Origin of the sequence: Pseudomonas haemolytica, assembly GCF_009659625.1 — a bacterium.
In the GTDB taxonomy this organism is placed as follows: Bacteria; Pseudomonadota; Gammaproteobacteria; order Pseudomonadales; family Pseudomonadaceae; genus Aquipseudomonas; species Aquipseudomonas haemolytica.
Genome location: NZ_VOIW01000004.1, coordinates 230,408 through 345,750 on the forward strand (window position 1 = coordinate 230,408; position 115,343 = coordinate 345,750).

Annotated in this window: 98 protein-coding genes and 3 pseudogenes (2 of these 101 running past the window's edge); 57 read left to right on the top strand and 44 right to left on the bottom strand. The window is 61.2% G+C overall.

From position 1 onward, the window contains the following. From aceF to msrA, 3 genes are all read left to right on the top strand, one after another. Positions 1-915, top strand: the 3' portion of a protein-coding gene (aceF, locus tag FRT59_RS14875) for a dihydrolipoyllysine-residue acetyltransferase (RefSeq protein ID WP_198809694.1). It extends 726 nt beyond the left edge of the window; the window shows 915 of its 1,641 coding nt (coding positions 727-1,641); its start codon lies beyond the left edge, outside the window; its stop codon occupies positions 913-915. Between the two features lie 331 nt (positions 916-1,246). Next, positions 1,247-3,940 (top strand): putative bifunctional diguanylate cyclase/phosphodiesterase, encoded by a 2,694-nt coding sequence (locus FRT59_RS14880; RefSeq protein ID WP_034117389.1) that lies wholly within the window; start codon positions 1,247-1,249, stop codon positions 3,938-3,940. Between the two features lie 72 nt (positions 3,941-4,012). Continuing rightward, entirely contained in the window at positions 4,013-4,660 is a 648-nt protein-coding gene (gene msrA / locus FRT59_RS14885; protein ID WP_153838711.1) for a peptide-methionine (S)-S-oxide reductase MsrA, read from the top strand. A gap of 136 nt (positions 4,661-4,796) precedes the next feature. Here msrA and FRT59_RS14890 read toward each other — a convergent pair whose 3' ends face one another. The 3 genes from FRT59_RS14890 to FRT59_RS14900 form a co-directional block, all read right to left on the bottom strand. Next, complete coding sequence (locus FRT59_RS14890) at positions 4,797-5,633, bottom strand: 23S rRNA (adenine(2030)-N(6))-methyltransferase RlmJ (RefSeq protein WP_034117387.1); 837 nt, start codon at positions 5,631-5,633, stop codon at positions 4,797-4,799. Positions 5,634-5,730: 97 nt separating this feature from the next. Next, positions 5,731-6,456 carry a DUF4123 domain-containing protein gene (locus tag FRT59_RS14895; protein ID WP_153871557.1) on the bottom strand — a complete coding sequence of 242 codons (726 nt, stop codon included), beginning with the start codon at positions 6,454-6,456 and terminating at the stop codon, positions 5,731-5,733. Beyond that, positions 6,456-8,477 (bottom strand): type VI secretion system Vgr family protein, encoded by a 2,022-nt coding sequence (locus FRT59_RS14900; RefSeq protein WP_153871558.1) that lies wholly within the window; start codon positions 8,475-8,477, stop codon positions 6,456-6,458. Before FRT59_RS14900 ends, FRT59_RS14895 begins: the two co-directional genes overlap by 1 nt. A 178-nt stretch (positions 8,478-8,655) precedes the next feature. Here FRT59_RS14900 and FRT59_RS14905 point away from each other — a divergent pair, with 178 nt between their 5' ends. Continuing rightward, complete coding sequence (locus FRT59_RS14905; protein ID WP_034117384.1) at positions 8,656-9,144, top strand: DUF2165 family protein; 489 nt, start codon at positions 8,656-8,658, stop codon at positions 9,142-9,144. An 83-nt stretch (positions 9,145-9,227) separates the two neighbouring features. Here the strand turns inward: FRT59_RS14905 and putP are convergent, their stop codons facing one another. Further along, the gene (gene putP / locus FRT59_RS14910; protein WP_034117383.1) at positions 9,228-10,712 is read right to left on the bottom strand and encodes a sodium/proline symporter PutP; all 1,485 of its coding nucleotides are present in this window, start codon (positions 10,710-10,712) and stop codon (positions 9,228-9,230) included. Between the two features lie 461 nt (positions 10,713-11,173). Between putP and putA the strand changes: the two genes are divergently transcribed. The 3 genes from putA to FRT59_RS14925 all read left to right on the top strand — a co-directional run bounded on the left by putA (position 11,174) and on the right by FRT59_RS14925 (position 17,703). Then, on the top strand, positions 11,174-15,127 hold the full coding sequence (gene putA / locus FRT59_RS14915; RefSeq protein WP_153871559.1) for a trifunctional transcriptional regulator/proline dehydrogenase/L-glutamate gamma-semialdehyde dehydrogenase: 3,954 nt from the start codon (positions 11,174-11,176) through the stop codon (positions 15,125-15,127). A gap of 212 nt (positions 15,128-15,339) precedes the next feature. Further along, complete coding sequence (locus FRT59_RS14920) at positions 15,340-17,142, top strand: acyl-CoA dehydrogenase (protein ID WP_153871560.1); 1,803 nt, start codon at positions 15,340-15,342, stop codon at positions 17,140-17,142. Between the two features lie 147 nt (positions 17,143-17,289). Beyond that, positions 17,290-17,703, top strand: a complete 414-nt coding sequence (locus FRT59_RS14925; protein ID WP_153871561.1) for a hypothetical protein — start codon at positions 17,290-17,292, stop codon at positions 17,701-17,703. A gap of 73 nt (positions 17,704-17,776) precedes the next feature. Here FRT59_RS14925 and FRT59_RS14930 read toward each other — a convergent pair whose 3' ends face one another. Both FRT59_RS14930 and FRT59_RS14935 read right to left on the bottom strand, forming a co-directional pair. Next, on the bottom strand, positions 17,777-18,073 hold the full coding sequence (locus FRT59_RS14930; protein WP_153838705.1) for a cell division protein ZapA: 297 nt from the start codon (positions 18,071-18,073) through the stop codon (positions 17,777-17,779). Further along, positions 18,070-18,300, bottom strand: coding sequence for a hypothetical protein (locus FRT59_RS14935; protein ID WP_003187970.1), 231 nt, complete (start codon positions 18,298-18,300; stop codon positions 18,070-18,072). The genes FRT59_RS14930 and FRT59_RS14935 overlap by 4 nt, the downstream gene beginning before the upstream one ends. A gap of 282 nt (positions 18,301-18,582) precedes the next feature. On the opposite strand from FRT59_RS14935, the pseudogene FRT59_RS27535 reads away from it, so the two are divergent. The 5 genes and pseudogenes from FRT59_RS27535 to selO all read left to right on the top strand — a co-directional run. Further along, positions 18,583-19,338 (top strand): annotated as a pseudogene (locus FRT59_RS27535) (MCP four helix bundle domain-containing protein); the annotation flags it as partial. Next, entirely contained in the window at positions 19,330-20,193 is an 864-nt protein-coding gene (locus FRT59_RS27540) for a methyl-accepting chemotaxis protein (RefSeq protein WP_411829016.1), read from the top strand. The pseudogene FRT59_RS27535 and the gene FRT59_RS27540, both read left to right, overlap by 9 nt. Positions 20,194-20,450: 257 nt before the next feature. Then, positions 20,451-22,193: a potassium/proton antiporter gene (locus tag FRT59_RS14945; protein WP_005784108.1), complete on the top strand. Its 1,743-nt coding sequence runs from the start codon at positions 20,451-20,453 to the stop codon at positions 22,191-22,193. Positions 22,194-22,242: 49 nt separating this feature from the next. Beyond that, positions 22,243-25,626: a mechanosensitive channel MscK gene (gene mscK / locus FRT59_RS14950; protein WP_153871563.1), complete on the top strand. Its 3,384-nt coding sequence runs from the start codon at positions 22,243-22,245 to the stop codon at positions 25,624-25,626. Between the two features lie 48 nt (positions 25,627-25,674). Next, positions 25,675-27,138, top strand: a complete 1,464-nt coding sequence (gene selO, locus FRT59_RS14955; protein ID WP_198809696.1) for a protein adenylyltransferase SelO — start codon at positions 25,675-25,677, stop codon at positions 27,136-27,138. Positions 27,139-27,143: 5 nt separating this feature from the next. Here selO and FRT59_RS14960 read toward each other — a convergent pair whose 3' ends face one another. Next, entirely contained in the window at positions 27,144-27,545 is a 402-nt protein-coding gene (locus FRT59_RS14960) for a helix-turn-helix domain-containing protein (protein WP_034117375.1), read from the bottom strand. Next, complete coding sequence (locus tag FRT59_RS14965) at positions 27,542-27,838, bottom strand: type II toxin-antitoxin system HigB family toxin (protein ID WP_153871564.1); 297 nt, start codon at positions 27,836-27,838, stop codon at positions 27,542-27,544. Before FRT59_RS14965 ends, FRT59_RS14960 begins: the two co-directional genes overlap by 4 nt. A 222-nt stretch (positions 27,839-28,060) precedes the next feature. Here FRT59_RS14965 and trxC point away from each other — a divergent pair, with 222 nt between their 5' ends. Next, positions 28,061-28,495: a thioredoxin TrxC gene (trxC, locus tag FRT59_RS14970; RefSeq protein WP_124375979.1), complete on the top strand. Its 435-nt coding sequence runs from the start codon at positions 28,061-28,063 to the stop codon at positions 28,493-28,495. 60 nt (positions 28,496-28,555) lie between these two features. On the opposite strand, the gene FRT59_RS14975 is transcribed toward trxC, so the two are convergent. Continuing rightward, on the bottom strand, positions 28,556-29,326 hold the full coding sequence (locus FRT59_RS14975; protein WP_034117372.1) for a ParA family protein: 771 nt from the start codon (positions 29,324-29,326) through the stop codon (positions 28,556-28,558). A gap of 337 nt (positions 29,327-29,663) precedes the next feature. On the opposite strand from FRT59_RS14975, the gene FRT59_RS14980 reads away from it, so the two are divergent. From FRT59_RS14980 to FRT59_RS15075, 20 genes are read left to right on the top strand one after another with little or no spacing between them, the layout of a single operon-like run. Continuing rightward, positions 29,664-30,386, top strand: a complete 723-nt coding sequence (locus FRT59_RS14980; RefSeq protein ID WP_198809697.1) for a beta-ketoacyl synthase chain length factor — start codon at positions 29,664-29,666, stop codon at positions 30,384-30,386. After that, entirely contained in the window at positions 30,362-31,174 is an 813-nt protein-coding gene (locus tag FRT59_RS14985; protein WP_153838696.1) for a lysophospholipid acyltransferase family protein, read from the top strand. Before FRT59_RS14980 ends, FRT59_RS14985 begins: the two co-directional genes overlap by 25 nt. After that, positions 31,152-31,421, top strand: coding sequence for a phosphopantetheine-binding protein (locus tag FRT59_RS14990; protein WP_034117369.1), 270 nt, complete (start codon positions 31,152-31,154; stop codon positions 31,419-31,421). Before FRT59_RS14985 ends, FRT59_RS14990 begins: the two co-directional genes overlap by 23 nt. A 9-nt stretch (positions 31,422-31,430) precedes the next feature. Continuing rightward, positions 31,431-31,685 carry an acyl carrier protein gene (locus FRT59_RS14995; RefSeq protein ID WP_034117368.1) on the top strand — a complete coding sequence of 85 codons (255 nt, stop codon included), beginning with the start codon at positions 31,431-31,433 and terminating at the stop codon, positions 31,683-31,685. Beyond that, complete coding sequence (locus FRT59_RS15000) at positions 31,682-32,227, top strand: COG4648 family protein (protein WP_034117367.1); 546 nt, start codon at positions 31,682-31,684, stop codon at positions 32,225-32,227. The genes FRT59_RS14995 and FRT59_RS15000 overlap by 4 nt, the downstream gene beginning before the upstream one ends. After that, entirely contained in the window at positions 32,224-33,894 is a 1,671-nt protein-coding gene (locus tag FRT59_RS15005) for an acyl-CoA synthetase family protein (RefSeq protein WP_153871565.1), read from the top strand. Before FRT59_RS15000 ends, FRT59_RS15005 begins: the two co-directional genes overlap by 4 nt. Then, positions 33,887-34,621, top strand: a complete 735-nt coding sequence (locus tag FRT59_RS15010; RefSeq protein WP_153871566.1) for a glycosyltransferase family 2 protein — start codon at positions 33,887-33,889, stop codon at positions 34,619-34,621. The genes FRT59_RS15005 and FRT59_RS15010 overlap by 8 nt, the downstream gene beginning before the upstream one ends. Next, positions 34,618-35,553, top strand: a complete 936-nt coding sequence (locus tag FRT59_RS15015) for a lysophospholipid acyltransferase family protein (protein ID WP_153871567.1) — start codon at positions 34,618-34,620, stop codon at positions 35,551-35,553. The genes FRT59_RS15010 and FRT59_RS15015 overlap by 4 nt, the downstream gene beginning before the upstream one ends. Continuing rightward, entirely contained in the window at positions 35,537-37,078 is a 1,542-nt protein-coding gene (locus tag FRT59_RS15020; protein ID WP_153871568.1) for an HAL/PAL/TAL family ammonia-lyase, read from the top strand. The genes FRT59_RS15015 and FRT59_RS15020 overlap by 17 nt, the downstream gene beginning before the upstream one ends. Beyond that, positions 37,071-37,499, top strand: a complete 429-nt coding sequence (locus FRT59_RS15025; RefSeq protein WP_034117362.1) for an acyl-CoA thioesterase — start codon at positions 37,071-37,073, stop codon at positions 37,497-37,499. The genes FRT59_RS15020 and FRT59_RS15025 overlap by 8 nt, the downstream gene beginning before the upstream one ends. Then, a complete protein-coding gene (locus FRT59_RS15030; RefSeq protein WP_153871569.1) occupies positions 37,493-38,188 on the top strand; it encodes an outer membrane lipoprotein carrier protein LolA in 696 nt (231 codons plus the stop codon). Before FRT59_RS15025 ends, FRT59_RS15030 begins: the two co-directional genes overlap by 7 nt. Next, positions 38,160-40,490, top strand: a complete 2,331-nt coding sequence (locus FRT59_RS15035) for an MMPL family transporter (protein WP_153871570.1) — start codon at positions 38,160-38,162, stop codon at positions 40,488-40,490. Before FRT59_RS15030 ends, FRT59_RS15035 begins: the two co-directional genes overlap by 29 nt. Before the next feature lie 33 nt (positions 40,491-40,523). Further along, on the top strand, positions 40,524-41,771 hold the full coding sequence (locus FRT59_RS15040; protein WP_198809698.1) for an NAD(P)/FAD-dependent oxidoreductase: 1,248 nt from the start codon (positions 40,524-40,526) through the stop codon (positions 41,769-41,771). After that, positions 41,768-42,517 carry a class I SAM-dependent methyltransferase gene (locus FRT59_RS15045; RefSeq protein WP_153838691.1) on the top strand — a complete coding sequence of 250 codons (750 nt, stop codon included), beginning with the start codon at positions 41,768-41,770 and terminating at the stop codon, positions 42,515-42,517. The genes FRT59_RS15040 and FRT59_RS15045 overlap by 4 nt, the downstream gene beginning before the upstream one ends. Beyond that, positions 42,514-42,996, top strand: coding sequence for a hypothetical protein (locus FRT59_RS15050; protein ID WP_034117357.1), 483 nt, complete (start codon positions 42,514-42,516; stop codon positions 42,994-42,996). The genes FRT59_RS15045 and FRT59_RS15050 overlap by 4 nt, the downstream gene beginning before the upstream one ends. Continuing rightward, positions 42,993-44,159, top strand: coding sequence for a beta-ketoacyl-[acyl-carrier-protein] synthase family protein (locus FRT59_RS15055; RefSeq protein WP_153871571.1), 1,167 nt, complete (start codon positions 42,993-42,995; stop codon positions 44,157-44,159). The genes FRT59_RS15050 and FRT59_RS15055 overlap by 4 nt, the downstream gene beginning before the upstream one ends. Next, a complete protein-coding gene (locus tag FRT59_RS15060) occupies positions 44,156-44,617 on the top strand; it encodes a hotdog family protein (protein ID WP_153838689.1) in 462 nt (153 codons plus the stop codon). Before FRT59_RS15055 ends, FRT59_RS15060 begins: the two co-directional genes overlap by 4 nt. Then, positions 44,614-45,342, top strand: a complete 729-nt coding sequence (gene fabG / locus FRT59_RS15065; protein ID WP_153871572.1) for a 3-oxoacyl-ACP reductase FabG — start codon at positions 44,614-44,616, stop codon at positions 45,340-45,342. The genes FRT59_RS15060 and fabG overlap by 4 nt, the downstream gene beginning before the upstream one ends. Then, positions 45,342-46,568 (top strand): beta-ketoacyl-ACP synthase, encoded by a 1,227-nt coding sequence (locus FRT59_RS15070; RefSeq protein ID WP_153838687.1) that lies wholly within the window; start codon positions 45,342-45,344, stop codon positions 46,566-46,568. Before fabG ends, FRT59_RS15070 begins: the two co-directional genes overlap by 1 nt. Positions 46,569-46,593: 25 nt before the next feature. Further along, positions 46,594-46,989, top strand: coding sequence for a hypothetical protein (locus FRT59_RS15075; RefSeq protein ID WP_034117352.1), 396 nt, complete (start codon positions 46,594-46,596; stop codon positions 46,987-46,989). 122 nt (positions 46,990-47,111) lie between these two features. Here the strand turns inward: FRT59_RS15075 and FRT59_RS15080 are convergent, their stop codons facing one another. Beyond that, positions 47,112-48,005: a LysR family transcriptional regulator gene (locus tag FRT59_RS15080; protein WP_153871573.1), complete on the bottom strand. Its 894-nt coding sequence runs from the start codon at positions 48,003-48,005 to the stop codon at positions 47,112-47,114. Between the two features lie 124 nt (positions 48,006-48,129). On the opposite strand from FRT59_RS15080, the gene FRT59_RS15085 reads away from it, so the two are divergent. Continuing rightward, positions 48,130-49,404: an MFS transporter gene (locus FRT59_RS15085; protein ID WP_034117350.1), complete on the top strand. Its 1,275-nt coding sequence runs from the start codon at positions 48,130-48,132 to the stop codon at positions 49,402-49,404. A gap of 119 nt (positions 49,405-49,523) precedes the next feature. On the opposite strand, the gene hemE is transcribed toward FRT59_RS15085, so the two are convergent. The 10 genes from hemE to pilM form a co-directional block, all read right to left on the bottom strand. Beyond that, positions 49,524-50,591 carry a uroporphyrinogen decarboxylase gene (gene hemE, locus FRT59_RS15090; protein ID WP_153871574.1) on the bottom strand — a complete coding sequence of 356 codons (1,068 nt, stop codon included), beginning with the start codon at positions 50,589-50,591 and terminating at the stop codon, positions 49,524-49,526. Between the two features lie 243 nt (positions 50,592-50,834). Next, positions 50,835-52,253: an FAD-dependent oxidoreductase gene (locus FRT59_RS15095; RefSeq protein WP_003187920.1), complete on the bottom strand. Its 1,419-nt coding sequence runs from the start codon at positions 52,251-52,253 to the stop codon at positions 50,835-50,837. 32 nt (positions 52,254-52,285) lie between these two features. Beyond that, positions 52,286-56,731, bottom strand: coding sequence for a glutamate synthase large subunit (gene gltB / locus FRT59_RS15100; RefSeq protein WP_034117348.1), 4,446 nt, complete (start codon positions 56,729-56,731; stop codon positions 52,286-52,288). Between the two features lie 352 nt (positions 56,732-57,083). Next, complete coding sequence (locus tag FRT59_RS15105) at positions 57,084-58,661, bottom strand: SPOR domain-containing protein (protein ID WP_153871575.1); 1,578 nt, start codon at positions 58,659-58,661, stop codon at positions 57,084-57,086. Between the two features lie 9 nt (positions 58,662-58,670). Further along, complete coding sequence (aroB, locus tag FRT59_RS15110; RefSeq protein WP_153871576.1) at positions 58,671-59,771, bottom strand: 3-dehydroquinate synthase; 1,101 nt, start codon at positions 59,769-59,771, stop codon at positions 58,671-58,673. A 125-nt stretch (positions 59,772-59,896) separates the two neighbouring features. Further along, positions 59,897-60,415: a shikimate kinase AroK gene (gene aroK / locus FRT59_RS15115; protein WP_003187914.1), complete on the bottom strand. Its 519-nt coding sequence runs from the start codon at positions 60,413-60,415 to the stop codon at positions 59,897-59,899. A gap of 4 nt (positions 60,416-60,419) precedes the next feature. Further along, positions 60,420-61,745 (bottom strand): type IV pilus secretin PilQ, encoded by a 1,326-nt coding sequence (locus FRT59_RS15120; RefSeq protein ID WP_153871734.1) that lies wholly within the window; start codon positions 61,743-61,745, stop codon positions 60,420-60,422. Between the two features lie 69 nt (positions 61,746-61,814). Then, positions 61,815-62,801, bottom strand: coding sequence for a pilus assembly protein PilP (locus FRT59_RS15125; RefSeq protein WP_153871577.1), 987 nt, complete (start codon positions 62,799-62,801; stop codon positions 61,815-61,817). Next, a complete protein-coding gene (locus FRT59_RS15130; protein ID WP_153871578.1) occupies positions 62,798-63,349 on the bottom strand; it encodes a PilN domain-containing protein in 552 nt (183 codons plus the stop codon). The genes FRT59_RS15125 and FRT59_RS15130 overlap by 4 nt, the downstream gene beginning before the upstream one ends. Next, a complete protein-coding gene (gene pilM, locus FRT59_RS15135) occupies positions 63,346-64,002 on the bottom strand; it encodes a type IV pilus biogenesis protein PilM (RefSeq protein ID WP_153871579.1) in 657 nt (218 codons plus the stop codon). Before pilM ends, FRT59_RS15130 begins: the two co-directional genes overlap by 4 nt. A gap of 233 nt (positions 64,003-64,235) precedes the next feature. Between pilM and FRT59_RS15140 the strand changes: the two genes are divergently transcribed. Continuing rightward, positions 64,236-66,698 carry a penicillin-binding protein 1A gene (locus tag FRT59_RS15140; RefSeq protein WP_411829418.1) on the top strand — a complete coding sequence of 821 codons (2,463 nt, stop codon included), beginning with the start codon at positions 64,236-64,238 and terminating at the stop codon, positions 66,696-66,698. Positions 66,699-66,909: 211 nt separating this feature from the next. Here FRT59_RS15140 and FRT59_RS15145 read toward each other — a convergent pair whose 3' ends face one another. The 3 genes from FRT59_RS15145 to rpmE form a co-directional block, all read right to left on the bottom strand. After that, positions 66,910-68,178, bottom strand: a complete 1,269-nt coding sequence (locus FRT59_RS15145; protein ID WP_034117342.1) for a malic enzyme-like NAD(P)-binding protein — start codon at positions 68,176-68,178, stop codon at positions 66,910-66,912. 183 nt (positions 68,179-68,361) lie between these two features. Next, on the bottom strand, positions 68,362-69,168 hold the full coding sequence (locus FRT59_RS15150) for a thermonuclease family protein (protein WP_153871581.1): 807 nt from the start codon (positions 69,166-69,168) through the stop codon (positions 68,362-68,364). Positions 69,169-69,182: 14 nt separating this feature from the next. Continuing rightward, positions 69,183-69,416 (bottom strand): 50S ribosomal protein L31, encoded by a 234-nt coding sequence (gene rpmE, locus FRT59_RS15155; RefSeq protein WP_005784030.1) that lies wholly within the window; start codon positions 69,414-69,416, stop codon positions 69,183-69,185. Positions 69,417-69,644: 228 nt separating this feature from the next. Here rpmE and FRT59_RS15160 point away from each other — a divergent pair, with 228 nt between their 5' ends. The 10 genes from FRT59_RS15160 to FRT59_RS15205 all read left to right on the top strand — a co-directional run bounded on the left by FRT59_RS15160 (position 69,645) and on the right by FRT59_RS15205 (position 82,460). Then, on the top strand, positions 69,645-71,864 hold the full coding sequence (locus FRT59_RS15160; protein WP_162524890.1) for a primosomal protein N': 2,220 nt from the start codon (positions 69,645-69,647) through the stop codon (positions 71,862-71,864). A gap of 229 nt (positions 71,865-72,093) precedes the next feature. Further along, positions 72,094-73,830: an arginine--tRNA ligase gene (gene argS / locus FRT59_RS15165; protein ID WP_153838679.1), complete on the top strand. Its 1,737-nt coding sequence runs from the start codon at positions 72,094-72,096 to the stop codon at positions 73,828-73,830. A 1-nt stretch (position 73,831) separates the two neighbouring features. Then, complete coding sequence (locus tag FRT59_RS15170; RefSeq protein ID WP_034117338.1) at positions 73,832-74,533, top strand: SPOR domain-containing protein; 702 nt, start codon at positions 73,832-73,834, stop codon at positions 74,531-74,533. Between the two features lie 257 nt (positions 74,534-74,790). Continuing rightward, positions 74,791-75,321 carry an ATP-dependent protease subunit HslV gene (hslV, locus tag FRT59_RS15175; protein WP_003171209.1) on the top strand — a complete coding sequence of 177 codons (531 nt, stop codon included), beginning with the start codon at positions 74,791-74,793 and terminating at the stop codon, positions 75,319-75,321. Between the two features lie 37 nt (positions 75,322-75,358). Further along, positions 75,359-76,696, top strand: coding sequence for an ATP-dependent protease ATPase subunit HslU (gene hslU / locus FRT59_RS15180; RefSeq protein ID WP_034117337.1), 1,338 nt, complete (start codon positions 75,359-75,361; stop codon positions 76,694-76,696). A 149-nt stretch (positions 76,697-76,845) separates the two neighbouring features. Beyond that, positions 76,846-77,223, top strand: coding sequence for a gamma-butyrobetaine hydroxylase family protein (locus tag FRT59_RS15185; RefSeq protein ID WP_034117336.1), 378 nt, complete (start codon positions 76,846-76,848; stop codon positions 77,221-77,223). Positions 77,224-77,472: 249 nt separating this feature from the next. Then, complete coding sequence (gene phaC, locus FRT59_RS15190; RefSeq protein ID WP_153838678.1) at positions 77,473-79,152, top strand: class II poly(R)-hydroxyalkanoic acid synthase; 1,680 nt, start codon at positions 77,473-77,475, stop codon at positions 79,150-79,152. Positions 79,153-79,194: 42 nt separating this feature from the next. Next, positions 79,195-80,040: a poly(3-hydroxyalkanoate) depolymerase gene (phaZ, locus tag FRT59_RS15195; RefSeq protein ID WP_034117334.1), complete on the top strand. Its 846-nt coding sequence runs from the start codon at positions 79,195-79,197 to the stop codon at positions 80,038-80,040. An 89-nt stretch (positions 80,041-80,129) separates the two neighbouring features. After that, the gene (gene phaC, locus FRT59_RS15200) at positions 80,130-81,812 is read left to right on the top strand and encodes a class II poly(R)-hydroxyalkanoic acid synthase (RefSeq protein ID WP_034117333.1); all 1,683 of its coding nucleotides are present in this window, start codon (positions 80,130-80,132) and stop codon (positions 81,810-81,812) included. A 27-nt stretch (positions 81,813-81,839) separates the two neighbouring features. Further along, positions 81,840-82,460 carry a TetR/AcrR family transcriptional regulator gene (locus FRT59_RS15205; RefSeq protein WP_153871582.1) on the top strand — a complete coding sequence of 207 codons (621 nt, stop codon included), beginning with the start codon at positions 81,840-81,842 and terminating at the stop codon, positions 82,458-82,460. Between the two features lie 76 nt (positions 82,461-82,536). Here the strand turns inward: FRT59_RS15205 and FRT59_RS15210 are convergent, their stop codons facing one another. From FRT59_RS15210 to FRT59_RS15220, 3 genes are all read right to left on the bottom strand, one after another. Then, positions 82,537-83,511, bottom strand: a complete 975-nt coding sequence (locus FRT59_RS15210) for a phasin family protein (RefSeq protein ID WP_153871583.1) — start codon at positions 83,509-83,511, stop codon at positions 82,537-82,539. Positions 83,512-83,523: 12 nt separating this feature from the next. Beyond that, positions 83,524-83,946: a phasin family protein gene (locus tag FRT59_RS15215; protein WP_153871584.1), complete on the bottom strand. Its 423-nt coding sequence runs from the start codon at positions 83,944-83,946 to the stop codon at positions 83,524-83,526. Positions 83,947-84,050: 104 nt separating this feature from the next. Then, entirely contained in the window at positions 84,051-84,326 is a 276-nt protein-coding gene (locus tag FRT59_RS15220) for a polyhydroxyalkanoic acid system family protein (RefSeq protein WP_053140503.1), read from the bottom strand. 145 nt (positions 84,327-84,471) lie between these two features. Here FRT59_RS15220 and ubiE point away from each other — a divergent pair, with 145 nt between their 5' ends. The 12 genes and pseudogenes from ubiE (at position 84,472) to FRT59_RS15275 (ending at position 94,590) form a co-directional block, all read left to right on the top strand. Beyond that, positions 84,472-85,242, top strand: coding sequence for a bifunctional demethylmenaquinone methyltransferase/2-methoxy-6-polyprenyl-1,4-benzoquinol methylase UbiE (gene ubiE, locus FRT59_RS15225; protein ID WP_003171186.1), 771 nt, complete (start codon positions 84,472-84,474; stop codon positions 85,240-85,242). Then, positions 85,242-85,865 carry a ubiquinone biosynthesis accessory factor UbiJ gene (locus FRT59_RS15230; RefSeq protein WP_034117327.1) on the top strand — a complete coding sequence of 208 codons (624 nt, stop codon included), beginning with the start codon at positions 85,242-85,244 and terminating at the stop codon, positions 85,863-85,865. Before ubiE ends, FRT59_RS15230 begins: the two co-directional genes overlap by 1 nt. Further along, positions 85,862-87,466, top strand: coding sequence for a ubiquinone biosynthesis regulatory protein kinase UbiB (gene ubiB, locus FRT59_RS15235; RefSeq protein WP_034117326.1), 1,605 nt, complete (start codon positions 85,862-85,864; stop codon positions 87,464-87,466). The genes FRT59_RS15230 and ubiB overlap by 4 nt, the downstream gene beginning before the upstream one ends. 41 nt (positions 87,467-87,507) lie before the next feature. Continuing rightward, positions 87,508-87,900 carry a phosphoribosyl-AMP cyclohydrolase gene (gene hisI, locus FRT59_RS15240; RefSeq protein ID WP_034117325.1) on the top strand — a complete coding sequence of 131 codons (393 nt, stop codon included), beginning with the start codon at positions 87,508-87,510 and terminating at the stop codon, positions 87,898-87,900. Positions 87,901-87,902: 2 nt separating this feature from the next. Then, complete coding sequence (locus FRT59_RS15245) at positions 87,903-88,235, top strand: phosphoribosyl-ATP diphosphatase (protein WP_003209299.1); 333 nt, start codon at positions 87,903-87,905, stop codon at positions 88,233-88,235. A gap of 26 nt (positions 88,236-88,261) precedes the next feature. Next, positions 88,262-88,540 carry a twin-arginine translocase TatA/TatE family subunit gene (locus tag FRT59_RS15250; RefSeq protein ID WP_034117324.1) on the top strand — a complete coding sequence of 93 codons (279 nt, stop codon included), beginning with the start codon at positions 88,262-88,264 and terminating at the stop codon, positions 88,538-88,540. Positions 88,541-88,550: 10 nt separating this feature from the next. After that, on the top strand, positions 88,551-88,952 hold the full coding sequence (tatB, locus tag FRT59_RS15255) for a Sec-independent protein translocase protein TatB (protein ID WP_153838674.1): 402 nt from the start codon (positions 88,551-88,553) through the stop codon (positions 88,950-88,952). Next, complete coding sequence (gene tatC / locus FRT59_RS15260) at positions 88,949-89,740, top strand: twin-arginine translocase subunit TatC (RefSeq protein WP_153871585.1); 792 nt, start codon at positions 88,949-88,951, stop codon at positions 89,738-89,740. The genes tatB and tatC overlap by 4 nt, the downstream gene beginning before the upstream one ends. Next, entirely contained in the window at positions 89,737-90,444 is a 708-nt protein-coding gene (locus FRT59_RS15265) for a 16S rRNA (uracil(1498)-N(3))-methyltransferase (RefSeq protein WP_198809699.1), read from the top strand. The genes tatC and FRT59_RS15265 overlap by 4 nt, the downstream gene beginning before the upstream one ends. Positions 90,445-90,586: 142 nt before the next feature. After that, positions 90,587-91,645: pseudogene (locus tag FRT59_RS27545) on the top strand (methyl-accepting chemotaxis protein); the annotation flags it as partial. Positions 91,646-91,789: 144 nt separating this feature from the next. Next, complete coding sequence (locus tag FRT59_RS27550) at positions 91,790-92,503, top strand: methyl-accepting chemotaxis protein (RefSeq protein ID WP_411829018.1); 714 nt, start codon at positions 91,790-91,792, stop codon at positions 92,501-92,503. Positions 92,504-92,682: 179 nt separating this feature from the next. Further along, positions 92,683-94,590, top strand: coding sequence for a methyl-accepting chemotaxis protein (locus FRT59_RS15275; RefSeq protein WP_153871587.1), 1,908 nt, complete (start codon positions 92,683-92,685; stop codon positions 94,588-94,590). Between the two features lie 4 nt (positions 94,591-94,594). Here FRT59_RS15275 and FRT59_RS15280 read toward each other — a convergent pair whose 3' ends face one another. From FRT59_RS15280 to FRT59_RS15360, 18 genes and pseudogenes are all read right to left on the bottom strand, one after another. Continuing rightward, the gene (locus tag FRT59_RS15280; RefSeq protein WP_198809700.1) at positions 94,595-95,329 is read right to left on the bottom strand and encodes an amino acid ABC transporter ATP-binding protein; all 735 of its coding nucleotides are present in this window, start codon (positions 95,327-95,329) and stop codon (positions 94,595-94,597) included. Beyond that, a complete protein-coding gene (locus tag FRT59_RS15285; RefSeq protein WP_034117317.1) occupies positions 95,322-96,281 on the bottom strand; it encodes an amino acid ABC transporter permease in 960 nt (319 codons plus the stop codon). The genes FRT59_RS15280 and FRT59_RS15285 overlap by 8 nt, the downstream gene beginning before the upstream one ends. Before the next feature lie 161 nt (positions 96,282-96,442). After that, positions 96,443-97,240: a transporter substrate-binding domain-containing protein gene (locus tag FRT59_RS15290; RefSeq protein ID WP_034117316.1), complete on the bottom strand. Its 798-nt coding sequence runs from the start codon at positions 97,238-97,240 to the stop codon at positions 96,443-96,445. A 219-nt stretch (positions 97,241-97,459) separates the two neighbouring features. Beyond that, positions 97,460-98,260 carry a transporter substrate-binding domain-containing protein gene (locus FRT59_RS15295; RefSeq protein WP_034117315.1) on the bottom strand — a complete coding sequence of 267 codons (801 nt, stop codon included), beginning with the start codon at positions 98,258-98,260 and terminating at the stop codon, positions 97,460-97,462. Between the two features lie 186 nt (positions 98,261-98,446). Then, positions 98,447-101,017, bottom strand: a complete 2,571-nt coding sequence (gene mdoH, locus FRT59_RS15300) for a glucans biosynthesis glucosyltransferase MdoH (RefSeq protein WP_153871589.1) — start codon at positions 101,015-101,017, stop codon at positions 98,447-98,449. Next, on the bottom strand, positions 101,010-102,746 hold the full coding sequence (locus FRT59_RS15305; protein WP_325167944.1) for a glucan biosynthesis protein G: 1,737 nt from the start codon (positions 102,744-102,746) through the stop codon (positions 101,010-101,012). The genes mdoH and FRT59_RS15305 overlap by 8 nt, the downstream gene beginning before the upstream one ends. A 266-nt stretch (positions 102,747-103,012) precedes the next feature. Further along, positions 103,013-103,450: a D-aminoacyl-tRNA deacylase gene (gene dtd / locus FRT59_RS15310; RefSeq protein ID WP_034117313.1), complete on the bottom strand. Its 438-nt coding sequence runs from the start codon at positions 103,448-103,450 to the stop codon at positions 103,013-103,015. Then, positions 103,447-104,418, bottom strand: coding sequence for a prolyl aminopeptidase (gene pip / locus FRT59_RS15315; RefSeq protein ID WP_153871591.1), 972 nt, complete (start codon positions 104,416-104,418; stop codon positions 103,447-103,449). The genes dtd and pip overlap by 4 nt, the downstream gene beginning before the upstream one ends. 225 nt (positions 104,419-104,643) lie before the next feature. Further along, entirely contained in the window at positions 104,644-105,444 is an 801-nt protein-coding gene (gene hutG, locus FRT59_RS15320) for an N-formylglutamate deformylase (RefSeq protein WP_034117311.1), read from the bottom strand. Positions 105,445-105,455: 11 nt separating this feature from the next. Further along, positions 105,456-106,661, bottom strand: coding sequence for an imidazolonepropionase (gene hutI, locus FRT59_RS15325; RefSeq protein WP_153871592.1), 1,206 nt, complete (start codon positions 106,659-106,661; stop codon positions 105,456-105,458). A 15-nt stretch (positions 106,662-106,676) separates the two neighbouring features. Continuing rightward, complete coding sequence (locus FRT59_RS15330; RefSeq protein WP_153871593.1) at positions 106,677-108,086, bottom strand: amino acid permease; 1,410 nt, start codon at positions 108,084-108,086, stop codon at positions 106,677-106,679. 45 nt (positions 108,087-108,131) lie between these two features. Beyond that, positions 108,132-108,218 (bottom strand): annotated as a pseudogene (locus tag FRT59_RS27260) (outer membrane lipoprotein carrier protein LolA); the annotation flags it as partial. A gap of 30 nt (positions 108,219-108,248) precedes the next feature. Further along, positions 108,249-109,787, bottom strand: coding sequence for a histidine ammonia-lyase (hutH, locus tag FRT59_RS15335; RefSeq protein ID WP_153871594.1), 1,539 nt, complete (start codon positions 109,785-109,787; stop codon positions 108,249-108,251). 30 nt (positions 109,788-109,817) lie between these two features. Continuing rightward, the gene (hutH, locus tag FRT59_RS15340) at positions 109,818-111,344 is read right to left on the bottom strand and encodes a histidine ammonia-lyase (protein WP_153871736.1); all 1,527 of its coding nucleotides are present in this window, start codon (positions 111,342-111,344) and stop codon (positions 109,818-109,820) included. Between the two features lie 91 nt (positions 111,345-111,435). Then, on the bottom strand, positions 111,436-112,260 hold the full coding sequence (locus tag FRT59_RS15345; protein ID WP_153871595.1) for a quaternary amine ABC transporter ATP-binding protein: 825 nt from the start codon (positions 112,258-112,260) through the stop codon (positions 111,436-111,438). After that, positions 112,257-113,108: an ABC transporter permease gene (locus FRT59_RS15350; RefSeq protein WP_034108788.1), complete on the bottom strand. Its 852-nt coding sequence runs from the start codon at positions 113,106-113,108 to the stop codon at positions 112,257-112,259. Before FRT59_RS15350 ends, FRT59_RS15345 begins: the two co-directional genes overlap by 4 nt. 71 nt (positions 113,109-113,179) lie before the next feature. Next, entirely contained in the window at positions 113,180-114,145 is a 966-nt protein-coding gene (locus tag FRT59_RS15355; RefSeq protein ID WP_034117308.1) for an ABC transporter substrate-binding protein, read from the bottom strand. Positions 114,146-114,214: 69 nt separating this feature from the next. Continuing rightward, on the bottom strand, positions 114,215-115,343 hold the 3' portion of the coding sequence (locus tag FRT59_RS15360; protein ID WP_153871596.1) for a purine-cytosine permease family protein. It continues 317 nt past the right edge of the window; 1,129 of the gene's 1,446 nt are visible here — the last part of the coding sequence; the start codon falls outside the window, past its right edge; its stop codon occupies positions 114,215-114,217.

Below are 115,343 nucleotides of genomic sequence, written 5' to 3' on the forward strand. Positions count from 1 at the left end.
AAGGTTCACGCAGGCCCAGCCGTGCGTCAGTTGGCCCGCGAGTTCGGCGTTGAGCTGAGCGCAGTGGCTGCCAGCGGTCCTCACGGCCGTGTGCTGAAAGAAGACGTACAGGTTTACGTCAAAGCCATGATGAACAAAGCCAAGGAAGCGCCGGCTGCCGGTGGCGCTACCGGTGGCTCGGGCATTCCGCCGATCCGTACCGTGGATTTCAGCCGCTTCGGCGAAACCGAAGAAGTGCCGATGACCCGCCTGATGCAAATCGGCGCGGCAGGTCTGCACGCCAGTTGGCTGAACATCCCGCACGTGACTCAGTTCGACCAGGCCGATATCACCGACCTGGAAGCTTTCCGCGTTGCGCAGAAAGCCGTGGCCGAAAAGGCCGGCGTGAAACTGACCGTGCTGCCACTGCTGCTCAAGGCCTGTGCACACCTGCTCAAGGAACTGCCGGACTTCAACAGCTCGCTGGCGCCAAGCGGCAAGGCGATCATTCGCAAGAAGTACGTGCACATCGGCTTTGCGGTCGATACCCCGGATGGCCTGCTGGTACCGGTCATCAAGAACGTCGACCAGAAGAGCCTGTTGCAGCTCGCTGCTGAAGCGGCTGCGCTGGCTGCCAAGGCCCGCGACAAGAAGCTCACCCCGGACGACATGCAGGGCGCTTGCTTCACCATCTCCAGCCTCGGTCACATTGGCGGCACTGGCTTCACGCCAATCGTCAACGCGCCGGAAGTGGCGATCCTGGGCGTTTCCAAGGCCACCATCCAGCCTGTGTGGGACGGTAAAGCGTTCCAGCCCAAGCTGATGCTGCCACTGTCGCTGTCCTACGATCACCGTGTGATCAACGGCGCCGCAGCGGCACGCTTCACCCAGCGCCTGAGCCAGTTGCTGAACGACATCCGCACCATCCTGCTGTAAGCCGCAGGGCCTTCCTTTCACCGGGAAGGCCCCTGCCGCAGCGATTTCCGAGCGCCACGCTCGTACCTCAACCCCGCCACTTGGCGGGGCTTTTTTTGCCAGCAATTTGCAGGAGCGAGCCTCCTCGCCACACACAGGGGCGTCGAGCATGCCTCAATAACCACCGATCACCCCGATTGCAGAAATCCTCCACACCGCCGATAACCCCCTTATAGCACTTAGCCTTCATCCTCTCTTGTCAGTGCGTGCTGCATGATGCAACCTTGCCGCAGGCGACAGTAAAGAGGGCGAGAGCCCAGCGCAGTGCGCAATTTTCCAAGCGAGTTTCCCCATGAAAAGCCAACCCGATGTCGCCCGTATGGCGGCCGAGGTAGTGACGCAATTACCGGTGCCTTCGCGCCTCGGTATGCTGCGTTTCGAGCGGCTTAATGAGGCAAGCTGGGCCATGCTCTACCTTGACCCCAATTGCGAGCGCCAATTCGGCTGGCCGGCGGTAGAGCTCTGTGCCTTGATCGGTACGCCCTACGCTAGCCTGATGGAACCGCAAGTGCGGTATCAGTTGCACGATGCAATCCAGCAGCAATTGACTCAAAGCCCCCATTATCTGGTGCGCTACACCTTGCACACCAGCGACGGCCCGCTGAGCCTGTTGGAAATGGGCGAGGCCTATAAACAACACAACCGCCACCTGCTGCGCGGCTACCTGATGGTGGTTGACGGGCTGTTCAGTGAAACCACCGCGCCCGCCCCGACCGCCGACCTGGAAAACCAGAACAGCCGCCTGCAGATCGCCCTGGAACTCAACCAGCGTGCGCAGCAGGAACAGTTGCTGCACCTGGAACGGGTACGCGCCCAGCAAGAGTTGATCCTGCTGCTGGCCCGCCAGCGCTACACCATGCCTAATTCGCTGCAAGAAGCCGCTGAGCTGATCACCCGCAGCGCATGCGACATCTACCAGATCGACTGCGCCAGCATCTGGAACCTCGAAGACCAACGCCTGGTACCGATCTCGGCGTACCACCGTGCCGACCAACAGCACCACCTGCCCGACGCCATCGACGCCAGTGACTTCCCGGATTACCTGGAAGCCCTGCACTCCAGTCGTGCCATCGATGCCACCCATGCCCTGCGTGACCCGCGTACCCGTGAAATGGCCGAAAGCCTGCGCGCCAAGGATATTCACGCAATGCTCGACGCCAGCATTCGTGTGGATGGCCAGGTCGTCGGTGTGCTGTGCCTGGAACAACGGGGTAGCTCGCGTGCATGGCAGTCCGATGAGATCGCATTTGCCGGCGAGTTGGCGGACCAGTTCGCCCAGGTCATCAACAACCACAACCGCCGTACCGCCACCAGTGCCCTGCACCTGTTCCAGCGAGCGGTGGAACAAAGTGCCAACGCCTTTTTGCTGGTCAATTGCGACGGTGTGGTGGAGTACGTCAACCCCAGCTTCACCGCGATTACCCAGTACAGCGCCGAAGAGGTCCACGGTCATCGCCTGGCCCAACTGCCGGCCCTGGAAAACCTCAGTGAATTGCTGTTCGACGCGCCGTCGGCCCTGGCCAAAAGCAATAGCTGGCAAGGTGAGTTCAAAAGCCGTCGCAAGAACCTGGAACCCTACTGGGGCCAGTTGTCGATTTCCAAGGTGTATGGTGACAACCGCGAGTTGACCCACTACATCGGCATCTACGAAGACATCACCCAGACCAAACTGGCGCAACAGCGCATCGAACGCCTGGCCTACACCGATAACCTGACCAACCTGGGCAACCGCCCGGCGTTTATCCGCAACCTCGACGAGCGGTTTGCCCGCGACAGCGACAGCCCCATCAGCCTGCTGCTGGTGGACATCGACAACTTCAAGCGGATCAACGACAGCCTCGGCCACCAGACCGGCGACAAACTGCTGATCAGCCTGGCCCGCCGCCTGCGCAACAGCTTGAGCACCGGCGGCAGCCTGGCGCGCTTTGCCAGTAACGAATTTGCGGTGCTGCTGGACGATGCCGACCTGGAAACGGGCCAGCAGGTCGCCTGCCAGTTGCTCGCCACCCTCGACAAGCCAATGTTCGTCGACAACCAGTTGATCAGCGTCACCGGCTCCGTGGGCCTGGCCTGCGCGCCGCTGCATGGTCGCGACCCACAAACCCTGATGCGCAACGCCGGGCTGGCCCTGCACAAGGCCAAGGCCAACGGTAAACATCAGGTGCAGGTATTTACCGAGGCCCTGAATGCCGAGGCCAGCTACAAGCTGTTCGTGGAAAACAACTTGCGCCGCGCCCTGACCCAGAACGAACTGGACGTGTTCTACCAGCCCAAGCTGTGCCTGCGCAGCGGTCGTTTGCTGGGAATGGAAGCGCTGTTGCGCTGGAACCACCCGGAAAAGGGCATGATTCGCCCGGACCAGTTCATCAGCGTGGCCGAAGAAACCGGGCTGATCATCCCTATCGGCAAATGGATCGCCCGCCAGGCCTGCCGCATGAGCCGGCAGTTGAGCGCCGCAGGCATGGGCAATTTGCAGGTGGCGATCAACCTGTCGCCCAAGCAGTTTTCCGACCCGGACCTGGTGGCCTCGATCGCTACAATCCTCAAGGAGGAACAACTGCCGGCCAACCTGCTGGAGCTGGAGCTGACCGAAGGCCTGCTGCTGGAGGCCACCGAAGACACGCGCCTGCAACTGGACCAGCTCAAGAGCTTTGGCCTGACCCTGGCCATGGACGACTTCGGCACCGGTTACTCGTCGCTGAGCTACTTGAAAAAATTCCCCATCGACATCATTAAGATTGATCGCAGCTTTATCCACGAAATCCCGGATAACCAGGACGACATGGAAATTACCTCGGCGGTGATTGCCATGGCCCATAACCTCAAGCTCAAGGTGGTGGCCGAAGGCATCGAGACCGCTGAGCAGTTGGCGTTCCTGCGCCGGCACCGCTGCGATGTGGGCCAAGGCTACCTGTTCGACCGGCCGATCCCCGGTGCAGAGCTGCTGGAGAAGCTCAAACGCTATCCGCGCGGGCCAATCGCCTGACAGCGCTGTAACACTCGGGCACACTGGCTGTCTGACAATTTACTGTTACTCAACCTGACGAGAGGACTGATCATGGTCTTGCGCTCGGAAATTCTGGTGAACAAAAACGTGCTGCCTACTCAAGAACAAGCGTTGCCTGGCCGTGAAACCCCAATGGCGCTGCCAGAGACCCACTTCGTCAACGGCAACCCGCTGCTGGGCCCGTTCCTTGATGACGTCGGTTTCGCGATCTTCGGCCTGGGCTGCTTCTGGGGCGCGGAACGCAAATTCTGGCAGCGCGATGGCGTGGTCAGCACCGTGGTCGGCTACGCCGGCGGCTTCACGCCGAACCCGACCTACGAAGAAGTCTGCTCCGGCCTGACCGGGCACAGCGAAGTGGTGCTGGTGGTGTATGACCAGGCCAAGGTCAAGTACGAAGACCTGTTGAAGATGTTCTGGGAACTGCACAACCCGACCCAGGGCATGCGCCAGGGCAATGATATTGGCAGCCAGTACCGTTCGGTGATCTACGCCACCACGCCTGAACAACTGGCGGCGGCCAAAGCCAGTGCCGAGGCTTATCAGCAAGAGCTGACCAAGGCCGGTGTCGGTGAGATCACCACGGAAATCGAAGAAGCCCCGACGGTGTACTTCGCCGAGGCGTACCACCAGCAGTACCTGGCGAAGAATCCGCAGGGGTATTGCGGGATCGGCGGCACAGGCGTGACCTGCCCGATCTAAGGGCAACATAGAACCAAATGTGGGAGGGGGCTTGCTCCCGATTGCGGTGTGTCAGTTACAGAAGTACTGACTGACAGTCAGCAATCGGGAGCAAGCCCCCTCCCACATTTAGTTTTGTGTGTGGCCTGAGAGCTGACTATTCAGCGATAAGCCAATCCATCTGCCACCCACCCTGGGTCTGGCCAAGCTTCTTGGACAGCCACGGCAGCAGCTCACGCAACTCCTCTTCCAGGCCCCACGGCGGGTTGGCAATCGCCAGCCCCGAGCCGGTCAGGGTGTTGGGGGTGTCCAGGGGATGCACCAGCAACTCCACACGCAGCAACTTCGGCGCACCAGTGCCGGCCAGGTCCTGGTAGAAGCGGCGCAACATGCGCTGGTCCTTCACCGGGTACCAGATCGCCGCGACCGTCTGGCGCATACGGCTGACCGCTTCCTTGAGGGACGCCGCGCAACGCTGCATTTCATCGAGCTGTTCAAACGGTGGGTCGATCAGCATCAACGCGCGTTTTTCCGGCACCGGCAACAGGGCGCGTGGCACATGCCAGCCTTCGCCCAGGTGCACTTTGACGCGGCGATCACCTTTCATGTTGTCCTTGAGCAGCACGCCATCTTCCGGGTGCTTCTCGTTGAGCAGCACCCGGTCCTGAGGCCGTGTGAGGCGTCGCGCCAGTTCCGGCGAGCCCGGGTAGTAGCGCAACTGGCCGTCCGGGTTCATCTCGTGCAGTACACGCATGTAGTCGGCGGTGAGCGGCGGCAGGTCGCTTGCGCCCCACAGGCGGGCGATGCCTTCCAGGTATTCACCGGTGCGGTTGGCCTGATCGCCCTGCAGGTCGTACAGGCCAATGCCGGCGTGCGTGTCGAGGTAGGCGAACGGCTGCTCCTTGCGCGACATCAGGGCGATGAGGCGGGTCAAGGTCAGGTGTTTGAAGACATCGGCATGGTTGCCGGCGTGAAAGGCGTGACGATAATTCATGGTTGCTCCTGCGCAGGGGGCGAAGTTTACCTGCTACCGGCGCAAAGGTGCAGGGCCGCATGGCGGGCCGCATCGATGCCACACGATTGCCATGGGCTCAACTCAACTCCAAGGCAAGGTAGTCAGCCAGTGCGGCCGGGCTGATATCCGGCCTGCGTGCGAAGTAGGCGACCTTGTGCTGCAAGGTGCTTGGCGTAAGCGCGGTGTACAGGTCGGGCCGCTGCTCCTGGAGCCATTGCAGCAGGTTGTCGACCAGTACCTGCGGTGACTGCTGTGCCAGGTGTACCAGCAATGGCTCCGGCACCCGCCACCAAGGGCTGGTCTTGGCTGGCGTGACCGGCCGCGGCGTCACTGACAGCGGCCGGCCGTTGATCAGATAGCGCTGGAAGACCGGTAACAGACTACCCGCCTCGTCACCCAACTGCTGCAAGATCGGCAAAAAATGCGCCCCATCCCAAAAGCGCAAAAATACCGGCTGGTCTTCGGGCACGTACACCTGGGTCAAGCCCTGCAAGTGCTCGATCACGGTTTCCAGCGGGCAGGACGCTACCGCCAGCCAACCCCAATCCGATGCCTGGGTAGTGGCTATCCAATCGAGGAAGGCACTGCCCGGTTCGACGACTGCAACGTAAGGCATGACCTCATTCCAATCGGCGTAGGCCGTGCCTGCCCAGACTGGTTGCGGTGGCTTGCCCGCCGCCATGGCTTGCCAGGCAGCAAACGGCTTGGCGTCGCTGGCACTGCCCAGCACGGCGTACATTTGCTCATTAGGATGCAGTGGGTATTGCGCCAGCCAGGCGCGGGGAGTCAAGGGTGCAGGCATCAAGGGAAACTCCGTGCATGAGTGCTGATATCGCACTGTCCGCTCTTGCAGCGTTCACATTCTTCGCAAAATGGCGCGCTACGCTTCAGGCTGGCCACTTGCACAGCGCTTAACGGTGCGGGAATAACCGCCAGCAACGTCTCCTTCAACCCTGGCATCAACGGCGCCGCCGCTGGAGCAGGCGCCCCGCCGAGCTGGATCGGCACACTGCTGAAAATCCCGCCCGCCGACAGCGTGATCGACTGCCCGCCCGCCTGAATCGTCACGCTGGTGCTCGCATCAATGACGATGCTTTGCCCCGCCCCCAGCTGGATGGTCTGCCCGGCACGCATATGCTGCGAACCGCCGACCACCAGATGATCATCCTGCTTGAGTTCAGTCAGGCGGTTGCCATGGGTGATGCGTTGCTCTTCGCCCTGCAACTCGTGGTGCGACTCTCCGCCCACCCGCACACGACGCTGGTTATCGACCTGCACCTGTTGGTCATTGAGCACATGCTGGGTCCAGTCCCGCTGGGCCCGCAGGTAGATTTCCTCGGCGCCCTTGCGGTCTTCGATTCGCAGCTCATTGTAGCCCCCACCACCCGGGCTGCTCTGGCTACGCAGGATACTGCGGGTCTTGTCCGCCGGCAGGTCGAGGGGCATCGGTGTGGCGGCATTAGGCAGGCACCCCACCACCAGCGGCATATCCAAATCACCATTGACGAAGCCCACCAGCACTTCCATGCCGACCCTGGGTATCAGCACCACACCATAGCGGTCATGGGCCCAGCCGCTGGCCACCCGCAGCCAGCAACTGGAATGATCGTTGAGCTCGCCGATGCGATCCCACGCCATCTGCACCTTTATCCGTCCGTATTCGTCGCAATGGATCTCACTGCCAACCGGGCCAGTGACCACTGCGCTTTGGTAACCCGATATCGTCGGGCGCGGCTGCTCAGGCAAGGGCGGGCGAAAGACTGCATCCCATGGCGTAGCGACAAATGCATTGCGATACCCCTGGCGAAACTCCTCACCCGCCACCTCGGTGACCGCCTCCTCCAGCACCTGGGGCTGCTTACCTTCATGGGTCACCTGTGTCACCAGCCACAAGTCATTCCAGTCCTCGCGCGGGTGCTCCCTCAACTGCAGAAACCGGCCACTGGCCAAGGTCGGTTCATCACCCTGGCCATGGGCGACACGATAGTCGCTGCGATGCCGCTCCAAGCTACGCTGGGCGAGGTGTTTGCCATGGGCTCGGTCGGAAAACCGGCCGGGGTATTGCTGCTCTTCAAGCTTTGGCAACTGCTCGTCGACGGCCGTGCTTTGCAGCTCCAGGTGGGGTTTTCGGAAATCGTAGTCGCGCAAATTGACGGCCGTGGTGCAGGTTGCCAATTGCAGCGTGAAGCGCTTGATCGCCGGGGTATCGGCAACCATTCCCGAACCGGGCCGGTAAGGCGTGGGGTGATCCGCCTGGGCAAACACTGTCTGGTCATCACCAAACACCAACAGGTGCCCTTCGGGAGAATGCTGGAAGTGATAGTGAATGCCCAGCTCGGCACACAGGCGCTGGATGAAGGCCAGATCGGTCTCACCGAACTGCACACAATACTCGCGCTCAGGGTAATGACCGCTCAGACGGAATTCGAAGCAATCGCCATGGATCCCCTGCCCCACCAGTACCTGCGCAACAATCTGCGGAGCCGTCTTGTGCTGGAAAATACGTTGGTGGCTGTTGTGCGCCAGATACGCCAAGTGCGGCACCAGGCTGATCTGGTAGCGCGTCAGGCGCCGCCCGGAGTCACCCTGGGCGACCCGATAAACCAGGCCGTGAACACCATGGCCCTGCTCATCGAAACCCAAGTACACCTGGCGATGCAGCAAGCTCTCCAGGTCAAGGTCTGGCTGCTCGCTGACCAGCTCAAGTTCAAACCGGTAAGGCTGGCTGATCGCCTCGGTGCCACTGAACGCGAATACCTTGAGGTCACTGGGAACCCCGTCAAGGGCCAGGGTAAATGCACTTTGATTGGCAGGAGCGAACATCCGGTGTTTCTCCGCGAAGGGTGGGCGGCCGATTCTGCACCAGCTTGTTGCCGGCCTGGGCGCATCGCAGGTAAATCAGTAAGGTCCTACCGCAGTCTTCCTCTATCCGTCGTCGAGGGCGCATAGCGAGCCGTGCTAGCGTAATAACTTCTCTCCTCGACATAACACGGGAAACAGCATGGCGACCCGCTACGCAAAAATCATCCTGACCCTGGTCCTGGCAACCTTCGCCACCCTGGTCGCGTTCAATAACATCACCGACTACGGCTCCAACTTCGCCTTCGTCAAACATGTGCTGAGCATGGACACCACCTTCCCCGGCAACGCCGCCATGTACCGCGCAATCACCGCCCCCTGGGCGTGGCACGCCGCCTACGCGCTGATCATCCTCGGTGAATTGCTGACCGCGCTGTTGCTCGCACGGGGCGCGTTGTCGTTGTGGCGTGCACGCCACGCCAGCGGCACCGACTTCAACCACGCGAAGACATGCGCCATCGCAGGCCTTACCCTCGGCTTCGTGGTGTGGTTTTTTGGCTTTATGGTGGTCGGTGGCGAGTGGTTCCTGATGTGGCAATCCCATCAATGGAATGGCCAGGAAGCCGCGTTCAAGTTCTACATGGCGATTCTGGGGGTGCTGATTTTTCTCAATCAGACGGAAAGGGATTGAATCAATCCCCATAAAAAAAGGCCCAGCATCCTGAGGACGTGGGCCTTTTTTACTCGCTAGACAGGCGTTAAACGCCCATCGAATTACTTGTTGAGGTTGTAGTCTTTCTCCGCCGCATCAAAGCGCTCGACCATACCTGCAGTCGGTGCGCCCATCTTGCTCACGAAGTAGATCGCCAGGCTGGCGAAGATGAAGCCTGGGATGATTTCGTACAGGCCCAGCAGCGAGAAGTGCTTCCACACGATCACGGTGATCGCGCCGACCAGGATGCCGGCCAGTGCGCCGTTGCGGGTCATGTGTTTCCAGATGACCGAGATCAGCACCACAGGGCCGAACGCAGCGCCGAATCCGGCCCAGGCGTAGCTGACCAGGCCCAGTACGCGGTTTTCCGGGTTGGCGGCCATGGCGATGGCGATCAAGGCCACCACCAGCACCATGATCCGGCCTACCCACACCAGCTCAAGCTGGGAAGCGCCTTTACGCAGGAACGCCTTGTAGAAGTCTTCGGTCAGGGCGCTGGAGCACACCAGCAGCTGGCAGCTCAGGGTGCTCATGACGGCCGCGAGGATGGCCGACAGCAGGACACCGGCAACCCATGGGTTGAACAGGATTTTGGCCAGCTCGATAAACACACGCTCAGGGTTTTCAGTCACCGGGCCTGCCAATTCCGGATGCGCCGAGAAGTAAGCAATACCGAAGAAGCCCACCGCCACGGTGCCGCCCAGGCACAGGATCATCCAGGTCATGGAGATGCGACGCGCCTTGGCGATCGACTTCACCGAGTCCGCCGCCATGAAACGCGCGAGGATGTGCGGCTGGCCGAAGTAACCCAGGCCCCAGCCCATCAGCGAGATAACGCCGATGAAGGTGGTGTTTTTGAGCATGTCGAAGTTGGTCGGGTCCTTGGCTTCAATGGCCAGGAACGTGGTGTCCACACCGCCGGTCGCCAGCAGCACGATGATCGGCGTCAGGATCAACGCGAAGATCATCAGCGTGGCTTGTACGGTGTCGGTCCAGCTGACTGCCAGGAAACCACCGATAAAGGTGTAGGCAATAGTCGCCGCAGCACCGGCCCACAGCGCAGTCTCGTAGGGCATGCCGAAGGTGCTTTCAAACAGGCGGGCACCGGCAACGATGCCGGAGGCGCAGTAGATGGTGAAGAACACCAGGATCACCACGGCGGAGATGATCCGCAGCAAGCCGCTTTTATCTTCGAAGCGGCTGGAGAAGTAATCCGGCAGGGTCAGGGCGTCGCCGTTGTGTTCGGTCTGCACCCGCAGGCGGCCGGCCACGAACAACCAGTTGAGGTAAGCACCGACGATCAGGCCGATGGCAATCCAGCTTTCCGACAGGCCGGACATGTAGATCGCGCCCGGCAAGCCCATCAACAACCAGCCGCTCATATCGGAAGCACCGGCCGACAAAGCTGTCACCACGCTACCGAGGCTGCGACCGCCGAGGATGTAATCAGAAAGGTTATTGGTGGAGCGATAGGCCATCAAGCCGATCAGCACCATTGCTGCGATGTAGATCACGAACGTGATCAGGGTTGGATTACTAACGCTCATAGGAGTGACGCCCTGGCTTTGTTTTTATGTAGCGACGGTCATTTGGACAGCCACCCGTGGATTACCGGATAGACGAGCCTGCGTGCCGCGCATTTATGACTGGCGTTTCCCCAGGAAAGCCGCCAGCCGATGAACCAAACCGTAGAGGTGGTTGCACCTTGGTTCGCGAATGCTATTCAACAAAGCAAATAAGGTGCAACCAGTTTCTTGCGAATAAGTTGCACCCAAGTGTGTTTTTGGACAAACACCCTGTTTTTGCTCCTTTTCGGAGCAAGAACAGCCGATCTCAGAAGCAAATGCACCAAGGCAGCGCGGATTCCGTCGAGGGCCAATTTTTTTCCGATCAACCGTCGAAAATTTCCTGAACAAAAGGGTTGCACCCGGTTGCACCTGCGCATGGGCAAAGCTAATCTTGCCGCCAGCAGATGCCACTCGGTAGTGGCACCCATGAGGATAAAAAGATGGCAACGACCACCCTTGGGGTCAAACTCGACGACCCGACCCGCGAACGCCTGAAGGCTGCCGCGACCTCCATTGATCGCACGCCGCACTGGCTGATCAAGCAGGCGATTTTCAATTACCTGGAGAAACTCGAGGGTGGTGCAACCCTGTCCGAGCTCAATGGCTTGAGCAGCAAGGACGCCGAAGACGCTGGCGAAATCCAGGCCGACCACGCCCACCAGTGCTTCCTGGAGTTCGCCGAGAGCATCCTGCCGCAATCGGTACTGCGCGCCTCGATCACCGCCGCTTACCGCCGCCCAGAGCCGGAAGTGGTGCCAATGCTGATCGAGCAGGCGCGCCTGCCGGTTGAAATGGCCGAAGCCACCAACAAGCTCGCCGCCTCGATTGCCGAAAAACTGCGCAACCAGAAGAGCGCCGGTGGCCGTGCCGGTATCGTCCAGGGCCTGCTGCAAGAATTCTCCCTGTCGTCCCAGGAAGGCGTGGCACTGATGTGCCTGGCCGAAGCGCTGCTGCGCATCCCGGACAAAGGCACCCGTGACGCGCTGATCCGCGACAAGATCAGTACCGGTAACTGGCAGCCACACCTGGGCAACAGCCCCTCGCTGTTCGTCAACGCTGCCACCTGGGGCCTGCTGCTGACCGGCAAACTGGTCGCCACCCATAACGAAGCAGGCTTGACCTCGTCCCTGAGCCGCATCATCGGCAAAAGCGGCGAGCCGATGATCCGCAAGGGCGTCGACATGGCCATGCGCTTGATGGGCGAGCAGTTCGTCACCGGCGAAACCATCGCCGAAGCCTTGGCCAATGCGAGCAAATTCGAAGCCAAGGGCTTCCGCTATTCCTACGACATGCTCGGTGAAGCCGCACTCACCGAACACGATGCGCAGAAGTACCTGGCCTCGTACGAACAAGCCATTCACTCAATCGGCAAAGCCTCCCACGGTCGTGGGATCTATGAAGGCCCGGGCATCTCCATCAAGCTCTCCGCCTTGCATCCGCGCTACAGCCGTGCGCAGTACGAACGCGTGATGGATGAACTGTACCCGCGCTTGCTGTCGCTGACCTTGCTGGCCAAGCAATACGACATCGGCCTGAACATCGACGCTGAAGAGGCCGACCGCCTGGAGCTGTCCCTGGACCTGCTCGAGCGCCTGTGCTTCGAGCCACAATTGACCGGCTGGAACGGCATCGGCTTTGTGATCCAGGCCTACCAGAAGCGTTGCCCGTATGTGATCGACTACGTCATCGACCTGGCCCGCCGCAGCCGCCATCGCCTGATGATCCGCCTGGTAAAAGGTGCGTACTGGGACAGCGAGATCAAGCGCGCCCAGGTCGAGGGCCTGGAAGGCTACCCGGTCTACACCCGCAAGGTGTACACCGACGTTTCCTACATCGCCTGTGCACGCAAACTGCTGTCGGTGCCGGAAGCCATCTACCCGCAGTTCGCCACGCACAACGCCCACACCCTGTCGGCCATCTACCATATCGCCGGCCAGAACTATTACCCCGGCCAGTACGAGTTCCAATGCCTGCACGGCATGGGTGAACCGTTGTACGAGCAAGTGGTAGGCAAGGTCTCCGAAGGCAAGCTGAACCGTCCGTGCCGTGTGTACGCACCGGTCGGCACCCACGAAACACTGCTGGCCTACCTGGTACGCCGCCTGCTGGAAAACGGCGCCAATACCTCGTTCGTCAACCGTATCGCCGACCAATCCATCTCGATTCAGGAGCTGGTGGCCGATCCAGTGGCCAGCATCGAACAAATGGCGACGCTGGAAGGCGGCTTCGGCCTGCCACACCCGCGTATCCCGCTGCCGCGTGACCTGTATGGCAGCGACCGCGCCAACTCGGCCGGTATCGACCTGGCCAACGAACACCGCCTGGCGTCGCTGTCCTGCGCATTGCTGGCTACCGCGCACAACAACTGGAAAGCCGCGCCGATGCTCGGTTGCGCCTCCAGCCAGGAAGCGGCACAACCGGTGCTGAACCCGTCCGACCTGCGTGACGTAGTCGGCCACGTACAGGAAGCCACCGTCGAAGACGTCGACAACGCAATCCAGTGCGCCATCAGCGCCGCGCCGATCTGGCAGGCCACCCCGCCCGCCGAACGCGCCGCCATCCTGGAGCGTGCCGCCGACCTGATGGAGGGCGAGATCCAGCCGCTGATGGGCCTGCTGGCCCGTGAAGCCGGCAAGACCTTCGCCAACGCTATCGCCGAAGTGCGTGAAGCCGTGGACTTCCTGCGTTATTACGCGGTGCAGGCACGCAACGATTTCACCAACGACGCCCACCGCCCACTGGGCCCGGTGGTGTGCATCAGCCCGTGGAACTTCCCGCTCGCCATTTTCAGCGGCCAGGTCGCTGCAGCGTTGGCCGCCGGTAACCCGGTATTGGCCAAGCCTGCCGAACAAACTCCGCTGGTCGCCGCCCAAGCTGTGCGCATCCTGCTCGAGGCCGGCATTCCGGAAGGCGTGCTGCAACTGCTGCCGGGCCAGGGCGAAAGCGTTGGTGCCCGCCTGGTGGGTGATGATCGCGTCAAAGGCGTGATGTTCACCGGTTCCACCGAAGTCGCGCGCCTGTTGCAACGCAATGTCGCCGGTCGCCTGGACGCCCAGGGCCGCCCAATCCCACTGATCGCCGAAACCGGTGGCCAGAACGCAATGATCGTTGACTCGTCGGCACTCACCGAACAGGTGGTGATCGACGTGGTGTCCTCGGCCTTCGACAGCGCCGGCCAACGTTGCTCGGCCTTGCGCGTCTTGTGCCTGCAGGAAGATTCGGCAGACCGCGTGATCGAAATGCTCAAGGGCGCCATGGCTGAATGTCGCCTGGGCAATCCGGAGCGTCTGTCGGTGGATATCGGCCCGGTGATCGATGCCGAAGCCAAGGCTGGCATCGAGAAACACATCCAGGCCATGCGTGACAAAGGCCGTACCGTGTACCAGGTGGCGATTGCCGACGGCGAAGAGATCAAGCGCGGCACCTTCGTGACGCCAACCCTGATCGAGCTGGAAAGCTTCGACGAGCTGCAACGGGAGATCTTCGGCCCGGTGCTGCACGTGGTGCGCTACAAGCGTAAAGAAATCGACCAGTTGATCGGCCAGATCAACGCGTCGGGCTATGGCCTGACCCTGGGCGTGCACACCCGTATCGACGAGACCATCGCCAAGGTGATCGACAACGTCAATGCCGGCAACGTCTACGTCAACCGCAACATCGTGGGTGCCGTGGTCGGCGTGCAGCCATTCGGCGGCGAAGGCCTGTCGGGCACCGGCCCGAAAGCCGGTGGCCCGCTGTACCTGTACCGCCTGCTGTCGACTCGTCCTACCGACGCGATCGAGCAATCCTTCGTACGCGGCGACAAGTTGGCTGCACCCGATGTGCGCCTGCGTGATGCCATGAGCCAACCGCTGACCGCCCTGAAAACCTGGGCCGACAGCAACAAGTTCAGTGAACTGAGCGCCCTGTGCACCCAATTCGCCGCGCAGTCCCAGAGCGGTATCACCCGCCAACTGGCCGGCCCGACCGGTGAGCGCAACAGCTATGCCATCCTGCCTCGCGAGCACGTACTGTGCCTGGCTGAAGTAGAAGGCGACCTGCTGACTCAACTGGCGGCGGTATTGGCAGTAGGCGGTTCGGCGGTATGGCCGGAAACCGAGCTGACCAAGGCGTTGTTCCCACGCCTGCCGAAGGATGTTCAGGCGAAGATCAAGCGTGTGGCTGACTGGACCAAAGACGACGTGGTGTTCGACGCCGTCCTGCACCACGGTGATTCCGACCAACTGCGTGCGGTGTGCCAGCAAGTGGCGCAACGTGGCGGGGCGATCGTTGGGGTGCATGGGATGTCTCAGGGTGAGACGACCATTGCCCTGGAGCGCCTGGTGATCGAGCGAGCGTTGAGCGTTAACACCGCTGCGGCAGGCGGTAACGCCAGCCTGATGACTATCGGCTAAAACCTGTGGGAGGGGGCTTGCTCCCGATAGCGTTCTGTCAGTCAGCTCATCAGTAACTGACCCACCGCTATCGGGAGCAAGCCCCCTCCCACATTTGATTGCATTTCAATTCCCTGCTTGCGTTTTGCCCCTCCATCACCCAGATCAATCTTGCTATCCAGCCTCTATTCGCGCACCTAGACTCAGGCCAATTCCTCCAAAGGTAAGCCGCCATGTCCGAGTCGCTGCTCAGTTCCCGCAATCTGGCTTTCGAGCTGTACGAAGTCCTCGATGCCGAGGGCCTGACCCAGCGCGAACGGTTTGCCGAACACAATCGCGAAACCTTCGATGCAGCCATCAGCACGGCGCGCAACATCGCAGAGAAGTACTTCGCCCCCCACAACCGCAAAAATGATGAAAACGAGCCGCGCTATGAAGACGGCCAGGCGATCCTGATTCCGGAAGTCAAACCGGCCGTGGACGCCTTCCTGGAAGCAGGCTTTCTCAACGCTGCGCGCAGTTTCGAAGCCGGTGGCATGCAGTTGCCGACGCTGTTGTCGCAGGCGTGTTTCGCCCACTTTCAATCGGCCAACGCCGCATCAACGTCCTACCCGTTCCTGACCATGGGCGCCGCCAATCTAATCGAAAACTTCGGCACCGAGGAGCAGAAACAACGCTTCCTGCAACCGATGATCGACGGGCGTTTCTTCGGCACCATGGCCCTGACCGAGCCCCATGCTGGCTCCTCTTTGTCGGATATTCGTACCCGCGCCGAACCAGCGGCTGACGGCAGTTATCGACTCAAGGGCAACAAGATCTTCATCTCCGGTGGCGATCACTCGTTGTCGGAAAACATCGTGCACATGGTGCTGGCCAAATTGCCGGACGCTCCCGCAGGAGTGAAGGGCATTTCGCTGTTTATCGTGCCCAAGTTCCTGGTCAATGATGACGGTAGCCTCGGTGCTCGCAACGATGTGTTGCTGGCCGGGCTGTTTCACAAGATAGGCTGGCGCGGTACCACGTCAACGGCGCTGAACTTCGGCGATAACGGTAACTGTGTTGGCTATCTAGTGGGCAAGCCCCATCAAGGTTTGAGCTGCATGTTCCAGATGATGAACGAGGCACGCATTGGCGTGGGCATGGGCGCGGTGATGCTCGGTTACGCCGGTTACCTCTACTCACTGGACTACGCCCGGGAACGCCCTCAGGGCCGCCTGCCCGACAGTAAGGACCCAAGCACCGCACCGGTGGCGATCATCCAGCACGCCGACATCAAGCGCATGCTATTGACCCAGAAAGCCTATGTGGAAGGCGCCTTCGACCTCGGCCTGTACGCGGCGCGGCTGTTCGACGACACCACCACCCTGCAAACCGACTCCGAGCGAAAGCAAGCCCACGAACTGCTGGACCTGCTCACGCCTATCGTCAAATCCTGGCCGTCGGAGTTCTGCCTCAAGGCCAACGAACTGGCGATCCAGATCCTCGGCGGCCACGGCTACACCCGTGAATACCCGGTGGAGCAGTACTACCGCGACAACCGCCTCAACCCGATCCATGAAGGCACCCACGGTATCCAGTCCCTGGACTTGCTCGGGCGCAAATTGGCGCAGAACGGTGGCGCCGGCTTGAAACAGCTGATTCGCTTGATCGCCGAGACAGGCGCACGGGCGCAGCAGTACCCGTCACTCACGGCGCTACGAGAGCCATTGGAGCAATTGGTCAATCGCCTGCAAAGCGTCACCATTGGCCTACTGACCGATCTCGCCCAAGGCAAGGTCAACAGCAGCCTGGCGAACTCGGCGCTGTACTTGAAAGTGTTCGGGCATACGGTGATTGGCTGGCGCTGGCTGGAACAGGCAATCCGCGCTGAAGAAGGGCTGGCCAAGGGTGACGCGACCGACGTGGCCTTCTATAAGGGCAAGCTCCAGGCCGCCCGGTACTTCCTGACGTGGGAAGTACCGGGTTGCCATCATGAACTGGCGATTCTGGAGGCACGCGACGATACGTGCCTGGGGATGCGGGATGAGTGGTTCTGATCAAACTGCCCTCGCCCCCTGTCAACATTGACAGGTGGCGCCCGTTTCTGAGGGGCATAAACTCAAGCTACCTGAATCGTAGCAATGTGGTGTTTCGGGCAAACGGCAGGTGTTACCTGCTCCCAAACGCATACAAGAGTAAAGGCCATGAGCGAGCAAAACCGTACGGTGGGCACCTACATTGGAACCATGCCGGAAGATATCTATATAAGACTGGGAGAGATATGGGACGACGATACAGGCCCGCAGAAGGTCACGAAAAAGATCTACACCACGCACAACAATATGAATTACGACATTCAAGTGTATGGAATTTTCCAAGGCGACCAGAAGAAAGACGCCCCTGAGAGAAAAAAAACCTCCCAGTCAGAGAGTAGCGCTCCATACGCATTACCACTGCCGCCCAACCTTAAACCGGGCACCCCTGAGGCCTTCCTGTCTATCGGGATCGGAGATATACATCGCACTGATGACGGCACACAAAGGAGAGTCGCCAACAAAGCCTTCCGTGAGCAATCTAACGGGATGATTGCAATCGAGATCATCTACGATCCAAGCTAAACGTAGTGAGAAATCGACATAAAGCGCACCATTCGGTATCCAGGCGCGCATCATGCCGGCGACACCAGGCGATTCAGTCGCCCTGCCCGATCACCTTGGAAATCACATCGACCGTGGCGCTGACTTGCTCTTGGTAACGGTCGAGTTCCTGCTGGTGCGCCTGCTGCATTTCGATCTGCTCGGCGCACAGGTTCAGCGCGGCCAATACCAATAATTTGTCACCGATCAGGGTCGGGTACTTTTTCTTGGTAACCGCCAGGGAGGCCTTGAGCATGGTCACGGCATGCATCAGGGTCTGATCTTCGCCGGCCGGTGCCTTGATCGAGTAATCCTCTCCGAGAATCGAAACGACCTTTATCCCCTCGCTCATGCGCTGACAGGCCCTGCACTCACACGCTCAACCAGTGCCTGGATGCGTGCGGCGGTGGCGCCGTGCTTTTCTTCCTGTTCCATCAGGTTCAGTTGCAGGCTGTCGTTTTCGTCCTTGGCGCGGGCCAGTTCGGCCTTGAGGGATTCGTTGCTGCCCAGCAGCTCTTGATTCTGCTGTACGAGGTCGCTGACCAGTTGTTCCAGTTGGCTGAGGGATGCTTCTAACATTTTGATTTCTCGGGCTTTTAAAAGGGCGGTGACGATAAAGAAAATTCACCTCGGATGCCAGGGTTATCCCCGGCGCGCAGCCCGATTACTCAGGGCCGGGCCGCACTTAGTGACTGCATTTACCCGATCTGGTTCCTGAATCCGCCCAACCCCTCGTCAGATGCGACAAAAACGCACGGCCCCTTAAGACTTTCGTCCCATGGCCGATAGCGGATGTATACCTCGTCTCATGACCGCATGGGTCGCGCTCTCCCCCAGGATTCCAGCATGTCTCTTCGTAATATGAATATCGCCCCGAGGGCCTTCCTCGGCTTCGCGTTTATTGGCGCCCTGATGTTGTTGCTGGGTGTGTTCGCCCTGAACCAGATGAGCAAGATTCGCGCAGCCACCGAAGACATCACCTCGGCCAGCGTGCCCAGCATTCGTGCCCTCGACGATTTCACCCAGTTGACCCTGCGCCTGCGCGTGCTGTCGTACCGCTTGCTGACCAACCGCGAGCCGGATGTACAGCAAAATACCCTGGAAGCCTTTGAGCTGCGTAATCAGCAGATTCGCACGGCCCAGGGTATCTACGAAAAACTGATCACCAGTACGCAAGAACGCAATGCCTACGACGAGTACGTGCGCCTGCTGGGCCAGTACCACCAGATTGAAGAGCGCATGAAGAGTCTGTCGCGCGCCAATCAAATCGACGAGCTGCGCAACCTGCTGAACACCGAGTTGCTGAACAACTCCGAGCAGGTCAACGCCGTATTGACCCGTTTGCTGGATATCAACAACGACGACGCCAACGCCACCAACCAGCAAGCCAAAGACCAATACGACATGGCCTTTAACCTGGTGGTGGGCCTGCTGGTGGTTGCCACGGCACTGACCTTATTGTTCGCCTGGTTGCTGACCCGCAGCATCACCCTGCCCATCGCCCGCGCCCTCGAAGCTGCGGAAGAAGTGGCCGAAGGCAACCTGACGCGCCCGATCACCGTAGACGGCAACGATGAAGCCGGCCGCCTGCTCGCCGCCATGGCCAAGATGCAAACCAAACTGCGCGACACCCTGCAACGCATCGCCGGCTCCGCCACCCAGCTAGCGTCCGCCGCCGAAGAGCTGAATGCCGTCACCGACGAAAGCGCCCGTGGCCTGACCCAGCAAAACAACGAAATCGAACAAGCCGCCACCGCGGTCAACGAGATGACCAGCGCGGTCGAAGAAGTCGCCCGCAATGCGGTGAGCACCTCCGAAGCCTCGCGCAACGCCACCACCTCTGCCGGTGACGGCCGTGACCTGGTGCAGGAAACCGTCAGCGCCATCGAACGCATGAGCGCCGACGTGCAAGCCACCGCCTCCCTGATTGGCGACCTGGCCAATGAATCGCGGGATATCGGCAAGGTACTGGACGTGATTCGCGGCCTGGCCGACCAGACCAACCTGCTGGCCCTGAACGCGGCGATCGAAGCCGCGCGGGCCGGGGAAGCCGGGCGTGGTTTCGCCGTGGTGGCCGATGAAGTGCGGGCGCTGGCCCATCGCACCCAGCAGTCCACCAGCGAGATCGAGCGCATGATCGGCAGTATCCAGACGGGTACCGAGCACGCAGTGGATTCGATGCGCAACAGCACCGAGCGGGCGGAATCGACGCTGAATATCGCCAAAGGCGCGGGCATGTCGCTCGATACCATCAACACCGCGATTGTCGAGATCAACGAGCGCAACCTGGTGATCGCCAGCGCTGCAGAAGAACAGGCCCAGGTAGCGCGGGAAGTGGACCGCAACCTGGTGAATATCCGTGATTTGTCGGTGCAATCGGCCACCGGCGCCAGCCAGACCAGCGCCGCGAGCAGCGAATTGTCGCGCCTGGCGGTGGATCTGAACGGGATGGTAGGGCGCTTCCGCCTCTAACTGACTGCACTGGTTTAAAAATGTGGGAGGGGCGGTGCGACGATTCGACTTGCTCCCGATAGCGGTCTGTCAGTCAGTTCATCAGTAACTGACCCACCGCTATCGGGAGCAAGCCCCCTCCCACAGTTGCCTCTGCTGCTTGTGGAAAAATCAGAAAAAGCTTTTTGACAGCGCAGCAATTCAACAGGTTAGAATCCCTGGCACGCAGACTGCATGGTCAGTTTGCGCCCCGTCTTCCCTGCTTTGGAGTACTGCCTTTGAATGCGACGACCATCAACAGCCTGTTCTTGATCGGCGCGTTGCTGGTGAGTGCGAGCATTCTGGTGAGCTCCCTTTCGTCCCGCCTGGGCATCCCGATCCTGGTGATCATCCTGGCCGTGGGCATGACCGCCGGTGTCGATGGCGGCGGCATCATTTTCGATAATTATCCGACCGCCTACCTGGTGGGCAACCTTGCGCTGGCCGTGATCCTGCTCGACGGCGGCTTGCGTACACGAGTGGCGAGCTTTCGCGTGGCGCTGTGGCCGGCCTTGTCCCTGGCTACAGTGGGGGTGTTGATTACCACCGGCCTCACGGGCATGGCTGCGGCCTGGCTGTTTGACCTCAACATCATTCAAGGTTTGCTGATCGGCGCCATTGTCGGCTCCACGGACGCCGCAGCGGTGTTCTCGCTGCTGGGCGGCAAGGGACTCAACGAGCGGGTCAGCGCCAGCCTGGAAATCGAATCCGGCAGCAATGACCCGATGGCGGTGTTCCTCACCGTCACCCTGATCGACATGCTCGCCAGCGGCCAGACCGGCCTGCACTGGAGCCTGCTGACGCACCTTATCCGCGAATTCGGCATCGGTGGCCTGGTGGGCCTGGGCGGCGGCTGGCTGATGCTGCAACTGGTCAACCGCATCAACCTGGCCAACGGCCTGTACCCGATCCTGGTGATCGCCGGCGGCCTGTTCGTCTTCGCCCTGACCAACGCCCTGCACGGCAGCGGCTTCCTCGCCGTGTACCTGTGCGGCCTGGTGATCGGCAACCGCCCGGTGCGCAGCCGCCATGGCATCCTGCATATGCTCGACGGTATGGCCTGGCTGGCGCAGATCGGCATGTTTCTGGTGCTGGGCCTGCTGGTCACGCCCCATGACCTGCTGCCGATTGCCCTGCCGGCCCTGGGCCTGGCGCTGTGGATGATCCTGTTTGCACGGCCGCTGTCGGTGATGGTTGGCCTGCTGCCATTCAAAGCGTTCCACGGTCGCGAAAAAGCCTTTATCGCCTGGGTCGGCCTGCGCGGCGCGGTGCCGATCATCCTGGCGGTGTTCCCGCTGATGGCCGGCCTGCCCCATGCGCAGCTGTACTTCAACCTGGCGTTCTTTATCGTGCTGGTGTCGTTGCTGGTACAGGGCACGAGCCTGCCGTGGGTGGCCAAGCTGCTGAAAGTCACCGTACCGCCAGACCCTGCGCCAATCTCCCGCGCCGCCCTGGAAGTACACGTCACCAGCGAGTGGGAGCTGTTCGTCTACCGCCTGGGTGCGGAAAAATGGTGCATCGGTGCGGCCCTGCGCGAGCTGAAAATGCCCGAAGGCACGCGTATCGCTGCGCTGTTTCGTGGCCAGCAACTGCTCCATCCGTCGGGTAGTACGGTGCTGGAAGTCGACGATTTGCTCTGCGTGATCGGCCATGAACACAACCTGCCGGCCCTGGGCAAACTGTTCAGCCAGGCACCGCAACGGGGCCTCGACCTGCGCTTCTTCGGCGACTTCGTGCTTGAAGGCGACGCCCAGCTGGGCGCGGTTTCGGCCCTGTACGGGCTCAAGCTGGAGGGCATCGACCCGGACATGCCATTGAGCCGCTTCATCACCCAGAAAGTCGGCGGCGCCCCGGTAGTGGGCGACCAGGTAGAGTGGAACAACACTATCTGGACCGTCGCGGTCATGGACGGGAACAAGATTGGCAAAGTCGGCGTCAGATTCCCCGAAGGAAGTCGCCCGGGCCCCGGGCTCTTCCTCTAAACTGCGGGGCGATGACGCCCCGATTCTTCACCTTGCAAGACCGGTCTCTATGCCAACTCTGCGCACTTTTCTCGCCACTGCCCTGCTGGGCCTGACCCTTTGTGTCGGCAGCGTACACGCCGCCGACCCGCCCAGCGCCGACGCCATCCAGCAAACCCTGGATAAACTGCCCGATCGCAAGTTGCCTGACGCCGACATGAAGGCGCTGCAGGCGATCCTGCAACAGACCCTGATCTACCTGGGCAACAAGCAGGATTACGAGCAGCGCCTGGCGGACCTCAAGCGCCAGTTGGAAGAGGCGCCACGCCAGACCACTGACAACCAGCGCGAGCTCACCCGGCTCAAGGCCACCAAGGTCATTCCGGTGGCCCAGCGCTACGCCACGCTGCCAGTACCGCAACTCGAGCAATTGCTGGTGCAACGCACCACCCAGCAAGGCGACCTGCAAAAAGAGCTGGCCGAGGCCAACAGCCTGACCATCGCCGCCCAGACCCGCCCCGAACGCGCCCAGACCGAAATCAGCAGCAGCCAGACGCGCATCCAGCAGATCAACGCGACGCTCAAGCTCGGCAAGGACAATGGCAAGGCCCTCAGCGGCGACCAGCGCAACCAGTTGAACGCCGAACTGGCGGCCCTGAATGCGTTGATCCCGCTGCGCCGACAGGAGTTGGCCGGCAACAGCCAGTTGCAAGACCTGGGCAACAGCCAGCATGACCTGATCCAGGAAAAAACCGCGCGCCTGGAGCAGGAAATCCAGGACCTGCAAACCCTGATCAACCAGAAACGCCTGGCCCAGTCGCAACAAACGGTCACCCAGCAATCCATCGAAGCACAGAAAGCCGGCGGTAGCAGCCTGCTGGCCACGGAAAGCGCAGCGAACCTGAAGCTCTCCGACTACCTGCTCAAAAGCACCGACCGTCTTAACGACCTGACCCAGAAAAACCTGCAGACCAAGCAGCAACTGGACACCGTGACCCAAAGCGATTCGGCCCTGGACGAGCAGATCAATGTACTCAAGGGCAGCCTGCTGCTGTCCAAGATTCTCTATAAACAGAAACAAGCTCTGCCACGCCTCACCGTGGACAAAGACCTGGCCGACGATATTGCCAACATTCGCCTGTACCAGTTCGAGGTCAACCAGCAGCGCGAGCTGATCAGCTCTCCCAGCGCCTATGTGGATAAACTGCTAGCGGACCAGCCGCCGGATGAGGTCACCCCGCAACTGCGCCGCACCCTGTTGGAACTGGCGATCACCCGCAGCGACCTGCTGGAGCGCCTGAGCCGCGAATTGAGCGCACTGCTCAACGAATCCATCACCCTGCAACTGAACCAGAAACAACTGCTGAGCACCGCCACTACCCTGCGTGCAACGCTCGACGAGCAGATGTTCTGGATCCCGAGCAACAAGCCGCTGGACACCGAATGGCTGGAAACCGTGCCGGCGCACCTGAGCAAGCAAGTCACCACCCTGCCCTGGGCTTCCAGCGTCAGCGAGTTGTATGACGGCCTGACCCAACGCCCGCTGCTGTTCCTGCCGTTACTGCTGTTGATCGGCGCGCTGCTGTGGCGCCGTAATGCGCTCTATGTGCGCCTGAAAAAGGTTCACCTGGACATCGGCCACTTCAAGCGCGACAGCCAGTGGCACACGCCCCAGGCCATCCTGATCAATGTCCTGCTGGCCATGCCGGTAGCCCTGGGCCTGGCGCTGTGCGGCTATGCCCTACAGATCGATGCCCGTGGGCAAAACGCCAACCTGGGCGCAGCCTTGTTGCAGATCGCCCAGGCCTGGCTGGTGTTCTACACCGCCTACCGCATCCTCGCGCCGGGCGGCGTGGCGGAACTGCACTTCCGCTGGGAAAAGCCTCAGGTCGAATTCCTGCAAGGCTGGGTGCGCAAGCTTGGCCTGGTAGTGCTGGCGTTGGTGGCAGTCGTAGCGATTGCCGAACATCAGCCGGCGGCGCTGGCCGACGACGTGCTGGGCATTGGCGTGGTGCTGACCTGCTACGCGCTGATGGCCTGGCTGCTGGGCCGCCTGCTGCTGAACAGCCCGACCCACGAGAAAGCCTCGCTGTTTCGCAAGGCTATCGGGCTGCTGTTCACCGCCCTGCCGGTCGCGCTGTTTATTGCCGTGTGTTTTGGCTACTACTACACCGCACTGAAACTCAGCGACCGACTGATCAACACCCTGTACCTGCTGATGTTCTGGCTGGTGATTGAGGCCACCTTTGTGCGTGGCCTAGGGGTTGCCGCCCGGCGCCTGGCCTATTCCCGCGCCCTGGCCAAACGCCAGGCCGCCAAGGAAGCCGGTGATGGCGAAGCGGTTATCGAAGAGCCGACCCTGGACATCGAGCAGGTCAACGAACAGTCGATGCGCCTGATCCGCCTGGCCTTGCTCGGCGGCTTTATCGCGGCGCTGTACTGGGTGTGGTCGGACCTGATCTCGGTGTTTTCGTACCTGGATAACGTCACCCTGTACGAATACACCAGCGGCACAGGTGCGAATATCAGCATGGTGCCCATCAGCATCGGCGACCTGCTCGGCGCGTCGATCATCATCGGCATCACCTTCGCCCTGGCGCGCAACCTGCCCGGCCTGCTTGAGGTACTGGTGCTGTCCAAGCTGGACCTGGCCCAAGGCAGCGCCTACGCCACCACCACCTTGCTGTCCTACATCATTGCCGGTGTGGGCTTCGTATCCACACTGTCCACCCTCGGGGTGAGCTGGGACAAGCTGCAATGGCTGGTCGCCGCGCTGTCGGTGGGCCTGGGCTTCGGCATGCAGGAGATCTTCGCCAACTTCATCTCCGGCATCATGATCCTGTTCGAACGCCCGGTGCGGATCGGCGACACCATCACCATCGGCAACCTGTCAGGCACGGTAAGCAAGATCCGCATTCGTGCTACCACGATCACCGATTTCGACAACAAAGACATCATCGTCCCGAACAAGACCTTCATTACCGGGCAACTGATCAACTGGTCGCTGACCGACACCATCACCCGCGTGACCCTGAAACTCGGTGTGGACTACGGCTCCGACCTGGACCTGGTGAAGGAATTGTTACTGAAGGCCGCACGGGAAAACCCACGGGTACTGAAAGAGCCCGAACCCCATGTGTACTTCCTCAACTTCGGCGAAAGCACGCTAGACCACGAGCTGCGCATGCATGTACGCGACCTGGGCGACCGCAACCCGGTGCTCGACGAGGTCAACCGCTTTATCAACCGTGAGTTCAAGAAACAGCACATCAACATCTCGTTCAGGCAGATGGAGATCTACCTGAAAAACCTCCACGGCCAGGAATACAAACTGGTGCCGGCCGAGGATGAGCGCAAGACCATCGTCGAGCCCGTCGACAAGCCCGACGCACCAGAGCCACCCGCCGGCAAAGTGGTGGATGCGCCGGAACCGCCACCGAGCAAACTCGACTAAACGCCCTATCCCCAGCAGAATGCTCGGACATTCTGCTGGAGATGGCCGGTGAAAGCCCTCGACGAACTGACCTTCGACAACCGCTTCGCACGCCTGGGCGATGCGTTCTCAACTCACGTGTTGCCCGAACCCCTCGACGAACCGCGCCTGGTGGTGGCAAGCAACGCCGCCATGGCCCTGCTTGACCTCGACCCGGCGGTGGCCGAAACACCGGTATTTGCCGAACTGTTTGGCGGCCACAAACTGTGGGCCGAGGCAGAACCACGGGCGATGGTCTATTCCGGGCATCAGTTCGGCGGCTACACCCCGCAGTTGGGCGATGGCCGCGGGTTGTTGCTGGGCGAGGTGTATAACCAGGCCGGCGAGCACTGGGATTTGCATCTCAAGGGCGCCGGCATGACGCCTTACTCACGCATGGGCGACGGGCGTGCGGTGTTACGCTCTTCTATTCGTGAATTTCTCGCCTCGGAAGCCCTGCACGCGCTGGGCATTCCCAGCAGCCGCGCCCTGTGCGTGATCGGCTCCAGTACCCCGGTTTGGCGGGAGAAGCAGGAACGTGGGGCGATGGTTTTGCGCCTGGCCCCCAGCCATGTCCGCTTCGGGCATTTCGAATACTTCTACTACACCAAGAAGCCCGAACAGCAGGCCGAGCTGGCCGAACACGTATTGAACCTGCACTACCCCGAGTGCCGCGAGCAGCCTGAGCCGTACCTGGCGATGTTCCGTGAAATCGTCGAGCGCAATGCCGAAATGATCGCCAAATGGCAAGCCTATGGCTTCTGCCACGGCGTAATGAACACCGACAACATGTCGATCCTGGGCATCACCTTCGACTTCGGGCCGTTTGCCTTCCTCGACGACTTTGATGCTCACTTCATCTGCAACCATTCGGACCATGAAGGGCGTTACTCCTTCAGCAACCAAGTGCCGATCGGGCAGTGGAACCTCAGTGCACTGGCTCAGGCCCTCACGCCGTTTATCAGCGTTGACGCCTTGAAAGAAGCGCTTGGCCTGTACCTGCCGTTCTACCAGGCCCACTACCTGGACCTGATGCGCCGCCGCCTGGGCCTGACCACTGCCGAAGACGATGACCAGAAGCTGGTGGAGGGCTTGCTTAAGCTGATGCAGAACAGTGGCGTGGACTACACGCTGTTGTTCCGGCGCCTGGGCGATGAGTCCGCAGAGCTTGCGGTGACGCGGTTGCGCGATGACTTTGTCGACCTGGCCGGGTTCGACGCCTGGGCCCAATTGTATAAAGATCGGGTTGCACGGGATGGGGATTACAGTGAAGAACAGCGCCGTGAGCGGATGCATGCGGCTAACCCGTTGTACATCCTGCGCAACTACCTCGCCCAAAACGCCATCGCCGCCGCCGAGGCTGGGGACTACAGCGAAGTGCGACGGCTGCATGAGGTGCTTTCCAAACCGTTCGAGGAACAAGCGGGCATGGAGCAATACGCGCAGCGGCCGCCGGATTGGGGCAAGCATTTGGAGATCAGTTGTTCGTCTTGATCCCTTTAGATAAAGGTCTCCACTGACACCCCGAAACGCTCGGCCAGCCAACGAATCTGGCGCACGTTGAGCTGGCGTTTTCCGCTCAATATCTCAGAGACGACTGATTGCGCCCCAACCCCCGGAAGGTCGCTCTGGGTGAGATTGTGCTCGCGCATCATGTAGCGCAGCACATCGACCCCACTGGCGACGGGCATAGGACGATGCTCACGATCATAAGCTTCGATCCAGTCGCTGAGAATGTCGACCAGGCTCATCAGCGGGCTGTCCTCGTCTTCACCCACCAGACTCAATAGCTCATCCAAACCGCACACCAGTGCGTCGTAGTCTGCCTCGTTTTGCGGCTTGCGCAGCACAGGCGAAACGAATTGCCAGTGCTCTGCCGCTACTCGCATAAGCGCGCTCATTTGATTTGTTCCTTCCATTTGTCCTTCTCATAATCGCGATGGTCAAGCAGGTGTTTGATGTAAACGCGCTGCATTCGATACTGCACCGACGCAATCAACCTCAGCTTGTTACCGCCAATATCAAATACATGAAACTCACCTACCTTGTCCGTGGCAGGAAACATGGCTTTCATTGCAGCGAAGTCTTTGGGGGCGTTGCGTTTGATCACGCGATACCACTGGTCCAGAGCCGTTGCTGAGCGCGGCCATTTTTCCTTTGCTTCCCAGATCCTGCTTTCACTGATTACTCGCATGCAACGTCCTTATCGCATCTTGCTATGAAGGTTAAACCTGAATCCGAACTATCGCAATTTGCTATAGCCGCAAACAGACCGGTGGCGCACGACAAAAAGCCTAGACACGCGACTTACCCCGGCGCGAGCGAAACTGTGAGCGAATAAGTCTCTTGCCCCCAACCTTGATAAACCTCGGTCCCGGCACCAAATACACGTATGGCCAGACCCTAGGAGCCTCCGATGTCCGAACCTCTTGTTATCCCTTGCCCCCATTGCAATGGCCTCAACCGCATTCCCGGCGAACGCCTGGGCGATGCACCCAAATGCGGGCGTTGCAAGCAGCCCGTGTTACTGAACAAACCGTTTGAGCTGAAACAGGGCGACTACGCCAGCCAGATCAAGGGCGATCTGCCGTTGCTGGTGGATGTGTGGGCCGCCTGGTGTGGGCCGTGCAAGTCGTTTGCGCCGGTATTCGAGCAGGCTGCCGGGCAGCTTGAGGGTAAGTGCCGGTTGGCGAAGCTGGACAGCGAGGCTAATCAGCAGCTGTCGGCACAGCTGGGGATTCGTTCTATTCCCAGTTTGATTCTGTTCAAGAACGGTCGCGAAGTGGCGCGCCAGAGCGGGGCGTTTCCGTTACCGCAGTTGATGAGCTGGTTGCGTAGTCAGGGGGTGTAACCGACCTTCAGAACAATGCTGGACAGTGTGGGAGGGGGCTTGCTCCCTCCCACATTTGGCTCAAGCGTTTTCCAGCAAGTTATGCAATTCCACAAACTGCTGGGTCAGCTTGTGCCTGGGATCCAGGTGGATCAGCGGCTTGCTTTCCTGGTGCGACTCGCGCATGCGCACCGAACTGGCCAGGTACACCGGCAGCACTGGCAGGCCCTCGGCAATCAACTCATCCAACATCTGCTGCGGCAGGCTCGCCCTGGCCTGGAACTGGTTGACCACAATGCCTTCCACTTCCAGGCCTTCGTTGTGGTCGTCCTTCAGTTCTTCGATTTCCCTCAGCAAGCCGTACAACGCCTGGCGCGAGAAGCTGTCGCAATCGAAGGGGATCAATACACGATCAGCGGCAATCAGCGCCGAAACCGCATAGAAGTTCAAGGCGGGCGGGGTGTCGAGGTAAATCCGGTCGTAATCTTCGCTCAACTCATCCAGCAGCTTTCGCAGCTTGTTGATCTTGTGCTTGGCCTCAAGCTTGGGCTGCAGGTCTGCAAGCTCTGCGGTGGCCGTGATCACGTGCAGGTTGTCGAACGGTGTTTCGTAGATATCCACGCGGTTTTTCTTCGAAAATGGCCCGGTGGACAGGGTTTGCTTGAAGAATTCGGCAATCCCCATGGGGATATCATCGCCGGTCAGCCCGGTGAGGTACTGGGTCGAGTTGGCTTGAGCATCGAGGTCTACCAACAGGGTTCGATAGCCTTCACTGGCGCTGACCGCCGCCAGGTTACAGGCGATGCTGGACTTGCCAACGCCGCCTTTTTGATTGAACACCACGCGCCGCATGGAAAAACCTCCGTGTATCAATGAATGTCCGAGTGTAGAGGGCAAAAGTGCCTGTTAGCTACCTCGTTCATCCATGCACTACTGCATTACCGGCGTGCCGTAGTAAGTCACGCACAAATGAATAGGAATGGTCCGACAATCCAAGGGGCTCCCCGGTAAAGGACAATCGGTAATTCCTCCCCACTAATTTGTAATCACACTTGAACAATTCTTTACCAAAGTTTGCTAGAACCCCACGGCACCGGGATAATGCGCGCCATTCGGCCATCGCTCCCTGTCCCGGTATTCGGGGCTACCGGCCGCACATGGAAGCCCGCAGGGGCGGGATAACTTCTCAGTGATCAACTTCAACATCGCCCAATGGCGCGCCTGGGCTCCTGGCCTGGAGACTGCCGATGACTGGCACGCCTGGTGCCGGGCCCCGGTGTTGCTGCCTGCCAGTGATGCGTCGCCAGATGTGTCATTTTTGCCAGCTATGCAACGCCGCCGCCTGAGCCGCCTGGCGCGCATGGCCTTCAGTGTGGGCTGGCCACTGGCCGAGGGCTTGCAGGATTTGCCCCTGGTGTTTATCTCCCGGCACGGCGAAACCCCACGCACCCTGGATATTCTCAGCGACCTGGCCAATGACCAGCCGCTGTCGCCAACCCAGTTCAGCCTGTCGGTGCACAACGCAGTGATTGGCCTGTGGTCGATCCTGCGCAATGAAACCAGCGAAATGACCGCCCTTGCCGCCGCCGGCGATGGCCTGGAACACGGCCTGCTCGAAGCCGCGGCATTGCTCAACGAAGGCGCCCCGGCGGTGCTGCTGGTGATCACTGAAGAACAGCCGCCCGAAGCCTACGCCGGCTGGATCCATGACGTCCCATTCCCCTACGCCCTCGGCCTGCTGCTGACGCCCGGCGACGAGTGGCAACTGGAACTCACCAGCGGCACTGTCCAACCCTCCACCACCGCCCAGTGGCCCCATGCCCTGAACCTGCTGCGCACCCTGTTGACCGAACAGGGCGCCTGCCAACATGCCTGGAAGAACCGAGTATGGAACTGGCAACGCAAGCCCTGACCGACAAGCCACGGGACGCCTACTACTGGCGCCTGTTCGCCACCGCCGCGAGCTTTTTCGTGTTCGGCGTGGGTGGGCTGTGCCTGCGTTTGCTGGTGTTCCCGTTGCTCAGTTGCCTGCCGGGCAGCGCCGAACAGCACCAGCGCCGCGCCCGCCACACTATCAGCCGGCTGTTCTGGTTCTTTATCCAGCTGATGCAGCGTGGCGGCGTGCTGACCTACAGCGTGGAAGGCGCCGAGAAGCTCGGGCGCCCCGGGCAGATGATCGTTGCCAACCACCCGTCGCTGATCGATGTGGTGTTCCTGATCGGCCTGATGCGCCAGACCAACTGCGTGGTCAAGCAGAGCCTGTTTCAAAACCCGTTCACCCGCGGCCCGGTGCGCGATGCCGGCTATATCAGCAACGACGGCAGCGCCGACATGCTCGATGCGGCGGCCGACGCCCTGCGCGCCGGCCAGACCCTGATCATCTTTCCCGAAGGCACCCGCACCACGCCCGGCGCCGCACCCGCCTTTCATCGCGGCGGCGCGGCGATTGCCCTGCGGGGTGCGACAATCATCACCCCGGTGGTGATCAAGGTCAGCCCCACCACCCTGACCAAGGCTGAACCCTGGTATCGCATTCCCAAACGTCGATTCCACTTCAGTTTGCGCGTGGGTGCCGATATAGAACCACAAGCGTTTGCCGCAGTCGGCCCCGCGCCCCAGGCATCACGCAAGCTTAACGATTACCTGCATCACTATTTCATTAAGGAGCTCGCCGAAGATGAGCGACCAACACCGCCTTGAGCACGACATAAAGACGCTGATCATCGAGGCCCTGGGCCTGGAGGACATCAGCGCCGACGACATTGGCAGCGAACAGACCCTGTTCGGCGAAGGCCTGGGCCTGGATTCGGTCGACGCCCTGGAGTTGGGCCTGGCGATCCAGAAAACCTACGGCATCAAGATCGATGCCGACGCCAAGGACACCCGCAATCACTTCACTAACGTGGCCAGCCTTGCGGCGTTCGTCACGGCCCGACAGGCAGCTTGAGACCGTACCATGCAAACTCGTGACGATATTTTCAACACCCTGCGCGATGCCTTGGTGGAACTGTTTGAACTGCCCCCGGAGCGCGTGACCCCCGACGCCAACCTGTACCAGGACCTGGAAATCGACAGCATCGACGCCGTGGACCTGATCGACCATATCAAGCGCCAGACCGGCAAGAAGATCGCCGCCGAAGAGTTCAAGGCCGTGCGCACTGTGAACGACGTGGTTGAGGCGGTGTACCGTCTGGTCCAGCCCGCCGCATGAGCCGGCTGATCGGCCTTGGCCTGTTGTTGGCGGGGCTGCTGTACCCCTTCGCGGTGTATTACGGCACTGAGCACTTTGCGCCGTGGCAATTCGGCCTGCTACTGGGCAGCTTGTGGCTGCTGCGTGCACTGACCGCTACGCAGCGCCCCGGCAGCCGTTGGATGGCGGCGACAATAATCGTGTTCTGCCTGCTGCTGGCCTGGTTCGATAACCCGCAGTGGCTGCGCTGGTACCCGAGCCTGGTCAGCGCGTTCATGCTGACGCTGTTCGGCCTGAGCCTGAAATACGGCCCACCGATGGTCGAGCGCCTGGCGCGCATGACCGACCCACACCTTGCGCCCCACGCGGTGGTGTATACCCGCCAGGTGACGGTGGTGTGGAGTGTGTTTTTTCTCTGTAATGGCCTGCTCGCCGCCGCGCTCACCCTGTGGGCGCCGTTGAGCTGGTGGACGTTGTACAACGGCCTGATCGCCTACGGGCTGATGGGCTTGTTGTTTGCCGTGGAATGGCTGGTACGACAAAGGGTTCGAGGCCGCGTATGAACGGGTTGAAACTTGAGCACATGCTGCTTGAGCCGCTGCAAGATCGCTGGGTAACCGCCGAGCCTGAAATGAATCACGCGCAGTTGTGGGAGCGCTCGCTGAGCCTGGCGGCGGGCCTGCAAGCGCGGGGTATTCGACGCCTGGCCGTGCATCTGGAAGACGCCGGGGTGCTGGCGATCGCGCTGCTGGGCGCCTGGCGTGCCGGTGCGAGCGTGCTGTTGCCCGCCGACCTGCAACCCCAGACCCGCCAACGCTGGGCTGATGCCGTAGATGCCTGGCTGGTTGAAGCCACCGACCTGGACGCGCTGTATCAAGCGCCGTTGAGCCCTGCCGCCCTCGACCTCGACACCTGCCAACTGAGCCTGTGCACTTCCGGCTCCAGCGGCGAACCCAAGCGCATCGACAAAACCCTGCGCCAGCTGGCTAACGAAGTGCAGGCCCTGGAAGCGCTCTGGGGAGCGGAGCTCAAAGACGCGTGCATCATCGGCAGCGTCGCCACCCAGCACATCTACGGTTTACTGTTCCGCGTGCTGTGGCCGCTGTGCGCCGGCCGCCCTTTTGCGCGCAAGCAACTGGCATTCCCCGAGGACATGCAACGCGCCAGCCGCGAGCACGCACAATTTGCCTGGGTGGCCAGCCCGGCGCTGCTCAAGCGCATGGGCGACAACCTCGACTGGCCAGCGCTGAGCCAAGTGGCGCGGGTGTTTTCCTCCGGTGGCGCGTTGCCTGTTGAAGCCGCCGGCAGCCTGTACGACCGCTTGCAGCAATGGCCGACGGAAATCCTCGGCAGCTCGGAGACCGGCGGCATCGCCTGGCGCCAGGGCGCGCAACCCTGGCAGCCGTTCGCCGACGTGCAACTGAGCCAGGATGCGGACGGCGCCCTGCGCATCGCCTCGCCTTATCTGCCTGAGGGTCATGTGGAACAAACCGCCGACGCCGCACGCATCCATTCCGATGGCCGTTTCGAGCTGCTGGGCCGCCTGGACCGCATCGTCAAGCTGGAAGAAAAACGCATCTCCCTGCCGATGCTGGAGCAAGCCCTAATGGCTCACCCCTGGGTTGCTGAAACGCGCCTGGGCGTGGTGCAGGAAAACCGCGCCACCCTCGGTGCCTTGGTGGTGCTCAGCGCTGATGGCCTGCATGCCCTGCGCAACCAGGGCCGGCGCACAGTCACCCAAACCCTGCGCCAGCACCTGAGCCAACATTGCGAAGCCCTGGCCCTGCCCCGGCGCTGGCGGTTGCTGCGCCAACTGCCGCTGAACAGCCAGGGCAAGCTGCCCCAGGCCGCGGTCGAAGCCTTGCTGTTGGCGCCACGGCCGAAAGCCCCGGAGGTTTTGGAGCAGGTCGAAACCAATGGCGAATGGACCGTGCAACTGAGCATCCCGCCGGACCTGGCCTATTTCAGCGGGCACTTCCCGGTCACCCCGGTGTTGCCGGGCGTGGTGCAGGTGGAATGGGCGTTCAACCTCGGCCAGCAGCTGCTTGATTTGCCGGGCACATTCGCCGGGATGGAAGTACTCAAGTTTCAGCAACTGGTGCGCCCAGGCGACCGTATCGAACTGCACCTGCGCTTTGATCGGGAACGCAGCAAGCTGTACTTCGCTTACCGCAACGGCGTCGCGGCCTGTTCCAGTGGCCGCATACAGCTGGAAGCCGCCCATGCATAACCCTTGCGCACTCATCCCGGTGTACAACCATGAAGCCGCCGTACCCGCCGTGGTCCGCAGCCTGCTCAACACTGGCCTGCCCTGCCTGCTGGTCGACGACGGCAGCAGCCCGGCCTGCGCGGCGGTGTTAGCGCAACTGGCGACGCTGGAAAACGTCACCCTGCTGACCCTGCCCAGCAACCAGGGCAAGGGCGGCGCGGTCATGGCCGGTTTCCGTGAGGCGGTGCGCCTGGGCTACACCCATGCCCTGCAAGTGGACGCCGACGGCCAGCATGACCTGCGCGAAGTCGAAACCTTTATCGACACTTCCCGCCGGCACCCCAACGCGATCATCTGCGGCTACCCCGAGTACGACGACAGCGTGCCCAAAGGCCGCTTGTATGCGCGCTACCTGACCCACGTATGGGTATGGATCAACACCCTGTCACTGCAGATTCGCGATTCGATGTGCGGCTTTCGCGTGTACCCGCTGGCGCCGACCCTGGCCTTGATGGACTCGGCCTACATCGGCACGCACATGGATTTCGACTCGGACATCCTGGTGCGCTTGGCCTGGCGCAACCAACCAATGCGCTGGCTACCGACCCAGGTGCACTACCCGGCCGACGGCCTGTCGCACTTTCGCTTGTTCCGCGACAACGTACGCATCAGCGCGATGCACACACGGTTGTTCTTCGGCATGTTGGTGCGTGCGCCGATGATCCTGTGGCGACGGTGGCAGGCATGAGCGACAGCACCAAGCACTGGGCCGACCGCGAGGAGCGCGGCAGCTTCTGGCTGATGAAATTCACCGCGGTCGCCGCAAAAGTACTCGGTCGTCGCCTGCTGAGCCCGTTGCTGTACAGCATCGTTTTCTACTTCTTCTTGTTCGGCCGCACCGCGCGCCACAGCGCCTGGCAATACCAACAGCGCCTGGCCGAATGGAGCGGGCGCGATGAGCTGAGGCCCACCCACAGGAAAGTCTTCGGCCAGTTCATGGCCTTCGCCGATTCGCTGCTGGACAAGCTCGACGTGTGGAACGGCAAGCTGCGCCTGGAGCAGATCGAAATCAACGACCCGGCGCAATTGCGCGGGCAACTGCGTGGCGAGCGCGGGCAGATGCTGGTGGGCGCGCACCTGGGCAACCTCGAAGTGTGCCGCGCCCTCGCAGAGATCGGTGAGCAAGTCACCATGAACGTGCTGGTGCACACCAAACACGCCGAGCGCTTCAACCGTCTGCTCGGTGAAGCCGGGGCCACCCATTTGCGCCTGATCCAGGTCAGCGAGCTGGACCCGGCCACCATGCTGCTGCTCAGCCAACGCCTGGACGACGGCGAGTGGCTGGCGATTGCCGGCGACCGCGTACCGCTGCACGGCGGGCGCCGGGTGCGCGTGGATTTCCTCGGCCACGATGCCGCCTTCCCCCAAGGCCCGTGGCTGTTGGCCGGCCTGCTCAAATGCCCGGTGAACCTGCTGATGTGCCTGAAACACCAAGGCCGCTATCGCCTGACCATCGAGCCTTTCGCGCCATTGATCGAATGGAAGCGCAGTACCCGCGAGCAAGTCATTGCCGAGTGGGCCGCACGCTACGCCGCACGCCTGGGCCAGTTCTGCCTGCAGGCGCCCCAACAATGGTTCAACTTTTACCCTTTCTGGAAGACCGATGACAACGCATCTTGAGCCGGTAACCTTTGGCGAGCGCCCTTTGGGCATCGAAGACGTGCTGGCCCTGGCCAACCGTCAGGCGCCCACGCAGTTGCAGGATGACGTGGCCTATCGCCAGCGCATTGCCAAGGGCGCGCAGTTCCTCGACTCGCTGCTGGACAAGGAAGGCGTGATCTACGGCGTGACCACCGGCTACGGCGACTCCTGCGTGGTGGCGGTGCCGCTGGAGCACGTCGAGGCGCTGCCGCGTCACCTGTACACCTTTCACGGGTGCGGGTTGGGCAAGTTGCTGGATGCCCAGGCGACCCGAGCGGTGCTGGCGGCGCGTTTGCAGTCGCTGTGCCACGGCGTGTCTGGTGTGCGTGTGGAGCTGCTGGAGCGCCTGCATGGGTTCCTCGAACACGACGTACTGCCGCTGATCCCGGAGGAAGGTTCGGTGGGCGCCAGCGGTGATCTGACGCCGTTGTCCTATGTGGCGGCGACCTTGTCCGGCGAGCGCGAAGTGCTGTTCCGTGGCGAACGTCGCCAGGCGGCCGATGTGCACCGCGAACTGGGTTGGGAACCGCTGGTACTGCGCCCCAAAGAAGCCCTGGCGTTGATGAACGGCACTGCAGTGATGACTGGCATTGCCTGCCTGGCCTTCGCCCGCGCCGACTACCTGCTGCACCTGGCCACGCGCATCACCGCGCTCAATGTGGTGGCGCTGCAAGGCAACCCGGAGCACTTCGACGAGCGCCTGTTCGCCGCCAAGCCACACCCGGGGCAGATGCAGGTCGCCGCATGGCTGCGCAACGACCTGGCGATTGATGCACCCACCGCGCCGCTGCATCGCCTGCAGGATCGCTATTCGCTGCGCTGTGCACCCCACGTACTCGGTGTGCTGGCTGACAGCCTGAACTGGCTGCGTTCGTTTATCGAGATCGAGCTCAACAGTGCCAATGACAACCCGATCATCGACGCAGAGGAAGAACGCGTGCTGCACGGCGGGCACTTCTACGGCGGACATATCGCCTTCGCCATGGACAGCCTCAAGACTCTGGTAGCCAACGTTGCCGACCTGCTCGACCGCCAGCTCGCGCTGCTGGTGGACGTGCGTTACAACCACGGCCTGCCGAGCAACCTGTCGGGCGCCCCGGCCGACCGCGCGATGATCAACCACGGCTTCAAGGCGGTGCAGATCGGCACCAGTGCCTGGACCGCCGAAGCCCTGAAAAACACCATGCCGGCCAGCGTGTTTTCGCGCTCCACCGAGTGCCACAACCAGGACAAGGTGAGCATGGGCACCATTGCCGCTCGCGATGCGATCCGTGTGCTGGAGCTGACCGAACAGGTGGCCGCCGCTACCCTGCTCGCCGCCAACCAAGGTGTGTGGCTGCGCGCCCAGGCCGAGGATGCACGGCCGCTGCCACCGGCATTGGCCGCGATGCACGCAGAACTGGCCCAGGACTTCCCGCCCGTCATCGAAGACCGTGCCCTGGAAGGCGAACTGCGCCTGTGCCTGCAACGCATCGCCGCGCAACACTGGAGGCTGCATGCGTAGCCCCGGCGTATTGCACAGCGACACTGAAATCCTCGTGCCGTTTTTCGATATCGACACCATGAACGTGGTGTGGCACGGGCATTACGTGAAGTACCTGGAAGTGGCGCGCTGTGCGTTGCTGGACAAGATTGGCCATAACTACACGGCAATGCTCGAGTCCGGCTACGCCTGGCCGGTGATCGACATGCAGCTACGCTATGTGCGTGGCGCTACCTTTGGCCAAACCCTTAATGTGCGCGCCAGCCTGGTGGAGTGGGAGAACCGTTTGAAGGTGAACTACCTGATCACTGACCTTGCCAGCGGCGAGCGCCTGACCCGCGCCAGCACCGTGCAAGTAGCGGTGGAAATCGCCAGCCGCGAGATGCAGTTGGCCTCCCCCAAGATATTCACCGACGCCGTAGAAAGGGCTTTGAAATGCTGACCCCTGTGGGAGCGGGCTTGCTCGCGAAGATCGTCAACGATAACGCGGTTCGCCTGATACTGCGCGGCGTCCTTAAGTCCTTCGCGAGCAAGCCCGCTCCCACAGGGATTGTGCTCACCCTGTTGTTGAGTTTCCCAGGCTTGGCGCAGGCGTTTGATTTGCAACAGCTCAGCGACCAACTGGCCAAACCCTCAGTGATCCACGGCAACTTCACCCAGGAAAAACACCTGCGTGCCCTGCCCCAGCCGTTGGTCAGCAAAGGCACCTTCGTGCTCGCCAAGGACCACGGCCTGCTGTGGCTGTTGAAAACTCCGCTGCAACAGGACTACCGCATCAGCGCCCAGGGCATCGCCCGGCGTGACGCCAACGGCTGGCAACCGCTGCCGAACAAGAGCGCCGGTGCCGAGCAGAATCGCCTGTTCCTCGCCGTACTCCAGGGTGACAGCAGCGGCTTGCAGCGTGACTTCGACCTGCAACTGCAAGGCCAGGCCCAGCAGTGGAAACTCACGCTGATCCCGCGCTCGCTGCTGCTCAAGCAAGTGTTCACCCAGATCAATATCGACGGCGGCGAGCTTGTGCAAACCATCGAACTGCTGGAAACCCAAGGCGACAGCACCGTGCTGCGCATGCAGGACAGCACGGCAAGCCAGCCCTTGAGCGATGCGGAGCAACACGACTTTGCCCAGTGAGCGTTTGCTGCCACGGCTGTTCCTGATCCTGCTGGTGGCCGTGCTGGCCCTGGCCGGCTGGCAGTGGCGCCATGGCGCGCCGTTGTCGGCCAACCTGATGGAGCTGGTGCCGGGCAGTACACCGAACGCCCTGGAACAGCAAGCCGAACAGCGCATGCAGGAACCGCTCAACCGAGAATTGCTGGTGCTGGTGGGGCACGCCGACCGCCAGCAAGCCGTGGCTGTGGCGCAGCAATTGGGCGAACGTTGGCAGGCCAGCGGCCTGTTTGAAAAGGTGCAGTGGAACCTGCAAGCTGACTTGCCGGCGCTGCGTGAGCAACTGCTGCGCGGGCGCTTGTCGATGCTTTCGGCCAAGGACCGCGAGCAACTGATCGAGCAACCCGATGCCTTCATCCAGCAACGGGTGCAAGCGCTGTTCGACCCGTTCACCGGCTTCAGCCTGGTGCCGAGCCAGGACGACTGGCTGGGCCTGACCGGGCGCATCCAGAACAGCCAGCCGCAACACGGCTCGGTGCAGCTGGACATCGGCAGCGGTGCGCTGATCGCCGATGCCGACGGCAAGCGCTGGGTATTGCTGCGGGCGCGCACCACCGGCAATGCCTTCGACATGAAATTGCCGCTGCACGTGGCGGATCTGCTCCAGGCCAGCCGCGAGCAAGCCAGCGAGCACGGCGCGCAATTGCTCGCCGCCAGCGGCTTGCTCTACGCGGCCAACGGCCAACAGCAGGCCACTCGGGAAATCACCTGGGTCGGCGGCGGCGCGACCGTCGGTATCCTGCTGTTGCTGTTGCTGGCCTTCCGGCGCTGGCGCGTGTTGCTGGCGTTTGTGCCGGTGCTGGTGGGCATGCTGTTTGGCGCGGTGGCCTGTGTGGCGCTGTTCGGGCATATGCATGTGATGACCCTGGTGCTGGGCTCCAGCCTGATCGGCGTGGCGGTGGATTACCCACTGCACTACCTGTCGAAAAGCTGGAGCCTGCAGCCGTGGCGCAGTTGGCCGGCGTTGCGCCTGACCCTGCCGGGGCTGAGCCTGAGCCTGGCCACCAGCTGTATCGGCTACCTGGCGCTGGCCTGGACACCGTTCCCGGCACTGACACAGATCGCGGTGTTCTCCGCCGCCGGGCTGGTCGGTGCTTATTTGTGCGCCGTGTGCCTGTTGCCGGCGCTGCTCAAGGGTGTGGAACTGCGCCCGGCGCAATGGCCGCTGCGCATCGCCGAGCGTCTGTGGCAGATGCGTACGGCGCTGATCAAGCACATACCCAGTTCAGTCCTGCTGGTGTGGGTGCTGTTGTTCTGCGCCGCAGGCCTGTGGCAGTTGAACAGCAAAAACGATATCCGCCAGTGGATCGGCGCGCCGCCGCAATTGCTGCAGGAAGCCCAGGCCGTGGCGCGCATCACCGGCTACCAACCCACCAGCCAGTTTTTCCTGGTACGGGCCGACAATCAGCAGCAACTGCTGGAGCGCCAGGGCGACCTGGGCAAACGCTTGGATCAGTTGGTGAACATGGACAAGCTCCAGGGTTACCTGGCGCTCAACCAACTGGTCAACCTCCCCAGCGAGCAGCAACAACTGCGGGATGCGCTGAACAACCTGGCGCAACACTGGCAGCCGCTGCTGGACCTCGGCGTACCCGCCAGCGCCCTGCAAGCCGAAGTCGCGCAGTTGCAGGCGTTGCCCACCGCCGACATCGACGCCGCACTGCAAGGCCCGCTGGCCGAACCCTGGCGCACACTGTGGCTCGGCCCGGTCGACGGCGGCGTGGCGGCCATGGTCAGCCTGCAAGGCTTGAACAACCCGGCGCTGCTGCGGGTGCAGGCCCTGGACTTGCCCGGCGTGCAATTGGTCGACCGCCTGGGTGACTTGAACCGGGTGTTTGCCGACACGCAAATCAGCGCCGCCGAGTTGAAGTTGATGTCTTGCGTGCTGATCGTGCTGTTGCTGATTGCGCCCTTCGGCTTTGGCGGCGCCTTGCGTATCGTCGCCCTGCCGCTGCTGGCCGCACTATGCAGCCTGGCCAGCCTCGGTTGGCTGGGCCAGCCGCTGACCTTGTTCAGCCTGTTTGGCCTGTTGCTGGTGACGGCCATCAGTGTTGACTACGCGATTTTGATGCGCGAGCAGATCGGCGGCCCTGCCGTCAGCCTGTTGGGTACGCTGCTGGCGGCGCTGACGACCTGGCTGTCGTTCGGTCTGCTGGCGGTGTCCAGTACACCGGCGGTGAGTAATTTCGGCTTGTCGGTCAGCCTGGGCCTGGCGTTCAGCTTTATGCTGGCGCCCTGGGCCGGCCAACAGAAGCACGCCTTATGAATGTGATTATCGCCCATGCGGCAAGGAGCCCTCGTGCCTATAGTTGAAATGGAACGTCGCCAGGTGGTGGTGATCGGTGCCGGGCCTTCCGGTGCCATCGCGGCCGCGCTGCTAAAGCGCAAAGGGCATGATGTATTGATCATCGAGCGCGAGCATTTCCCACGCTTCTCGATTGGCGAAAGCCTGCTGTCGCACTGCATCGATTTTATCGAAGAAGCCGGCATGCTCGACGCCGTACAAGCGGCAGGCTTCCAGGTAAAAACCGGCGCTGCATTCGCCTGGGGCGAGCGCTACAGTGCATTTGATTTTGGCGACACGTTCAGCAACGGCAAGCCCACCACCTTCCAAGTGCAGCGCGGCGAGTTCGATAAGTTGCTGGCCGATCAGGCGGCGTCGCAAGGCGTGGAAATTCGCTATGGCCAGACCATTGCCGGGGTGGATTTCTCCGGCGAGTGCCGCTACCTGCATGTGCGTCGGGAGAATGGCAGCGCGTACCACATCAAGGCCAAATTCGTGCTGGATGCCAGCGGTTATGGCCGTGTGCTGCCGCGCCTGCTGGACCTTGAGGCGCCGTCGAACTTCCCGCTGCGCCAGGCCGTGTTTACCCACGTCGAAGACCGCATCGAACACCCAGGCTTTGACCGCACCAAGATCCTGGTAACGACTCACCCGACCCAGCGCGATATCTGGTTCTGGACCATCCCGTTCAGTAACGGCCGTTGCTCGGTGGGCGTGGTGGCGGCCAAGGAGCATTTCGACGGCTGCAACAGCGACCTCGACGCCTGCCTGCGCAGCTTCATCGATGAAACCCCAAGCCTGGCCGGCGTGCTCAAAAATGCCGTGTGGGACACCCCGGCGCGCAGCATCGGCGGCTACGCGGCCAACGTCAAAACCCTGCACGGCCCGGGCTTTGCGCTGCTGGGCAACGCGGCGGAATTCCTCGACCCGGTGTTCTCTTCGGGCGTGACCATCGCCATGCGCTCGGCGAGCATGGCCGCCGCCGTTCTGCATCGTCAGCTCAACGGCGAAACCGTCGACTGGCAAAGCGAATTCGCCGAGCCCTTGAAGCGCGGTGTCGACACCTTCCGCTGCTACGTCGAAGGCTGGTACGCCGGCACGTTCCAGGATGTGATTTTCCATCCTGGCAGCTCACCGGAGATCCGCCGCATGATCAGTTCGATCCTGGCCGGTTACGCCTGGGATGAGCGCAACCCGTTTGTCAGCGAGCCGAAACGGCGGTTGCGAATGTTGTCGGATATTTGTGCGAGTGAAGTGGTATGAGCAGCCCTGCCGTTGAAAAAAGCTACCTGAGTAAAAATTACGTCGAAGAAACCAGGTTCGGCTTCTGGTTCCTGCGCAGCCACACCTGGCAACATCACGTGTTGCGCGTGGCGATCAATGACTTGCGCAGCCTGTTCAGCGAGCCACTGCCGGTGGCGCCGGTGTTGCTGGACGCCGGTTGCGGCCAGGGCAAATCCTTCCAACTGCTGCACCAGGCGTTTGCGCCCTCACGCCTGATCGGCCTGGATGCCGACCCCCACAGCCTGGAACTGAGCCGCGCAGAAGCGGCGCGCCAGGGCCTGGCCGTCGAGCTGATCGGCAGTGACTGCGCCACCCTTGATGTGCCGGACGCCAGCGTCGATATCCTGTTCTGCCACCAGACCTTCCACCATCTGGTCGAGCAACATCGCGCGCTCAAGGAGTTTTATCGGGTACTCAAACCCGGAGGTTATTTACTGTTTGCCGAATCCACCGAAGCCTATATCGACACCTGGGTGATTCGCTGGCTGTTCCGTCACCCGATGCATGTGCAGAAAAGCGCCGAACAGTACCTGGAGATGCTCCACGAGCAGGGCTTTGAATTCGACTCGCAGAATGTCTCGTACCCGTACCTGTGGTGGAGCCGCTCCAGCGACTTCGGCCTGCTGGAACGCTGGGGCCTGCGCAAGGCGCCGCCAGTGGGCCAGCGTGAGGAAACCCTGGTCAACTGCGTGGCGCGTAAACCGCTGGAGAGCGCAGCCTCATGATTCGCCTGCTGCTGATAGGTTGCCTGTTGCTGCTGAGCGCCTGCGCCAGCCAGGCGCCGCTGCCAGAAAAAAACCCGGCCCTGGCCTTGCCGATGCAACTGCATGTGCAGCGACTGGCGGACGGCCAGAGCCAGGACTGGCTGCTGGTGATCCAGCGCGAAGGCAACGCGATTCGCTGGTCGATGATGGACCCATTGGGCATTCCCCTGGCCCGGCAGAAACTGCTCGATGGGCAATGGCAGGCCGACGGTTTGCTGCCGCCCAATCCCCAGGCTCGCGAGCTGTTTGCCGCACTGTTGTTTGCCCTGACCTCGGCCGGTGAGGTGCCGGCGCTGTACCCGAACGCCCAGGCGATGGACCTGACGCGCACGCTACCGGGCCATTGGCAGATCGTCTATCAGTCCTCCGAAGTATTCAGCGTAAACCTGGCGGGCCAGCCATTGCGTTATCGCATCACCCCGCTGGGGGCAGGCCGATGACCGCTTACCTGAATGCCCTCGGTGTGATCTGCGCCCTTGGCCGCGGCCAGGCCGAAGTCAGCCGCCACCTGTTTGCCGGCGACTGCTCAGGTATGCGCGCCGAAAGCGGTTGGGTGCCGGAGCGCGTGGTGCCAGTGGCAGCCGTGCACGGCGAACTGGTGCCCCTGCCGGAGCAATTGCGTGAGCAGAGCAGCCGCAATAACCAGTTGCTGCTGGAAGCGGCGTTGCAGATCGAAGATGAGATCCGCCAGGCAATCCAAATCCATGGCCCTGGCCGGGTCGGCATTGTGCTCGGCACCAGCACTTCAGGCATCGACGAAGCCAGCCGTGGCATTGCCCACTACCTGCGCGACAAGCAGTTCCCCGGCGACTACGACTACCAGCAACAGGAACTCAGCGCCCCGGCTAACTTCCTCGCCGACTGGCTGCAATTGAGCGGCCCGGCCTATGTAATTTCCACCGCCTGCACGTCCAGCGCACGTGCGCTGATGAGTGCCCAGCGCCTGTTGGACCTGGGGGTGTGCGATGCGGTGATCTGTGGTGGCGTCGACAGCCTGTGCAAGCTGACACTCAACGGTTTTACTTCACTGGAGGCGGTATCCAGCGAGCGCTGCAATCCGTTCTCGGTGAACCGCAACGGCATCAATATCGGTGAAGCGGCGGTGCTGTTCTTGATGAGCCGCGAGCCGGCACCCATTGCCTTGCTGGGCAGCGGCGCCAGTTGTGACGCGCACCATATCTCCGCGCCCGAGCCCAGTGGCAAAGGCGCGCTGCAGGCGATGCGCAAGGCCCTGGCCAGCGCGAAACTGGTGCCCGAGCAGATCGGCTACCTGAACCTGCACGGCACCGCCACCCAACACAACGACGCCATGGAAAGCCTGGCGGTCGCCAGCCTGTTCCAAGGCGGCGTCGCCTGTTCGTCGACCAAGTCCATGACCGGCCACACCCTTGGTGCCGCCGGTGCCTTGGAAGCGGCGTTCTGCTGGCTTAGCCTGACCCACGGCTTGCTGCCACCCCATGTATGGGACGGCCACGCCGACCCGGCGCTGCCGGCCTTGCAGTGGACGCGCAGCGGCGACACCCTGAAAAAGCCGTGCCTGATGAGCAACTCGTTTGCCTTCGGCGGTAACAACGTCAGCCTGATAATCGCAGAGGCCCCATGATCAATTGGCCACTTGCCGAACTACTGCCCCATGCGGGCGACATGATCCTGATCGACCAGGTGCTGTCGTTCGATGAAGAGCAGATCCGAACCCGCGTCACCGTCAAGCCCGGCGGCCTGTTCAACCGCCCTGACGGTAGCCTGCCGGCCTGGGTCGGTCTGGAATTGATGGCGCAAAGCGTCGCCGCTTATGCCGGTTGCCGTGCGCGCCAGCGAGGCCAGGCGGTGGAACTGGGTTTCCTGTTGGGCACGCGTAAATTCGAATGCAACGTGGAGCACTTTCCCGCTGGCGTCGAGCTGAATATCCACGGCCTGCGCTCCCTGGAAGACGACAACGGCATGGGTGTGTTCGAATGCCACCTCACCGGCGACGGCATCCAGGCCAGCGCCCGCTTGAACGTATTTCGACCGCCCCAGGCGGCCAACTATTTAGATGAATCGAAGGACGAAACGCCATGACTGAATCCGTACTGGTCACTGGCTCCAGCCGTGGCATCGGCCGCGCCATTGCCCTGCGCCTGGCCCAGGCCGGCCATGACATCGTGCTGCATTGCCGCAGTGGCCGGGCTGAAGCCGACGCGGTGCAGGTCGAGATCGAGGCCCTGGGGCGCAAGGCGCGGGTGCTGCAATTCGACGTTTGCGACCGCGCCAGTTGCAAGGCCATCCTGGAGGCTGATGTGGAGGAATATGGCGCCTATTACGGCGTGGTTCTAAATGCCGGCCTGACCCGCGATGGCGCATTCCCAGCCTTGTCGGAAGACGACTGGGACGTGGTGATGCGTACCAACCTCGACGGTTTCTACAACGTGCTGCACCCGGTGATGATGCCGATGATTCGCCGACGCGCCGCTGGGCGCATTGTGTGTATCACTTCGGTTTCGGGGTTGATCGGCAACCGTGGCCAGGTCAACTACAGCGCCTCCAAGGCTGGCTTGATCGGCGCAGCCAAGGCGTTGGCGATCGAACTGGGCAAGCGCAAGATCACCGTCAACTGCGTGGCGCCTGGCCTGATCGACACGGCGATGCTGGATGAAAACGTACCGGTAGAAGAGTTGATGAAAATGATCCCGGCGCAGCGCATGGGTACGCCGGAAGAAGTTGCCGGCGCGGTGAATTTCCTGATGTCGGCCGAAGCCGGCTATATCACGCGCCAGGTGCTGGCTGTGAACGGAGGCTTGTGCTGATGAAGCGCGTCGTCGTCACCGGCATGGCCGGCATGACCTCCCTGGGCAGCGACTGGGAGACCATCGCCGCCAACTTTCGCGCCAACCGCAGCGGCATCCGGCGCATGGATGAGTGGGATCGCTTCACCGAACTGAACACGCGCCTGGCCGGGCCCATCGACGACTTCGTCGTGCCCTCGCACTGGACGCGCAAGCAACTGCGCAGCATGGGCCGCGTCTCGCGCCTGGCGGTGTGGGCGGCGGAACAGGCGTTGCAGGACGCCGGCCTGCTCGGCGACGAGTCGATCAAGGACGGACGCATGGGCGTGGCCTGTGGCTCGTCCACCGGCAGCACCGATGAGATCAAGGCGTTCGGCAACATGCTGCTCAACTCGGTGGCCGAGGGGCTCAACGCCAACTCCTATGTACGCATGATGCCCCACACCACGGCGGCGAATATCAGCATCTTCTTTGGCCTGACCGGGCGTTTGATCCCCACCTCCAGCGCCTGCACCAGCGGCAGTCAGGGTATCGGTTACGCCTACGAGGCAATCAAGTTCGGGCGCTTGCCGTTGATGCTCGCTGGCGGCGCCGAAGAACTGTGCCCCACTGAAGCCATGGTGTTCGATGCGCTCTACGCCACCAGCCTGAAAAACGATGCCCCACAAACCAGCCCACGCCCCTACGACTGCGGCCGCGATGGCCTGGTGATCGGTGAAGGCGGCGGCATGCTGGTGCTCGAAGAACTGGAACATGCCCTGGCAAGGGGTGCGCATATCCACGCTGAGCTGGTCGGTTTCGGCAGCAACGCCGACGGCCAGCACACCACCCGCCCGGAACAGAAAACCATGCGCCGTGCCATGGAGTTGGCCCTGGAAGATGCAGGCCTTGAGCCGTCTGCCATCGGCTACGTGAACGGCCATGGTACTGCCACCGACCAGGGCGACATCGCCGAAACCCTGGCCACCAGCAGCCTGTTCGGCAGCCGCATGCCGATCAGCTCGCAGAAGAGCTTCCTCGGCCACACCCTGGGTGCCTGCGGCGCTCTGGAGTCGTGGTTCAGCATCGAGATGATGAACCGTGACCAATACGTGCACACCTTCAACCTGGATTCTGTCGACCCGCAATGCGGCGAACTGGATTACCTGCAAGGGGGCTTTCGCCAGATGCACCACGACTACGTGATGAACAACAACTTTGCCTTTGGCGGCGTCAACACTTCGCTGATCTTCCGCCGCTGGTCCTGACATTAAATCGATTGGAGAAAACGGAATGTCTTCCTTGCTACGCGCTACCCTGATCACCCTGGCCTTGCTGACCACCGCCGGCTGCACCAACAAACCGGTGCTCAACACCCAACATGAGTTGCCGGCCACGAGCCAGGTCAGCGAAGAAAAAATGAAACAGGTGATCGTCGCCGCCTTGCAGAAACGCGAGTGGACGGTGCAACGCCTGAGCCCGCAACTGGTGCAGGCCGAGATCACCGTGCGCGGCCAGTTCTACGCCGCAATCGACATCCGCTACAGCCGCAACAGCTACGCCATCACCTACCGCGACAGCCGCGACCTGGGCTACAAGGACGGCAAGATCCATCGCAACTACAACCGCTGGGTGAGCATGCTGGACCGGGATATTTTGGCGGGGTTGCGCTCGGCTGGAATACAGTAAGGCCAAATGTGGGAGGGGGCTTGCTCCCGATAGCGGTGGTTCAGTTAGAGATGCTGAGACTGACACACTGCTATCGGGAGCAAGCCCCCTCCCACATGAGATATGCCATGTTCTCAAGGGCGTTATTCAGATGCCCTGTGCGTCAACAACTCCACAAACCCCTTAGCCATCGGCGTTTGCACGCCCTTTCGCTGTACCAGCCACACCGCTGTCATCGCCTCCGGGTCCAGCAAGGTGCGATAGACCACCCCATCGATGCGGATGCGCTGGTAAGACGCCGGCAGTACCGATACCCCCAACCCTGCCGCCACCAGGCCAATGATGGTCATCGCCTCCCCCGCTTCCTGGGCAAAATGCGGGCTGAACCCGGCGTCGCGGGCCAGGTTGAGCAATTGGGCATATAAACCGCTGCCGTAGGTGCGCGGGAAAAATACAAAAGGCTCCTGCGCCAACTGCGCCAGGTGCAGGCCGCGCTCGCTGCCTTCCACCAACGGATGGCCGGCGCTCAATACGGCAACCAGGGGCTCGCGCATCAGCTCGATCACGCTCAGCGAATCAGGCAACGGCAAAGGCCGCATCAGCCCGACCTGGATCGACTCATCCACCAGCGACTCAGCCACCTGGGTGCTGCTCATCTCTTGCAGGTTGAGGTGCACCGCCGGGAAAGCCTGGCGAAACGCAAAGATCGCCTGGGGAATACTGGAATTGAACGGCGCGGAAGATGTGAAGCCGATCTTCAGTTCGCCGAGTTCGCCCAACTGCGCCCTGCGCGCCACATCCGCCGCCTTGTCGACCTGGGCCAGCACCAGCCGCGCCTCTTGCAGGAACAGGCGCCCGGCCTCGCTCAGCTCGACCCGACGATTGGTACGCTCAAATAACCGCGCGCCCACCTCTTGCTCCAGTGCCTGGATCTGCTGGCTCAAGGGCGGTTGTGAGATGCCCAGCACCTGCGCGGCGCGGCCAAAGTGCAGTTCTTCAGCGACGGCGATGAAGTACCGCAGGTGACGTAATTCCATGTACACCTCATTAGGTCGTAGAACCTATCAAACAGGTCGAACAATATATTGGAAAGAATCATTAGCCAGCTATATTCTTTTTCGTATTGTCAGTCCTGGCAGACTTTCCTCCCCGAGGTCCCCCGTGAATCCTGCTGTTGCTCCACTTGCCCAACACACCCCGCCCTCAGCCCTCGATGAGGTGGTGGCGCAGCTTAATGACGAGTACATCGAAAAAGGCACGCCGATGTTCATGCGCACGGTGCTGGCGCTGTTCTCCGGCGGGTTTGCCACCTTTGCCCTGTTGTATTGCGTGCAGCCGATGATGCCGGCGCTGTCCCACGAGTTTTCCATCAATGCGGCGCAAAGCAGCCTGATTCTTTCGGTTGCGACCGCGATGCTCGCCTGCGGCTTGCTGATCACCGGGCCGATATCCGACAGGCTGGGGCGCAAGCCAGTGATGGTCGCCGCGTTGTTCTGTGCGGCGCTGGCCACCATCGCCAGCGGTCTGATGCCGACCTGGGAGGGGATTCTGCTGATGCGGGCGCTGGTGGGCCTGTCCCTGAGCGGCCTGGCCGCCGTGGCGATGACCTACCTCAGCGAAGAGATCCACCCGCAGCACATCGGCCTGGCCATGGGCCTGTACATTGGCGGTAACGCGATTGGCGGCATGAGCGGGCGCCTGATCATCGGCGTGTTGATCGACTTCGTCAGCTGGCACACCGCAATGCTGATCATCGGCGCCCTGGCCCTGATCGCCGCCACGGTGTTCTGGAAGATCCTCCCCGAATCGCGCAACTTCCGCGCCAGCAGCCTCAAGCCGCGCAGCCTGGTGGATGGCTTTGTCATGCACTTCAAGGATGCGGGCCTGCCGTGGCTGTTCCTTGAAGCATTCCTGCTGATGGGCGCCTTCGTGACGATGTTCAACTACATCGGCTATCGCCTGCTGGCCTCACCGTATGAGCTGAGCCAGGCAGTGGTGGGCCTGCTGTCGCTGGTGTACCTGTCGGGTATCTACAGCTCGGCGAAAATAGGCTCGTTGGCCGACCGCCTTGGCCGCCGTCGTGTGCTGTGGGGCACTATCGTCTTGATGCTATCGGGGATGTTACTGACGCTGTTCACGCCGCTGTGGCTGGTAGTGCCGGGCATGCTGGTGTTCACTTTCGGCTTCTTCGGCGCGCATTCGGTGGCCAGCAGTTGGATCGGCCGTCGCGCGGTCAAGGCCAAGGGACAAGCGTCGTCGCTGTATCTGTTCTGCTATTACGTGGGGTCGAGCATTGCCGGTACGGCGGGCGGGTTCTTCTGGCACTTTGCCGGGTGGAACGGGATTGGCGGGTTTATCGTCGCGCTGTTGATGGGTGCGTTGCTGGTGGCGCTGAAGCTGGCGAAGTTGCCGCCGTTGGGCCGAGCGAGGGCCTGAGGCTCTCCGGTTTTTAAAATGTGGGAGGGGGCTTGCTCCCGATGGCGGTGGTTCAGTTAAGGATACTGAGACTGACACACCGCTATCGGGAGCAAGCCCCCTCCCACATTTTTTGCGTTTTACTCGTGGTACTGCGCGGACAGTTCGTGCACTGCACGAAGGAACGCCCCAGCATGCTCCGGGTTCACCTCCGGCGTGATGCCATGGCCAAGGTTGAACACATGCCCGGTGCCCTTGCCATAGCTGGCGAGGATACGGCCGACTTCGGAGCGGATCGCTTCCGGCTTGGCGTAGAGCACGGTCGGGTCCATGTTGCCTTGCAGCGCGACCTGGTTACCAACGCGACGGCGGGCTTCGCCGATATCGCAGGTCCAGTCCAGGCCCAGTGCATCGGCACCGGCGTCGGCGATGCTTTCCAGCCACAGGCCGCCGCCCTTGGTGAACATGATGACGGGGACTTTGCGGCCTTCGTGTTCGCGGATCAGGCCGCTGACGATCTTGCGCATGTAGGCCAGGGAGAATTCCTGGTAGGCCGCCGCCGACAGGTTGCCGCCCCAGGTGTCGAAGATCTGCACCGCTTGCGCACCGGCCATGATCTGGCCGTTGAGGTACGAGGTAACCGACTGCGCCAGCTTGTCCAGCAGCAGGTGCATGGCTTGCGGGTTGTCGTAGAGCATGGCCTTGGTCTTGCGGAAGTCTTTCGACGAGCCGCCTTCGACCATGTAGGTGGCGAGGGTCCACGGGCTGCCGGAGAAGCCGATCAACGGCACGCGGCCATTGAGCTCGCGGCGAATGGTGCTGACCGCATCCATCACATAGCCAAGGTCTTTGTGCGGATCAGGAATCGGCAGGGCTTCGATATCGGCCAGGGTGCTGACGACTTTCTTGAAGCGCGGGCCTTCGCCGGTCTCGAAGTACAGGCCTTGGCCCATGGCGTCGGGGATGGTGAGGATGTCGGAGAAGAGGATGGCCGCGTCCAGTTGTGGGTAGCGGTCCAGCGGCTGCATCGTGACTTCGCAGGCGAACTCCGGGTTCATGCACAGGCTCATGAAGTCGCCGGCATTGGCGCGACTGGCGCGGTATTCCGGCAGGTAGCGACCGGCTTGACGCATCATCCACACGGGGGTGACGTCTACAGGTTGCTTGAGCAGGGCACGAAGGAAACGGTCGTTCTTGAGGGCAGTCATGTCGGCATCCGCAAAAAAAGTGCGGGCATTTTCTCAGAGCCAGACGCAAAAGGCACGGAATGCGCCGTGCCTTTTGTCTATCGGGTCAATTTGTCGCGGTAGCTTGAACACAGCACAAAACAAATGTGGGAGGGGGCTTGCCCCCGATTGCGGTGTGTCAGTCTCAGTATCTGTCACTGAACCACCGCTATCGGGGGCAAGCCCCCTCCCACATTTTGATCCCATTCCAACTCGGGATGAGGGTCAGACTTGCAGGTAATCCAGGATCCCTTCGGCCGCGTTGCGGCCTTCGAAGATCGCCGTCACTACCAGGTCAGACCCGCGCACCATATCGCCACCGGCGAAGATTTTCGGGTTGCTGGTCTGGTGCTTGTACTGGCCTTGTTCCGGGGCCACGACACGGCCCTGGCTGTCGGTCTGGATTTCGAACTGCTCGAACCACGGCGCCGGACTTGGGCGGAAACCGAAAGCGATGACCACGGCGTCAGCCGGGATGATCTCTTCGGAGCCCGGGATCGGCTCGGGGCTGCGACGGCCACGGGCATCCGGTTCGCCGAGACGCGTCTCGACCACCTTCACGCCTTCGACACGGTCTTCACCAACGATGGCAATCGGCTGGCGGTTGTAGAGGAATTTCACGCCTTCTTCCTTGGCGTTCTTCACCTCTTTGCGCGAGCCGGGCATGTTGGCTTCGTCACGACGATACGCACAGGTCACCGACTTGGCGCCCTGGCGAATTGACGTACGGTTGCAGTCCATCGCCGTGTCGCCACCGCCCAGTACCACGACCTTCTTGCCCTTCATGTCGACGAAATCTTCCGGCGACTTTTCAAAGCCCAGGTTGCGGTTGACGTTGGCGATCAGGAAGTCGAGCGCGTCGTATACGCCCGGCAGGTCCTCGCCGGCAAAGCCGCCCTTCATGTAGGTGTAGGTGCCCATGCCCATGAATACCGCATCGTATTCGGCGAGCAGTTGCTCCATGGTGATGTCCTTGCCGATTTCGGTATTGAGACGGAACTCGATACCCATGCCGGTGAAGACTTCACGACGGTGACTCAGTACGGTTTTTTCCAGCTTGAACTCGGGAATGCCGAAGGTCAGCAGGCCACCGATTTCAGGGTTCTTGTCGAACACCACCGGGGTCACGCCACCCCGCACCAATACGTCGGCACAACCCAGGCCAGCCGGGCCGGCGCCGATGATCGCGACGCGCTTGCCGGTCGGTTTGACCTTGGACATGTCCGGGCGCCAACCCATGGCGAACGCAGTGTCGGTGATGTACTTCTCCACCGAGCCGATGGTCACCGCGCCGAAACCGTCGTTGAGGGTGCAGGCACCCTCGCACAGACGGTCCTGTGGGCACACCCGGCCGCAGACTTCCGGCAGGGTGTTGGTCTGGTGCGACAACTCGGCGGCGGCGAGGATGTTGCCCTCGGCCACCAGCTTGAGCCAGTTGGGAATGAAGTTGTGCACCGGGCACTTCCATTCGCAATACGGGTTACCGCACCCCAGGCAGCGGTGGGCCTGGTCGGCCGAGTGCTGGGGTTTGAAGGGTTCGTAGATCTCCACGAACTCTTTCTTGCGTTGACGCAACAGTTTCTTCTTCGGATCTTTGCGCCCGACATCGATGAACTGGAAGTCGTTATTCAGACGTTCAGCCATGTTAAAACCTCATCAAACTGTTCAGGCGCATATCACTGCGGGTTGGCACGGATGCTGGAAAGCAACGATTTCAGGTTGGCAGCCTTGGGCTTGACCAGCCAGAAACGACGCAGGTAATCATCGAGGTTCTCGGCGAGGTTACGACCCCATTCGCTGCCGGTTTCCTCGACGTACTCGTCCAGCACGTGCTGCAAGTGGTTCCGGTAGGACTCCATGGCTTCACCGCTGATCCGCTGGATCTCGACCAACTCGTGGTTGACCTTGTCGACGAAGGTGTTGTCCTGGTCGAGCACGTAGGCGAAACCGCCGGTCATGCCCGAACCGAAGTTGTAACCGGTCTTGCCCAGTACCGCGACAAAGCCTCCGGTCATGTACTCGCAGCAGTGATCGCCCGTGCCTTCCACCACGGTGTGGGCACCGGAGTTACGCACAGCGAAACGCTCACCGGCGGTCCCGGCGGCGAACAGCTTGCCACCGGTGGCGCCGTACAAGCAGGTGTTGCCGATGATGGCACTGTCCTGGCTCTTGTAGACGCTGCCTTTAGGCGCAACGATCACCAGCTTGCCGCCGGTCATGCCCTTGCCCACGTAGTCGTTGGCGTCGCCTTCCAGGTACATGTGCAGGCCGCCGGCGTTCCATACGCCGAAGCTTTGGCCTGCGGTGCCCTTGAAGCGGAAAGTGATCGGCGCTTTCGCCATGCCCTGGTTGCCGTGCTTGCGTGCGATTTCGCCGGAGATGCGTGCGCCGATGGAACGGTCGCAGTTGCAGATATCCAGGGTAAATTCGCCACCGCTGGCGTCGTTGATCGAGGAACCGGCCATCTCGACCATCTTCTCGGCCAGCAGGCCTTTGTCGAACGGCGGGTTGCGGTCGACCTGGCAGAACTGTGGCTTGTCTGCCGGGATATGGTCGCTGCCCAACAGCGGTGTCAGGTCCAGATGCTGTTGCTTGGCGGTCTGGCCTTCGAGGATATCCAGCAGATCGGTACGCCCGATCAGCTCTTCCAGCGAACGCACACCCAGCTTGGCCAGCCACTCACGGGTCTCTTCGGCGACATAGGTGAAGAAGTTCACCACCATGTCGACGGTGCCGATGTAGTGATCCTTACGCAGCTTCTCGTTTTGAGTCGCAACGCCAGTGGCGCAGTTGTTCAAATGGCAGATGCGCAGGTACTTGCAGCCCAGGGCGATCATCGGCGCGGTGCCGAAGCCAAAGCTCTCGGCGCCGAGGATCGCGGCCTTGATCACATCGAGGCCGGTTTTCAGGCCGCCGTCGGTCTGCACCCGCACTTTGCCGCGCAGGTCGTTGCCGCGCAGGGTCTGGTGGGTTTCGGCCAGGCCGAGTTCCCACGGTGCACCGGCGTACTTGATCGAGGTCAGCGGCGATGCGCCGGTACCACCGTCGTAGCCGGAGATGGTGATCAGGTCGGCATAGGCCTTGGCCACGCCAGCGGCGATGGTGCCTACACCGGCTTCCGCTACCAGTTTCACCGAGACCAGGGCCTGCGGGTTAACCTGCTTCAGGTCGAAGATCAGCTGCGACAAGTCTTCAATCGAGTAGATGTCGTGGTGCGGCGGTGGCGAAATCAGGGTCACACCCGGCACTGCATAACGCAGCTTGGCAATCAGGCCATTGACCTTGCCGCCTGGCAACTGGCCGCCTTCACCGGGCTTGGCGCCTTGGGCAACTTTGATCTGCAGCACTTCTGCGTTGACCAGGTATTCCGGGGTGACCCCGAAACGGCCGGTTGCCACTTGCTTGATTTTCGAGCTCTTGATGGTGCCGTAGCGCGCCGGGTCTTCACCGCCTTCGCCGGAGTTGGAACGCGCACCCAGACGGTTCATGGCTTCGGCCAGGGCTTCGTGGGCCTCGGGGGACAAGGCACCCAGGGAAATACCGGCGGAGTCAAAGCGCTTGAGGATTGACTCCAGCGGCTCGACTTCGGCGATGTCCATCGGCGTGTCCAGGGTCTTGACCTTGAACAGGTCGCGGATCATCGACACCGGGCGGTTATCCACCAGGCTCGTGTATTCCTTGAACTTGGCGTAGTCGCCCTGCTGCACGGCGGCTTGCAGGGTGCTGACCACATCCGGGTTGTAGGCGTGGTATTCGCCACCGTGCACGAACTTGAGCAAGCCGCCTTGCTGGATCGGCTTGCGCGCACTCCAGGCTTCGGCGGCCAGGGCTTTCTGTTCGGCTTCGATGTCGACGAAACGGGCGCCCTTGATGCGGCTTGGCACACCACGGAAGCTCATCTCGCAGACTTCTTCCGACAGGCCGATGGCTTCGAACAGCTGGGCACCACGGTACGAGGTGACAGTGGAGATACCCATCTTCGACAGGATCTTCAACAGGCCCTTGGTGATGCCTTTGCGGTAGTTCTTGAACACCTCATAGAGATCGCCCAGGACTTCACCGGTACGGATCAGGTCACCCAGCACTTCGTACGCGAGGAACGGATAAACAGCCGAAGCGCCAAAGCCGATCAGCACCGCAAAATGATGCGGGTCACGGGCGGTAGCGGTCTCGACAAGGATGTTGGAGTCGCAACGCAGGCCCTTTTCAGTCAGGCGGTGGTGCACCGCACCCGTGGCCAGCGAAGCATGGATAGGCAGCTTGCCCGGCGCGATATGGCGGTCGGTCAGCACGATCTGGGTACGACCGGCGCGCACGGCTTCTTCGGCCTGGTCGGCGACGTTACGCACAGCAGCTTCAAGGCCGAGGCTCTCGTCGTAGTTCAGGTCGATGATCTGACGGTCGAAGCCTGGACGCTCCAGGGTCATCAGTGAGCGCCACTTGGCCGGAGAGATGACCGGCGAGCTGAGGATCACGCGGGACGCATGCTCAGGCGACTCCTGGAATATGTTGCGCTCGGCACCGAGGCACACTTCCAGAGACATCACGATGGCTTCACGCAGCGGGTCGATCGGCGGGTTGGTGACCTGGGCGAACTGCTGGCGGAAATAGTCGTACGGCGTACGCACGCGCTGGGACAGCACGGCCATCGGCGTGTCGTCGCCCATGGAGCCGACCGCCTCGTAGCCTTGCTCGCCGAGCGGACGCAGCACCTGGTCGCGCTCTTCGAACGTGACCTGGTACATCTTCATGTACTGCTTGAGTTGGTCGACGTCGTAGAAAGCCGAACCGTGGTCGTTGTCTTCCATGGTCGCCTGGATGCGCAGGGCATTCTTGCGCAGCCATTGCTTGTATGGGTGACGGGACTTCAAACGGTTGTCGATGGCGTCGGTGTCGAGGATCTGCCCGGTTTCGGTGTCCACGGCCAAAATCTGGCCAGGGCCGACGCGGCCCTTGGCGATCACGTCTTCCGGCTTGTAGTTCCACACGCCGATTTCCGACGCCAGGGTGATAAAACCGTTGGTGGTGGTGACCCAACGCGCCGGGCGCAGACCGTTACGGTCGAGCAGGCACACCGCGTAGCGACCATCGGTCATAACCACGCCGGCCGGGCCGTCCCACGGCTCCATGTGCATCGAGTTGTATTCGTAGAACGCCCGCAGGTCCGGGTCCATGGTTTCGACGTTCTGCCACGCTGGCGGAATGATCATGCGCACGCCACGGAACAGGTCGATGCCGCCGGTGACCATCAGTTCGAGCATGTTGTCCATGCTGGAGGAGTCGGAACCCACGCGGTTGACCAGCGGGCCGAGTTCTTCCAGGTCCATCAGATCGTTGGCGAACTTGGTACGACGGGCCACGGCCCAGTTACGGTTGCCGGTGATGGTGTTGATCTCGCCGTTGTGGGCGAGAAAGCGGAATGGCTGGGCCAGCGGCCATTTCGGCAAGGTATTGGTGGAAAAGCGCTGGTGGAACACGCAGATCGCGGTTTGCAGGCGCTCATCGCTCAGGTCTGGATAGAAGGCGGTGAGGTCCGCCGGCATCATCAGGCCTTTATAAATGATGGTCTTGTGGGAAAAGCTGCAGATGTAGTGGTCGGTGTCGGCGGCGTTGGACACCGACGAACGGCGACGGGAGGTGAACAGCTTGATCGCCATGTCCTGGTCGCTCAGGCCGTCGCCTGCGATGAACACTTGTTCGATCTGCGGCAAGCGCTCCAAGGCCAGGCGGCCGAGTACGCTGGTGTCGATTGGCACTTTGCGCCAGCCCACCAGTTGCAGGCCGGCGGCGACGATCTCGCGGTTCATGTTCTCGCGAGCGGCTTCGGCTTTTACCGGGTCTTGGTTGAAGAACACCATGCCCACGGCGTACTGCTTGGGCAGGTCGGCCGCAAAATGCTCTTTGGCGACAGCGCGCAGGAACTGGTCAGGCTTTTGAATCAGCAAGCCACAACCGTCACCGGTCTTGCCGTCGGCGTTGATCCCACCGCGGTGGGTCATGCAGGTCAGGGCCTCGATGGCCGTTTGCAGAAGGGTATGACTGGGTTCGCCCTGCATGTGGGCTATCAGGCCGAAACCGCAGTTATCCTTGAATTCATCGGGTTGGTACAGACCTGCTTTCATAGACACTTTCTCACCAGGCTGCCTCTTATATCGAGGCAAATTTCTTTTCAATTCAACCGGTTACCTTCCACGCCGAACGTACGCCGGCTTAGCGGGGGCAAAAGGGAGGTCATTGTACACACCGACACAGACGCTCACAAATTTAGCGACGAAATGTCGCAAATCTATGTCGCATTTATGAAAGGTTTAAAGCGATATGCTGTGCTAGTCAAAACTTTTTTAATTCTGACCGCTACGACTCAAAAGCTACTATGACGCAGACACCACAAAGCGCGCGGCTTCCAGGAAGCTGCACGCCTTGCGATTATTTTTGAGGTGCCGGGAGGGCGGCCTGGGTAAGGCCGCCGGATCTTCAGCGAGTTGCTGCCAGTTCTTGTTGAACGCTGGCAACAGTGCGAGGCCAAGGTTTACCAGCCTGAACCTTCGCTGGCAAGGCCTTGATGGCGGAATCAGCTGCGGCGCGGCTTGGGAAGCTGCCGTAGGTGATCACGTAGAGAGGCTTGCCGTTGAGCACTTTCTTGAAATAACGGTACTGGCCGCCCTGCTCTTTGACAAACGCCTGGGCATTGGCTTCGGAGCTGGTGCCGAGGATCTGCACCACGAAGTTGCCGGTAGGTTGGCTGCTGTACCAGCTGCTGCCAGCGGCGCCGGCCTTGGCGACCGTGGCCGCAGGTTTTTCAGCCGGCTTGGCGGCTGGGGCCGGTGCTGGAGTCGGCTTGGCCACTGGTGCTGCGGGTTTGGCAGTGGCAACCGTCGGTGCCGGAGTCGGCTTGGCGACTGGGGTAACCGGTGTGGCGGGCGCCACTGGGGTTGCTGGCGTGCCAGCGGGTACACCGGCAGGTGGCGCAGTAGTCGTCACGGTCGGCGGCGTGGCGCTGGAGCCTTCCACCGGCACACCATCATCGCCTTCGGAGATGCCACCGGCTTCCTCGGCGAGCGGGCCGCGCATCACAGGCTGGCCGACCATCGGCAGGTTGGTCGGTTGGCCTGAGTTGGCAAACTCGACGTTTGGCGTGGGCTTGCCCAGTGGCAACTGCGCCTGTTCGGTTGGCGCGCCGGCGGTGGTCGGTGCCTTGTTGCGGCCCGGGATCAACCAGGCGGCGGCTACAGCGACCACGACAACGGCGGAAATAGCCAATACGTGCTTCTTAGGCATAGTGAACCCCATCTTTGGACGCTTGACCGCAGAGCGGCTGGCAATCATGGCTTCGATCATGGCATCGCGGGCGACCTGGTTGATATTGCCAGGCCAGCCATCGGAGCTTTCGTGAATATCAGAGATCTGCGCAGCGGTGAAAAGTTCGATGCCCGCCCCGGCGCCTTCAAGACGTTGGGCCAGGTATTCGCGAGTTTCTTCCTCTTCGTACGGCTGCAGCTCGATGACGTGGAACAGCTCCTGATCGCCGCTGATCTGCTCCAGGTCGGCGATCAACGACGACTCACCAAACAGGAACACATGGGGGCGACCTTCCGGCGTACCCGCCGCCAGCGCCAACAGCGCTTCCAGGGCGGACTCGTCAAGCTGCTCGGCGTCATCTACCAGCAGGTAGACTTCCTGGCCGGTCAGGCCCAGTTGCACCACCTGCTTGAGAATCGCGTTCGGCTCCGCGTTAGCCACGTCCAACGCTTGGGCAACCTGGCGCAGCACGCCCGCCGCGTCACCGGCGCCACGGGCCGACACCACCACGCTTTGCACCGATTGCTTATTGGTACTGGCAACCAGTGCCTGGCGCAGCAACGTCTTGCCGCTGCCCAACGGGCCGGTGACCACCAGCAACAGTTGGCTGTAGCGTGCCAAGTGATGCAGTTGCCCCAGCACGGGTTTGCGCTGGGCCGGGAAGAATTTGAAGCCCGGTACCCGCGGAGCAAATGGGTCGTGGCTTAACTGGTAGTGGCCGAGGAACGCCTCGTCGGCATGCAAACTAGTCATCGGGTCTCATTAACCTTTGAGCTGGGCCAGGGCGCGGTAATCCGCTCCCAGCGTGGCCTGTAAAATCTCTTTCGGATAATCGTCGGTCACCACCGCTTCGCCCATGTGGCGCAACAGCACCAGTCGCAGTCGACCGTCGATCACTTTCTTGTCTATTGCCATATGTTCGAGGAAATCAGCCTCGGTCATCTCCGTCGGCGGGATGACCGGCAAACCGGCGCGCTGGAACAGGCGGATACCACGATCACGCTCCTGGACACTGATCCATCCCAGGCGTTGTGACATCTCCAATGCCATCACCGTGCCAGCCGCTACCGCTTCCCCATGCAACCACACACCATAGCCCATGTGCGTTTCGATCGCATGGCCGAAAGTGTGGCCCAGGTTCAGGGTGGCGCGCACGCCGGACTCCCGCTCGTCGGCATTTACCACCAGCGCCTTGGCGGCGCAGGAACGGGAAATGGCTTCGGTCAGGGCCACCTGGTCGAGTGCGCGCAGGGCATCCACGTGTTCTTCGAGCCAGGTCAGGAAAGGTTCGTCGCAGATCAACCCGTACTTGATGACTTCGGCCAGACCCGCCGACAGCTCGCGCGGCGGCAAGGTGTTGAGGGTGGCGGTGTCGATCAGCACGGCTTGAGGCTGGTAGAACGCACCGACCATGTTCTTGCCCAGCGGATGGTTGATACCGGTCTTGCCGCCCACCGACGAATCAACCTGGGACAACAGGGTGGTCGGCACCTGGATAAAATCCACGCCGCGCTGGTAGCAGGCCGCGGCAAAACCGGCCATGTCGCCGATCACACCGCCGCCCAGGGCGACCACGGTGGTTCGACGGTCATGGCGCGCGGTCAGCAGGCCATCAAAGATCAGTTGCAGGGTTTCCCAGTTCTTGTGGGCTTCGCCGTCAGGTAACACCACCGAGATCACCGAATACGCCGCAAGGCTGCGGCTCAGACGCTCAAGGTACAACGGCGCGACCGTTTCGTTGGAGATGATCGCCACCTGCCGGCCGGCAATATGCGGTGCGAGCAGCTCAGGCTGGTCCAACAGACCTTCGCCAATGTGGATCGGGTAGCTGCGCTCGCCTAGATCGACCTTAAGTGTCTGCATGTGTCCCCGCGTTGAAGATGTATTGACGACCGGCAACGCCGTGATCCGACACCGCCTAATAGCTCTACGCCACACCTCGTAAGGTCATGGCGTGCCGCCGAGGATAGCGCATTTCGCGCCAGGCTTTAACGGGGTGGCAACCGTTGCAGGCGCTCAAGAATATCGAGCACCACCATTCGCGGTGGCCGCTCATCGGTTTCCACCACCAGATCGGCAATTTCCCGATACAGCGGATCGCGCAGCGCCAGCAGGTCCCGCAAGGTTTTCGCCGGGTCGGCGGTACGCAGCAACGGACGATTGCGATCACGGGCGGTGCGACCCACCTGCTGTTCGACCGACGCGTGCAAATACACCACCCGACCGCCGGCATGCAGCGCCCGACGGTTCTCATCGCGCATCACTGCACCGCCGCCGGTGGCCAAAACCACGCCATCGCAACCGCACAGCTCGGCTATCATCGCCTGCTCGCGGTCGCGAAAACCCAGCTCGCCTTCCTTATCGAAGATCCATGGGATATTGGCACCCGTGCGCAATTCAATTTCCTTATCGGAGTCTTTGAATGGCAGGCGCAGCTCTTTGGCCAGCAAACGGCCGATGGTGCTTTTTCCAGCCCCCATCGGTCCTACAAGAATCAAATTTCGCACAGAATCAACGACTCACAGCAATCGCCTGGTTATTCATAATACGCGGAGTCAGGAATACCAGCAGCTCGGATTTTTTCTCCGCCAGCACATCGCGCCGGAAAAGGCGGCCAAGATACGGCACATCGCCCAAAAATGGCACTTTATCTACCACTTTGCTTTGGGTGTTGGAGAAAACCCCACCAATGACGATGGTCTCGCCATCCCGGACCAGCACCTTGGCGTTGACCTCGTTTTTCTTGATCGGCGGCACATCATTGAGCCTGTTCAGATAGTCGGGCTCATCCTTGGTCACCTTGACCGCCATGATCACATGGTCATCGGGGGTGATTTGCGGCGTGACCTCCAACGACAGCGAAGCCTCTTTGAACGACACCGAGGTAGCGCCCTGAGAGGTGGATTCCTGATAGGGAATCTCGGTGCCCTTGAGGATGCGTGCGGTCTCCTTGTCGGAAGTAACCACCTTGGGCTGCGAGACGATTTCGCCATTGCCGGTTTTTTCCATGGCGGTCAGCTCAAGATCCAGCAGCAGGTTATCAGTGATGTAGGCAATACCCAGGCCTGACGTGCCGGCCAGCGAACCCAAGTCGACAAAGGGTGAACTGGGCGGGTTTTCCGGTGGCTCGGCGCCGTCCGCCAGGGGCTTGGAAATACCTCCGGCGCCCCAGTTGCCACGATTGAGCCGCCCACCCCAGCGCACGCCCAGGCTTTTGTCGTAGTCGACATTGGCCTCGACAATACGCGCCTCGATCATTACCTGGCGTACGGGGATATCCAATTGCGCCACGATTCGCCGCAGCTCTTCCAGCCGCTCGCCGGTCTGGTAGGCGATGATGTTATTGGTGCGGTCATCCACTGCCACCGAGCCGCGCTCATCCGTGGCGCCCTCAAAGCCGGTCACCGACTGAAACAGCTTGGCCAGGTCCGCCGCCTTGGCGTAATTGACCTGCAATAACTCCCGACGCAACGGTGCCAGCTCAGCCATCTGCTTGCGCGACTCCAGCGCCAGCAGTTCGCGAGCGGCCAGTTCATCGGCGGGCGCCACCAGCAACACGCCACCCTTGACCCGCTTGTCGAGGCCCTTGGTTTGCATTACCAGGTCCAGCGCCTGGTCCCAGGGCACATCCTTGAGCCTCAGGGTTATCGAGCCCTGGACCTCGTCGCTGGTCACCAGGTTGAGCCCGGCCACATCGGCGATTTGCTGCAGTACCGCCCGCAGGTCAATGTCCTGGAAATTGAGGGTCAGTCTGTCCCCTGCATAGCTGGCCGGTGATGCACTGTCGGGCGGCGGCAGGTGGATCAGGTCCAGGCGATTGGGCACAGCAGCAGCCATCGGTGCCGTGAACGCTATCCATAGCGCCACACCGAAGGACGAGAAAGTCCTTTTCATTGTTTGATTCCGTTATGAGTTGACGTTCAAAACAAGGGTTCGCGGGCGTTCCAACCATGCACCCTGCTCATCGGGGAACAGCTCGACCAGTTCGATATACCCGTCTTGAATGGCCGTGACCTGGCCATGGTCCGGCCCCAGGTAATCACCCACCGCCAGCCGATGCACCCGTGATCCCGCACGCAGCAAGGCGAAAGCCTGCACGCCACGGAACAGCGTGCCGACCATTACGAACTGATCGATGGCCATGCCCTCCAGCAGTCCCCGTGGCCGGGTGAGATCGGGCGCAAGGCCCGGTCGACCGGGCACGCGGGCTACCTGCAAGGCGAGCGGTTGGAACGGATCGCGCAGGGACGACGGTTCGTAGCCAAATGGTTCGTAGCCAAGTTGCGGGCCGGGCTCAAGCGCCTGGAGGGCCTTGCCGCTTGGCATGGTGCTTCGATAGGTCTTGGCCAGCATGTCGAGACGCATCAGGGCACCTTCAGGGCGAAGCGCAACATCCTGCACCGTGATAACCCGCAGCAACCCACCCAAGGCGCCGACGAACGTCGCCAGATCGTGATAGGCCCCGGTGGCGCCTATCTGCATAGGTTGCTCGATATAGAGCTGTCGAGGCGCCTCATCCAGCACCGTGATGCCCTCGACCCACACGCCATTGGCAACCGCCAGACGGGCGATGTCTTCGAGCAAGGCAGGCACTTCGGACTCGCCGGGTAACGATTGCAGCAGACCCGCAACCTTGCCCTCCATCACCCTGAGCTGATCGGTGCGCGCCTCAAGGCTGGCGGCCAACCCGGTTTTTTCTGCTAGCTGCTGTTGCAGTGCCTGTTCCTGCACAACAACCCCATGCAACCGCTCCCGCGACGGCCCCAGGTGCAAAACCTCTCCCACCAACAGCACCAGTCCGGCCAGCGCACAACCGAGCAGGACCCTGCCCGGCAAGGGCCATTTAGCTGCGTTGTGGGAAAGCGTGGAGAAATCGAGCCTGGGCAGGCTCATGGTTGCGCCTCGCTGGTTTCCCCCTGGCGTACCATCAGCTGGAATTCATTATCCCCGCGCTCACCCTCTGCCCGAACGCGCTGCAACCGAGTCGCGTGGCCGCCCTGCGACGCCTCCAGCCGACGCATCAACCGGGCGATATCCTGGTTGCTTTCAGCACTGCCGCGGATGCTGATCGTGTCGCCGTTTGCCACCACTTCATGCAGATGGACGCCCTCGGGCACCGAGCGAGCCAACTGATCGAACAACCGGGTGCCGGAAGAGCGGGCATCGTGCAGGTCCTGCACAACCTTCATGCGTTCAGCCAATTGCTGGCTTCGCTCCTGCAAGTCGTCGATGGTCCTGATCCGTGAATCCTGGGCGGCGACGTTCTCACCCAGGCGAGTATTGCGCGTCACCTGCCGGTCTATCGCCTGGTCGATCACTTGATCAGCCAGCCACACCGCCGCGAGCGCAAGGCAGGCAAAGGCCAATAACAGCATCAGGAAATACTTGCGCCTGCGCTCAGCCAGCGCCTGGCGCCAAGGCAAAAGATTGATTCGTGTCATCCAGCGAAACTCCTCAGGGCCAACCCGCAAGCCACTCCCATCCCTTGGGCATCCGCGGCCCATTGTGCGCCATCGACTCGATGACCTGGCGTGAAGCTGGCAAAATCCTGACGGCAAGCGCGCTCCAATGCAAACCCTTCGACATCTACCACCCTCGGCACCAGCCCCGCCAGGGCCAAAACCGCCTCCCGTGCTTCGACCTGCTCGCGCAGGCAAGCTGCCAACATCACACTGACCCATTGCGGGCCATGGGTCGATGGACCCTGGACCTGAAAGTCGATGGCCACCTCATCCAATGGATAAGGAATGAACTGGTCGGCTTCCATCTGGATCTTCCAGGCCATTTCTTCGTCGCTGAGGCCCGCGTCCATTTCGATCAACCGCGTAATCACCGAAGGGCCTGCCACGGCCACGGCGGCGTGCCTGGCTGAAGTGCCCAGGCGGGATAATGCCTGTTGCAATGCTCGCCCCACGCCTTCGAGATCCAACAAGGTGCCATCGACTACGGCTTGGGGTGGCAGTGCCTGGGTGACGTACCCCTGGACGCTGAAACCGCCCGATGAACGGCCCAGCTCAATCAGCTTGATGCTGCTGTCATTGATGTCGACGCCCAGGACGGTGTCGACTTTTCGCCTGAAAAATCCCTTTCCCATAAAACTCCCCAAAACTTTCCCTGTCATACCGGCTGCCATATCGCCTGATTGCTGCCAGGCACCCTGCATTCGGTCGGCTTGTTCACGGCAGGCGAATGACGCCCCAAGCCGAAAAATGCTTTAATGCCCAGCGTTTTTTCCCGCTTTTTATCTGCTGCCCGGGTCGATCCATCGTTTGCCATGCATGCCCCGACGCGTAACTCATTCTTTTCTCTGGAAATCCAAAAGCCTTGATTCGTCTGCTGAAGTTTTTCGGGTACTCCATTGTCGCCATCGTCTGCGGGCTGCTGCTCGTACTCAGCGGGGCCTACCTCTACCTTAGTCCGGGTTTGCCCTCCGTAGAGGCACTCAGAAGTATCCAGTTGCAGATTCCTTTGCGGGTCTACAGCAGCGATGAAAAACTGATCGCGGAGTTCGGCGAAATGCGCCGCACACCGATTCGTTTCGCAGACATTCCACCCAACTTCATCAGCGCATTGCTGTCGGCCGAAGACGACAATTTCGCCAACCACTACGGCGTCGACCCCAGCAGCCTGGTGCGTGCGGCCACACAGTTGGTAAAAAGCGGACACATTCAATCCGGCGGCAGCACCATCACCATGCAGGTGGCGAAGAACTTCTTCCTCACCAGCGAGCGCAGTTTTTCCCGTAAAGCCACTGAGATCCTGCTGGCGCTGCAGATCGAACGCCAGCTGACCAAGGACGAAATCCTTGAGCTGTACGTCAACAAGATCTACCTGGGCAACCGCGCCTACGGCATCGAGGCCGCTTCCCAGGTCTACTATGGCAAGTCGATCCGTGACGCCAGCCTGGCGCAGATGGCCATGATTGCCGGCCTGCCCAAGGCGCCGTCGCGTTTCAACCCACTGGCCAACCCGGCGCGCAGTAAAGAACGGCGCGACTGGATCCTGGGGCGCATGTACAAGCTGGGCAAGATCGATCAAGCCGCTTACGAAAGCGCCGTGGCCGAACCGCTGAACGCCAGCTACCACGTGCCAACGCCGGAGGTGAATGCACCGTACATCGCCGAAATGGCCCGCGCCGAGATGGTCGGCCGTTATGGCAGCGAGGCCTACACCGAAGGCTTCCGCGTGACCACCACGGTTCCGAGCAACTTGCAGGAAATTGCCAACCACTCGGTACACGAAGGCCTGATCACCTATGACCAGCGTCACGGCTATCGCGGCCCCGAATCGCGCCTGCCGGGCAAGACCCTGAGCGCCTGGACCACTGAATTGGGCAAGCAGCGCTCGATCAGCGGCCTGGAGCCGGCCATCGTCACCCAGGTGATGAAAGACGGCATCCAGATACTGACCCGCACCGGCGAAGCCCATGTGGCGTGGGACAGCATGAAATGGGCGCGCCCATTCCTGAACACCAACAGCATGGGGCCGATGCCCAAGCAGCCATCCGACGTGGCCCAGGTGGGTGACTTGATCCGCGTACAACGCCAGAAGGATGACAGCCTTAAATTCAGCCAAGTGCCAGTCGCACAGGGCGCCCTGGTGTCGCTGGACCCGCAGAACGGTGCGATCCGTGCGCTGGTCGGCGGCTTTGCCTTCGAGCAGAGCAATTACAACCGCGCTACCCAAGCCAAGCGCCAGCCAGGCTCGAGCTTCAAGCCGTTCGTCTACAGTGCCGCGCTGGACAACGGCTACACCGCCGCCAGCCTGGTCAACGACGCGCCGATCGTGTTCGTTGATGAGTACCTGGACAAGGTCTGGCGCCCGAAAAACGACACCAATACCTTCCTTGGCCCGATCCGCGTCCGCGAGGCGCTATACAAATCGCGCAACCTGGTCTCGATCCGCCTGCTACAGGCAATGGGCGTGGGCAAGACCATCGACTACATGACACGCTTTGGCTTCGCCAAGTCGGACCTGCCGCCGAACCTGTCCCTGGCCCTGGGTACCGCAACACTCACGCCAATGGAAATCGCCACCGGTTGGAGCACCTTTGCCAACGGCGGCTACAAGATCACGCCGTACCTGATCGACAAGATCGAAAGCCGCAATGGCGACACCCTGTTCACCGCCAACCCGCCACGGGTACCCGGCGATGTGGTCAATGGCGTGGCGGCAACCGACGGTCTCGCGGCCCCGGCCAACGGCGGCATCACCATTGAGCCGGCGCCAGGCACCGCGCCGGCGGCAAACGCCCCCGGAACGACCGAACCCCAAGCCCCTGCAGTTGCCGAGCGTATTGTGGATGGCCGTACCACTTATATCCTCAACAGCATCCTGCAAGACGTCATCAAGAAGGGCACCGGCCGCCGCGCCCTGGCCCTGGGCCGCGCCGATATCGCCGGCAAGACCGGTACCACCAACGAATCCAAGGACGCCTGGTTCTCCGGTTATAACGGCGACTACGTGACCACCGTGTGGACCGGCTACGACCAGCCGGAAAGCCTGGGCCGCCGCGAGTTTGGTGGCACGGTCTCGCTGCCAATCTGGATAAGCTATATGGGCGCAGCGTTGAAGGACAAGCCACTGCACACCCAGCCGGAACCGGAAGGCATCCTCAGCCTGCGCATCGACCCGGTCAGTGGCCGTGCCGCCTCGCCGAGCACGCCGAACGCGTACTTCGAGTTGTTCAAGAGTGAAGACACGCCGCCGTCGGTCAATGAGCTGGGCAATGGCGTTGCACCGGGTAGCCCGCTGCCGGCGGATGAAGGCGCACCGATCGATTTGTTCTGACCCAATCTCAGACGCGACATAAATCCAGATGTGGGAGGGGGCTTGCCCCCGATAGCGGTGTATCAGTCACCAGATTCATTGACTGACAGTCCGCAATCGGGGGCAAGCCCCCTCCCACATTTTGGTCTTCACAGACCTCAAGTGAATCGCAAGCCACAAAAAAGCCCCGACTCATCCGAGCCGGGGCTTTTTGTTGGTGCGCTACAACGGCTTAGCCGTTGAACACATCATCCACGCTCTGCAGCGGGTAGTGCTTCGGATACGGCAGGGTTGCCACACCGGTCTCGATGGCGGCCTTGGCCACGGCATCGGAGATCAGGGTGATCAGGCGCTTATCCATTGGCTTCGGAATGATGTACTCACGACCGAATTCCAGCTTGGCGCCACCGTAGGCGTCGCATACATCCTGAGGAACAGGCAGCTTGGCCAGTTCACGCAGGGCGTTGGCGGCGGCCACTTTCATTTCTTCGTTGATGCGCTTGGCGCGAACGTCCAGGGCACCACGGAAGATGAACGGGAAGCCCAGTACGTTGTTGACCTGGTTCGGGTAGTCCGAACGGCCGGTGGCCATGATCACATCGCTGCGGGTGGCGTGAGCCAGTTCCGGCGAGATTTCCGGGTCAGGGTTGGAGCAGGCGAATACGATCGGATTCGGCGCCATGGACTTCAGGCCTTCGGCGCTCAGCAGGTTCGGGCCAGACAGGCCGACGAACACGTCGGCACCGTCGAGGGCGTCAGCCAGGGTGCGCTTGGACGACGGATGGGCAAACATCGCCTTGTACTGGTTCAGGTCGGTACGCTCGGACTGGATCACGCCCTTGCTGTCGACCATGTAGATGTTTTCCAGCTTGGCGCCCATGCTGATGATCAGCTTCATGCAGGAAATAGCCGCAGCGCCAGCGCCCAGGCAGACGATCTTCGCCTCACCCAAGGTTTTGCCAGCGATTTCCAGAGCGTTGATCATGCCGGCCGCGGTAACGATCGCGGTGCCGTGCTGGTCATCGTGGAATACCGGAATGTCGCACTGTTCGATCAGGGCCTTTTCGATCTCGAAGCACTCAGGTGCCTTGATGTCTTCCAGGTTGATGCCACCGAAGGTGATGGAAATGCGCTTGACCGTGTCGATGAAAGCCTGCGGGCTTTCGGAATCGACTTCGATGTCGAAAACGTCGATGCCGGCAAAGCGCTTGAACAGCACGCCCTTACCTTCCATGACTGGCTTGGAAGCCAACGGGCCGAGGTTACCCAGGCCAAGGATCGCGGTGCCATCGGAAATCACTGCAACCAGGTTGCCTTTGCCGGTGTACTTGTACGCCAGCTCTGGGTCACGGGCGATTTCACGTACGGGCTCGGCAACACCAGGGCTGTAGGCCAGCGACAGGTCGCGAGCGGTGGCAGTGGCTTTGGTGAGCTCTACACTCAGCTTTCCTGGACGAGGATGGGCATGGTATTCGAGAGCGGCAGTTTTCAAATCAGACATATCGGCATTCCGCTTTTACTGTTGGTCGACGGACCGCCGAGGATACGCGTGTCGCAAAGTCCCTACAAGACTGGGCAGTCACAGGTGTCAAGGGCCCTGGGCTACGACTTTTGGCCAAGAGCCACGGGATACAAGGGCTGCAACTGTTCACAATCGAAATAAAAAATGTCTACAATTTTTTATTCAAGACGTCGATTTCAACATGCCAGGATCGGTCAATGGCAGCAGCCAGCGTGACTGGCCTTTTTTCAGGCCACCGCGGCGGGAGCGATCCTGCACCCACCCACGCGCTTCGGTAATGCGGCCTTGCAGACCCTCGAGCAGCGCCGCATCGAATCGACTGACCAGATCGGGTGCAATGCGTAATACCAATGAACCCTGCAATTCGATCCAGATTCCACCGCGATTGCGCTCGATCTTGCTGACCCGGCCAGTGACCAGCGCAAACCCGGAGCGCTCCAGTTGCGCCACGGTTTGCACTGGCGATTGGCGCCATAGGCCGAGCCGCGCTTGGCGAGCGCTGTTTTCGGCCGCCTGCTGGCAGGCGACCAGGTCCACATTCGGCGCGACGCCCACCTGGAAACCCAGGCCCTCGGCCAGCAATTGCGCTTCCAGATTCTCGCCGTTGGCGCCGTAGAGGTGCGCCAGGGTGCGACCGTAGTGATCCTTGCCTTCGCGCCCAGGCACCAGACCGACACGCCCACCACTGGCCTGCACCAACGCCTGTAAACGTTGGCGAGCGGCAACGGCAAACGGCTCGTCAGTGCGGCCCTTCTTGCCGGTTTCCGGCGCATTGAGGCCGATCATGCGCACGCTGCGGCCATCCTTGAGGCGTACGGTGTCGCCGTCCACCACACGCTGCACCGAGACTTCGACCATAGATGCTGGCGCGGGGCAGAATACTTCGGCCTGGGCAGTCGCGAGCCAAATCCCAGGCACAAAAAAGGCGCCCACAAGGGACGCCTTTTTCAACAGCGGGTAAAAGCCCATGAGGCTCTTGAACCTTACTCTGCTGGAGTAGCAGCAGGCTTCTTGCCGAAAGCACCAAAGCGATCTGCGAAGCGCTGTACACGGCCGCCGGTGTCCAGAGTTTTCTGCTTACCGGTGTAGAACGGGTGGCACTCGTTGCATACGTCAGTACCCAGTGGCTTGCACAGGTTCGAACGAGTTTCGAACTTGTTGCCGCAGCTGCAGGTGACTTCGATGGTTTCGTACGCTGGATGGATATCGGCTTTCATGGCACTTCCTCGGGCTAGCGTGCCGCCACTCGACACTATTGTCGAATACCGCACGTAATTAGGCCGCGGATTCTACCAGACCTTTTTAAACGCGCAAGCGGCGACACTCTTTGCTTGTAAAGATAAAAGCGCCTTTCATCAGAAAAGCGAGGCATACCCAAGCCCCCCCTCGTCTGCTAGGCTCCCGCCCCTGCACCATCGCCCGCCTTTATATATGAGACCCCTCGCGTGCCCGACGCCATTTTGCGCCTCGCCCTGCCCTCGCCCCTGCGCCGCCTGTTCGATTACCGGGCTCCGGTCGGCGTGCTGCGGGCGCAGTTGCAGCCGGGCATGCGTGTGCGTGTGCCATTTGGGCGGCGGGAGATGATCGGCATCCTGGTGGAAGTTACCGATCACAGCGAAGTGCCCGCCGAAAAGCTCAAGCCCGCCATAGCCATCCTCGACACCACGCCACCGCTGCCGCCCGAGCTGTTCAAGCTGTGCCTGTGGACCGCGCAGTATTACCAGCACAGCTTGGGCGACACCTTGAGCTGGGCGCTGCCGGTGCTACTGCGCCAGGGTGAACTGGCCGAAGCGCGCCAGGAACGTTTCTGGTCGATGGTGCCCGGCGCGCGGCTCGACGACCCGCGTATCGCCCGCGCCCCGCGCCAGCGTGAAGCCCTGGCCACCTTGGCCCAGCACCCCCACGGCGTCGCCCATCAGCTATTAAGCAAGTTGATGCTGAGCAAGGACAGCCTCGACCTGCTGCTGGCCAAGGGCCTGGTGCAGGTGGAAATCCGCAAGCACGCCCCAGACCCGCGCCACGAACACTGGCTGGCCCAGCCGGAATTGCCGCTGAACCCTGAGCAACGCGCCGCATACGAGGCGATCCGCGCCGGGTTCGACAGTTTCCACGCCTTCCTGCTGGCTGGGGTCACGGGCAGCGGCAAGACCGAAGTGTATTTGCAACTGATCCGCGAAACCCTGCAGGCCGGCAAGCAGGCGCTGGTGCTGATCCCGGAGATCAACCTGGGCCCACAGACCCTGGCGCGTTTCGAGCAACGCTTCAACGCCCGCATCGCCCTGGTGCACTCGGCGGTCAATGACCGTGAGCGCCTGGAGTCGTGGCTGGCGGCGCGGGACGGCGAGGCCGACATCATTATCGGCACCCGTTCGGCGCTGTTCACGCCGATGAAAAACCCTGGGCTGATCATCATCGACGAGGAGCACGACGGCTCCTATAAACAGCAGGAAGGCCTGCGCTACCACGCACGCGACCTGGCGCTGGTGCGCGCACGCCAGGAAGACATTCCGATTGTACTGGGCTCGGCAACACCCTCCCTGGAAAGCCTGCACAACGCCTACACCGGCCGTTACGGGCTGCTACGACTGAACGAACGCGCCGGCGGCGCCAAGCAACCGCGCTTCTTGCGCCTGGACGTGAAAAGTCGCCCGCTGGACAGCGGTATTTCCGGGCCGATGCAACAGGCGATCGGCCAGACCCTCGCCGCCGGCCAGCAGGTCCTGGTGTTTCTCAATCGCCGTGGTTTTGCCCCGACGCTGCTGTGCCATGACTGCGGTTGGATGTCCGGATGCGAGCGCTGCGATGCGCGCATGACCGTGCACCAGCGCCACGGTGAACTGCGTTGCCACCACTGCGGCCACGTAGAACGGGTGCCACGCCACTGCCCGCAGTGCGGCAAGGTGGACCTGCGCCCGGTGGGGGCCGGCACCGAGCGCGCCGAAGAGCGCCTGGGCATTCTGTTTCCGGATTACCCGGTGCTGCGGGTAGACCGCGACAGCACGTCACGCAAAGACGCCATGAACCAGCTGTTTACCACCATCCAGAAAGGCCAGCCGTGCATCCTGGTGGGCACGCAGATGCTCGCCAAGGGGCATCACTTCCCACGGGTGACCCTGGTGTCGATCCTGGATGCCGACGGCGGGCTGTTCTCCGGGGATTTCCGCGCCAGCGAACGCATGGCGCAGTTGATCGTGCAGGTGGCAGGTCGGGCCGGGCGGGCCGAAGAGCCGGGCAAGGTGATTATCCAGACGCACTTGGCCGACCACCCGCTGCTGATTCAACTGACAGAACAAGGTTACTTTGCCTTCGCCGAGCAGGCCTTGAGTGAACGCCGTGCGGCTGGCCTGCCGCCCTTCGCGCACCTGGCGTTGCTACGCGCCGAAGCCCACAAGCCGGGCCAGGCCGAAGGGTTTCTCGATGAAGCCTGCAGCGTTGCCGAACGTTTGCTCGGTGAACTGGGCTTGAGTGGCATCGAGCTACTCGGCCCGGTGCCCGCGCCTATGGAACGTCGCGCCGGACGTTATCGCGCTCAGCTACTCTTGCAGGCAACCTCGCGTGCGCCGCTGCATCGACTATTAAGTAGCTGGATGCTTGAGCTGGAGCAAATGCCGAGCGGCCGGCAAGTGCGATGGTCGCTGGATGTGGACCCGGTAGACCTGTACTGATCCACAAACCACTGTAGGAGCGAGCTTGCTCGCGAAAAACTCCAGAGCTGCGCGTTAAACCAGAAAGCCCGCGTTATCGTTAACGATTTTCGCGAGCAAGCTCGCTCCTACAGACCTTAAAACGCTCCACAGGTCCGGAACGGTTGGCAAGCCCGCCCTCGCCACGGATAATGCCCAGTTTTTCCACCTGCGCATCGCGCACCGCCGCTTGCGGTCGAAAGAGAACACCATGAAAGACACCATTCGCCAGCTGATCCAACAAGCCCTCACCCAACTCGTCAACGAAGGTGTGTTGCCTGAAGGCCTGTCGCCGGCGATCCAGGTGGAGAACACCCGCGACAAGACCCATGGCGACTTCGCCAGCAATATCGCGATGATGCTGTCCAAGCCGGCCGGCATGAAACCGCGCGACCTGGCGGAAAAAATCATTGCCGCGCTGCCGGCCGACGAGAGTGTGACCAAGGCCGAAATCGCCGGCCCTGGCTTCATCAACTTCTTCCAGAACACCCAGGCCCTGGCGTCGCGCCTGGACGCGGCCCTGGCCGACGCCAGGATCGGCGTGCGCAAGGCCGGCCCGCTGCAGCGCGTGGCCATTGACCTGTCGGCACCGAACCTGGCCAAGGAAATGCACGTTGGCCACCTGCGCTCCACCATCATCGGCGACGGCGTGGCACGGGTGCTGGAATTCCTCGGCGACACCGTGATCCGTCAGAACCACGTAGGCGACTGGGGCACCCAGTTCGGCATGCTGATGGCCTACCTGCAGGAAAACCCGATCACCAGCAACGAGCTGTCGGACCTGGAAAACTTCTACCGCGCCGCCAAGAAGCGTTTCGACGAATCCGAAGAATTCGCCGACCGCGCCCGCGGCCTGGTGGTCAAGCTGCAGGCCGGTGACAAGGAATGCCTGGAGCTGTGGTCGCGCTTCCGTGACATCTCGCTGTCCCACTGCCAGGAAATCTACGAGCTGCTCAACGTCAAACTGACCATGGCCGACGTGATGGGCGAAAGCGCCTACAACGACGACCTGATCAACGTGGTCAACGACCTCAAGGCCAAGGGCCTGCTGGTCGAGAGCAACGGCGCGCAGTGCGTGTTCCTCGAAGAATTCAAGACCGCCGACGGCGAGCCGCTGCCGGTGATCATCGTCAAGGCCGATGGCGGTTACCTCTACGCCACCACCGACCTGGCCGCCGTGCGCTACCGCAGCGGCGTGCTCAAGGCCGACCGTGCGCTGTACTTTGTTGACCAGCGCCAGGCCCTGCACTTCCAGCAAGTGTTCGAAGTGGCCCGTCGCGCCGGTTTCGTCACCCACCCGATGCACATGGAACACATGGGCTTCGGCACCATGAACGGCGCCGATGGCCGCCCGTTCAAGACCCGCGACGGCGGCACCGTAAAGCTGATCGACCTGCTGAACGAAGCCCAGGAACGCGCCTACAACCTGGTGAAGGAAAAGAACCCGGAGCTGGCCGAGGCCGACCTGCGCAACATCGCCCGCGTGGTAGGCATTGGCGCGGTGAAATACGCCGACCTGTCCAAGCACCGCACCAGCGACTACAGCTTCAACTTCGAACTGATGCTCAACTTCGAAGGCAACACCGCGCCGTACCTGCTGTACGCCTACACCCGCGTGGCCGGTGTGTTCCGCAAGCTGGGCAAGGACTTCAGCGAAGTCGAAGGCCACATCGTGCTGGACGCCGCCCATGAACAGGAACTGGCCGCCAAGCTCGCGCAGTTCGGCGAAGTGCTGAACAGCGTGGGCGAGAAAGGCACACCGCATATCCTGTGCACCTATTTGTACGAAGTGGCCGGGTTGTTCTCCAGTTTCTACGAGAACTGCCCGATCCTCACCGCCGACGACGAAGCCCAGAAACAAAGTCGCCTGCGCCTCGCCGCCCTGGCTGGACGCACCCTCAAGCAAGGCCTGGAACTTTTGGGCCTGGAAACTCTGGAGCGTATGTAAGTTGGCTGCCAAGAAAAAACCTGCACCCAAGCGCGGCGCCAGTCGCTACCAGGCACCGGCGAAGCAACCTATCCCGGGGTGGTTGTGGATGGCCATCGGCCTCACGGTCGGCGCGTTTATCGTGTTCCTGATGAAGCTCGACCCGGGCAAGGGCGATGACGTCAAACGGGTCAAGCAAGAGCAGCAGAAGGCCACGAAAATGGCCGAAGCCAACAAGACTGCGCCGAGCCCGACGGCACCGGTGAAGCCGAAGTACGACTTCTATACCTTGCTGCCGGAATCGGAAGTGATCGTGCCACCTGACGCCGTGCCGGAGAAAACCCTGCCGACGCCACAAGTGCCGACCACGCCAGTGACCCCAGCGGAAGCGGCGAAAATCGACACGGCGCGTGCCCAGGCCGCGTTGGCCGGGATCACTCCTCCGCCAGCGCCGCCAGTGGCCGCCACCAAGGCCGCGCCGGTGACCAAGTTCTTCCTGCAGGCGGGCTCGTTCCCGAAACAAGCGGATGCCGATCGTGTGCGTGCGCAGATCATCCTGTTGGGCCAGGCGGTGACGGTTGAGTCCGGCACTGTGAAGGAAGCGACCTGGTATCGCGTACTGGTAGGGCCGTTCAGCAACCGTGAACAGCTGACCGTGGCGCAGAAACAATTGGCCGGGGCCGGGTTTAGCAACCTGTTGTTACAACAACGCCAGAGCCGCTGATTTCGAAGGCATAGCAGGGCTAATGTGGGAGGGGCTTGCCCCCGATAGCGGTGTATCAGTCAACCTATTCATTGGCTGACAGTCCGCAATCGGGAGCAAGCCCCCTCCCACATTTGGTTTTACGGTGTTCTTGAATAGGTGTCAGACCAATAAACACCACTCGTCCGCCGTCGCCCTCTACGCTTGAAATCATCTGCACCACCCCCATATCAGTTTCCATCAGGGCATTTTCGCCCCGCTGCGTGGAGACTCTCCCCTTGACCACCATCGTTTCAGTACGTCGCCACGGCAAAGTTGTCATGGGCGGCGACGGCCAGGTTTCCCTTGGCAACACCGTGATGAAAGGCAACGCGAAAAAAGTGCGCCGCCTGTACCACGGCCAAGTGCTTGCCGGCTTCGCAGGTGCTACCGCCGACGCCTTTACCCTCTTCGAACGCTTTGAAGGCCAGCTTGAGAAACACCAGGGCCACCTGGTACGCGCCGCTGTCGAACTTGCCAAAGAATGGCGCACCGACCGCTCCCTCAGCCGCCTGGAAGCCATGCTCGCCGTCGCGAACAAAGACGCTTCTTTGATCATCACCGGCAACGGTGACGTGGTTGAGCCCGAACATGGCCTGATCGCCATGGGTTCCGGCGGTGGCTACGCCCAAGCGGCGGCCAGTGCGCTGCTGAAGAAAACCGACCTGTCGGCCCGGGAAATCGTCGAGACTGCCCTGGGTATCGCCGGCGATATCTGCGTGTTCACCAACCACAACCAGACCATTGAGGAGCAGGACCTCGCCGAATAAGCCCTAGGCTTATTCCCGCTTGAGGCCGCCAGACACTATGTCCATGACCCCCCGCGAAATCGTCCATGAACTCAATCGCCATATCATCGGCCAGGACGATGCCAAGCGCGCCGTAGCCATCGCGCTGCGCAACCGCTGGCGCCGGATGCAACTGCCGGAAGAACTGCGCGTTGAAGTCACGCCAAAGAACATCCTGATGATCGGCCCGACCGGCGTGGGTAAAACCGAAATCGCCCGGCGCCTGGCCAAGTTGGCCAATGCGCCGTTCATCAAGGTCGAAGCGACCAAATTCACCGAAGTCGGCTATGTGGGCCGCGACGTCGAGTCGATCATTCGTGACCTGGCTGACGCCGCCCTGAAGATGCTGCGCGAACAGGAAGTGACCAAGGTCAGCCACCGCGCCGAAGACGCCGCTGAAGAACGTATCCTCGACGCCCTGCTGCCACCGGCACGCATGGGCTTCAACGAAGACGCCGCCCCGGCCTCGGATTCCAACACTCGCCAGCTGTTCCGCAAGCGCCTGCGTGAAGGCCAGCTGGATGACAAGGAAATCGAGATCGAAGTGGCCGAAGTGTCTGGCGTGGATATCTCCGCCCCGCCTGGCATGGAAGAAATGACCAGCCAGCTGCAGAACCTGTTCGCCAACATGGGCAAGGGCAAGAAGAAAAGCCGCAAGCTCAAGGTCAAGGAAGCGCTCAAGCTGGTGCGCGACGAAGAAGCCGGGCGCCTGGTCAATGAGGAAGAACTCAAGGCCAAGGCGCTGGAAGCAGTCGAGCAGCATGGCATCGTGTTTATCGACGAGATCGACAAGGTGGCCAAGCGCGGCAACTCCGGTGGCGTCGATGTGTCCCGCGAAGGCGTGCAGCGGGACCTGCTGCCGCTGATCGAGGGCTGCACCGTCAACACCAAGCTGGGCATGGTCAAGACTGACCACATCCTGTTTATCGCCTCCGGCGCCTTCCACCTGAGCAAGCCAAGCGACCTGGTGCCCGAGCTGCAAGGCCGCCTGCCGATTCGCGTGGAACTCAAGGCGCTGACCCCGGGCGACTTCGAGCGCATCCTCAGCGAACCTCACGCATCGCTCACCGAGCAGTACCGTGAGTTGCTGAAAACCGAGGGCCTGGGCATCGAGTTCCAGCCGGACGGTATCAAGCGCCTGGCGGAAATCGCCTGGCAGGTCAACGAGAAGACCGAGAACATCGGTGCCCGTCGCCTGCACACCTTGCTTGAGCGCCTGCTTGAGGAAGTGTCGTTCAGTGCCGGCGACATGGCCGGTGCGCAGAATGGCGAAGCGATCATGATCGATGCCGACTACGTCAACAGTCACCTGGGTGAATTGGCGCAGAACGAAGATCTGTCTCGTTATATCCTGTAAGCCTCACATAGAACTGCTTTGCTTCAAATGTGGGAGGGGGCTTGCCCCCGATTGCAGTGGGTCAGCTACAGATAAGCTGACTGATCCACCGCTATCGGGAGCAAGCCCCCTCCCACATTTTCAAGCCGGTTTATTCAGGAGCACCTCATATGGCCAAGTTTCCTACTGCTGTAAACCTGCACAAAACCTCCAACACCCTCGGCCTCACCTACGGGCCAGACGAAACCTATCAACTACCCGCCGAATTCCTGCGAGTGCATTCACCTTCCGCCGAGGTCCAGGGCCACGGCAAACCCATTCTGCAATTCGGCAAACTCAACGTGCGGTTGATCAAGCTGGAACCGGCCGGCCAGTACGCACTGAAATTGACCTTCGACGACGGCCATGACAGCGGGCTGTTCACCTGGGACTACCTCTACCAGTTGGCCGTACGTCAGGAGGCGCTGTGGGCCGACTACCTCGCCGAGCTCAAAGCGGCCGGAAAAACCCGCGACCCGAGTCAGTCGGTCGTGCGGCTGATGCTCTAGCCCAGGCGTCTTGCTGTTTAGAACGCATTTTCTAATTTCATCTGCTTGAATGCCCTGTCGCGTGGCCAATGATTGGCCCGCTTGCGAAAAAAAATAAACTCGGGTAACCAATGGAACTGGCAAGTTCCCTGCATTTGACGATGTGGTATCAACGGTCACCCGAGTCGCAGTACCAGGCTTGTGTTGTGTATCGAAATTGGGTGCACAGCGGTACCCGGTACTCGTCTTTCGGACAATGGAGCGTCGTAGATGAGTAACAAGAATAACGATGACTTGAAACGCCAGGCCTCGGAAAACACCCTGGGGCTGAACCCGATCATCGCGTTACGCAAAAAGGATTTATTGGCCTCGGCCAGGATGGTGCTGACCCAAGCCATCAAGCAACCGTTGCACAGCGTCAAGCACGTCGCCCATTTTGGCGTCGAATTGAAGAATGTGATGCTCGGCAAATCCCCACTGGTACCCGAGGGCGACGACCGTCGCTTCAACGACCCGGCCTGGAGCCAGAACCCGCTCTACAAACGTTATCTGCAGACTTACCTGGCGTGGCGCAAGGAACTTCACGACTGGATCGACGACAGCAACCTGTCGGCACACGACATCAGCCGCGGCCACTTCGTGATCAACCTGATGACCGAAGCCATGGCCCCCACCAACAGCGCGGCCAACCCGGCGGCGGTCAAACGCTTCTTTGAAACCGGCGGTAAAAGCCTGCTCGATGGCTTGTCCCACCTGGCCAAGGACATGGTGCACAACGGCGGCATGCCCAGCCAGGTCAACATGGGCGCCTTTGAAGTCGGCAAGACCCTGGGCACCAGCGAAGGCGCGGTGGTGTTTCGCAACGATGTGCTGGAGCTGATCCAGTACAAGCCCATCACCGAGCAGGTACACGAGCGCCCACTGCTGGTAGTGCCACCGCAAATCAACAAATTCTATGTATTCGACCTGTGCCCGGATAAGAGCCTGGCGCGCTTCTGCCTGCGCAATGGGCAACAGACTTTTATCATCAGTTGGCGCAACCCCACCAAGGCCCAGCGCGAATGGGGGCTGTCGACCTATATCGAGGCGCTCAAGGAAGCGGTCGATGTGGTCACGGCGATTACCGGTAGCAAGGACGTGAATATGCTCGCTGCCTGCTCCGGTGGCATCACCTGCACGGCGCTGCTGGGCCACTACGCGGCGCTGGGGGAGAAGAAGGTCAACGCCCTGACCCTGCTGGTAAGCGTGCTGGACACTACCCTGGATACCCAGGTGGCGCTGTTTGTGGACGAGCAGACGCTGGAAGCGGCCAAGCGCCATTCGTACCAGGCAGGCGTGCTGGAGGGCCGCGACATGGCCAAGGTATTCGCCTGGATGCGCCCCAACGACCTGATCTGGAACTACTGGGTCAATAATTACCTGCTGGGCAACGAGCCACCGGTGTTCGACATCCTGTTCTGGAACAACGACACCACACGCTTGCCGGCAGCGTTCCATGGCGACCTGATCGAACTGTTCAAGAACAACCCATTGGTACGCGCCAACGCCCTGGAAGTGTGCGGCACGCCCATCGACCTCAAGCAGGTCACCGCCGATATCTACTCCCTGGCCGGCACCAACGATCACATCACGCCGTGGCAGTCCTGCTACAAGTCGGCGCAATTGTTTGGCGGCAAGGTGGAGTTTGTGCTGTCCAGCAGCGGGCATATCCAGAGCATACTCAACCCACCGGGCAACCCCAAGGCGCGCTACCAGACCGGCGAAGGCCTGGCGGGCAAGCCGCTTGAGTGGCAGGAAAATGCGACCAAGCACACCGATTCATGGTGGTTGCATTGGCAAGTGTGGCAGGCGGAGCGGGCGGGCAAATTGAAAAAAGCACCGGCGACATTAGGCAATAAAACCTATGCCGCAGCCGAAGCGGCGCCAGGTACCTATGTACATGAGCGGTAGATTGGAGCGTATTCCTCCTGTAACACTTCACAGGGCTTGAGCATGCCGCAACCGTTCATCTTCCGTACCATCGACCTGGATGGCCAGACCATCCGCACGGCGGTACGCCCGGGCAAGCCTCACTTGACGCCGTTGCTGATTTTCAACGGCATTGGCGCCAACCTTGAGTTGGTGTTTCCGTTCGTCCAGGCCTTGGACCCGGATCTGGAAGTGATCGCCTTCGACGTGCCCGGTGTCGGTGGTTCATCGACGCCTAAGCGACCTTATCGCTTCCCTGGCCTGGCCAAACTTACCGCACGCATGCTCGATTACCTCGACTACGGCCAGGTGAACGCGGTGGGTGTGTCCTGGGGCGGGGCGCTGGCGCAGCAGTTCGCCTATGACTACCCGGAACGCTGCAAGAAGCTGATCCTGGCGGCGACGGCTGCCGGGGCCTTTATGGTGCCGGGCAAACCGAAAGTGCTGTGGCTGATGGCCAGCCCCCGGCGCTATATCCAGCCATCCCACGTGGTGCGCATTGCACCGATGATTTATGGCGGTTCGTTTCGCCGCGATTCGAACCTGGCCGCCGAACACGCGAGCAAAGTACGCTCGGCCGGCAAGCTGGGTTACTACTGGCAGCTGTTCGCCGGGGTGGGCTGGACCAGCATTCATTGGCTGCACAAGATCCGCCAGCCCACCCTGGTGCTGGCCGGGGACGATGACCCGCTGATCCCGCTGATCAACATGCGCCTGCTCGCCTGGCGTATTCCCAACGCGCAGTTGCACATCATCGATGATGGCCACCTGTTCCTGATCACTCGGGCCGAAGCCGTGGCGCCGATCATCATGAAGTTTCTCGAGGAGGAGCGCCTGCGCGCCGTGATACATCCGCGCCCGGCGGTGTGAAGGACCACACCACCGCGCAACTTGCCAGGAACCGACTATGGTTCTGAATTGGCGTGCCTGTTGTTGCCTTGACGAAGGAGTGTTGGCTCATGCGAGAAAGACCCGTGACGAACCCGGCGCCCACCCCTGCTGCGTTCATCAATGCACAAAATGCGATCACCGGTCTCAGGGGGCGGGATCTGCTGTCGACCCTGCGCAGCGTGGCCGCCCATGGTTTGCGCAACCCTGTGCATACCGCCCGTCATGCCCTGGCGCTGGGCGGCCAACTGGGCCGCGTGCTGCTGGGTGAAACCGTGCATGAACCCAACCCCAGGGACAGTCGCTTCACAGACCCCACCTGGACGCTCAACCCACTGTACCGGCGCAGCTTGCAGGCCTATCTGAGCTGGCAGAAACAGACGCGTCACTGGATCGATGACAGTAGCCTGAACGCCGATGACCGGGCCCGCGCGCACTTCGCTTTTTCCCTGCTCAACGATGCAGTCTCACCCTCCAACACCCTGCTCAACCCGCTGGCGATCAAAGAACTGCTCAACTCCGGCGGTAACAGCGTAGTGCGCGGCGTGAGCAACTTGTTCGAAGACCTGCTGCACAACAATGGGCTGCCGCGCCAGGTCAGCAAGCACGCCTTCGAAGTCGGCAAGACGGTGGCGACCACGCCCGGCTCGGTGGTGTTTCGCAACGAGCTGCTGGAACTGATCCAGTACAAGCCCATGAGCGAAAAACAGTACGCCAAGCCGCTGCTGGTGGTGCCGCCGCAAATCAACAAGTACTACATCTTCGACCTGAGCCCGGCTAACAGCTTTGTGCAGTACGCGCTGAAAAACGGGCTGCAGACGTTCATGGTCAGTTGGCGCAACCCGGACGTGCGCCATCGTGAATGGGGCCTGTCCACCTACGTAGCGGCGCTGGAAGAAGCACTCAACGTGTGCCGGGCGATCACCGGCGCCCGCGAGGTCAACCTGATGGGCGCCTGCGCCGGTGGCCTGACCATCGCCGCCCTGCAAGGCCACCTGCAAGCCAAGCGCCAGTTGCGGCGCATCTCCAGCGCCAGTTACCTGGTAAGCCTGCTGGACAGCCAGATCGACAGCCCGGCTACTTTGTTCGCGGATGAGCAAACCCTGGAGGCCGCCAAGCGCCGCTCCTACCAGCAAGGCGTGCTGGACGGCCGCGACATGGCCAAGGTGTTTGCCTGGATGCGCCCCAACGACCTGATCTGGAGCTACTGGATCAACAATTACCTGCTGGGCAAGGAGCCGCCGGCCTTCGACATCCTGTACTGGAACAACGACAACACGCGCCTGCCCGCCGCCTTGCACGGCGACCTGCTGGACTTCTTCAAGCACAACCCCCTGAGCCACCCCGGCGGGCTGGAGGTGTGCGGCACACCTATCGACTTGCGCAAGGTCACGGTGGACAGCTTCAGCGTGGCCGGGATCAACGACCACATCACGCCGTGGGACGCGGTGTATCGCTCCACCCAACTGCTGGGCGGCGAGCGGCGCTTTGTGCTGTCCAACAGCGGGCATATCCAGAGCATCCTCAACCCGCCGGGCAACCCCAAGGCCAACTACGTCGAAAACCTCAAGCTGAGCAGCGACCCGCGCGCCTGGTACTACGACGCTCATCACGTCGAAGGCAGTTGGTGGCCGCAGTGGCTGGAGTGGATCCAGCAGCGCTCGGGCGTACAACGCGAAACCCTCACCGCCCTGGGCAACCAGAATTACCCACCGATGGAAGCAGCGCCGGGCACTTACGTGCGAGTGCGTTGAGCTCAACGATCAGATTAAGAAGACTGGATGAAGACGCGCGACCGTATCCTTGAATGTGCCCTGCAGTTGTTCAACCACAAGGGCGAGCCGAACGTGTCGACCATGGAGGTGGCCAATGAAATGGGGATCAGCCCCGGCAACCTCTACTACCACTTCCACGGCAAGGAGCCGTTGGTGCTCGGGCTGTTCGAGCGCTTTCAATGCGAGTTGGCGCCCTTGCTCGACCCTCCCGCCGATGCGCAACTGGAGGCCGAGGATTACTGGCTGTTCCTGCACCTGATTGTCGAGCGCATGGCCCACTACCGGTTTCTGTTCCAGGACCTGTCGAACCTGGCCGGGCGTTTGCCGAAACTGGCCAAGGGCATTCGAAGCCTGCTTACGGCGCTTAAACGAACACTGGCATCATTGCTTGCGCGGTTGAAAGCATCGGGGCAGTTGGTCAGTGGCACCCAGGCGCTGGGGCAACTGGTGGAGCAGATCACCCTGACGTTGCTGTTTTCCCTGGATTACCAGCGGATTCTCGACCGTGAGGGCGAGGTGCAGGTGGTGGTTTACCAGATCATAATGCTGGTGGCGCCGCATCTGCTGCCGACGGCGCGGCAGGCGACCGAGCGGTTTGCACTCAAATACCTGGATAACACCGATTAAAAATGGGGTGTGGATAAAACCACCCTAAAAAAAAGCCCGACCTCTGCAGGCCGGGCATTTTTTTGTCCTCGGACAATCAGGACTGACTGGATGGCGTCGGCGTTACCGGCGTAGCAGTCGAGGTAGCAGCCGTGTGGGACGGTGCGGACACCGAATTGGCTGTGGAAGCAGCCGGTGCTGCCGCCGTTGCTGGCTTGGCGGCCGCGGCTGGCTTTGGCGCTGCTGGCTTTTTCACAACCGCAGGCTTTTTGGCTACGGCAGGTTTGGCCGCCGGCTTGGCTGCTACAGGCTTGGCTGCTGGTTTCGCAGCGGCTGGCTTGGCTGCTGGTTTGGCCGCAGCGGGTTTAGCGGCAGGTTTTGCAGCGACCTTGGCAGCCGGTTTAGCCGCAGGTTTCGCGGCTGCTTTAGCGGCCACTGGCTTAGCGGCAGGCTTGGTGGCTGGTTTGGCGGCAGCAGTTTTAGCGGCAGGCTTGGCAGCCGGTTTTGCAGCAGGCTTGGCTGGAGCCTTGGCCGCTGGTTTAGCAGCCGGCTTGGCGGCAGCTTTAACCAGAGGCTTGGCAGCCGTTTTAGCAGCGGGTTTTGCAGCCGCAGTTTTAGCCGCGGGCTTGGCTGCTGGTTTTGCAGCAGGCTTTGCTGCCGCAGTCTTCGCTGGAGCCACTTTGGCGCCAGTGAGTTTTTCGATTTGCTTGGTCAGGGTATCGACCTTGCTGTGCAGCGTTTTCAACTCAGCCTTGCTCGGCACGCCCAGTCGCGAAATAGCACTGTTGAGGCGTTTGTCGAAAGTTTCTTCCAACTTGCCCCACGTATCAGAAATGCTCGACTTGGCGGAACCCGCACTGGCCTTGGCAGCTTCTACTTTTTTACCAACCGTGCTCTTGGTCAACTTCTCGGCCTTCTCGCCGTCTTTAACCAATGTCTCGAAGAGTTTGCTGCCGTCACTGTCGATCTTCGAGTACACGCCTAAACCAGCGAGCCAGATTTTGCGGGAATATTCTTCAACTTTCCCGACCCACGAGCTGCCTTCTTTCTGAGTAGTCTTTTTAACAGCCATCCCGATGTCTCCTTAGTGTTTACGCGCGACACGTTCGAGCAATGCCGTCAGCTCTTCGAGCTTAGCAGAGAGTGTCTCCACGTCATGTTTAGACGCAATGCCGATCCGATTCAAGGCACTGCCGACACGAGTATCAAAAGCTTTTTCAACTTTATCCAGTTGAACTTCAACCAGGCCTTTGACGCTGGAGACGTTACTCTTTACTTGGTCAATCTGACTGTTGGCAGCATCAAGTTGTTCAACTACAACTTTTTTACCTTTACTTTCAACATGTTGACCGCTCTTTACCAGCTCCTTGAAGTACTCGCCGCCCTCGCTGCCGACCTTGGCATAGGCACCAAGACCTGCCAGCCAGATCTTGCGGGCATAGCTTTTAACCTCACTCAGGGTGATGGTCTGAATGTCGATTTTTTTCTTCAAAATAACTTTGGCCATGGTGCACCTCACGCAAAATAGGGTGGAGGACGGCCCGCAAGAGTTGAGGGCTTGGGCACAAAGTAGGGTTTAAAATTAGAATCGGCACCCTAAGAACACCAGCGTCAGGCCAGCGCTTTATCCAGGGCTTTCTCGATTTCGGACTTGATCGTGCCACTCATGGCCGACATCAACAGGCCAAGTTCCACATCAATGCGCAGTGAATCATCTGCCACTAACACCGTGCCTTTGACCCCCGACCGCTTGAGGTTCAGGGTGTCGCCCGACCATGAAGGCTCCAGGCCATATTGTTCCTTGAGTTTGTGCGCCAACTTCTCGGCCTTCGCCCGGGCGCCTTCCTTGCCCAGGGAATGTGCACGTTCAACGGTAATACGGGCCATTGCAATGACTCCTCTTTATAACGACTCAGAACACCTGCCATGCGGCAAAAGGTCTCGGTGAGCGCCTATCTTACCTTCAGCCTTGCCAAGACAAAGTAGACCTTGGGGATTATCATGTCCCGCATTCTCTTTTGGTGACAGCGATATGACTGATCAGCGCAAAGGCAGCGATGCCGAACCCACCACTCACTTCGGCTTCAAGAACGTCCCGGAAAGCCAGAAAGCGGAAAAAGTCGCTGAGGTGTTCCACTCCGTGGCGGCCAAGTACGACCTGATGAACGACGTGCTCTCCGGCGGCATGCACCGCCTGTGGAAGCGCTTCACCATCGAGTTGTCGGGCGTACGCACCGGCAACCGCGTGCTGGACATCGCCGGTGGCACGGGCGACCTGGCCGCCAAGTTCTCCAAGCTGGTTGGCCCGACCGGCCAGGTGGTATTGGCCGATATCAACGGTTCGATGCTCAAGGTTGGCCGCGATCGCCTGCTGGATAAAGGCGTGGCCGGCAATATCGAGTTCGTCCAGGCCGACGCTGAGAAGCTGCCGTTCCCAGACAACCATTTCGACTGCGTGACCATCGCCTTCGGCCTGCGCAACGTCACCCACAAGGAAGACGCGATCCGCTCGATGCTGCGCGTCCTCAAGCCGGGTGGCCGCCTGTTGGTGCTGGAGTTCTCCAAGCCGACCAACGCACTGATGTCCAAGGTCTACGACACCTACTCGTTCGCCTTCATGCCGCTGATGGGCAAGCTGATCACCAATGACGCCGAAAGCTACCGCTACCTGGCCGAATCGATCCGCATGCACCCCGATCAGGAGACCCTGAAGTCGATGATGGTAGAGGCCGGTTTCGACCGCGTGACTTACCACAACATGACCTCCGGCATCGTCGCCCTGCACCGCGGTATCAAGCCCTGATGTTGCTGCAAGGCCTTCTCGCCAGCGTCGAACATGGCCTCAACCGTGTACTGCGCCTGGACAGCACCGCCCTGGCGCGGCTCGCGCACTTGACCGGCAAGGTGATTGCCGTCGACTGCCGTAGCCCCGCCGTGCAGCTGTTTATCCTGCCCAGCGATGAAGGCCTGCTGCTCGCTACTCAATGGGCCGCTGAAGCCGACTGCACCTTGCGTGCGCCGGCCTCGAGCCTGTTGCACCTGGCGCTGAGCCGCAACAAGACCGCTATCCTCCACAGCCCCGAGGTGGAGCTGGAAGGCGACAGCGCGGTGCTGATGGACCTGGCCGCCGTGCTGCAAGACCTGGAGCTGGACTGGGAGTACGAACTGTCACGCTGGATCGGCCCCGTCGCCACCCAGTTGATCAGCGGGCACCTGCGCAGCCGCACGCGCTGGTACCAGCAAGGTTTCGCCAGCCTCAACCAGAACCTCGCCGAATACCTGAGCGAAGAATCGCGCACCCTGGTCGGGCAACGGGAAGCGCAAGCGCGCTTTCGTGAACTCGACAAGGCCAAAATCGACCTGGAACGCCTCGAGGCCCGCTTCGAACGCCTGAGCCGTTCCCTTGATCCAAGCGATAACGCATGAAGCTGCTCGCCGTCCGCCGTTTGTTTCGTATCCAGCGCGTCGTAATCCGCTACCGCCTCGATGACCTGCTGTTTGCCCTGCCCCTGCCCTGGTTTCTGCTGGCGGTACGTTATGTGCTGCCGTGGCGCTGGTTCCCGCGCAAGCAGCTGGAGCTGAGCCGTGGTGCGCGCCTGCGCCTGGCGTTGCAGGACCTGGGGCCGATTTTTATCAAGTTCGGGCAGATCCTCTCGACCCGCCGCGACCTGCTGCCCGAAGACATCGCCGACGAGCTGATGCTGTTGCAGGACCGCGTGCCGCCATTCGACTCGCAACAGTCGATGGCGCTGATCGAAGCACAATTGGGCAAGAAGATCAGCGAGGTGTTCAGCCGCTTCGACGTCGAGCCGCTGGCCTCGGCCTCGGTCGCACAAGTACACGCCGCACAGCTCAAGACCGGCGAAGAAGTGGTGGTGAAGGTGATTCGCCCGGGCCTCAAGCCGATCATCGGCCAGGATCTGGCATGGCTGTTTGTCCTCGCACGCGCTGCCGAACGCTTCTCCGCCGATGCGCGCCTGCTGCACCCGGTGGACGTGGTCGCCGACTACGAAAAAACCATCTACGACGAACTCGACCTGCTGCGCGAGGCGGCGAACGCCAGCCAACTGCGGCGCAACTTCGAAGGCTCGCAGCTGCTCTATGTGCCACAAGTGTATTGGGACTGGTGCAGGCCCAAAGTGCTGGTGATGGAGCGCATCTACGGCGTGCAGGTCACCGACCTCGCCACCCTGGCCGACCAGCGCACTGACATGAAGATGCTCGCCGAGCGCGGTGTGGAGATCTTCTTCACCCAGGTGTTCCGCGACAGTTTCTTCCACGCCGACATGCACCCGGGCAACATCTTCGTCAGCACCGTCAACCCGTGGAGCCCGCAGTACATCGCAATCGACTGCGGCATCGTCGGCAGCCTGACCCCGGAAGACCAGGATTACCTGGCGCGCAACCTGTTTGCCTTCTTCAAGCGCGACTATCGCCGCGTGGCGCAGTTGCACATCGATTCTGGCTGGGTGCCGGCGGAAACCAAGCTCAACGAATTCGAAGCGGCGATCCGCACCGTGTGCGAGCCGATCTTTGAAAAACCGTTAAAAGATATTTCATTCGGCCAGGTGCTGATGCGCCTGTTCCAGACTGCGCGGCGCTTCAACATGGAAGTGCAGCCGCAGTTGGTACTGCTGCAGAAAACCCTGCTCAACATCGAGGGCCTGGGCCGCCAGCTGTACCCGGACCTTGACCTGTGGAACACCGCGCAGCCGTTCCTTGAACGCTGGATGCGCGAGCGGGTCAGCCCGAAAACCCTGCTGGGCAACCTGCACAGCCAGTTCGAACAATTGCCGCACCTGGCCAACATGACCCGCGACCTGCTGGAGCGCATGTCCCAGCCCCACGCCAAAGACCCCGCGCCGCCATGGCAAAAGCGCAAGGACGACTGGTTCCTGCGCCTGCTCGGCGCCGCGCACCTGGTGGGCGGTGTGATGCTAGCGATTGGCGGGCCATTGAACCAACTGGGCCACTGGCCGGCCGGGATCATGGTGGCCGTGGGCGTTTATCTGATCGTGCGTCGATAGCCAATCCGGTTATACACTGTCGCAAATTGCCGGAGCCGAACATGAAAGACTGGCTGGACGAGATAAAGTGGGACAGTGACGGCCTGGTGCCGGCCATTGCCCAGGACTACAAGACCGGGCGCGTGCTGATGATGGCCTGGATGAACCGCGAGGCCCTGAGCCTCACCGCCACTGAGCAGCGCGCCATCTATTGGTCACGTTCGCGTGGCAAACTGTGGCGCAAGGGCGAAGAGTCCGGGCATGTGCAGACCCTCCATGAGATGCGCCTGGACTGCGATGCCGACGTGGTGATCCTGATGGTCGAACAGATCGGTGGTATCGCCTGCCATACCGGGCGCCACAGCTGCTTTTATCGCGTGTTCGAGAACGGCGAATGGAAGGTCGTGGAACCGGTGCTCAAAGACCCGCACGCTATCTACTCGGCAGGACACTGAACATGAGCGATACCCTGAACCGTGTGGCCCAGGTACTGGAAGACCGTAAAGGCGCGGATGCCGACAGCTCTTACGTCGCCAGCCTGTACCACAAGGGTCTGAACAAGATTCTGGAAAAACTCGGCGAAGAATCCGTCGAGACCATCATTGCGGCCAAGGACGCGCAAATCAGCGGTGATTGCAGCGATGTAATCTATGAGACCGCCGACTTGTGGTTCCATAGCCTGGTCATGCTCGCCCAACTGGGGCAGCATCCACAGGCCGTGCTGGATGAACTGGACCGTCGCTTCGGCTTGTCCGGGCACGCCGAGAAGGCCTCGCGCCCGTCCGCCTGAATAACTAAGACTTGAGGATTTGCAGCATGGGCATTTTTGACTGGAAACACTGGATCGTCATTCTGGTAGTAGTGGTACTGGTGTTCGGCACCAAGAAACTCAAGAACCTCGGCACTGACGTCGGCGAGTCGATCAAGGGCTTTCGCAAGGCCATGAACGACGACGAAAAGCCAACCGAGCCGACGGCCAATCCGGTGCCACCGGCCCAGCCTGTGCACCCGCAGGCCGCCCAGCCGATCACCGAGCGTCGCACCTTCGACGTGCAGGCTGAAAAAGTCCAAGAGCCGACCCGCAAAGACTCGTGAGCACTGACTAATGTTTGGTATCAGCTTCTCTGAACTGCTGCTCGTCGGCCTGGTGGCCCTGCTGGTACTGGGGCCGGAACGCCTGCCCGGTGCCGCACGCACCGCCGGCCTGTGGATCGGGCGCCTGAAACGCAGTTTCAACGCGATCAAACAGGAAGTTGAACGGGAAATCGGCGCCGACGAGATCCGCCGGCAATTGCACAACGAACATATCCTGTCGTTGGAGCAAGAAGCGCGCAATATTCTTTCTCCGGTGCAAGAACCGGCCAAGCCGGTTACACCACCGGTGGTTGAGCACAGCATCGCGCCCGTGCCTGCCCCTGCTGCCGAGCCCGCCCCGACAGAGCCCGCGCCGACGCCCGACGCGTCGCCCGCGCCCCATGACCCTACATTGCCGCCGCGAGCCCCATGAGCGCTGATAAACCGGAAAACGACCAGCACATGCCGCTGGTCTCGCACCTCACCGAGCTGCGTACCCGCCTGCTGCGTTGCGTAGCGGCCATCTTCATCATTTTTGCCGGGCTGTTCGCCTTTACCCAGCAGATCTACACCTTCGTTTCCACGCCGTTGCGCCAATACCTGCCCGTCGGCGCGACGATGATCGCCACCGATGTGTCGTCGCCATTCCTGACGCCGTTGAAGCTGACCATGATGGTCTCGCTGTTCCTGGCGATCCCGGTGATCCTGCACCAGATCTGGGGCTTTATCGCCCCGGGCCTGTACAAGCATGAGAAGCGCATCGCCGTACCGTTGCTGGTGTCGAGCATTCTGCTGTTCTACACCGGCATGGCCTTCGCCTACTTCCTGGTGTTCCCGCTGATCTTCAAGTTCTTCGCCGCCGCCACCCCGGCCGGCGTAGAGATGATGACCGATATCACCAGCTACCTCGACTTCGTGATGACGTTGTTCTTTGCCTTCGGCGTGGCCTTCGAAATCCCGGTGGCCGTGGTGTTGCTGGTGTGGATCGGCGTGGTCGACGTCAAGTACCTGAAGAAGATCCGCCCGTACGTGATCATCGGCTGCTTCGTGGTCGGCATGATCCTCACGCCGCCGGATATCTTTTCCCAGACCTTGCTGGCCGTGCCGATGTGGATGTTGTTCGAAGTGGGCATCCTGTTCAGCGGCTTGATCAGCAAGCGTGGCGAACACCCGGACGACCAGACTGCCGACGACGACCAGCCGCCAGCGACCCAGCCGTGAACCTGCTGCTGCTGGAAGACGCCGACTTTATTGCGGCCGACCGGGTGGTGCTGCGTGATCGGCGCCTGGTGCATATGCAGGAAGTCCACCGCGCCGCCGTAGGCGACAACCTGCGCGTGGGCCGTATTGGCGGGCTGATGGGCAACGCCCAACTGCTGCGCCTGGACGCCGGTGAAGCGGAGCTGCAAGTCAGCTTCGACCAACCGCCGCCGCCAAAGCTGCCCTTGACCCTGCTGCTGGCCCTGCCCCGCCCGAAAATGCTGCGCCGGGTACTGCAAACCGTGGCGGCCATGGGCGTGCCGAAGGTGGTGCTGGTCAACAGTTACCGGGTGGAAAAAAGCTTCTGGCAAACCCCGTTCCTGGAGCCTGAAGCCGTCCGCGAGCAACTGATCCTCGGCCTGGAACAAGCGCGGGATACGATGCTGCCCGAGATCATTATCGAAAAACGCTTCAAGCCGTTTGTCGAAGACCGCCTGCCGGCCATGACCGCTGGCACCCTGGGCCTGATCGGCCATCCCGGCGATTACCCTGCTTGCCCACGCGGGTTGGATGAACCGGTGACGCTGGCGATTGGCCCGGAAGGTGGTTGGATTCCTTATGAGGTAGACCTGCTCTCCAAAGCCGGTTTACAACCAGTGCAGCTAGGCGCACGCATCCTGCGGGTCGAAACCGCCGTGACGGCCCTGCTCGCCCGACTGTTCTGATATCAAATACAAAAACACCGCAGCCTAAATGTGGGAGGGTGCTTGCCCCCCCCCCACATTGGATCTGTGGCGCTACAGAATCCTGCGCCCGTGCCGATAGCCTCTGAATAAATCCAAGCCTTGTTCCAGAGGAGTTCGCTGCATGTATCGTTGGTTAGCCGAGAAACTGGGGAATGTGAGCGTCAACCGCAAGCTGAGCGTTGGCTTTGGCCTGGTGTTGATCCTGACGCTGTTGATCACCTTTACCGGCTGGACAGGCCTGGGTGACGTGATCAGCCGCGGCGACAAGCTGGGCTTTATCTCCAGCCTCAGCGGCCTGACCAAAGACCTGCGCCTGGCGCGCCTGGACTTTGAAATGCGCCGTGGCGAACAAGGCACGGATGCGGTCAACGGTCTGCTCGGCCAACTGGACACTGGCCTGAAAACCGCCGCCGACCTGATCGAGCAACCTGACGATAAAGCCCTGGTCGAACAACAACTGGAAGCCTTGAACCAATACAAAAAGGCCTTCGCCGCCATGGTCCAGGCGGGCCTCAAGCGTGAGGGCGCCCGCAGCAAACTCGGCGACACCGCCGACAACGCCGTCGCCAAGATCAACGAGATTGAGAAAACCCTGCTGCAAGGCGACAGCGTCACCCAGTTCAATAGCGTGGTCGACCTGAGCAAGCTGATCCAGCAATCACGCTTTCAGGTACGCGGCTACACCTACAGCGGTAAAGTCGAAGCTGAACAGCCGGCCTTGGATGCCATCGACAACGCCCTGAAGAAAATCTCCGAACTGCAAGGCCAGTTGCCGGCGCCATACCAGACCAACCTTCAGGAAGCCGCTGTCTCACTGCAAGCCTACCGCGCTGCGGTCAGCCAGTATCGCGACGCCCAGGTCGCCAGCGCTGCGGCCCTGCAAACCATGATCGCCCAGGGCGATATCCTGCTGAGCCACAGTGAAAAACTCACCGTCTCCCAGACTGCCGTGCGTGACACCGATGCCGCGCAGGCCAAATACCTGTTGCTGCTCGCCACCGTGCTGGCGCTGATCTTCGGCATCGTCGCCGCCTGGGCCATTACCCGCCAAATCGTCATCCCTCTGAACCAGACCCTCAAAGTCGCCGAGCGCGTGGCCTCCGGCGACCTGAGCCACAACCTGGATTCCGGCCGCCAAGACGAATTGGGCCAACTGCAACGCGCCATGCAAAGCATGACCGTGGGCCTGCGTGAGTTGATCGGCGGTATCAGCGACGGCGTCACCCAGATCGCCAGCGCGGCCGAGCAGTTGTCCGCCGTTACCGAGCAGACCAGCGCCGGGGTCAACAGCCAAAAAGTCGAGACCGACCAGGTGGCCACCGCCATGAACGAGATGGCTGCGACCGTGCAGGAAGTGGCGCGCAATGCCGAGGAAGCTTCTGAGGCCGCCGTGGCCGCCGATCAGCAGGCCCGTGAAGGCGACCAGGTGGTCGGTGAAGCCATCGCCCAGATCGAACGCCTGGCGACCGAAGTCGGCAATTCCACGGTGGCCATGGGCGACCTGAAGCGCGAAAGCGACAAGATCGGCAGCGTGCTCGACGTCATCAAATCCGTGGCCCAGCAAACCAACCTGCTGGCGCTTAACGCAGCCATTGAAGCAGCGCGTGCCGGTGAGGCCGGGCGTGGTTTTGCCGTGGTGGCCGATGAAGTGCGCAGCCTGGCCCAGCGCACGCAGAAGTCCACTGAAGAGATCGAAGAGTTGATCATCGGCCTGCAAAGCGGCACCCAGCAGGTGGCGACCATCATGGACAACAGCCGTGGGCTGACCGAAAGCAGCGTTGAACTGACGCGCCGGGCAGGTAACGCGCTGGGTAATATCACCCGTACCGTCTCGACCATCCAGGCAATGAACTCGCAAATCGCCACCGCCGCCGAGCAACAAAGTGCCGTGGCCGAAGAGATCAACCGCAGTGTCTTGAATGTGCGCGATATCTCGGAGCAAACGGCTGCGGCCAGTGAGGAGACCGCCGCCTCGAGTACCGAACTGGCGCGGCTGGGCACTCATTTGCAAGCATTGGTCGGCCGCTTCAGGGTCTGACACGCTCACACCATGGGGTGGCCCGTGCTGGGTCACCCCCTGCAACTTGTGAAATTTCCTACACGTCTTTCAGGTCAACTCTTACGCGCCCCGTGCCGAAAAGATTTAGCGTTCCCACTCCTCCTGACCTGCGTCAGCCGGATTGCGAAACGCTCTCTTTTTGCTGATGGAGGTGCATCATGTTTCGACCACTGACCCGCGTATTAGGCAACACCAGTGTCACCCTCAAGCTCGTACTGGGCTTCGGCCTGGTACTGGTGCTGTGCATGGCCGTCGCCCTGACGGGATGGCAGGCCCTGAATACCTCACTGTTTCGCGCACATACCTTGACCACTCTTTCCCAGCTGGCGGTGACCGGCGAAGAATTACGTGCCGACCGCATTGTGTACCGCGTCGTGAGTGCCCCCGCGAGTTTTGACAAGCTCAGCCGGCACATGGAAAAAATCGATGCTTATCTGGTCGGGTTGGCCGACCGCCTGAAAATCCCCGCCCACTTGCAACAAGTTCAAGAGTCCAGCCGCCTCAGCGCTCGCTTCAAGACGGCACTGGGTGGGCTGCCCAACTTGATGGAACAACGCGAGCAAGCGCAGAAGCAGCTCACCAGTAGCTCCGTAGCGGCCAGCGACATCCTTGGGCAACTTTCCAGTGACTTGCCCGACCAGAACGATGAGAAAGCCCTGGATAGCGTGGAAAACCTGCGCCAGGCCATGGAAAAAGCCGAAGACCGCGCCAAGGCGCCGGCATGGGCCGCAGACACACTGCAAATCTACACCCAAGGCGTGGACGACGCGCTCAAGGCCCTCGACAGTGCCCAGTCTGGCGTGACGGCTTTACCGGTCGACAGCACCGCTCTGAACAGCGCTCTGCTCGACTATCGTGCCCAACTCAACCGCGTCAAGGACGCGCAGGTCACCGTTGAAAACACCCAGAATCAACTGGAGCAGTGGCTGGACCAGTTACTCTCGCAAAGCGACCGCCTGAGTGAGGAACAGACTCTGCAACGCGACAAAGAAGCAGACTTGGCTCGCCTGATGATGTTCTACGTGACAGGCGCAGCGCTGCTGCTCGGCGCCCTCGCCGCCTGGCTGATCGCCGGCCAGATCGTGCGGCCGTTGCGCCAGGCGCTGCTGACCGCCAACCGCATCGCCGAGGGCGACCTGAGCCACGACATCACTACCTCGCGGCGCGACGAACTGGGCCAATTGCAACGCAGCATCGGCCAGATGACGCTCAACCTGCGCGCCCTGATCGGCGGTATCAACGACAGCGCCCGCCAGATCGCCAGCGCCGCCGAACAATTGTCCGCCGTCACCGAGCAAACTCGCGCCGGGATCAATGGCCAGAAACTGGAGACTGAGCAAGTCGCCACCGCCATGAATGAAATGCTCGCCACCTCCCAGGAGGTCGCACGCCATGCCGAGCAAGCCTCGATTGCCGCCACCGAAGCCGATCAACAAGCGGGTGTGGGCGACCAGGTGGTGGCCGAAGCGATTACCCATATCGAGCATCTGGCCGAGCAGATGAACCGCTCCAGCCTGGCGATGCAAGGCTTGCAACAGGAAAGCCAGAAGATCGGCAGCGTGCTGGAGGTGATCAAATCGGTGTCCGAGCAAACCAACCTGCTGGCCCTTAACGCCGCTATCGAAGCGGCACGCGCGGGTGAGGCAGGTCGCGGTTTCGCCGTAGTGGCCGACGAGGTACGCACCCTGGCCCAGCGCACCCAGCAATCAGCCGAGGAAATCGAGGTGTTGATCGAGGGTTTGCAGCGGGGCACGCAACACACCGCCGATATCCTGGACAACAGCCTCAGCCTGACCGACAACAGCGTGGAGCTGACGCGTCGCGCAGGCGCGGCTCTTGCCAACATCACCCGCACGGTATCGGTGATTCAAGAGATGAACCCACAGATTGCCGCAGCAGCCGAGGAGCAAAGCGCGGTGGCCGAAGAGATCAACCGCAGCGTACTGAAGGTCAAGGATGCGTCGGAACAAACCTCGACCGCCAGTGAGCAGACGGCGGCGGCCAGCATTGAGCTGGCGCGCCTGGGCACAGACCTGGCGCGCTCGGTAGGCCGGTTCAAGGTCTGAGCGGTTACAGCACCTGGCGCAGGAAAGCTTGTGCCCGTGGGTCTTGGGGGGAAGCAAAAAAGGCGGCGGGCGCGGCATCTTCCAGCAGTTTGCCGTGGTCGAAAAACAGCACCCGGTCCGCCACTTCCCGGGCAAAGCCCATCTCGTGGGTGACGCAGACCATGGTCATGCCTTCCAGGGCCAGGGTTTTCATCACGTCCAACACTTCACCGACCATTTCCGGGTCAAGGGCCGAGGTGGGCTCGTCAAACAGCATCACCTTGGGTTCCATAGCCAGGGCCCGGGCAATCGCGACCCGCTGCTGCTGGCCGCCAGACAGCCGTGAGGGAAACTCGTTGGCCTTCTGTGCAATGCCGACCTTTTCCAACAGAGCCAGGGCCTTGGCTTCGCGCTCCCGCTTGCCGCGCTTGCGCACGACCTTTTGCGCCAGGCACAAGTTTTCCAGCACGGTCATATGGGGGAACAGGTTGAAATGCTGGAACACCATGCCGACTTCACGGCGATAGGCATTCACATCGGTCTTCGGGTCAGCCAGTTGCAGGCCGTCGATGCTCACCGAACCCGAGTCGAACTCCTCTAGCCCATTGAGGCAGCGCAAGAAGGTGGACTTGCCGGAACCGGACGGGCCGATCACCACCAGCACTTCGCCCTTGGCCACTTGGGTGGTGACGTGATCCACCGCGCGCACCACGTGCCCGCGGGTATCGAAGACTTTTACCAGATCGCGCACTTCAATCACTTTGGGCGAGCCTCCGCTCAAGCCGGCTGGCCATTTTCGACAGCGGCAGGTTGATCAGCAGGTACAGGCCTGCCACGCAGAACAGAATCTCAAACGGCGAGAACGAGGTGGTGATCACTTCGCGGCCACTCTTGAGCAGCTCGGTAATCGCAATCACCGACACCAGCGACGTGTCTTTTACCAGGCTGATAAATTGCCCGGCCAGGGGCGGTAGCACGCGCTTGAAGGCTTGCGGCAACACCACATGACGCATCGACTGGCTGGCACTCAAACCCAGGGAACGCGCCGCTTCGTCCTGGCCACGGGTGATGGACTGCACACCGGCGCGGACGATTTCCGCCACATAGGCACCGGTGAACAACGACAGCGCAGCGATCCCGGCGAACTCCCGGGACAGGTTGAGCACCGTGCCGATAAAGAAATAGAAAATGAAGATCTGCACCAGCAGCGGCGTACCGCGCACCAGTTCAACGTAGATAGTCGACAGGTCGCGCAAGGTCGGGTTTTTGGAGAGCCGGCACAACCCGGTCGCCAAACCGATCGCCAAACCGAGGATGCCGGACACCACCGACAGCCACAACGTGGTCCACAAGCCCCACATCAGCGGCCCCAGCGCCCAGTGGCGGGTCACGCCGACTACATCGCCTTCGGCCACATCGTCGCCGCGAGCCACTTGCAGGCTGTTATCGGCAACCGTGAGCTTTTGCTCGGCCCCCGCGTCGTTGCGCAGGGTGACTTCGGCCATATCGCCTTTGCGCACCAACTCGACCACGGTGGAAATATCCGCGGCGCGCTGGGACGTTTCGGCTTGATAGGCGAAGTACTGCGGGACACGGTTCCAGCGCCACTCGTAGGACATCAACGAGGTGGCGTAGTACAAGGCGCCAGCCAGGCCGACCAGCACGACCACGGTCAGCAGGTGCCAGGGCCATTGGGCTTTTTTCTGTTTCATTTCACTTTCCAGGATTTTTGTCGCCTGTGATGCCGCCTTCGCGAGCAAGTCGAATCGTCGCACCGCCGCTCCCACATTTTGACCGCATTCTCATGTTGGAACTCGGTCAAGTGTGGGAGCGGGCTTGCTCGCGAAGGGCGCGACTCGGTATTCAGCCAGCCTTATTCCATGTCCTTGAGCCACTCGGAGCTCTTGAACCACTTGTCATGGATGCGATCGTAGGTACCGTCGTTACGGATCTGGTGCAGGAAGTTGTTGATGAAGTTGATGCTGTCGTAATCGCCTTTCTTCAAACCGAACGCCAAGGGCTCGAAGGTGAAGGGTTCTTCCAGGAACACCAGCTTGCCGTTGCCGACTTTCTTCTCGGCAACCACGTTGTACGGCGCGTCATACACAAAGGCATCGGCCTTGCCGTTGACCACGTCCAGTACACCTTCCTGCTCGTTGTCGTAGCCGTGGTACTTGGCCTTGGAGATCAGCTTCTTGGCGACCATTTCACCGGTGGTACCGAGCTTGGAGGTCAGGCGGTACTTCTCGTCGTTCAGGTCTTTGTAGGACTTGATGGTGCCTTCCAGGTCCTTGCGAATCAGCAGAGTCTGGCCAACCACGATGAAGGGTTCGCTGAAGTTCAGGCGCAGGTTGCGCTCCTGGGTCAGGGTCATGCCGCTGCCGATCATGTCGAACTTGCCGGTCAGGAAGGCAGGGATGATGCCGTCATAACCCGTGGAGACCAGCTCCAGCTTGACGCCCATGGACTTGGCCATGGCCTTGAGGATGTCGACTTCGAAGCCGATGATTTCACCGCGCTTGTCAGTCATTTCGAACGGCATATAGGTCGGGTCCATGCCGACTTTCAACGTGCCGCGCTTGACCGCATCATCGATGGCGCCGGCCTGGGCCGCAGTGGCAGCGACCATCGCGGTGACGCCGAGCAACAGCATCGAAAGATACTTTTTCATCATCAAGTCCCCTGAACGATTCTTATAAGGTCGGCGCGCAAAAGGGCTGCGCCATTTCGGGGAGCGATCCTAACCCACTCGTTGTCCGTCACAAAGGTTTCACGGGTAAATGTTATCGGCGTATGTCGGAAAAGACTTACAACGCTGCAGCCAAGCGCAGGGGTAGACACATCCGCGCCGCCATTCGGCAATTGATTGATGTGTAAGTAGTTATGACGATCACTCAATCTCTGCCAACCAGGCGGTGTCTGTGAACCACTTGTCATGCAGGCTATCGTAGGTGCCGTCCTGGGCGATCTGGTTGAGGAAGTGATTGATCCAATTGAGGCTGTCGTAATCACCTTTTTTCACGCCGAAGGCCAGAGGTTCGAAGGTGAAAGGTTGTTCCAGTGTCAGCAATGCACTGTTTTGCGGTCGACTCATTGCGATCAGGTTATAGGGCGCGTCATGAATGAATGCGTCGGCCTCGCCCTGCACTACCTGTCGCACGCCTTCTTCCGGGGAAGACAAACTGATGAGTTGCGCCGCCCCCACGAAGCGCCGCGCTGCTGCCTCTCCGGTGGTGCCTTCAATGACAGCGATCCGGTAACCGGCCTCGTCCAAGTCTTCGATGCTGGAAACCGTACCCGCCAGCCTGGGGTGCAACAGCACGGTCTGGCCCACCACGATGAACGAGTCACTGAAGTTAAGCTTCAGATTGCGCTCCTGAGTGACCGTCATGCCACTGCCAATCAGATCAAACTTTTTCGCCGTCAGCCCCGGCAGTAACTCCGTATAGGGCACAGCAACCAGCTCGAGCTCCACGCCCAGCGCCCGGCTCATAGCGCGCAGCAAGTCGATCTCGAAACCCACAATGAGCCCCTGCTTATCAAGCATTTCAAAAGGCACGTAATTGGGCGTTGTACCGACTTTCAACACGCCACGGCGGACAGCGTCGTCCAGCGCGCCGGCACTCAGCAAGCCGGCCTGTATCAATAGGAAAAAGCTAACCAGTAATACCGAACAATACCTTTTGATCATAAATACCCCCATGGCGAGTCAAATTTGGGGGGCGATCCTACCCCAGCAACAGGCACGGAAATACGCTTCGAACAAAGGTCTTTTGTTTCGAAATAACAAGGAGTTAGAGAAAAAAGGAAGGGGCGGGAAACGCTGTAGGATCAACGCTTGAAACGCCCCCGAGGCGAGCCCTCGGGGGTGTCTGAATCAGGCCGGCTGGGCCTGCGGCGACTGCGGTTGCAGCGGCAGCAACGGCGCGTGCGGATCAGACTTGATCGATGCACGCCAGGCACCGAGCCACTCGGCATGACATTCGCTCCAGACCTGCTCATGCAAGCGAGCCAGGGCCACCGGATCGCTGAGCAAGGCCAGGCGTTCGCTATTGTTGAGGCCGGCCGGGCCGACTTTCAACGCGTGGCGAACACGCTCCATGCGCAGGTACTCGATCGGCTCTGCCTCCCGGTGCCGCGAGGTCGCCAAGGCGCAGGCCAGGGCGTTCTGCTGCGGGTCGACGACCGAACGCACAAACCCGTCATTGAGGGCGTGCCAGCGGTTTTCGTGAGTGTACTTCTCGGTCGACAGCAGGGCTTGCGGCGGATTGTATTCCTCAGGAATCAGGAACAGGCTCTCGTCGCGGGACTTGAGGCCCAGCTTGACCCGACTGGAAATCACCGACACCGGGATCGACAGCATCAGCGAGCCGACGATCGGGATCAGCCACCACAGGAAGCTTGGGTTCAACCACACCACCAGCAAAGCCCACAGGAAGCCCAGCAAGGTTTGCGGCCCGTGTCGCTTGACTGCTTCGCTCCAAGGGGTGGAGTCGTCGTCACGCTGCGGAGAGTTCCAGGTGGCAGCCCAGCCGAGGAACGCGGCGAGGACGAAGCGGGTGTGGAAAATCATCCGCACCGGCGCCAGCAGCATGGAGAACAACATCTCCAGCAGCATCGACAAGGTCACCTTGAACTTGCCGCCGAACTCTTTCGCACCCTTGGCCCAGATCAGGATGATGCTGAGCAGTTTCGGCAGGAACAACAGCACGATGGTGGTGGAGAACAGCGCCACCGCCTTGTCCGGATGCCATTGTGGCCACAGCGGGTACAACTGGCGTGGGGCCATGAAGTACTGCGGCTCCATCAAGGTGTTCACCGCCAGCAACGCTGTGGACAACACTAGGAAGAAGAACCACAACGGCGCCGACAGGTAGGACATCACGCCGGTCAAGAACACCGCACGGTGCACCGGATGCATACCTTTTACCAGGAACAGGCGGAAGTTCATCAGGTTACCGTGGCACCAGCGACGGTCACGCTTGAGTTCGTCCAGCAGGTTCGGCGGCAGTTCTTCGTAGCTGCCCGGCAGGTCGTAGGCAATCCACACGCCCCAGCCAGCACGGCGCATCAGCGCAGCTTCAACGAAGTCGTGGGAGAGGATCGCACCAGCAAACGCGCCTTTACCGGGCAACGGCGCCAGGGCGCAATGCTCGATAAACGGCTTCATGCGGATAATTGCGTTGTGACCCCAATAGTGGGATTCACCCAACTGCCAGAAGTGCAGGCCAGCGGTAAACAGCGGGCCATATACGCGGGTGGCGAACTGCTGCATGCGCGCATACAGGGTGTCCATGCCCGACGCGCGTGGCGCGGTCTGGATAATCCCTGCATCCGGCGTGGCTTCCATCAGGCGCACCAGGCTGGTCAGGCATTCCCCGCTCATGACGCTGTCGGCGTCGAGAACGACCATGTACTTGTAGTCACCGCCCCAGCGACGGCAGAAGTCGTCGAGGTTACCGCTCTTGCGTTTTACACGACGACGACGACGGCGATAGAAGATCTTGCCGAAGCCACCGGCTTCGCGGCACACGTCGAGCCAGGCTTGCTGTTCGGCGATGCAGATGTCGGCGTCGTTACTGTCGCTGAGCACGAAGAAATCGAAGCGATCCAGATCGCCCGTAGCGGCCACCGATTCGAACGTCGCACGCAGGCCAGCGAATACACGCGGCACGTCTTCGTTGCAGATCGGCATCACCAAGGCGGTGCGCGCATCCTTCGGAATCGGCTCATCACCGGCACTTTTACCGGAGATACGGTATTTATCGTGACCGGTCAGCAGTTCCAGAAAGCCCATCAACGCGGTCCAGAAACCGGCGGAAACCCAGCAGAACAGAATACCGAACATGATCAGGATGCTGGTTTGCAGGGCGTAAGGCAGCACCTGGGTCGCGGTTTGCAGCAGGGTCTGGTTACGGATTTCGTCGAAGTCGACCAGCGACCAGCCCTGGTACGGCATGATGCCTTTCATGTACCAGCCGGCAACGATGGTCTGGCCCAGCATCAACACCAGCAGGATATAGCGACGGATCGAACCCACGGTACGCCAGCGCGCAGCCGGCAATACCCGCTCGTCTTTCGGTGGCTTGGGCGGGTTGGTGCGACCGGTCATCCGGCGCCAGCCGCGCACCAGGATGTTGGTGCGCCAAGGCTCGGGCACCACTTTGGTCCGGCGGATCGGCGGCGTGGCCTTGAGGCACACGCGACCGCTGGCGTCGAGCGCCAGCATTTCCGCGTCTTGCAGCTCTTCAGCGCTGTTGAGGGTCAAGCGACGGCCAACCGATGCTTGGGCAGCGTCGGTCGGGGCGTCGAAGGTCTTGGACGACAGGCGTTCGTGCAACTCGCTGAACGACCTGCAGCCCGCCAATTCGGCGCGCTGCTCAGCCGTCATCGGCAGATGCGCCAGGTACTCGGACAGAGTCTCGGGCGTTACTTGAGAATTACTCATCGGCAGGCAACTGATAGCTCCAGGTTTCGGTCAGGACTTGCTCGGTCTTGATCGGCTCCGGTGTGGCTGGGGCAGCTTCTGGCTGCTGGTCTTGCTTGTCTTTCGCGTCTTTCTTGGCCTGTTTCTCGTGTTGCTTGGCCAGGACCTTATCGGCCTTCAATACATGGTTCGAAACCGGCTCCGGCGCTGGCTGCACGATGTCCTGCACCAGTGCCGCACGCATTTCGGTCGGCTTGCCTGCGTCCTTGATCTTCATACGCAGGGTCAGGCGCCAGCCGTTGGTGTGCTCGTTGTAGCGCACGCTGTTTTCAACCAGCTCAGCGTTATCACCCACGCTCACCTGGCTACGCACCGGAGCGTCCGGCAGCAGTTTCTTCAGGGACGGGCCCTCGAAGTCCACCAGGTAGGCCACGCTGCCGTCTGGCTGACGGATCAGGTTGGATTGCTTCACGTCACCGGTGGAACGCAGGGTCTGCTTGACCCAGGCGCTGTCGGGCGAATGGAATGCAGCGTCGTCCAAAGTCCAGTGCAGGCGGTACGAGACGTCCAGTGGCTTGCCGACTTCCGGCAGTTCAGCCGGGCTCCAGAAGGCTACGATGTTGTCGTTGGTTTCGTCGGCAGTCGGGATCTCTACCAGATCGACGGAGCCCTTGCCCCAATCGCCTTCAGGCTCGATCCACGCGCTTGGGCGCTTGTCGTAGTTGTCATCCAGGTCTTCGTAGTGGCTGAAGTTGCGGCCACGTTGCAGCAGGCCGAACCCACGCGGGTTCTCGACGCTGAAGTTGCTGACCGACAGGTGTTTAGGGTTGTTCAACGGACGCCAAATCCACTCGCCATTGCCAGCATGGATCGACAGGCCGCTGGAATCGTGCAGCTCGCGACGGTAGTTGAGGACCTTGGATGGCTGGTTGGCGCCGAACAGGAACATCGAGGTCAACGGGGCAACGCCCAGCTTGGTGACCTTGTCACGCAGGAACATCTGGGACTTGACGTCGACCACGGTGTCGGTGCCAGGGCGCAGGATCAGGCGATAGGCGCCGGTGGCGCGCGGCGAGTCCAGCAGGGCGAAGATCACCAGGTGCTTGTCACCCGGCTTTGGACGCTCGATCCAGAACTCGGTGAAACGCGGGAATTCTTCGCCGGACGGCAGCGCGGTATCGATGGCCATGCCACGGGCAGACAGGCCGTACACCTGGTCCTTGCCCACGACGCGGAAATAACTGGCGCCGAGCATGGTCATGATTTCGTCTTGCTTGTCGTTCTTGTTGATCGGGTAAAGCACACGGAAGCCGGCATAACCCAGCTGCTCGGTGGCTTTAGGATCAAATTTCACGTCGCCGAAATCGAAACGAGTGGGGTCGTACTTGATTTCATGCACGCTGTCGGCGGTGACTTCGTTGATTTTCACCGGCGTATCGAAGTGCATGCCCTGGTGATAGAAGGACAGCTTGAACGGGGTGTTCTGATCGGCCCACTCGGCTTTTTCGTTGCGGAAACGAATCTTCTGGTAATCAGCGAATTTCATTTCGCGGAATTCGTTCGGCAGATTGCTGCGCGGAGCTTCGTATTTCTGCCCGGCCAGCTCTTTTGCCTTGGCCGACACATCATCCAGACTGAATGCCCACAGTTGACCCGCGCCGAACAGGCAAAACAGGGCAGAACCCGTCACCAGTGCGTTTCGTAACCGTTTGGCAGACAATTTTGGTGCATTACAGGGACTAACAATCACGAGCAACCCTCGCCGAAAACAGATCAAAAAACCAACGGCCAGCTATCTATATGCCAGGTTGGCGAGCATTGTTCCGACTCCCTTAGGGCAAAATGATTCCCCAACGGCTATCGGACAAGTCTCTACCTAAGTCAAAAATGGACCAAACAACGCTGATCCCCGTAGCGCGCGATTATCTAGTAGCCCGCGAGACAACGCATCAGGGACAGTGAAGTATTTGTAGCGAAAACCTGCGTTTTTAGGCATTAAAGTCGTTTTTAATACATTCATGTCTGTAAGAGGAAGGTCACAGGGCCATCATTGACCAAGTGCACCTGCATATCAGCGCCAAAACGCCCTGACGCCACCTTGCCATGCAATTGTTGCGCTTGTAACAACAAGTGATCAAAAAGCGCCGCTCCCAGGGCCGGCGGGGCCGCTGTGGAGAAACTTGGCCGCAGCCCGCTTTTTGTGTCCGCCGCCAGGGTGAACTGCGACACCAGCAGCAAACCGCCACCCATCTCCTTGAGCGACAGGTTCATCTTGCCCTGATCGTCACTGAACACCCGATAGTTAAGCAGCTTATGCAACAGCTTGTCGGCGCTCTCGGGCGTATCTGAAGGCTCGACGGCGACCAGCACCAGCAAACCCTGGTCAATCGCGCCCACGACCTCACCCGCTACTTCGACCCGGGCGCCACGCACCCGCTGCAACAGGCCTTTCATGCTTCTTCAGGCGGCAGATCGAGCAGGCGCCGTGCCATTTCGCCAGTCGCACGCACCAAGGCGTCGGTGATACCCGGCTCGGACGCGGCATGCCCGGCCTCGCGAATCACCTGCAACTCACTGTTGGGCCAGGCCTGATGCAGCTCCCAGGCGTTATCCAGCGGGCAGATCATATCGTAGCGCCCATGAATGATGATGCCAGGCAGATGGGCGATCTTGTGCATGTCGCGAATCAGTTGGTTGGGTTCAAGGAAGGAGTTGTTCGTGAAGTAATGGCACTCGATACGCGCGATGGAGAGCGCACGTTGCGGCTCGGAAAAGCGCTCCACATGCTGCGGGCTCGGGCACAGGCCGAGCATGCGCCCTTCCCAACCGGACCAGGCCTTGGCCGCGTGCATCTGGGCGATCTGGTCGTTGCCGGTCAGGCGCTTGTGGTAAGCGGCGATCATGTCGTGGCGCTCTTCCACGGGGATCGGGGCCCGGTAGTCCTGCCAGTAATCCGGGAACAGCCGACTCGCGCCTTCCTGATAGAACCAGTGGATATCCTGCGGGCGGGCGAGGAAGATGCCACGCACGATCAGGCCATGCACACGCTCGGGATGGGTTTGCGCGTAGGCCAAGGCCAGGGTCGAGCCCCAGGAACCCCCAAACAGCACCCACTTGTCGATACCCAGGTGTTCGCGGATACGCTCGAGGTCGGCGACCAGGTCCCAGGTGGTGTTGTTTTCCAGATTGGCGCGAGGCGTGGAGCGACCGCAGCCCCGCTGGTCGAAGGTCACAATATGGTAAAGGTTAGGATCGAAATAGCAGCGGCTCTGCGCGTCGCAACCGGAACCAGGGCCTCCATGGATGAATACGACGGGCAAGCCTTCGGGGGAGCCACTCTCATCGACATACAGCGTGTGGATGTCATCGACTGCCAGATCATGCCGGGCGTAGGGTTTGATCTGCGGGTACCAAGTCTGCATTGCGCGCTCCGTAGGGTGTCGGGTTCATCCCTGGGGGGACGTCTATTATTTTGCCGTCAGGCATCATAAACCCGAATTGTGCAATGAGCATGTCCTTGAGTACTTAGACCTGTGTCAGCAGTTCGCTCGTCAGATAATCCATCAGATAGTCATACAACTGCATTGAGTCGACTGTCAGCCCGTTATCGGGGGCTTGCCCCCGATAGCTGCTTCACAAACCCTGAATCATCGGTAATGGGTTTGCCCCCAAGATAAAAAACCTTGCAGCAGTTGCTTCAACACCACCTGGGTCGGTTCCGCCAAGTCGGGGCGATAGCGAAACGGCTCAAACTCTTCCATATACGCGCTCTGGCACAACTCCAGTTGCACGGCATGAATATCCTGCTCAGGGTCGCCGTAGTGTCGGGTGATGTGGCCGCCCTTGAAGCGCCCGTTCAGTACGTGGGTGTACTGCGGGTGCATGGCGCAGATAGCCTCGAGTTGGCGGGCCAATTCGGGGGCGCAAGCGGCGCCGTTGAAAGTGCCGAGGTTGAAGTCCGGCAGCTTGCCGTCGAACAGGTGCGGGATCACCGAGCGGATCGAGTGCGCATCGAACAGCAGCGCGTAGCCAAACTCGGCCTTCAGGCGCGCCAGTTCCTCCTGCAGCTTGCGGTGATAAGGGCCCCAGATTTTTTGCAGGTAGGTCGCACGCTCTTCCTCGGAGGGCGTTTGCCCCTCACGGAACAACGGCACGCCATCGAACAGCGTCTCCGGGTACAGGCCGGTGGTGGCGCCCGCATAGAGCGGTTTGTTATCGGAAGGCCGGTTCAAGTCGATGACAAACCGCGAGTACTCCGCGGCCAGGGTGCTGGCGCCCAGTGCTTCGGCAAAGTCATACAACGCAGGAATATGCCAGTCGGTGTCGGGCAAGCTTTGCGCCTCGGGGATCAACCCGGCCTCTACCGCAGGCGTCAGGCGCACGCCGGCATGGGGCATGCTGATCAGCAGCGGCACACGGCCTTGTTTGAAGTTCAGAACCTTATCCACAAAAGCGCTCCTTAAACAGTGACATCGACGCCGTGGCGCACGACGCGTTTTTCCAACTCGCCACCGAGCCAGTAGGCCAAGTCGGCCGGGCGATCAATCTGCCAAGCGACAAAGTCAGCGACCTTGCCCGCCTCCAGCGAACCATGGGTGTCGCCCATGCCCAACGCGGTGGCCGCATGCTGCGTGGCGCCGGCCAGGGCTTCTTCCGGAGTCATGCGAAACAATGTGCACGCCATGTTCAGCATTAACCGCACGGAAAGCGCCGGCGAGGTACCGGGGTTGAGGTCGCTGGCAATAGCGATCTTCACGCCGTGTTTACGCAAGGCCTCCATCGGCGGCAACTGGGTTTCACGCAGGAAGTAGAAAGCCCCCGGCAGCAAGACCGCCACGGTGCCGGCAGCGGCCATGGCGATGGCGTCGTCTTCGGTCATGAACTCCAGGTGGTCCGCCGACAACGCGTGGTAACGCGCCGCCAGGCTCGAGCCGTGCAGCGACGAGAGTTGCTCGGCGTGCAGCTTCACCGGCAGGCCCAGTTGCTGGGCGACTTTAAACACGCGCTCGACCTGCTCCGGAGAAAACGCCAGGTATTCGCAGAACGCGTCCACCGCATCCACCAAGCCTTCTGCAGCCAGGGCCGGGAGCATCTCATTGCAGATGTGCTCGATGTAGTCGTCGGCGCGATCCTTGTACTCCGGCGGCAACGCGTGAGCGGCCAGGCAGGTGGCGCGCACGCTGACCGGGAGCGCTTCACCCAGGCGCCGGGCCACGCGCAACATCTTGCGTTCGTTGGCCAGGTCCAGGCCGTAGCCGGACTTGATCTCCACCGTGGTCACGCCGTCACGCAGCAAACTGCGCAAGCGCTTTTCGGCGCTGGCAAACAGTTCATCTTCCGTGGCGGCGCGGGTGGCACGCACGGTGCTGGCAATACCGCCGCCCTTGGCCGCGATTTCGGCGTAGCTGACGCCCTCGAGGCGCTGCTCGAATTCGCCGCTGCGATTGCCGCCAAACACCGTGTGGGTGTGACAGTCGATCAGCCCGGGGGTGACCCACGCGCCTTGCAGGTCATGCACCTGGGCGTAATCCGCCGTGGGTGCCTGGCTCCGTGGGCCGATCCACTCGATGAGCGAACCGACAGTCACCATGGCGGCATCCTCGATGATCGAGTATTTGCCCTGGGCCATGGTTGCGACGTGGCAGTGTTGCCAAAGCGTTTTCATCAACGCCTCCCTAAGTTATCGATGAGACAAAGCCGGGTCGTAATGGACCTTGGCCGTTTGCCCGGCGGCGGGCTTGACCCACAGCAAGTAGGCGACGATCAGCAGCACGATCCACACGGCACCGACCATCAAGGCCGCCTGGGTGCCCGGGAAGTACCCGAGCACGCCAAATACGAACAGCATGAACACAATGGCCGCTGCCGGCGCATAGGGCCAGAACGGCACCGGGAATTTCAGCTCGGCGACCTGCTCCTTGGTCATCGAGCGACGCATGGCGACCTGGGTGAACAGAATCATCAACCACACCCACACAGTGGCGAAGGTGGCAATCGAGGCGATCAGCAGGAATACGTTTTCCGGGATCAGGTAGTTGAGCACCACACCGCCGAGCAAGGCGGCGCCCATCACCACCACGGTCATCCACGGCACGCCCTGCCTGGACAGTTGGGCAAAGCCCTTGGGCGCCTGACCTTGTTGGGCCAGGCCGTACATCATGCGGCCGGCGCCGAAGATGTCGCTATTGATCGCCGACACGGCCGCCGAGATCACCACGATATTGAGGATGGTCGCCGCCGAGCCTATCCCCAGGTTGCTGAAGATCTGCACGAACGGGCTGCCCTGGCTACCGATCTGCGGCCATGGGTAGATCGCCATCAACACGAACAGGGTCAGCACGTAGAACAACAGGATACGCAGTGGCACTGCATTGATCGCCTTGGGGATCACCCGTTGCGGGTCCTTGGCTTCACCGGCAGTAATGCCGATGATTTCGATACCGCCGAAGGCGAACATCACCACCGCAAACGAGGCGATCAGCCCGCCGATGCCGTTGGGCATAAAGCCGCCGTGGGCCCACAGGTTGCTCAGGCCACTGGCCTGGGTTTCGCCAGCCGAGTGAATGCCAAACAGCATGATGCCGAAGCCGCCGAGGATCATCGCCACGATGGCGCCGACCTTGAGCAGCGACAGCCAGAACTCCATTTCGCCAAACACTTTGACGTTGCACAGGTTCAGGCCGCCGATCAGAAACACGATGCCCAGCACCCAGACCCAGCGTGCGACTTCGGGAAACCAGAAGCCCATGTAGATGCCGAAGGCGGTGACGTCGGCAAGGCAGACGATGATCATTTCAAACGCGTAGGTCCAACCGAGGATAAACCCGGCCATGGGCCCCAGGTAGGTGCTGGCGTAATGGCCGAAGGAGCCGGATACCGGATTGTGCACGGCCATCTCACCGAGGGCGCGCATCACCATGAACACCGCGGCGCCGCCGATCAGGTAGGCCAGCAGCACGGCGGGGCCGGCCATCTGGATGGCGGAGGCGGAGCCATAGAACAGCCCGGTGCCGATTGCGGAACCCAGCGCCATGAAACGAATATGGCGGGCGTTGAGCCCGCGTTTCAAACCTTTTTCTTGCTGGTGCATTTCTCTTCCCTAATTATTCTTGTCCGAGAAAAACGCGACCTCACCTGTAGGAGCGAGCTTGCTCGCGAAAAACCTGAGAGCGCTGATGGATGTCAGGTTTACCGCGTAATCGTTGGCGATTTTCGCGAGCAAGCTCGCTCCTACAGTGAAGGCAGCGGCGTGTTAGAGGCTTGGCAGCAACTTGGCCGGCACCAGCTCATTCAGGCAACGGGTGGCGAGCAGTTCGCTGGCGGCGTTGATGTCCGGGGCGAAGAAGCGGTCCTTGTCATAGAACGCCACTTTGTCGCGCAGAATGCCGCGGGCTTTTTCCAGTTTTGGCGAGGTTTTCAGGCCGTCGCGCAGGTCCAGGCCCTGGCAGGCTGCGAGCCATTCCACCGCGAGGATGCCACGGGTGTTCTCGGCCATTTCCCACAGACGCTTGCCCGCAGCCGGGGCCATGGAGACGTGGTCCTCCTGGTTTGCCGAGGTCGGCAGGCTGTCGACGCTATGGGGATGGGCCAGTGCCTTGTTTTCACTGGCGAGCGCGGCAGCCGTCACCTGGGCGATCATGAAGCCGGAGTTCACCCCGCCATTGCCCACCAGGAACGGCGGCAGTTGCGACATGTGCTTGTCCATCATCAGCGAGATGCGGCGCTCGCTCAGAGAACCGATTTCAGCGATGGCCAGGGCCATGTTGTCGGCAGCCATGGCCACCGGTTCGGCGTGGAAGTTACCGCCGGAAATAACGTCGCCTTCGGCGGCAAATACCAGCGGGTTATCCGACACCGCGTTGGCTTCGACCACCAGTACTTCGGCAGCCTGGCGGAACTGGGTCAGGCACGCGCCCATGACCTGTGGCTGGCAACGCAGGGAGTACGGGTCTTGCACCTTGTCGCAGTTCTGGTGCGACTGCGAGACCTGGCTGCTTTCGCCCAGCAGGTCGCGATAGGCCGCAGCCGAGTCGATCTGCCCACGCTGGCCACGAGCGGCATGAATACGCGCATCGAACGGCGAGCGCGAACCCAGTACCGCTTCCACGGTGAGGCCGCCACAGGTAAGCGCGCCGGCGAACAGGTCTTCACCTTCGAACAGGCCGCGCAACGCGTAAGCAGTGGATACCTGAGTACCGTTGAGCAGGGCCAGGCCTTCTTTGGCAGCCAGGGTCAGCGGCGTAAGGCCGGCGACTTTCAGCGCTTCGGTCGCTTCAAGCCATTCGCCCTTGTAGCGCGCCTTGCCTTCGCCGAGCAGCACCAGGGACATATGCGCCAATGGCGCCAGGTCACCGGATGCACCAACCGAACCTTTCAGTGGAATGTGCGGGTACACCTCGGCGTTGATCAGCGCGATCAGCGCGTCGATCACCTGGCGACGAATCCCGGAAAACCCACGGCTCAGGCTGTTGACCTTGAGCACCATGACCAGCCGCACCAGCGCATCGCTGATCGGCTCACCCACGCCAGCGGCATGGGACAGCACCAGCGAGCGTTGGAGGTTCTCCAGGTCTTCGCTGGCGATGCGGGTCGAAGCGAGCAGGCCAAAACCAGTGTTGATGCCGTAGGCGGTGCGGTTCTCGGTGAGAATCTGCTCCACACAGGCGACGCTGGCTTCGATCTGGGCCGAGGCGCTGTCATCCAGGCTGAGGGTTACCGGCTGCTGGTAGATGGCACGCAGTTGGGCAAGGCTCAGTTGGCCTGGAATCAGATTTAGCGCAGTCACATTCATGCTCCTTTGAATTGTTTTTTGAATAAGTAGTCAGTGCAATTGGGGTAATACGTGGTGCAGCAAAGTGGGGTCTTCAAGCAGCGCGGCGGCACTGGCGATGTCCGGGGCCAGCCAGCGATCCTGTTCATACGGCGCAACCTGCTCACGCAGCAGGCGCCAGGCATTCTCGGTGCCCGCGCCGAAGCGCTGGCCTTTGAGGAACTCGAACGCCTGGGCCGCCAGCAGGTATTCGATGGCGAGAATCTGGGTAATGTTGGCCAGCACCTGGTGCAGCTTGAGCGCGGCGTTGGTGCCCATGCTCAAGTGGTCTTCCTGCAAGCCGGAGGTGACGAAGTTGTCGAGCACCGCAGGTTGCGCCAACTGACGGTTCTGCCCGCACAAGGACGCCGCGACGTACTGCACGATCATCATCCCGGAGTTGACCCCGGGGTTACTCACCAGGAAGGCCGGCAAGCCGCTGACGTGCGGGTTGATCAGGCGGTCCAGGCGGCGCTCGGCCACCGAGCCGATTTCGGCCATGGCAATCGCCAGCATGTCCGCCGCCAACGCCACGGACTGGCCGTGGGGGTTGGCCTGGGATACCACGCGGTAGTTGTCCGGCGTGCCAAGCACCAGTGGGTTGTCCGTGGCGCTGTTGAGTTCGGTCTCGATCTGGCGCGTGGCGTGTTCCACTTGGTCACGCGCCGCGCCGTGGATCTGCGGGATCGAGCGAATGCTCAGGGCGTCCTGGGTGCGAATACCTTTGCTGCTGGCGATCACTTCACTGCCGTCGAGCAGGGCACGCAGGTTGATGCCGACTTGCTGCATGCCCGGGTGCGGTTTGAGGGCGATGATTTCTTGGTCAAAAGCATCGATCTGGCCACGCTGGGCTTCGAAACTCATGGCGCCGATCACGTCGGCCCATTGCAGCAAATGGTGAGCATCGGCCAGGGCCAGGCAGCTCAGGCCGGTCATGCACGGTGTGCCGTTGACCAGGCACAGGCCGTCCTTGGCACCGAGCACCACGGGTTGCAAGCCTTCTGCTTGTAATGCTTCTAGCGCCGTCACGATCTGACCGCGGTAGCTCACATTGCCGACGCCGAGCAAGGCCACGCCGATATGGGCCATGTGGGTCAGGTAGCCTACCGAGCCCTGGGACGGCACGTGTGGGGTGATGCCGTGATTGAGCAGCGCCAGCAGCGAGTGCACCACCTGCGGATGCAGGCCGGACTTGCCGTGGCTGTAGTTGATGATCGCCGCGCAGATGATCGCGCGGGTCTGCTCGTCGCTGAGCACCGGGCCGACGCCACACGCGTGGCTCAGCAGTGTATTGCGCGACAGCTGGCTGAGTTGCTCGCCCTTGAGCGACACATTGCACAACGCGCCCAGGCCGGTGTTGACGCCATAGGCACGCTCGCCGCTGGCAACGATGCGTTGCACGATGGCCTGGGCATTGTCGATACGCGCCCAGGCCTGGCCCGAGAGTTCGAGCACTGCGCCATGGCGGGCCACGGCGGTCACGTCCTGCCAGCGCATCGGGCTGTCGGCGATGATTATTTTTGTTGTTGCCTGGGGCATCTTCATACCTTCTTCAATTCTTGTGCAGCCTTACCGGCCTCTTCGCGAGCAAGCCCGCGAAGAGGCCAGCCAACTCACCACAAACCCCGGCTCAGACCACCGCCGCCCGCCGCTGAACAAACCGATCCACATACTCATCCGCCGGCGAATGCAAGATCTCCCGCGGCGTGCCGACCTGGATCAGCTTGCCGTCCTTGAGGATCGCAATGCGGTTGCCAATGCGCACGGCCTCGTCGAGGTCGTGGGTGATAAACACGATGGTCTTGTGGAGGGTCTTTTGCAGCTCGAGCAACTGGTCTTGCATCTCGGCGCGGATCAGCGGGTCGAGGGCGCTGAAGGCTTCGTCCATCAGGATGATGTCGGTGTCGGCGGCCAAGGCGCGAGCCAGGCCCACGCGCTGGCGCATGCCGCCGGAAAGCTGGTGCGGGTATTTGTTTTCGTAGCCCTTCAGGCCCACGGTTTCGATCCAGTGCAGGGCGCGCTCGGCACACACCTGCTTGGTTTCGCCACGCACTTTCAGGCCATAGGCAACGTTGTCGAGCACGCTCTTGTGGGGCAACAGGCCGAAGCTCTGGAACACCATGCTGATCTTGTGCCGGCGGAATTGGCGCAGGGCTTCCATGTCCAGTTGCAGGATGTCTTTGCCGTCCACCAGGATAGCGCCGCTGGTGGGATCGATCAGGCGATTGAAGTGGCGCACCAGGGTGGACTTGCCGGAACCCGACAGGCCCATGATCACGAAAATCTCACCAGTGCCGATGCTCAGCGAAAGGTCGTTCACACCGACCACGCAGCCGGTCTCGGCGAGAACCTGGTCCTTGGTCTTGCCTTGGCCGACCATGGCCAGCGCATCCTTGGCGCGTGCGCCGAAGATCTTGAAGACGTTTTTTACTTCAATTTTGCTGACAGTAGTCATTTGCTCGCCTCATGCCGTGGACGACCATAGGCCTGGGTAATGCGGTCGATGACCACTGCGAGAATCACGATCGCCAGCCCGGCTTCAAGGCCACGGCCGACGTTGAGGGTCTGGATGCCGACAAGCACGTCTTCACCCAAGCCACGGGCACCGATCATCGAGGCGATCACCACCATCGACAGCGCCATCATGGTGGTCTGGTTGATACCGGCCATGATGCTCGGCAGTGCCAGCGGCAATTGCACGCCGAACAGTTGCTGCCAGCGGTTGGCGCCAAAGGCGTTGATGGCTTCCATGACTTCGCCATCGACCTGGCGAATGCCCAGGTCCGTCAGGCGAATCAGCGGTGGCGCAGCGTAGATCACCGTGGCGAAAATCGCCGGGACCTTGCCCAGGCCAAACAGCATCAGCACCGGGATCAGGTACACGAAGCTAGGCATGGTTTGCATGATGTCCAGCAGCGGCATCAGTACCGAACGCAGGCGATTGCTGCGGGCCGACAGAATGCCCAGCGGAATGCCGATCAGCACGGAGATCACCGTGGCGACCATCATCAGTGCCAGGGTCTGCATCAGCTTGTCCCACAGGCCAACCGCGCCCACCAGGAACAGCAAACCGACGATCACCGCCGTGGTCACCAGCTTGCGCGTGGCGTGCCAGGCAACGCCGCCGACGATGGCCAGCATCAGCCACCACGGCGCCATGCGCAGCAACCCTTCCAGGTTGACGATGGCCCACAACAGGGTGTCGGAGATGTGCCGGAACACATCGCCGTAGTTGGTGACCAGCGAGTCCACCCAACCGTTGACCCAGTCGGCGATGGAAAACGTAAAACTCTCAGGAAACATATCGTGCTCTCGATCCAGTGGGTTGTGGCCAGCCGCCCGGCCACCCCTGAGGGTAGCCGTGCACACTTGACCTACAAGGCCGCGTCGATTTTCTTGGCTGCGTCGTCGCTCACCCAGGCGTGCCAGACTTCAGGATGTTCCTTGAGGAAAATTTTCGCCAGTTTTGGCGACTCGATTCGCTCCTTGGCCATGCGAGCGAGGTTCTGGTTGAGCAGGTCGATGGGCAGGTTGACCTTTTCCAGCACGGCCACCAATTCCGGGGCTTGCTCATGGAAAGTCTTGGACACGCCGACCTTGATGCTGACGCTCTTGTCCACACCCGGTTTCTCGTCCAGCTTGACCAGGTCGACCTGGCCCATCAGCGGCGTCGGCGACCAGTAGTAGAACAGGATCGGCTCGCCGCGCTTGTAGCTCGACAGTACCGCCGCATCCAGCGCCGGGCCGGTGCCTGGGCGGAAGTTGGTGTAGGTGCTTTCCAGGCCGTAGCTCTTGAGCATTTCGCTGTTGTCCAGCTCGCAGGTCCAGCCGGCCGGGCAGTTGTAGAACCGGCCCTTGGAGGGCTCTTCCTGGTCCTTGAACACCGAGGCGTATTTGGCCAGGTCGGCGATGTTTTTCAGGTCCGGGGCCTTGGCTTCCAGCTTGCGCTTGGCGTCGCCTTCGATCACATAACGTGGCACGTACCAGCCTTCGACCGCACCGACGACCGGGGCACCGACACCGACGACTTTGCCGGCCTTCTCGGCCTTGTTCCAGACTTCGCTGCGGCCTACCCACTCTTCGGCGAATACTTGGATGTCGTTACTGCCCAGGGCGTTTTCCATGGTGATGGAATTGCCCGGCAGGCTGTCGGTTTTGCAGTCGTAGCCTTTTTCCAGCACGGTTTGCAGGATGTCGGTGAGCAACATGCCGCTTTCCCAATTCAGGCCGGCAAATTTCACCGGTTTACCGGACTCGCACCAACCGGCCGCCTGGGCGCCGGCACTTGCCAGCAAGCCCGCAGAGAACAAGGTGGCGAGCAAGGTCTTATTCATAGTCATTGTTGTGACGCTCCCAATCATGAAATGGATTACGGCAGTCAGTAGGCATCCTGCCCTGTCCACGTCCCATCAGGCTTGTGCAGCCAGCCCGGTTGTTATGGGTAAAGCGCCCTGCTCTGTTGGCAGGATCAGGTGATCGGGTACCGTGCCGTGCCATTTTTTCGCACACACGTAATACAGGGCCGCCGGCAGTACCAGGCCGATGATCCATGAAATGTCCACGTCGCCCATCGCGGCCACCCAAGGGCCGGTGTAGAACTTGGTGGAGATGAACGGCAACTGCACCAGCACGCCGAAGACATACACGCTGATACCCAGCAGGTTCCAGCGACCGTAGCGGCCGTTCGGGTCGGCCAGTGCCGGCACGTCATAGCGCTCACGGGTGATGCAGTAGTAATCCACCAGGTTGATCGCACTCCAGGGCGTAAAGAACGCCAGCAGGAACAGGATGAACGACTTGAACGCACCGAGGAACGAGTGCTGGCCGAGCAACGCGATCAACGTTGCCGTACCGACGATGGCCAGCACGAACAACAGGCGCTGCAGACGCGTGACCTCCAGGCGACCACGAAAGCCGCTGACGATGGTCGCAATGCACATGAAACTGCCGTAGGAATTCAGCGTAGAGATGGTGACCTTGCCGAACGCGATGCTGAAGTACAGCAACGCAGCCGTGGCTCCCGTACCGCTCAAGCCAACGATGTAGGCCACTTCGTGACCGGCGAACTGCCCGTTGGACATGGCCGCGGCAAACACACCAAGGACCATCGCCACCTGTGCACCGACGACCGAACCTGCGCCAGCAGCGAGAAAGGTTTTCACCGACGACGTACTGCTCGGCAGGTAACGTGAATAGTCCGCCACATAAGGGCCGAAGGCGATCTGCCAGGATGCCGCGAGCGACACGGCCAGCAGAAAACTGCTCCAGCTGAAGTGGCGGATCTGCAGGAGTGCGCCAACATCGGTCTGACTCATCAGGCGACTGAACAGGTAGACAAAGGCAATCACGCCAATGACGCTGGCGACACGGCCGATGAAATGGATCACCCGGTAGCCCAACACGGTGACCAGCACGATGACACTGGCGAAGATCAGGATGCCGACGCTGTCGCTGACCCCAAACAACTGGCCCAGCGCCTGACCCGAAAGTACGGTGCCGGTTGCGGTGAAACCAAGGTACATCAAGCAGACCAGAACG

Coding starts and splice junctions, on each gene's coding strand:
- FRT59_RS14880 (WP_034117389.1), top strand. CDS start 1,247: ATGAAAAGCCAACCCGATGTCGCCCGTATGGCGGCCGAGGTAGTGACG.
- msrA (WP_153838711.1), top strand. CDS start 4,013: ATGGTCTTGCGCTCGGAAATTCTGGTGAACAAAAACGTGCTGCCTACT.
- FRT59_RS14890 (WP_034117387.1), bottom strand. CDS start 5,633: ATGAATTATCGTCACGCCTTTCACGCCGGCAACCATGCCGATGTCTTC.
- FRT59_RS14895 (WP_153871557.1), bottom strand. CDS start 6,456: ATGCCTGCACCCTTGACTCCCCGCGCCTGGCTGGCGCAATACCCACTG.
- FRT59_RS14900 (WP_153871558.1), bottom strand. CDS start 8,477: ATGTTCGCTCCTGCCAATCAAAGTGCATTTACCCTGGCCCTTGACGGG.
- FRT59_RS14905 (WP_034117384.1), top strand. CDS start 8,656: ATGGCGACCCGCTACGCAAAAATCATCCTGACCCTGGTCCTGGCAACC.
- putP (WP_034117383.1), bottom strand. CDS start 10,712: ATGAGCGTTAGTAATCCAACCCTGATCACGTTCGTGATCTACATCGCA.
- putA (WP_153871559.1), top strand. CDS start 11,174: ATGGCAACGACCACCCTTGGGGTCAAACTCGACGACCCGACCCGCGAA.
- FRT59_RS14920 (WP_153871560.1), top strand. CDS start 15,340: ATGTCCGAGTCGCTGCTCAGTTCCCGCAATCTGGCTTTCGAGCTGTAC.
- FRT59_RS14925 (WP_153871561.1), top strand. CDS start 17,290: ATGAGCGAGCAAAACCGTACGGTGGGCACCTACATTGGAACCATGCCG.
- FRT59_RS14930 (WP_153838705.1), bottom strand. CDS start 18,073: ATGAGCGAGGGGATAAAGGTCGTTTCGATTCTCGGAGAGGATTACTCG.
- FRT59_RS14935 (WP_003187970.1), bottom strand. CDS start 18,300: ATGTTAGAAGCATCCCTCAGCCAACTGGAACAACTGGTCAGCGACCTC.
- FRT59_RS27540 (WP_411829016.1), top strand. CDS start 19,330: ATGCAAACCAAACTGCGCGACACCCTGCAACGCATCGCCGGCTCCGCC.
- mscK (WP_153871563.1), top strand. CDS start 22,243: ATGCCAACTCTGCGCACTTTTCTCGCCACTGCCCTGCTGGGCCTGACC.
- FRT59_RS14960 (WP_034117375.1), bottom strand. CDS start 27,545: ATGAGCGCGCTTATGCGAGTAGCGGCAGAGCACTGGCAATTCGTTTCG.
- FRT59_RS14965 (WP_153871564.1), bottom strand. CDS start 27,838: ATGCGAGTAATCAGTGAAAGCAGGATCTGGGAAGCAAAGGAAAAATGG.
- trxC (WP_124375979.1), top strand. CDS start 28,061: ATGTCCGAACCTCTTGTTATCCCTTGCCCCCATTGCAATGGCCTCAAC.
- FRT59_RS14975 (WP_034117372.1), bottom strand. CDS start 29,326: ATGCGGCGCGTGGTGTTCAATCAAAAAGGCGGCGTTGGCAAGTCCAGC.
- FRT59_RS14985 (WP_153838696.1), top strand. CDS start 30,362: ATGGAACTGGCAACGCAAGCCCTGACCGACAAGCCACGGGACGCCTAC.
- FRT59_RS14990 (WP_034117369.1), top strand. CDS start 31,152: ATGAGCGACCAACACCGCCTTGAGCACGACATAAAGACGCTGATCATC.
- FRT59_RS14995 (WP_034117368.1), top strand. CDS start 31,431: ATGCAAACTCGTGACGATATTTTCAACACCCTGCGCGATGCCTTGGTG.
- FRT59_RS15000 (WP_034117367.1), top strand. CDS start 31,682: ATGAGCCGGCTGATCGGCCTTGGCCTGTTGTTGGCGGGGCTGCTGTAC.
- FRT59_RS15005 (WP_153871565.1), top strand. CDS start 32,224: ATGAACGGGTTGAAACTTGAGCACATGCTGCTTGAGCCGCTGCAAGAT.
- FRT59_RS15010 (WP_153871566.1), top strand. CDS start 33,887: ATGCATAACCCTTGCGCACTCATCCCGGTGTACAACCATGAAGCCGCC.
- FRT59_RS15015 (WP_153871567.1), top strand. CDS start 34,618: ATGAGCGACAGCACCAAGCACTGGGCCGACCGCGAGGAGCGCGGCAGC.
- FRT59_RS15020 (WP_153871568.1), top strand. CDS start 35,537: ATGACAACGCATCTTGAGCCGGTAACCTTTGGCGAGCGCCCTTTGGGC.
- FRT59_RS15025 (WP_034117362.1), top strand. CDS start 37,071: ATGCGTAGCCCCGGCGTATTGCACAGCGACACTGAAATCCTCGTGCCG.
- FRT59_RS15030 (WP_153871569.1), top strand. CDS start 37,493: ATGCTGACCCCTGTGGGAGCGGGCTTGCTCGCGAAGATCGTCAACGAT.
- FRT59_RS15035 (WP_153871570.1), top strand. CDS start 38,160: ATGCGGAGCAACACGACTTTGCCCAGTGAGCGTTTGCTGCCACGGCTG.
- FRT59_RS15045 (WP_153838691.1), top strand. CDS start 41,768: ATGAGCAGCCCTGCCGTTGAAAAAAGCTACCTGAGTAAAAATTACGTC.
- FRT59_RS15050 (WP_034117357.1), top strand. CDS start 42,514: ATGATTCGCCTGCTGCTGATAGGTTGCCTGTTGCTGCTGAGCGCCTGC.
- FRT59_RS15055 (WP_153871571.1), top strand. CDS start 42,993: ATGACCGCTTACCTGAATGCCCTCGGTGTGATCTGCGCCCTTGGCCGC.
- FRT59_RS15060 (WP_153838689.1), top strand. CDS start 44,156: ATGATCAATTGGCCACTTGCCGAACTACTGCCCCATGCGGGCGACATG.
- fabG (WP_153871572.1), top strand. CDS start 44,614: ATGACTGAATCCGTACTGGTCACTGGCTCCAGCCGTGGCATCGGCCGC.
- FRT59_RS15070 (WP_153838687.1), top strand. CDS start 45,342: ATGAAGCGCGTCGTCGTCACCGGCATGGCCGGCATGACCTCCCTGGGC.
- FRT59_RS15075 (WP_034117352.1), top strand. CDS start 46,594: ATGTCTTCCTTGCTACGCGCTACCCTGATCACCCTGGCCTTGCTGACC.
- FRT59_RS15080 (WP_153871573.1), bottom strand. CDS start 48,005: ATGGAATTACGTCACCTGCGGTACTTCATCGCCGTCGCTGAAGAACTG.
- hemE (WP_153871574.1), bottom strand. CDS start 50,591: ATGACTGCCCTCAAGAACGACCGTTTCCTTCGTGCCCTGCTCAAGCAA.
- FRT59_RS15095 (WP_003187920.1), bottom strand. CDS start 52,253: ATGGCTGAACGTCTGAATAACGACTTCCAGTTCATCGATGTCGGGCGC.
- gltB (WP_034117348.1), bottom strand. CDS start 56,731: ATGAAAGCAGGTCTGTACCAACCCGATGAATTCAAGGATAACTGCGGT.
- FRT59_RS15105 (WP_153871575.1), bottom strand. CDS start 58,661: ATGACTAGTTTGCATGCCGACGAGGCGTTCCTCGGCCACTACCAGTTA.
- aroB (WP_153871576.1), bottom strand. CDS start 59,771: ATGCAGACACTTAAGGTCGATCTAGGCGAGCGCAGCTACCCGATCCAC.
- FRT59_RS15120 (WP_153871734.1), bottom strand. CDS start 61,745: ATGGCTGCTGCTGTGCCCAATCGCCTGGACCTGATCCACCTGCCGCCG.
- FRT59_RS15125 (WP_153871577.1), bottom strand. CDS start 62,801: ATGAGCCTGCCCAGGCTCGATTTCTCCACGCTTTCCCACAACGCAGCT.
- FRT59_RS15130 (WP_153871578.1), bottom strand. CDS start 63,349: ATGACACGAATCAATCTTTTGCCTTGGCGCCAGGCGCTGGCTGAGCGC.
- pilM (WP_153871579.1), bottom strand. CDS start 64,002: ATGGGAAAGGGATTTTTCAGGCGAAAAGTCGACACCGTCCTGGGCGTC.
- FRT59_RS15145 (WP_034117342.1), bottom strand. CDS start 68,178: ATGTCTGATTTGAAAACTGCCGCTCTCGAATACCATGCCCATCCTCGT.
- FRT59_RS15150 (WP_153871581.1), bottom strand. CDS start 69,168: ATGGGCTTTTACCCGCTGTTGAAAAAGGCGTCCCTTGTGGGCGCCTTT.
- rpmE (WP_005784030.1), bottom strand. CDS start 69,416: ATGAAAGCCGATATCCATCCAGCGTACGAAACCATCGAAGTCACCTGC.
- argS (WP_153838679.1), top strand. CDS start 72,094: ATGAAAGACACCATTCGCCAGCTGATCCAACAAGCCCTCACCCAACTC.
- hslU (WP_034117337.1), top strand. CDS start 75,359: ATGTCCATGACCCCCCGCGAAATCGTCCATGAACTCAATCGCCATATC.
- FRT59_RS15185 (WP_034117336.1), top strand. CDS start 76,846: ATGGCCAAGTTTCCTACTGCTGTAAACCTGCACAAAACCTCCAACACC.
- phaC (WP_153838678.1), top strand. CDS start 77,473: ATGAGTAACAAGAATAACGATGACTTGAAACGCCAGGCCTCGGAAAAC.
- phaZ (WP_034117334.1), top strand. CDS start 79,195: ATGCCGCAACCGTTCATCTTCCGTACCATCGACCTGGATGGCCAGACC.
- phaC (WP_034117333.1), top strand. CDS start 80,130: ATGCGAGAAAGACCCGTGACGAACCCGGCGCCCACCCCTGCTGCGTTC.
- FRT59_RS15205 (WP_153871582.1), top strand. CDS start 81,840: ATGAAGACGCGCGACCGTATCCTTGAATGTGCCCTGCAGTTGTTCAAC.
- FRT59_RS15210 (WP_153871583.1), bottom strand. CDS start 83,511: ATGGCTGTTAAAAAGACTACTCAGAAAGAAGGCAGCTCGTGGGTCGGG.
- FRT59_RS15215 (WP_153871584.1), bottom strand. CDS start 83,946: ATGGCCAAAGTTATTTTGAAGAAAAAAATCGACATTCAGACCATCACC.
- FRT59_RS15220 (WP_053140503.1), bottom strand. CDS start 84,326: ATGGCCCGTATTACCGTTGAACGTGCACATTCCCTGGGCAAGGAAGGC.
- ubiE (WP_003171186.1), top strand. CDS start 84,472: ATGACTGATCAGCGCAAAGGCAGCGATGCCGAACCCACCACTCACTTC.
- FRT59_RS15230 (WP_034117327.1), top strand. CDS start 85,242: ATGTTGCTGCAAGGCCTTCTCGCCAGCGTCGAACATGGCCTCAACCGT.
- ubiB (WP_034117326.1), top strand. CDS start 85,862: ATGAAGCTGCTCGCCGTCCGCCGTTTGTTTCGTATCCAGCGCGTCGTA.
- hisI (WP_034117325.1), top strand. CDS start 87,508: ATGAAAGACTGGCTGGACGAGATAAAGTGGGACAGTGACGGCCTGGTG.
- FRT59_RS15245 (WP_003209299.1), top strand. CDS start 87,903: ATGAGCGATACCCTGAACCGTGTGGCCCAGGTACTGGAAGACCGTAAA.
- FRT59_RS15250 (WP_034117324.1), top strand. CDS start 88,262: ATGGGCATTTTTGACTGGAAACACTGGATCGTCATTCTGGTAGTAGTG.
- tatB (WP_153838674.1), top strand. CDS start 88,551: ATGTTTGGTATCAGCTTCTCTGAACTGCTGCTCGTCGGCCTGGTGGCC.
- tatC (WP_153871585.1), top strand. CDS start 88,949: ATGAGCGCTGATAAACCGGAAAACGACCAGCACATGCCGCTGGTCTCG.
- FRT59_RS27550 (WP_411829018.1), top strand. CDS start 91,790: ATGAACGAGATGGCTGCGACCGTGCAGGAAGTGGCGCGCAATGCCGAG.
- FRT59_RS15275 (WP_153871587.1), top strand. CDS start 92,683: ATGTTTCGACCACTGACCCGCGTATTAGGCAACACCAGTGTCACCCTC.
- FRT59_RS15285 (WP_034117317.1), bottom strand. CDS start 96,281: ATGAAACAGAAAAAAGCCCAATGGCCCTGGCACCTGCTGACCGTGGTC.
- FRT59_RS15290 (WP_034117316.1), bottom strand. CDS start 97,240: ATGAAAAAGTATCTTTCGATGCTGTTGCTCGGCGTCACCGCGATGGTC.
- FRT59_RS15295 (WP_034117315.1), bottom strand. CDS start 98,260: ATGATCAAAAGGTATTGTTCGGTATTACTGGTTAGCTTTTTCCTATTG.
- mdoH (WP_153871589.1), bottom strand. CDS start 101,017: ATGAGTAATTCTCAAGTAACGCCCGAGACTCTGTCCGAGTACCTGGCG.
- dtd (WP_034117313.1), bottom strand. CDS start 103,450: ATGAAAGGCCTGTTGCAGCGGGTGCGTGGCGCCCGGGTCGAAGTAGCG.
- pip (WP_153871591.1), bottom strand. CDS start 104,418: ATGCAGACTTGGTACCCGCAGATCAAACCCTACGCCCGGCATGATCTG.
- hutI (WP_153871592.1), bottom strand. CDS start 106,661: ATGAAAACGCTTTGGCAACACTGCCACGTCGCAACCATGGCCCAGGGC.
- FRT59_RS15330 (WP_153871593.1), bottom strand. CDS start 108,086: ATGCACCAGCAAGAAAAAGGTTTGAAACGCGGGCTCAACGCCCGCCAT.
- hutH (WP_153871594.1), bottom strand. CDS start 109,787: ATGAATGTGACTGCGCTAAATCTGATTCCAGGCCAACTGAGCCTTGCC.
- hutH (WP_153871736.1), bottom strand. CDS start 111,344: ATGCCCCAGGCAACAACAAAAATAATCATCGCCGACAGCCCGATGCGC.
- FRT59_RS15345 (WP_153871595.1), bottom strand. CDS start 112,260: ATGACTACTGTCAGCAAAATTGAAGTAAAAAACGTCTTCAAGATCTTC.
- FRT59_RS15350 (WP_034108788.1), bottom strand. CDS start 113,108: ATGTTTCCTGAGAGTTTTACGTTTTCCATCGCCGACTGGGTCAACGGT.
- FRT59_RS15355 (WP_034117308.1), bottom strand. CDS start 114,145: ATGACTATGAATAAGACCTTGCTCGCCACCTTGTTCTCTGCGGGCTTG.